The sequence below is a fragment of the Sediminibacterium sp. KACHI17 genome (assembly GCF_040362915.1).
In the GTDB taxonomy this organism is placed as follows: domain Bacteria; phylum Bacteroidota; class Bacteroidia; order Chitinophagales; family Chitinophagaceae; genus Sediminibacterium.
In genome coordinates this window covers 1384114-1499456 of record NZ_AP029612.1, presented here as the reverse complement: position 1 = coordinate 1499456, position 115343 = coordinate 1384114, and the positions used below count along the sequence as shown (strand labels likewise).

General features: G+C 39.3%; 99 protein-coding genes (2 of these 99 only partly in view). 70 read left to right on the top strand and 29 right to left on the bottom strand.

Features of this window, described 5'->3' with window-relative positions; translation table 11 throughout:
- Both ABXG83_RS06575 and ABXG83_RS06570 read left to right on the top strand, forming a co-directional pair.
- Window positions 1-1306, top strand: partial view of a hypothetical protein gene (locus ABXG83_RS06575; RefSeq protein WP_353550691.1) — the 3' portion only. The gene continues 53 nt to the left of window position 1, outside the view; 1306 of the gene's 1359 nt are visible here — the last part of the coding sequence; the start codon falls outside the window, past its left edge; its stop codon occupies window positions 1304-1306.
- A gap of 73 nt (window positions 1307-1379) precedes the next feature.
- The gene (locus ABXG83_RS06570) at window positions 1380-1841 is read left to right on the top strand and encodes a hypothetical protein (RefSeq protein WP_353550690.1); all 462 of its coding nucleotides are present in this window, start codon (window positions 1380-1382) and stop codon (window positions 1839-1841) included.
- 5 nt (window positions 1842-1846) lie between these two features.
- On the opposite strand, the gene ABXG83_RS06565 is transcribed toward ABXG83_RS06570, so the two are convergent.
- The 3 genes from ABXG83_RS06565 to murF form a co-directional block, all read right to left on the bottom strand.
- On the bottom strand, window positions 1847-2308 hold the full coding sequence (locus ABXG83_RS06565; RefSeq protein ID WP_353550689.1) for a DUF983 domain-containing protein: 462 nt from the start codon (window positions 2306-2308) through the stop codon (window positions 1847-1849).
- 178 nt (window positions 2309-2486) lie between these two features.
- Window positions 2487-2675 (bottom strand): hypothetical protein, encoded by a 189-nt coding sequence (locus ABXG83_RS06560; RefSeq protein ID WP_353550688.1) that lies wholly within the window; start codon window positions 2673-2675, stop codon window positions 2487-2489.
- Window positions 2676-2750: 75 nt separating this feature from the next.
- Window positions 2751-4028 carry a UDP-N-acetylmuramoyl-tripeptide--D-alanyl-D-alanine ligase gene (gene murF / locus ABXG83_RS06555; RefSeq protein WP_353550687.1) on the bottom strand — a complete coding sequence of 426 codons (1278 nt, stop codon included), beginning with the start codon at window positions 4026-4028 and terminating at the stop codon, window positions 2751-2753.
- A gap of 167 nt (window positions 4029-4195) precedes the next feature.
- Between murF and ABXG83_RS06550 the strand changes: the two genes are divergently transcribed.
- The gene (locus tag ABXG83_RS06550; protein ID WP_353550686.1) at window positions 4196-4555 is read left to right on the top strand and encodes a four helix bundle protein; all 360 of its coding nucleotides are present in this window, start codon (window positions 4196-4198) and stop codon (window positions 4553-4555) included.
- 179 nt (window positions 4556-4734) lie between these two features.
- On the opposite strand, the gene ABXG83_RS06545 is transcribed toward ABXG83_RS06550, so the two are convergent.
- Window positions 4735-6300, bottom strand: a complete 1566-nt coding sequence (locus ABXG83_RS06545) for an SUMF1/EgtB/PvdO family nonheme iron enzyme (RefSeq protein WP_353550685.1) — start codon at window positions 6298-6300, stop codon at window positions 4735-4737.
- A 403-nt stretch (window positions 6301-6703) separates the two neighbouring features.
- On the opposite strand from ABXG83_RS06545, the gene porU reads away from it, so the two are divergent.
- Both porU and porV read left to right on the top strand, forming a co-directional pair.
- On the top strand, window positions 6704-10096 hold the full coding sequence (gene porU / locus ABXG83_RS06540) for a type IX secretion system sortase PorU (RefSeq protein ID WP_353550684.1): 3393 nt from the start codon (window positions 6704-6706) through the stop codon (window positions 10094-10096).
- Between the two features lie 156 nt (window positions 10097-10252).
- A complete protein-coding gene (porV, locus tag ABXG83_RS06535) occupies window positions 10253-11398 on the top strand; it encodes a type IX secretion system outer membrane channel protein PorV (RefSeq protein WP_353550683.1) in 1146 nt (381 codons plus the stop codon).
- 105 nt (window positions 11399-11503) lie between these two features.
- Here the strand turns inward: porV and ispF are convergent, their stop codons facing one another.
- The 5 genes from ispF to ABXG83_RS06510 all read right to left on the bottom strand — a co-directional run bounded on the left by ispF (window position 11504) and on the right by ABXG83_RS06510 (window position 16608).
- The gene (ispF, locus tag ABXG83_RS06530; RefSeq protein WP_353550682.1) at window positions 11504-11986 is read right to left on the bottom strand and encodes a 2-C-methyl-D-erythritol 2,4-cyclodiphosphate synthase; all 483 of its coding nucleotides are present in this window, start codon (window positions 11984-11986) and stop codon (window positions 11504-11506) included.
- Between the two features lie 1094 nt (window positions 11987-13080).
- Window positions 13081-13293, bottom strand: a complete 213-nt coding sequence (locus ABXG83_RS06525; protein WP_353550681.1) for a hypothetical protein — start codon at window positions 13291-13293, stop codon at window positions 13081-13083.
- Between the two features lie 173 nt (window positions 13294-13466).
- Entirely contained in the window at window positions 13467-13883 is a 417-nt protein-coding gene (locus ABXG83_RS06520; RefSeq protein ID WP_353550680.1) for a DUF5675 family protein, read from the bottom strand.
- A 140-nt stretch (window positions 13884-14023) separates the two neighbouring features.
- Window positions 14024-14782, bottom strand: coding sequence for a hypothetical protein (locus ABXG83_RS06515; protein WP_353550679.1), 759 nt, complete (start codon window positions 14780-14782; stop codon window positions 14024-14026).
- A gap of 701 nt (window positions 14783-15483) precedes the next feature.
- Window positions 15484-16608: a hypothetical protein gene (locus ABXG83_RS06510; RefSeq protein WP_353550678.1), complete on the bottom strand. Its 1125-nt coding sequence runs from the start codon at window positions 16606-16608 to the stop codon at window positions 15484-15486.
- Window positions 16609-17570: 962 nt separating this feature from the next.
- On the opposite strand from ABXG83_RS06510, the gene ABXG83_RS06505 reads away from it, so the two are divergent.
- The 3 genes from ABXG83_RS06505 (at window position 17571) to ABXG83_RS06495 (ending at window position 19997) form a co-directional block, all read left to right on the top strand.
- On the top strand, window positions 17571-18017 hold the full coding sequence (locus ABXG83_RS06505; protein ID WP_353550677.1) for a hypothetical protein: 447 nt from the start codon (window positions 17571-17573) through the stop codon (window positions 18015-18017).
- A 51-nt stretch (window positions 18018-18068) separates the two neighbouring features.
- A complete protein-coding gene (locus tag ABXG83_RS06500) occupies window positions 18069-18506 on the top strand; it encodes a hypothetical protein (RefSeq protein WP_353550676.1) in 438 nt (145 codons plus the stop codon).
- 237 nt (window positions 18507-18743) lie between these two features.
- Complete coding sequence (locus ABXG83_RS06495; RefSeq protein ID WP_353550675.1) at window positions 18744-19997, top strand: nucleotide sugar dehydrogenase; 1254 nt, start codon at window positions 18744-18746, stop codon at window positions 19995-19997.
- 133 nt (window positions 19998-20130) lie between these two features.
- On the opposite strand, the gene rfbA is transcribed toward ABXG83_RS06495, so the two are convergent.
- Genes rfbA through metF form a run of 4 tightly spaced genes read right to left on the bottom strand, consistent with a single transcriptional unit; the run spans window position 20131 to window position 23594 of the window.
- Window positions 20131-20988 carry a glucose-1-phosphate thymidylyltransferase RfbA gene (gene rfbA / locus ABXG83_RS06490; protein ID WP_353550674.1) on the bottom strand — a complete coding sequence of 286 codons (858 nt, stop codon included), beginning with the start codon at window positions 20986-20988 and terminating at the stop codon, window positions 20131-20133.
- On the bottom strand, window positions 20985-21548 hold the full coding sequence (gene rfbC, locus ABXG83_RS06485) for a dTDP-4-dehydrorhamnose 3,5-epimerase (RefSeq protein WP_353550673.1): 564 nt from the start codon (window positions 21546-21548) through the stop codon (window positions 20985-20987). Before rfbC ends, rfbA begins: the two co-directional genes overlap by 4 nt.
- A gap of 8 nt (window positions 21549-21556) precedes the next feature.
- Window positions 21557-22609 carry a dTDP-glucose 4,6-dehydratase gene (gene rfbB, locus ABXG83_RS06480; protein ID WP_353550672.1) on the bottom strand — a complete coding sequence of 351 codons (1053 nt, stop codon included), beginning with the start codon at window positions 22607-22609 and terminating at the stop codon, window positions 21557-21559.
- 34 nt (window positions 22610-22643) lie between these two features.
- Window positions 22644-23594, bottom strand: a complete 951-nt coding sequence (metF, locus tag ABXG83_RS06475; RefSeq protein WP_353550671.1) for a methylenetetrahydrofolate reductase [NAD(P)H] — start codon at window positions 23592-23594, stop codon at window positions 22644-22646.
- A 52-nt stretch (window positions 23595-23646) separates the two neighbouring features.
- On the opposite strand from metF, the gene metK reads away from it, so the two are divergent.
- The 39 genes from metK (at window position 23647) to ABXG83_RS06280 (ending at window position 71164) form a co-directional block, all read left to right on the top strand.
- Window positions 23647-24897 carry a methionine adenosyltransferase gene (gene metK / locus ABXG83_RS06470; protein WP_353550670.1) on the top strand — a complete coding sequence of 417 codons (1251 nt, stop codon included), beginning with the start codon at window positions 23647-23649 and terminating at the stop codon, window positions 24895-24897.
- Between the two features lie 78 nt (window positions 24898-24975).
- Window positions 24976-26085, top strand: coding sequence for a GDP-mannose 4,6-dehydratase (gmd, locus tag ABXG83_RS06465; protein ID WP_353550669.1), 1110 nt, complete (start codon window positions 24976-24978; stop codon window positions 26083-26085).
- Between the two features lie 5 nt (window positions 26086-26090).
- Window positions 26091-27047 carry a GDP-L-fucose synthase gene (locus ABXG83_RS06460; protein WP_353550668.1) on the top strand — a complete coding sequence of 319 codons (957 nt, stop codon included), beginning with the start codon at window positions 26091-26093 and terminating at the stop codon, window positions 27045-27047.
- Between the two features lie 368 nt (window positions 27048-27415).
- Entirely contained in the window at window positions 27416-29881 is a 2466-nt protein-coding gene (locus ABXG83_RS06455) for an SLBB domain-containing protein (RefSeq protein WP_353550667.1), read from the top strand.
- A gap of 33 nt (window positions 29882-29914) precedes the next feature.
- On the top strand, window positions 29915-31045 hold the full coding sequence (locus tag ABXG83_RS06450) for a hypothetical protein (RefSeq protein WP_353550666.1): 1131 nt from the start codon (window positions 29915-29917) through the stop codon (window positions 31043-31045).
- Complete coding sequence (locus ABXG83_RS06445; RefSeq protein ID WP_353550665.1) at window positions 31042-32040, top strand: NAD-dependent 4,6-dehydratase LegB; 999 nt, start codon at window positions 31042-31044, stop codon at window positions 32038-32040. The genes ABXG83_RS06450 and ABXG83_RS06445 overlap by 4 nt, the downstream gene beginning before the upstream one ends.
- Window positions 32033-33175 carry a LegC family aminotransferase gene (locus ABXG83_RS06440; RefSeq protein ID WP_353550664.1) on the top strand — a complete coding sequence of 381 codons (1143 nt, stop codon included), beginning with the start codon at window positions 32033-32035 and terminating at the stop codon, window positions 33173-33175. Before ABXG83_RS06445 ends, ABXG83_RS06440 begins: the two co-directional genes overlap by 8 nt.
- A gap of 4 nt (window positions 33176-33179) precedes the next feature.
- Window positions 33180-33857, top strand: a complete 678-nt coding sequence (locus ABXG83_RS06435) for an acetyltransferase (protein WP_353550663.1) — start codon at window positions 33180-33182, stop codon at window positions 33855-33857.
- Window positions 33814-34836: an N-acetylneuraminate synthase gene (gene neuB / locus ABXG83_RS06430; RefSeq protein WP_353550662.1), complete on the top strand. Its 1023-nt coding sequence runs from the start codon at window positions 33814-33816 to the stop codon at window positions 34834-34836. Before ABXG83_RS06435 ends, neuB begins: the two co-directional genes overlap by 44 nt.
- A complete protein-coding gene (gene neuC, locus ABXG83_RS06425) occupies window positions 34833-35996 on the top strand; it encodes a UDP-N-acetylglucosamine 2-epimerase (RefSeq protein ID WP_353550661.1) in 1164 nt (387 codons plus the stop codon). The genes neuB and neuC overlap by 4 nt, the downstream gene beginning before the upstream one ends.
- Window positions 35996-36880: a formyltransferase family protein gene (locus ABXG83_RS06420; protein ID WP_353550660.1), complete on the top strand. Its 885-nt coding sequence runs from the start codon at window positions 35996-35998 to the stop codon at window positions 36878-36880. Before neuC ends, ABXG83_RS06420 begins: the two co-directional genes overlap by 1 nt.
- Window positions 36881-37558 carry a PIG-L family deacetylase gene (locus ABXG83_RS06415; protein ID WP_353550659.1) on the top strand — a complete coding sequence of 226 codons (678 nt, stop codon included), beginning with the start codon at window positions 36881-36883 and terminating at the stop codon, window positions 37556-37558.
- A complete protein-coding gene (locus tag ABXG83_RS06410; protein WP_353550658.1) occupies window positions 37555-38601 on the top strand; it encodes a nucleotidyltransferase family protein in 1047 nt (348 codons plus the stop codon). Before ABXG83_RS06415 ends, ABXG83_RS06410 begins: the two co-directional genes overlap by 4 nt.
- Window positions 38601-39314, top strand: coding sequence for an acylneuraminate cytidylyltransferase family protein (locus ABXG83_RS06405; RefSeq protein WP_353550657.1), 714 nt, complete (start codon window positions 38601-38603; stop codon window positions 39312-39314). The genes ABXG83_RS06410 and ABXG83_RS06405 overlap by 1 nt, the downstream gene beginning before the upstream one ends.
- The gene (locus tag ABXG83_RS06400; RefSeq protein WP_353550656.1) at window positions 39311-40237 is read left to right on the top strand and encodes a Gfo/Idh/MocA family oxidoreductase; all 927 of its coding nucleotides are present in this window, start codon (window positions 39311-39313) and stop codon (window positions 40235-40237) included. Before ABXG83_RS06405 ends, ABXG83_RS06400 begins: the two co-directional genes overlap by 4 nt.
- Window positions 40224-40964: an oxidoreductase gene (locus ABXG83_RS06395; RefSeq protein WP_353550655.1), complete on the top strand. Its 741-nt coding sequence runs from the start codon at window positions 40224-40226 to the stop codon at window positions 40962-40964. The genes ABXG83_RS06400 and ABXG83_RS06395 overlap by 14 nt, the downstream gene beginning before the upstream one ends.
- A gap of 25 nt (window positions 40965-40989) precedes the next feature.
- Window positions 40990-42138 carry an N-acetyl sugar amidotransferase gene (locus tag ABXG83_RS06390; RefSeq protein ID WP_353550654.1) on the top strand — a complete coding sequence of 383 codons (1149 nt, stop codon included), beginning with the start codon at window positions 40990-40992 and terminating at the stop codon, window positions 42136-42138.
- Window positions 42135-42746: an imidazole glycerol phosphate synthase subunit HisH gene (hisH, locus tag ABXG83_RS06385; protein WP_353550653.1), complete on the top strand. Its 612-nt coding sequence runs from the start codon at window positions 42135-42137 to the stop codon at window positions 42744-42746. Before ABXG83_RS06390 ends, hisH begins: the two co-directional genes overlap by 4 nt.
- Window positions 42747-43532, top strand: a complete 786-nt coding sequence (locus ABXG83_RS06380) for a HisA/HisF-related TIM barrel protein (protein WP_353550652.1) — start codon at window positions 42747-42749, stop codon at window positions 43530-43532.
- Between the two features lie 17 nt (window positions 43533-43549).
- A complete protein-coding gene (locus ABXG83_RS06375) occupies window positions 43550-44779 on the top strand; it encodes a class I SAM-dependent methyltransferase (protein WP_353550651.1) in 1230 nt (409 codons plus the stop codon).
- Between the two features lies 1 nt (window position 44780).
- Entirely contained in the window at window positions 44781-45659 is an 879-nt protein-coding gene (locus ABXG83_RS06370; RefSeq protein WP_353550650.1) for a GDP-mannose 4,6-dehydratase, read from the top strand.
- A gap of 110 nt (window positions 45660-45769) precedes the next feature.
- On the top strand, window positions 45770-46216 hold the full coding sequence (locus ABXG83_RS06365; protein WP_353550649.1) for an acyltransferase: 447 nt from the start codon (window positions 45770-45772) through the stop codon (window positions 46214-46216).
- A 23-nt stretch (window positions 46217-46239) separates the two neighbouring features.
- The gene (locus ABXG83_RS06360) at window positions 46240-47772 is read left to right on the top strand and encodes a CDP-glycerol glycerophosphotransferase family protein (RefSeq protein ID WP_353550648.1); all 1533 of its coding nucleotides are present in this window, start codon (window positions 46240-46242) and stop codon (window positions 47770-47772) included.
- Window positions 47773-47778: 6 nt separating this feature from the next.
- On the top strand, window positions 47779-48756 hold the full coding sequence (locus ABXG83_RS06355) for a glycosyltransferase family 2 protein (protein ID WP_353550647.1): 978 nt from the start codon (window positions 47779-47781) through the stop codon (window positions 48754-48756).
- Window positions 48753-50024 carry a hypothetical protein gene (locus ABXG83_RS06350; RefSeq protein WP_353550646.1) on the top strand — a complete coding sequence of 424 codons (1272 nt, stop codon included), beginning with the start codon at window positions 48753-48755 and terminating at the stop codon, window positions 50022-50024. Before ABXG83_RS06355 ends, ABXG83_RS06350 begins: the two co-directional genes overlap by 4 nt.
- Window positions 50021-50956 (top strand): class I SAM-dependent methyltransferase, encoded by a 936-nt coding sequence (locus ABXG83_RS06345; RefSeq protein ID WP_353550645.1) that lies wholly within the window; start codon window positions 50021-50023, stop codon window positions 50954-50956. The genes ABXG83_RS06350 and ABXG83_RS06345 overlap by 4 nt, the downstream gene beginning before the upstream one ends.
- A gap of 33 nt (window positions 50957-50989) precedes the next feature.
- On the top strand, window positions 50990-51805 hold the full coding sequence (locus ABXG83_RS06340; RefSeq protein WP_353550644.1) for a class I SAM-dependent methyltransferase: 816 nt from the start codon (window positions 50990-50992) through the stop codon (window positions 51803-51805).
- Between the two features lie 2 nt (window positions 51806-51807).
- Window positions 51808-52638 (top strand): glycosyltransferase, encoded by an 831-nt coding sequence (locus ABXG83_RS06335; protein WP_353550643.1) that lies wholly within the window; start codon window positions 51808-51810, stop codon window positions 52636-52638.
- A 15-nt stretch (window positions 52639-52653) separates the two neighbouring features.
- A complete protein-coding gene (locus ABXG83_RS06330; RefSeq protein ID WP_353550642.1) occupies window positions 52654-53562 on the top strand; it encodes a glycosyltransferase family 2 protein in 909 nt (302 codons plus the stop codon).
- A 1183-nt stretch (window positions 53563-54745) separates the two neighbouring features.
- Complete coding sequence (locus ABXG83_RS06325; RefSeq protein ID WP_353550641.1) at window positions 54746-55648, top strand: NAD-dependent epimerase/dehydratase family protein; 903 nt, start codon at window positions 54746-54748, stop codon at window positions 55646-55648.
- A gap of 12 nt (window positions 55649-55660) precedes the next feature.
- Window positions 55661-56662 (top strand): hypothetical protein, encoded by a 1002-nt coding sequence (locus ABXG83_RS06320; RefSeq protein ID WP_353550640.1) that lies wholly within the window; start codon window positions 55661-55663, stop codon window positions 56660-56662.
- Window positions 56663-56668: 6 nt separating this feature from the next.
- Window positions 56669-58600, top strand: coding sequence for a nucleoside-diphosphate sugar epimerase/dehydratase (locus tag ABXG83_RS06315; protein ID WP_353550639.1), 1932 nt, complete (start codon window positions 56669-56671; stop codon window positions 58598-58600).
- A gap of 657 nt (window positions 58601-59257) precedes the next feature.
- On the top strand, window positions 59258-59746 hold the full coding sequence (locus ABXG83_RS06310) for a hypothetical protein (protein ID WP_353550638.1): 489 nt from the start codon (window positions 59258-59260) through the stop codon (window positions 59744-59746).
- Between the two features lie 593 nt (window positions 59747-60339).
- Window positions 60340-61845: a capsule assembly Wzi family protein gene (locus ABXG83_RS06305; protein ID WP_353550637.1), complete on the top strand. Its 1506-nt coding sequence runs from the start codon at window positions 60340-60342 to the stop codon at window positions 61843-61845.
- Window positions 61846-62385: 540 nt separating this feature from the next.
- On the top strand, window positions 62386-64029 hold the full coding sequence (locus ABXG83_RS06300) for a capsule assembly Wzi family protein (protein ID WP_353550636.1): 1644 nt from the start codon (window positions 62386-62388) through the stop codon (window positions 64027-64029).
- Between the two features lie 195 nt (window positions 64030-64224).
- Entirely contained in the window at window positions 64225-65628 is a 1404-nt protein-coding gene (locus ABXG83_RS06295) for an undecaprenyl-phosphate glucose phosphotransferase (protein WP_353550635.1), read from the top strand.
- Between the two features lie 128 nt (window positions 65629-65756).
- A complete protein-coding gene (locus ABXG83_RS06290) occupies window positions 65757-67394 on the top strand; it encodes a capsule assembly Wzi family protein (protein ID WP_353550634.1) in 1638 nt (545 codons plus the stop codon).
- 389 nt (window positions 67395-67783) lie between these two features.
- The gene (locus tag ABXG83_RS06285) at window positions 67784-70066 is read left to right on the top strand and encodes an SLBB domain-containing protein (RefSeq protein WP_353550633.1); all 2283 of its coding nucleotides are present in this window, start codon (window positions 67784-67786) and stop codon (window positions 70064-70066) included.
- A gap of 15 nt (window positions 70067-70081) precedes the next feature.
- Window positions 70082-71164 carry a Wzz/FepE/Etk N-terminal domain-containing protein gene (locus ABXG83_RS06280; RefSeq protein WP_353550632.1) on the top strand — a complete coding sequence of 361 codons (1083 nt, stop codon included), beginning with the start codon at window positions 70082-70084 and terminating at the stop codon, window positions 71162-71164.
- Between the two features lie 266 nt (window positions 71165-71430).
- Here ABXG83_RS06280 and ABXG83_RS06275 read toward each other — a convergent pair whose 3' ends face one another.
- From ABXG83_RS06275 to ABXG83_RS06230, 10 genes are all read right to left on the bottom strand, one after another.
- A complete protein-coding gene (locus tag ABXG83_RS06275; protein ID WP_353550631.1) occupies window positions 71431-72195 on the bottom strand; it encodes a WecB/TagA/CpsF family glycosyltransferase in 765 nt (254 codons plus the stop codon).
- Between the two features lie 10 nt (window positions 72196-72205).
- The gene (locus ABXG83_RS06270) at window positions 72206-73381 is read right to left on the bottom strand and encodes a glycosyltransferase family 4 protein (protein ID WP_353550630.1); all 1176 of its coding nucleotides are present in this window, start codon (window positions 73379-73381) and stop codon (window positions 72206-72208) included.
- Between the two features lie 36 nt (window positions 73382-73417).
- A complete protein-coding gene (locus ABXG83_RS06265; RefSeq protein WP_353550629.1) occupies window positions 73418-74494 on the bottom strand; it encodes an acyltransferase in 1077 nt (358 codons plus the stop codon).
- Window positions 74487-75626 carry a glycosyltransferase family 1 protein gene (locus ABXG83_RS06260; RefSeq protein WP_353550628.1) on the bottom strand — a complete coding sequence of 380 codons (1140 nt, stop codon included), beginning with the start codon at window positions 75624-75626 and terminating at the stop codon, window positions 74487-74489. The genes ABXG83_RS06265 and ABXG83_RS06260 overlap by 8 nt, the downstream gene beginning before the upstream one ends.
- Window positions 75613-76992 (bottom strand): O-antigen ligase family protein, encoded by a 1380-nt coding sequence (locus ABXG83_RS06255; protein ID WP_353550627.1) that lies wholly within the window; start codon window positions 76990-76992, stop codon window positions 75613-75615. The genes ABXG83_RS06260 and ABXG83_RS06255 overlap by 14 nt, the downstream gene beginning before the upstream one ends.
- Before the next feature lie 197 nt (window positions 76993-77189).
- Window positions 77190-78110: a glycosyltransferase family 2 protein gene (locus tag ABXG83_RS06250; RefSeq protein WP_353550626.1), complete on the bottom strand. Its 921-nt coding sequence runs from the start codon at window positions 78108-78110 to the stop codon at window positions 77190-77192.
- An 8-nt stretch (window positions 78111-78118) separates the two neighbouring features.
- Window positions 78119-78982 carry a methyltransferase domain-containing protein gene (locus ABXG83_RS06245; RefSeq protein WP_353550625.1) on the bottom strand — a complete coding sequence of 288 codons (864 nt, stop codon included), beginning with the start codon at window positions 78980-78982 and terminating at the stop codon, window positions 78119-78121.
- 162 nt (window positions 78983-79144) lie between these two features.
- Window positions 79145-80371, bottom strand: a complete 1227-nt coding sequence (locus ABXG83_RS06240) for an oligosaccharide flippase family protein (protein WP_353550624.1) — start codon at window positions 80369-80371, stop codon at window positions 79145-79147.
- A gap of 45 nt (window positions 80372-80416) precedes the next feature.
- A complete protein-coding gene (locus ABXG83_RS06235) occupies window positions 80417-81109 on the bottom strand; it encodes a hypothetical protein (protein ID WP_353550623.1) in 693 nt (230 codons plus the stop codon).
- Window positions 81110-81452: 343 nt separating this feature from the next.
- Complete coding sequence (locus ABXG83_RS06230; protein ID WP_353550622.1) at window positions 81453-82265, bottom strand: methyltransferase domain-containing protein; 813 nt, start codon at window positions 82263-82265, stop codon at window positions 81453-81455.
- Window positions 82266-82549: 284 nt separating this feature from the next.
- Here ABXG83_RS06230 and dut point away from each other — a divergent pair, with 284 nt between their 5' ends.
- The 6 genes from dut (at window position 82550) to ABXG83_RS06200 (ending at window position 89609) form a co-directional block, all read left to right on the top strand.
- The gene (dut, locus tag ABXG83_RS06225) at window positions 82550-82996 is read left to right on the top strand and encodes a dUTP diphosphatase (RefSeq protein ID WP_353550621.1); all 447 of its coding nucleotides are present in this window, start codon (window positions 82550-82552) and stop codon (window positions 82994-82996) included.
- Between the two features lie 123 nt (window positions 82997-83119).
- Window positions 83120-84004: a DUF4292 domain-containing protein gene (locus ABXG83_RS06220; protein ID WP_353550620.1), complete on the top strand. Its 885-nt coding sequence runs from the start codon at window positions 83120-83122 to the stop codon at window positions 84002-84004.
- Between the two features lie 63 nt (window positions 84005-84067).
- A complete protein-coding gene (locus ABXG83_RS06215) occupies window positions 84068-85414 on the top strand; it encodes a peptidoglycan DD-metalloendopeptidase family protein (protein ID WP_353550619.1) in 1347 nt (448 codons plus the stop codon).
- A gap of 114 nt (window positions 85415-85528) precedes the next feature.
- The gene (gene glpK, locus ABXG83_RS06210) at window positions 85529-87016 is read left to right on the top strand and encodes a glycerol kinase GlpK (protein ID WP_353550618.1); all 1488 of its coding nucleotides are present in this window, start codon (window positions 85529-85531) and stop codon (window positions 87014-87016) included.
- Window positions 87017-87267: 251 nt separating this feature from the next.
- Window positions 87268-88779, top strand: a complete 1512-nt coding sequence (locus ABXG83_RS06205; RefSeq protein WP_353550617.1) for a glycerol-3-phosphate dehydrogenase/oxidase — start codon at window positions 87268-87270, stop codon at window positions 88777-88779.
- Window positions 88780-88901: 122 nt separating this feature from the next.
- The gene (locus ABXG83_RS06200) at window positions 88902-89609 is read left to right on the top strand and encodes an MIP/aquaporin family protein (protein WP_353550616.1); all 708 of its coding nucleotides are present in this window, start codon (window positions 88902-88904) and stop codon (window positions 89607-89609) included.
- A 100-nt stretch (window positions 89610-89709) separates the two neighbouring features.
- On the opposite strand, the gene ABXG83_RS06195 is transcribed toward ABXG83_RS06200, so the two are convergent.
- Window positions 89710-90783 (bottom strand): AI-2E family transporter, encoded by a 1074-nt coding sequence (locus ABXG83_RS06195; RefSeq protein WP_353550615.1) that lies wholly within the window; start codon window positions 90781-90783, stop codon window positions 89710-89712.
- 333 nt (window positions 90784-91116) lie between these two features.
- Here ABXG83_RS06195 and atpD point away from each other — a divergent pair, with 333 nt between their 5' ends.
- Both atpD and atpC read left to right on the top strand, forming a co-directional pair.
- Window positions 91117-92619 (top strand): F0F1 ATP synthase subunit beta, encoded by a 1503-nt coding sequence (gene atpD / locus ABXG83_RS06190; RefSeq protein ID WP_353550614.1) that lies wholly within the window; start codon window positions 91117-91119, stop codon window positions 92617-92619.
- A gap of 20 nt (window positions 92620-92639) precedes the next feature.
- The gene (gene atpC / locus ABXG83_RS06185; protein ID WP_353550613.1) at window positions 92640-92891 is read left to right on the top strand and encodes an ATP synthase F1 subunit epsilon; all 252 of its coding nucleotides are present in this window, start codon (window positions 92640-92642) and stop codon (window positions 92889-92891) included.
- A 49-nt stretch (window positions 92892-92940) separates the two neighbouring features.
- Here the strand turns inward: atpC and ABXG83_RS06180 are convergent, their stop codons facing one another.
- Both ABXG83_RS06180 and ABXG83_RS06175 read right to left on the bottom strand, forming a co-directional pair.
- Window positions 92941-93576: a PAS domain-containing protein gene (locus ABXG83_RS06180; protein ID WP_353550612.1), complete on the bottom strand. Its 636-nt coding sequence runs from the start codon at window positions 93574-93576 to the stop codon at window positions 92941-92943.
- 82 nt (window positions 93577-93658) lie between these two features.
- Entirely contained in the window at window positions 93659-94210 is a 552-nt protein-coding gene (locus ABXG83_RS06175; protein WP_353550611.1) for a YqgE/AlgH family protein, read from the bottom strand.
- A gap of 119 nt (window positions 94211-94329) precedes the next feature.
- Here ABXG83_RS06175 and ABXG83_RS06170 point away from each other — a divergent pair, with 119 nt between their 5' ends.
- Window positions 94330-95667, top strand: a complete 1338-nt coding sequence (locus tag ABXG83_RS06170; protein WP_353550610.1) for a HAMP domain-containing sensor histidine kinase — start codon at window positions 94330-94332, stop codon at window positions 95665-95667.
- Here ABXG83_RS06170 and ABXG83_RS06165 read toward each other — a convergent pair.
- Both ABXG83_RS06165 and ABXG83_RS06160 read right to left on the bottom strand, forming a co-directional pair.
- Window positions 95664-96893, bottom strand: coding sequence for an S-adenosylmethionine:tRNA ribosyltransferase-isomerase (locus tag ABXG83_RS06165; RefSeq protein WP_353550609.1), 1230 nt, complete (start codon window positions 96891-96893; stop codon window positions 95664-95666). The genes ABXG83_RS06170 and ABXG83_RS06165 overlap by 4 nt on opposite strands.
- A 51-nt stretch (window positions 96894-96944) precedes the next feature.
- Window positions 96945-97340 carry a hypothetical protein gene (locus tag ABXG83_RS06160; RefSeq protein ID WP_353550608.1) on the bottom strand — a complete coding sequence of 132 codons (396 nt, stop codon included), beginning with the start codon at window positions 97338-97340 and terminating at the stop codon, window positions 96945-96947.
- 260 nt (window positions 97341-97600) lie between these two features.
- Here ABXG83_RS06160 and mraZ point away from each other — a divergent pair, with 260 nt between their 5' ends.
- From mraZ to ABXG83_RS06090, 14 genes are all read left to right on the top strand, one after another.
- On the top strand, window positions 97601-98050 hold the full coding sequence (gene mraZ / locus ABXG83_RS06155) for a division/cell wall cluster transcriptional repressor MraZ (RefSeq protein WP_353550607.1): 450 nt from the start codon (window positions 97601-97603) through the stop codon (window positions 98048-98050).
- A gap of 156 nt (window positions 98051-98206) precedes the next feature.
- A complete protein-coding gene (gene rsmH, locus ABXG83_RS06150) occupies window positions 98207-99109 on the top strand; it encodes a 16S rRNA (cytosine(1402)-N(4))-methyltransferase RsmH (protein WP_353550606.1) in 903 nt (300 codons plus the stop codon).
- A gap of 76 nt (window positions 99110-99185) precedes the next feature.
- Window positions 99186-99509 (top strand): FtsL-like putative cell division protein, encoded by a 324-nt coding sequence (locus tag ABXG83_RS06145; RefSeq protein ID WP_178889032.1) that lies wholly within the window; start codon window positions 99186-99188, stop codon window positions 99507-99509.
- Between the two features lie 74 nt (window positions 99510-99583).
- Complete coding sequence (locus ABXG83_RS06140) at window positions 99584-101695, top strand: penicillin-binding protein (protein WP_353550605.1); 2112 nt, start codon at window positions 99584-99586, stop codon at window positions 101693-101695.
- 6 nt (window positions 101696-101701) lie between these two features.
- Window positions 101702-103165 (top strand): UDP-N-acetylmuramoyl-L-alanyl-D-glutamate--2,6-diaminopimelate ligase, encoded by a 1464-nt coding sequence (locus ABXG83_RS06135; protein ID WP_353550604.1) that lies wholly within the window; start codon window positions 101702-101704, stop codon window positions 103163-103165.
- Between the two features lie 24 nt (window positions 103166-103189).
- On the top strand, window positions 103190-104500 hold the full coding sequence (mraY, locus tag ABXG83_RS06130; protein WP_353550603.1) for a phospho-N-acetylmuramoyl-pentapeptide-transferase: 1311 nt from the start codon (window positions 103190-103192) through the stop codon (window positions 104498-104500).
- Between the two features lie 5 nt (window positions 104501-104505).
- Window positions 104506-105849, top strand: a complete 1344-nt coding sequence (gene murD, locus ABXG83_RS06125) for a UDP-N-acetylmuramoyl-L-alanine--D-glutamate ligase (RefSeq protein ID WP_353550602.1) — start codon at window positions 104506-104508, stop codon at window positions 105847-105849.
- 38 nt (window positions 105850-105887) lie between these two features.
- Window positions 105888-107168: an FtsW/RodA/SpoVE family cell cycle protein gene (locus tag ABXG83_RS06120; protein ID WP_353550601.1), complete on the top strand. Its 1281-nt coding sequence runs from the start codon at window positions 105888-105890 to the stop codon at window positions 107166-107168.
- A gap of 3 nt (window positions 107169-107171) precedes the next feature.
- Window positions 107172-108266, top strand: coding sequence for an undecaprenyldiphospho-muramoylpentapeptide beta-N-acetylglucosaminyltransferase (gene murG, locus ABXG83_RS06115; protein WP_353550600.1), 1095 nt, complete (start codon window positions 107172-107174; stop codon window positions 108264-108266).
- Complete coding sequence (gene murC / locus ABXG83_RS06110) at window positions 108259-109617, top strand: UDP-N-acetylmuramate--L-alanine ligase (protein WP_353550599.1); 1359 nt, start codon at window positions 108259-108261, stop codon at window positions 109615-109617. Before murG ends, murC begins: the two co-directional genes overlap by 8 nt.
- A 3-nt stretch (window positions 109618-109620) precedes the next feature.
- Complete coding sequence (locus ABXG83_RS06105) at window positions 109621-110694, top strand: FtsQ-type POTRA domain-containing protein (RefSeq protein ID WP_353550598.1); 1074 nt, start codon at window positions 109621-109623, stop codon at window positions 110692-110694.
- Window positions 110695-110779: 85 nt separating this feature from the next.
- Window positions 110780-112153: a cell division protein FtsA gene (ftsA, locus tag ABXG83_RS06100; RefSeq protein ID WP_353550597.1), complete on the top strand. Its 1374-nt coding sequence runs from the start codon at window positions 110780-110782 to the stop codon at window positions 112151-112153.
- A gap of 81 nt (window positions 112154-112234) precedes the next feature.
- The gene (ftsZ, locus tag ABXG83_RS06095; protein WP_353550596.1) at window positions 112235-114082 is read left to right on the top strand and encodes a cell division protein FtsZ; all 1848 of its coding nucleotides are present in this window, start codon (window positions 112235-112237) and stop codon (window positions 114080-114082) included.
- A gap of 193 nt (window positions 114083-114275) precedes the next feature.
- Window positions 114276-115199: a TIGR01777 family oxidoreductase gene (locus ABXG83_RS06090; protein WP_353550595.1), complete on the top strand. Its 924-nt coding sequence runs from the start codon at window positions 114276-114278 to the stop codon at window positions 115197-115199.
- A 73-nt stretch (window positions 115200-115272) separates the two neighbouring features.
- On the opposite strand, the gene ABXG83_RS06085 is transcribed toward ABXG83_RS06090, so the two are convergent.
- Window positions 115273-115343, bottom strand: partial view of an ABC transporter permease gene (locus ABXG83_RS06085; RefSeq protein ID WP_353550594.1) — the 3' portion only. Its footprint extends 754 nt past the window's final position; only the last 71 of its 825 coding nucleotides appear in the window; the start codon falls outside the window, past its right edge; it ends in the stop codon at window positions 115273-115275.

Genomic DNA, 115343 nt, shown 5'->3' with positions numbered 1-115343 from the left:
TGCTATGACATCATGTTCAAAGAATGAAGAAGAAGATGATATTATCGCACCTCCAGTAAATCCTAATGAGACGATTATATCCGGAACTTTAACTGCTAACAAAACATTGACTGCAGATAAAACATGGACACTGAAAGGTTATGTGTATGTACCGAACGGAATTACACTTACCATCGAAGCTGGAACTACGATCAAGAGTGATAAGACTGAAAAAGGAGCATTGTGTATTGAACGTGGTGGTAAAATTCAGGCCAATGGTACAGTGGATAAGCCTATCGTGATGACTTCAGGACAGGATGCCGGTTCTCGTGCTCCGGGCGATTGGGGTGGATTGATCATTCTTGGTAATGCACCTACCAACCGTTCTTCAACACCTGTGATTGAAGGTGGATTGGATCGTCCTTATGGTGGAACCAACGCTACTGATAACTCCGGTACTTTGAAATACGTTCGTATTGAATATGCAGGTATTGCTGCTTTCCCGGGTTCAGAGATCAATGGTTTGACATTAGGTGGGGTTGGTAGTGGTACTACCATCGAGAATGTACAGGTAGTCTATGGTAACGATGATGCGTATGAATTCTTTGGAGGTAATGTGAACGCTAAATACCTAGTTGCATTTGCAACAGCGGATGATGATTTCGATTTTGATTTCGGTTATACAGGTAAGATCCAATTTGCTGTGGCTTTGCGTGATCCATCATTTGTTGATAATGGTGATGCGGGTAATGGTATTGAAGCCGATAATGATGGTTCAGGTACAACTGCAACTCCATATACACGCCCTGTGTTGAGTAACTTCACTTTTGTAGGTCCGAATAATGCTGCTGGTACTGCAGCTAACCATAACTTTGGTAACAGATGGAGAAGAGCTGTACGCTTTGTTTTGCGTAACTCTATCCTGATGGGTTGGCAGAAAGGTGGTTTCTCTATCGAGTCTGATGGTACTGCAAACGACTACAGCGCTGCTGGTGGTACTTCTGAATTCAAAAATAATCTGGTACATGCAGTTGCGGATCCATACAGAGTGTCTGGTTTAACAGCCGCTACACTGAATGCTGCTGCTATTAGAACCAAAGCTGAATCAGAAGGTTGTAAGACTTATACAAGTGCAGATGATATCAAATTGACATCTCCATTTACTATCACGAATCCTAATCTGTTGCCAGCTGCCGGTTCTGATGCCTTAACAGGTGCTAGTTTCACTGGCTTGGATGCATTCTTTACTACAACAACACATGTTGGTGCATTCGGTACTACCAACTGGATGGCTTCATGGACAAGATTTCCTGCGAAAGGACAATAATTATTGATGGTATATTGAAAACCGCTCTTACGCAAGAGCGGTTTTTTTATTTCTTTGTACTTAAAATAATGATATGCGTTGTTTGCTCACATTATTGATCGCAGTTTGCTTATTTACTGCTTGCCAGTCTGGCGAGAAAAAAGAATCGACCAACGATCAAACTTCAGATTCATTGATCGTTGATCTGCATCCTTTACCTGACATCAAAAAGGTAGATAGTATCGATATGCATTTCTTTCCAGATATCAACGATCAAAAAGTTTATACGCGATTGGGTGTGAATGATACCGGCTTTATTCATCAAATCACGATCAGTGAAATGATGAATGGATTTGCAGTCAACCCATCTTGTGAGTATGATACTAAATTCTTCTGTTTTGCAGGTGGACAAATAGTGAAAACACTATATGTTGCAGCACAAAAGGATAGCTGTCACTATATCGGATATATCAAAAGTGGTGGAGTGGCTGTAAAGATCAAAATGTCTGATTCTACAGCTTTATTTATCAATCAACTCAGAAAAAAGAGCCGATAATACTTTTACCAGTTATTCATTTGTTCCGGCACAATTCTTTCCGGTTCTTCAATGGGATGTTCTTTCCAATCGGGATCATATTTTACAAACCAGCTTAACCAGAGTGATCTTGATAATCGCATGATCAGTGGTTGTATAATGAATAACAACGCAAAAGCGGTACCCATCCAATAAAAGATACGGTTATCATCGATGGAGAATGTCATGCCGATCAATACTTTCCATGCCACAAATGTGGATACAAGAAAAGCCACCGATAAGGCATAACTCACATATCCGGTACCATAATAAAATCCAACCTCGATCTCAGTCGGTTGACTACAGACCGGACACCTTTCATGCATGTCTACATTGGTCTTGAACTTATAAGGTTCCTGACTTTTAAAAATCCTTCCTGTTCTGCATCTTGGGCAACGATTATTCAAAACGCTCCATACATACCAAGGTGTTTTCGATTTGCCGCTCATGTGTTATTGTTTTGAGTTGTAAAGGTAGGGAATAGTCGATGGCTGATAGCTTATAGCTAATAGATCATAGCTACTGGTAAAGAGTGAAAAAAAATATCGCCATATTCTAAATAAAATAAATTATTAGTATTCCGGTTCTACCATGAACTACTAGCTATTAACTATGTGCCGATAGACCTTATGCACCGCTTTTTTCATACCCACATCCTTTTTTTCTCAAAGAAGCATAGATAGCTGTTGCAGCGATGGTGAGTCCGAATAGGGCCGGGGTCCAATCGTGGAAAGCGATAGCGATCCATGTGAAGATGCCGGCTACGAACAACCGTATAATCAAGGGCCAATCCCAATTTTTTATTCGATAAAACATATCAATGATGTTTTGAGGAATAAAGGTCGGATGATCATCAGAGATAAAGCGTGATAAAAGTCATGTCTGAAAAGATCACACAATGATTTTTTCCATCTGCATACTTCTGGATCCCTTGATGAGAAAGTAGGTATTTTGGAAAGCTTGTTCCTGGTACCATTTACCTGCAGTTGTAGCGTCAGGGAAATAGATGTATGGATGTTGTACCTGTGCAAAATCACCGCCCACCAATACAACTTGTTTCCATGCATGTTGATGGATCAGTTCAACGATCTGCTGATGTTCCTGAATACTTTCTTTTCCTAATTCCATCATACCACCGAGCATCAACACTTTTTCTGTCGACGGAAATTTGGCAAAGTTCTCGATCGCAGCGCGCATGCTGGTTGGATTTGCGTTGTAGGCATCTAAAATGATATGATTGCTGCCTTGCTCCAGCATTTGTGATCGGCTATTAGAAGGAGTATATTGTTCGATAGTGGTCGTGATCTTTTCTTCCGGTACGCCAAAATGTTTACCAATAGCAATCGCACATAAGACATTGGGTAAATTGTAGTCGCCTACTAATTGTGTACTGATCACTTTTTTCTCAAGTCCTTTTGTGATACTTACTTCTAAAAAAGGTTCGCTGTTTTTCACTTGTCCGGTAACAGTGCCATTCTGTGTACCATAGATCTGTTTTTGTGTGATACCATTGCTCATGGTGTGGAGATAGTCATAATCATCATACATGAAAATGGCGCCATTGTGTGCTTTGATATAATCAAACAATTCACCTTTTCCCTTTCTTACGCCTTCTATACCTCCAAAACCTTCCAAATGAGCTTTCCCGCAATTGGTAATGATACCGTGTGTAGGTTTGGTGTACACACAATAACCGGCAATTTCCTTTTGATGATTAGCGCCCATTTCTATAACAGCCATTTCTGCATCCTTATGGATACTCAAGATGGTTAAGGGAACTCCGATATGGTTGTTTAAGTTGCCTTGTGTTGTATAGGTCTTGAAATGAGCGGCAAGAACAGCCGATACCAATTCTTTGGTAGTTGTTTTTCCATTGCTACCTGTGATCGCTATAAAAGGAATCTTGAATTGATCTCTGTGATACGATGCCAGATCTTGTAATGCTTGTAAAGTATCCGGAACCAATATCATTCTTTCATTCTTTGTATCCTGTACTTCATCAATGACTGCATAAGCGGCACCAGCTTCGAGTGCTTTAGCTGCAAACAGATTTCCATTGAAGTTGGGTCCCTTTAAAGCAAAGAATATATCCCCCTGTTTGAGTTTCCTTGTATCGGTTTGAATGGAGGGGTTTTGGAGGTAGATATTGTATAATTCTGGGGTTGTCATATGATGTGCAATTTAGGGTAATCGGGTGATTGGGGGATCAGGTAATCAGGTAATTAGATGATCGGGTAATCAGGCTCACAGGATATATATGCGGTCATTAAAAATTACGGCAAATACCTAATGAAGATGATTCTGAAGTATAATAGATTGGTTTTTAAAATATAAGTATGAAGGATTTTAAAACTTTAGAAATATGGAAAACGTCTGTAAAATTGGCGATAGACATCAATGAGCTAACTCAATGCTTCCCTGTCAATGAAAGGTATGCTCTAGCAATGCAAATGAAAAGATGCGGGGTCTCCATCGCATCAAATATTGCAGAAGGTTGTGGACGAAGAACGGTGGCCGATATGCGTCAATTCATTCATATTGCTATTGGTTCCTCTTTTGAACTTGAAACTCAAATAGAGATCGCTTATTTGAGTCATTATATTGATCAAGATATCTATAAAGAGCTGTTATCTAAATTGAAAACTCTTCAGAAAAGAATGATCAGTTTTTTAGGTGGATTGGGGATTAGGTACTAATGGGTGATTGGGATATCAGGATATCGGGTTATCGGGTAATCAGGATATCAGGTAGAGTTGTGTTGATAAACTTATAACCCGATAACCCGATCTCCTGATATCCCGATCTCCCGATCTTCCCAAACAAAAGAGCCATCCCCTTATCAGAGACGGCTCTTTCTATTTTTACCTTTTCCTTCTTAACGTTTGTTTCGGCGAGTTGGGAAGAATTGTCCGGTTTTGGCTTTTCTAGAAATTCCTTCTGCTGCTCCATAATGACTCATGGCACAACGGAAACCGATCGTATTGGTACTTAGATCTTCTTCCAAGAAGCGACGTGCACCCGGACTCAACCAAAATGCGCGGTCGTTCCAGCTACCGCCTTTGTATACACGTGATTTGTCGGATATCAAAGAAGTGATACCATAACCATAATATACAGCACTGGATGAATCACCATCCAAATAGTTGGTGGCATAAGAACGCTGATAGTTTCTTCTGTTACGTAAAGTAGAATCTTCTTCCAATACAGTTTTGATTCGACCCTTATCATCGCGTAAGTTACCTTGGCCACCACTCATATCGATCTTACGGAATTCATTACCACGGAAGGTATTGAAATCATCACCATCCAATGAGTTCAATGGACGATATACATCCGCTACCCACTCACTTACATTACCACTCATGTTATACAAACCATATCCATTCGGTACGAATGAAGTTACTTCTGCCGGAATAGCAGCATTATCATTCAGTCCACCTGCAACCCCCATGTTATCACCGGCACCTCTCTTGAAGTTAGCAAGGAATGCACCCTGATAAGCACTTTTTTGTGTGTATCGAACATTGTCGTATCCATTGTTCTTCCAAGAATAGATCTGCTTGTTAGCGATCAATTCCTCACCTCTCTTAGAACCTTTAGATTTCTTCTGAGGATTCTCTGCGATATATCCATAAGCTGCATATTCCCATTCAGCTTCGGTTGGCAGTCGATAGTCGCCATAAAGTATACCATCTTCAAAAGTTACTTTGGTTCTAGGACGACCATTCGCATCTTTTAAAGGGTTCTTTTTTGAAGTAGCTGTTCTGCCGGGAGTAGCCTGGTACTCATCCATCAGATATGCTTTGGTATTGAAGTTATCCTGACCGGAACCGTTCAATTCTCTTTTGATCTGGTTTCTGGCATCGAGGTATCCTTTGCCCATCAGGGTCAATTCATTCACACGGTCAGTACGCCAGATACAGAAATCTGTTGCTTGTTTCCAGCTTACACCCACAACCGGATAATAGTTGTAGGACGGGTGGCGGAAATAATATTCCACATATGGCTCATTGTAAGCCAGCTCACTACGCCATACAAGGGTGTCGGGTTTGGCTTCTTCCACAATGGAATCCATACCCGCTCCGCCAAATACGTTGGTCAGCCAGTAGAGGTACTCACGATAATGAACGTTGGCTACCTCAGTCTTATCAATAAAAAATGAGTTAACAGTGATACGACGGGGGATGTTATTCCAGTCACCCATCACATCTTCCTGCGCAGCACCCATGGTGAATGTACCACCCTGCACAAATACCAGTCCGGGAGCAGCTTTAATATCTTTGGGCTTGGCAACATTGAAGTTACCCTGATTCTTGTCATTGTAGTTCCATCCGGTAACCGTTGATTTCTCAGGTTTCTTTTTGAAAATCTTACAGGATGACATAGCGCCTGTTAACGTCAACAACAAGAGCAAATTCCGTGTTGTTTTCAATACTTGCATGTGATTCTCGTGTTTGTGGAGTATAGATGTTTCGCTAATGTCTCAATTTACGTATATGCGAATATAGAAGTTTTATGTTTATGGCGATAACAGACCCGGAAATTCTATTGTTAGTAAAAGGCTAATTTTAAAGGGGTTAGGGGTAGGTGATCGGGTAATCGGGTGATCGGGATATCGGGTTATCAGGGAATTAGGCGCAGTATTGTTTATTTTCTGTTTCTGATTCCTTATTCCAAACGTTTCCGGTGTAGGGGTAGTTCTACGGAAAATTGTTGAATTAATGGACAATGCTGTGCTTGGCTGTGCCGAACGCTTTGTCACTCGGTTTTTTTTACCGTAGGGTTACAGAGAATTTAGCGCTGCGTTTCGCAGTGGGGGTTTTGGGCTGATATTTGTATCAATTATGAAAAGAAGCATTGTATTATTCGGGATCGCATTCGTAATGATCACTGTAAGTGGTTATTCGCAGCGGCAGTATGCTTCCTCATCCGTTTTATCATCCGGCAACTGGTTAAAAATAGCGGTGAAAGATGCCGGTGTCTACAAAGTGGATGCTTCTCTTCTCTCCCCTTTAGGAGCCGGGGGCAGCGGGATACCTTCTTCTTCCATTCGTTTCTATGGCAACGGTGGTACCATGTTAGGTGAATCTTGTAATGCGGATTATACAGATGATCTTTTTGAAAATGCCATTCAAGTGGTGGATGGTGGGGATGGCATTTTTAATAATAATGACTATTTCCTTTTTTATTCCGGTGGTAGTGGTCATTGGCAAAAAGACAGCACACAACAAAGTTTTCGCTTTATTAAAAATTTATACAGCGATTCTGCCTATTACTATATTTCCATTGGTGGGGTTGGTAAAAGGATTCAGGAACAAAACAGCTTACCATTTTCAACCATCACCGTTCAATCTTTTAATGAACGAGCTGTTGTAGAAAATGATCTGGTGAATTTGATCGGCAGCGGAAAAGAATGGTATGGAGAAAAATTTTCTTCCGCTTCATTATCCAAAACTTTTACTGTTAACTGGCCGAATACGATCACGCAACAGCCTTTTCGTGTCAGGGCTTCTTTTGCTTCGCGAAATGTTGGTGCTACAGCTTCTATGCAAACAACGGTCAATGGTACATCGTCAACTCCATTGGTCTTCCCGTCAGTCACAGGAACTTTTTTGGATCGTTATGCAGTGCATGCAGAACAAGAGCAATCATACAATACGGCACAATCATCTACCATCCTTCGTTTTGATTACCAGTCAACCGCTGCAGGGGCTGAATGTTGGCTGAATAAATGGGAAATGTTTGGCAGAAGGGCACTCATCAAACAAGCGGATCAGGTTTTATTTTTTCGTGATTGGTCATCTGTCAGTAACGGTGCGATCGCAAGGTTTGAACTATCCGGTGCCACGACGTCTTTAAAAGTGTGGGATATCACTTCTCCGTTGGTTCCTGTGGCGATGCGTAATTTATCTGTAGGCAATTTCATCTTTCATCAAGATGCGAGTCGTTTGAGAGAGTATGTTGCATTTACAGATGCACAAACACTTACACCTACGGTGATCGGTAATATCGGTAATCAAAATCTACATGGGGTCACTGTTCCTGAATACCTGATCATCACACATCCTTCTTTTCTTACAGCAGCACAAAGACTAGCGGCTTTTCATCAGCAACAATATGCTCGTTCTGTACGAGTGGTTACCACAGCGCAAGTGTATCAGGAATTTGGCAGTGGTATAGCCGATCCTGCTGCGATCCGTGACTTTGTGAAAATGATGTATGATAAAAACAGCCATACGCTGAAATATCTTTTACTGTTTGGCAGTGGTTCATATGATCCACGCAATCGTGTCGCGAATAATTATCGTTTTATTCCTACGCATCAAAGCAATCAGTCGCTTGATCCTATTTCGAGTTATACTTCTGATGATTTTTTTGGGATGTTGAATGATACCGTGGATATCAATCGTGGCAATGCTTTGCAGGCTTTAGATATTGCGGTAGGAAGAATACCTGCACGCAATTTGAGTGAGGCGAATACGATGGTGAATAAGATCATTCGTTATCATGATCCATCACGATTTGGGGAATGGAGGAATCGATTGTTATTTATTGCAGATGATCGTGATCAAAATCTTCATTTGAATGATGCGGAAGGTGTGTCGGCCAATGCAAAGAACACATTCTTTCAAACACAGAAAATTTATCTGGATGCTTTTCCATTGGTGAGTAGTAGTGGCGGTGCTCGTTATCCTGCAGTGAATGAAGAGATCGTCAATCGAATGAACCAGGGTGCATTGATCGTGAACTATAGTGGCCATGGTAACCATATTCGTTTGGCTGATGAAGCGGTGTTCACTACTGAAGAAGCCGGTCGTTTACAAAATGCAGCAAAATTACCTTTGATGGTAACAGCAAGTTGCGATTTTTATCCGTTCGATGATCCTTCCAAAAATGCATTGGGTGCTCAAATGTTAACGGGCGATTCTACCGGCGCGATCGCTTTATTGAGTACTGCCAGATTGGTATTGGCTGCCAGTAATCGCATCATCAATGAATATTTTATCCAACAAGCCGTAAAGCCGGATCCGGTGAGTCAACAGTATCTATCATTGGGCGAAGCTTTTCGAAAAGCTAAAAACCTGGCGGTGATACAGTCCGGAGAAATTTTGAATACCAGAAAATTCATTTTGTTGGGAGATCCTGCCATGCGTTTATCCTTTCCTATGCATCGTGTTCAATTGACGGCAGTGAATGGAAAGGCGTTGACAACGAATGACACTTTGAAAGCATCATCTCGATATATCCTTGAGGGACAGGTCACCGACAATGCCGGTAACCGTCTCAAAGATTTTACCGGAACCATGGAAGCCATCATTCAGGATAAGCCGCGGAGTATTGCTACGTTGGGCAATGAATCTGGTAGCTTTATCACACGTTTTGATCAGCAAGCGGCTGTATTGTTCAAAGGTGTTTTTTCTGTTGATACGGGTTTTTTTCGGATCGAAGTGATCTTGCCAAAAGATGTGAGCTTCCAACCCGGAAAAGGTAAGATCAGTCTCTATGCGTATGATGCAAAGCGTGATGCTATTGGTGCTGATACGAATCTCGTCATCATCGGTAGTGATCAATTACTGACGGATAAAACAGGCCCAGCCATTCGTTTATACCTGAATGATCTCCAATTCAAGAATGGCGGACTGACACATGAAACCCCTTTATTGATCGCTCAGTTATCTGACAGTTCGGGGATCAATACATCGGGGAATGGGGTTGGACATGATATCACGCTGGTCATCGATAATGAGTTCAGGAATCAACGGGTATTGAATGATCTTTTTGTGGCGGATAGAAACAGTTGGTCATCCGGTACACTGCAGTTTCAATTGCCTGTTCAAAGCGCTGGTCCGCATCAATTGCGATTCAAAGCCTGGGATGGTGCCAATAATTCCACGGAAGCGATACTGGATTATGTGGTGGTGAAACAATCACAATTGAAGATCACCAAAGTGATGAACTTCCCCAATCCGTTCTTTGACCGTACCCGTTTCTCCTTTGAACACAATCAACCGAATACAGACTTAAAAGTTGATATCTACATTTATCAGTCATCCGGCAGACTTGTTAAAAGGATCTCCAAAATGCTGAATACAGCAGGTACCAGAAATATTGAAATAGAGTGGGATGGAAGGGATGAATCCGGACGAAAAATCCAAAAAGCTGTTTATATTTACAATATGGTTGTTCAATCCGGCACCCAAAAATCTTTTCATGCCGGACAACTTATTCTTCTTTAATTGACTCTATGGTTTGAATTTTACGCATTAGCTTATAGCAAATAGATCATAGCATATAGTAGTATGTTTCTGTTATTATTATATGCTATGATCTATATGCAATCAGCTATCTATTAGACAGTGTTTGAATCCCGAACTTTTAAAATAACTTGCTTCATGCTATTTACTTCAAAGAAAACCCTGACAGCCATTGTTGGATTGATGTTGTCTTATGCTTCTATTGCACAGGACTCTGTTAATATCGTTTCTACTGCTGTTCCTTTTTTGCGTATTTCTCCGGATGCACGTGCGGGTGGTATGGGTGATGTGGCGATCGCTACTGCGCCTGAAGCCAATGCACCTTTTTGGAACTTATCGAAAGTGATGTTTGCTCCGCGTAAATCAGCGATCGCGGTGAACTATACACCTTGGTTAAAAGATCTGGGTCTGAATGATGTGTATCTCGCAAGTATGGCCGGTTATCACCGTTTGGATAATGAGCAGGCGATCTCTTCTACACTTCGCTTTTTTAGTTTGGGGAATATTCAACTAACAGACTTTTCGGGTAATGTCTTGAATTCGGTTAGACCCAGTGAATTTGCTTTTGATCTGGGTTATTCCAGAAAGCTGAATGAGAAGATGAGTATTGGTGTGGCATTGCGATATATCAATTCAAGACTCGTAGTAGGGGATGTGGGTACAGGAGTTGTGTATAAAGCTGGTAATGCGGTAGCAGGTGATGTGTCGCTTTATCACAATGGCTTGAATGAAGATGGAGAAGGGTTTAACTGGGGAGTGGTATTATCTAATTTGGGTAGTAAGATCGGTTACACCAATGATGCAAGGAACAAAGATTTTATTCCGGCCAATTTGGGTATCGGTGTTTCGTATACCAAAGTGATGGATGAGAACAATAAGATCAATTTTGCCCTGGATATGAATAAGCTATTGGTACCTGCACCACCGGTAGCTACCGGAAATTTCACCACCGATTCAACCAATCTATCCAACTATCGAACTACCGGTGTGGTGAGTAGTTGGATGAAGTCTTTTGGTGATGGAACCGGTTTTGGTAAGTCACTGCAGGTATCCATCGGAGCAGAGTATAGTTACAATAACCAATTCTTTTTCCGCAGTGGTTATTTCTATGAAAATAAGAATCGTGGTAACAGAAAATATTTCAGCGTAGGCGCCGGTTTCCATTTAGACTTTATGGATATCAACTTCTCATATCTAGTGCCTTCCGGTAGTGGTGTAACACGTAATCCGCTTTCGAATACTTTAAGGATAGGTGTGGTATTTAGTCTTGAGCCTAAGGAGTAAGGTGATTGGGTTATCAGGTAATCAGGTAATCGGGTAATCGGGTATTTTTTGTGGTTAGGGTAAACGGCTCTCTAGACCCGATATCCCGATCACCCAATCACCCGATCACCCATTAGCCCTCAGCAAACAAACCGCGTGCGCAACGAGTCCTTCCTTCCTGCCTACGAATCCCATTTTCTCGGTGGTGGTGGCTTTGATGGAGATGTCTTTGATCGTGATGCCAAGAATAGCGGCTATGGTTTCCTGCATTTGAGGAACATAGGGTTTTATTTTGGGTGCTTCCAGACAGAGCGTAGAGTCTATGTTGATGACATGATAGCCTTCTGCTTCAATCAAAGCTTTTGTTTTTGCTAGTAATATCTTACTGTCAATGTTCTTGAATTCGTTAGCCGTATCAGGAAAATGAACACCGATATCACCCAATGCTGCTGCTCCCAGTAGTGCGTCACAAATAGCGTGTAAGAGCACATCGGCATCACTATGTCCGAGTGCACCCTTGTCGTGCGGAATTTTCACGCCACCAATAAACAGGTCTCTGCTTTCTACTAACTGATGATAATCTATGCCGTAACCGATACGTATGTTCATGGTGCGAAGATAGAGAGAGGATTTTTGATGTCAGATGTCAGATATCAGATTTTTGGGGATTAGGTGCTGGGTGCTGGGTATTAGGTGTTGGGTGTTAGGTCTCGTTTGTGGCGAGATGGGTGTTTTATACCCTGGAGGGGTAACACGGAACGGAGGGCATGTCATTCCGAAGAAGGAGTCCGCAGGATGCGGATCGAAGCATCGGTAGAATCTCCCACCACTATGCTGTGTGAGATTTGTTTTGTTTTATGCATACTTGTTTGAGGTGTGAGACCTCTCCTTCGTCGAGGTGACGGGGGATGTCATTCCGACGAAGGAGGAATCTCCCACCGCTATGCTGTGTGAGATTTGTTTTGTTTTATGCATACTTGTTTGGGGTGTGAGACCTCTCCTTCGTCGAGGTGACGGGGGATGTCATTCCGACGAAGGAGGAATCTCCCACCGCTATGCTGTATGAGATTTGTTTTGTTTTATGCATACTTGTTTGGGGTGGGAGACCTTACCGATGCTTCGATCGGCATCCTGCGGACTCCTTTAGTCGAGGTGACGGGGGATGTCATTCCGACGAAGGAGGAATCTCCCACCGCTATGCTGTGTGAGATTTGTTTTGTTTTATGCATACTTGTTTGAGGTGTGAGACCTTACCGATGCTTCGATCGGCATCCTGCGGACTCCTTTAGTCGAGGTGACGGGGGATGTCATTCCGACGAAGGAGGAATCTCCCACCGCTATGCTGTGTGAGATTTGTTTTGTTTTATGCATACTTGTTTGAGGTGTGAGACCTTACCGATGCTTCGATCGGCATCCTGCGGACTCCTTTAGTCGAGGTGACGGGGGATGTCATTCCGACGAAGGAGGAATCTCCCACCGCTATGCTGTATGAGATTTGTTTTGTTTTATGCATACTTGTTTGAGGTGGGAGACCTCTCCTTCGTCGAGGTGACGGGGGATGTCATTCCGACGAAGGAGGAATCTCCCACCGCTATGCTGTGTGAGATTTGTTTTGTTTTATGCATACTTGTTTGGGGTGTGAGACCTCTCCTTCGTCGAGGTGACGTAAAAAACCCGCCCCAAAAACTGGGGCGGGGGAGTGATCATTCTTCTTCCTGCCAATCGAGTGGCTCTTCATAGAGTGTGAGCTGACTGATGGCGGTGGCGGTGGCGCCTGCTGCGGCGGCATAACCGGAGATGGTTACCACGATCGCGGGTAAGGCTACAGGTAGTGTTACTACTGCAGTGGCAATGGTGGTCAGTACCAATCCGATATTTCTGATCTTTCTAAAAAATGGCGGCGGCTGCGACCGCACGCGTCGGATGAGTTTTTTCATGTTGTTTTTTTTGAAGAGGGGATCGGGTAATCGGGATATCAGGTGATCGGGATATTGGGTGGCATGATTTTTTTTGTTCATTTCTTATAGAATATTTACCCGATCACCTGATATCCCGATTTCCTGATAACCCGATATCCCAATCCCCTCGTTTACAATTTTATTTTCGCACTTGTTACCGTGAGCAGAATGGTTTCGGTGCTTCTTAGGGCTTCTAATAGTTGACTCATGAGCAGGTTGAATGCCTGTAGACTTTGCTCTCCGGTTCCGGGGCCGGTGAGGAGTAGTACGGGAGCGATACATCCTTTTAATTCGCGTCGGGCATGGTTGGCCGGATGAATGAGTATGAAACTCCTTCCGGGTACATCTGCAACGTGCAGGTGCCAGCGAAATTTAGTGCTGTATCTTCTCTTCAATACATAAGTGCCTTCAGGTATACATGACCTATTCAACTCATTGTTTCGCCAGGGCAATTCAATGGTATAACACAAGGGATCACTATCAGGCCCTATCGTCAACAACCCATTCGTGCCTTCATCGTGGTAAGTGCGATGAATGGTGAGATGCATTTGTGATCTTTGATTGGGTGATTGGGTGATCAGGTGATTGGGTTATCGGGTTATCGGGATTGGAGTTTGTTTTAGGGGGTTAATAGTTAAATGTAGTTACCCGATTTCCTGATTACCCGATTTCCTGATTTCCCAAAACCTTACCCCTGATCCACACGGATTACCGTGCTGTTGATGGAGGCGTTGCTCATGAGTGGGTAGAAGTGGCCATTGATTTCTGTGAAGTACTCCAGCTTGAGTGCTATTACCACCGGGTCGGTACTATTAGTGGGCAGGGTCTCTGTTAAGACGGTTTCTGCCAATACTTCATCATCGATCAACAATTTTTGCGTAGAAGCCATCACTTTGCTCACTTCCCCTGTTTCAAAATTCAATGCCGCTGCTCCCAATGTGAACATGAAATGGGTGGCATTGGCGGGTACATTCAAACGTTGTCTGGGAATCATTTGCTGTATGGTAGCTACTGTAACGCCCGTTAATCGATTAAAGGCTGATGAGTATCCACCATTGATGGCATTATCAATACTTCCGCTACCAGTGAAATCAAATCCAACCAGCATACTGAGATCGCCAAAGCTGGCGCGTCGTTGTCCGCGTAGATTGGTAGTATCTGTTTTGCGGATCTCATTCATCAGCTTTACTGTTTGTTGGATCAACGATTTGTTTTTGATATTCCAGTTCAAGTCTGTGAACGCATTGCGGAATGTTCTGGCTTCTGAGGTCATTACCCCGAACTCAGAGGTATGATCGCGCCATGCCTGAAACTGTTGTCCGGATTGACGTTCTGCCATATTCACTTTGCTTTTTTGTCTGGCTTTGAATCCCGATTTAGTATGCGAGTAGGTTACATCACCTACTGTTCCGCTTAACCTATGGGTACCAAATTGTTTTGCTGCCATTGTTTTGTTTTTAAGTTTTTAAAAAATTCACCTGTGATACTTTCATCAGGTGTTGATGCTTTCCCGCTGCAGACGGGCCACCGGTGGATGGTTAACGAGAACAAAACTAATTTGGACTTGCATGCATTAGGGCTGACAAGGCTGATATCAGCCCTGATAATGTGTTGACAATAAAAGAGATGGCGTTTTAAAAATGTAGCATGATCAATGTTGAATGATCAATTTTGGAGTTGGATATTCGACATTTGTCTGTTTCTTAGGATTTTATTAAGACTGGTAACTGACCAGGTACTGAGAGGTAACTGACAAGGTCTATTAAAACATAGACAAATGATAGCAGAGGGTTACGACAGAGATAAGAGCGTGATAAGAGAATGATAGTGAAAACATAGTCATTCCATAGTCGTTTTATAGTGGAGGGATAGGGGAGAGATAGTGAAATGGGTGCTGGGTACTAGGTACTGGTTACTGGGTGATGCAAGTTACGATATCGGTTTTACAACCCCGGAGGGGTAACACGAAACGTAGGGTGTGGGTTTTGGTGATGTGGTGCGGTGTTTTTGTTTGCAATTGTTGAGAGGGATATTGCTAACAGTGAGGGGATGTTTCGACTTCGCTGCGCTGCGCTCAACATGACGATTTTTATGAGGGGTGTCTCCGCTCTGCCGATTGTCGTCTGGATTTGGTCGTCATGACGGTTTTTAGTTACTCAGCTTGGCTGTTTTTTGTAGCATGGTGGTGATATGTGTTTTGAGGATGGAGAGGGCGGGGCGTTCCAGGGTGTAGAATTTATCATAGAGGTGGTGAGATGATATGGGTGCGTTGGTTCGGCTTGTTCTAAATGTTTGTGATACGACTCTCATCAATTCTTTGTTGTTATCCGTTGTTAGAATACCGGCCTCAATAAGCACGCGAAAAAATGCGGCTAATTGAGAAACGGATAGTGTGGTTTGAAACAATAAATGACTCGATATTTTTCCATTATCGATATCCTTTTTCTCTAACTCCTGACTATGTATCAATTCCGCTTGTATCGCTGCTTTCAACTGATCTTTTACGGATGGTTGTTCCGGTTCTGCTCCCATCAGATCGATCAGCGGAATTCTGTCTACCCAATGTAAGTACCTGACCCAATGTTCAATGGCATTGGCGTTTTCCGTGAGTTGTAGTGTACATCTTTCTATCATAAAATGAATAAAGAGCGGGTGATTGCAGTTGCGCCTGATCAATGTGAAGATCATTGCGGTAGTGGTATCCTCATATAATCCGGGTTGTTCGGATGGCAATACGGACAGTAGTTCTGTCCAGTATTCTGTATGGTAATAACTGTGGGTGCCGGTTTTGTGTAGTTGACTTTGGTAGATCATGCGCAGTATTGCAATCAATGCTGTTTCAGATACATTTTCTCTAGCAATGGCAGACAAGGATTCCCAATCTGCATCTTGTTTTTCTTTTGCTATTTCCCATAAACAATGTGGCATGGGTTCATGTGGATTGAAATGTTCCGGGAAATGGCGGCGAATAAAATCAAGGGTATCGGTACACCAAATTTCCAGTTGTTCATTGGTGCGGTTGCGTTTGTGATCTGTGGGTCTGTTGCGGTATATTTTTTCGAGCCAGATATGTAATGCTTTTATCATGACCATAACCATGGTCCTTAGTGCTTTCTTACACTGGATCCATAAAAATGTTCCGGTAAATTTTTTCTCCAGTTCTCTGGCTTTTAAAGTGGCTTCTTTTCTTTTTTGTTCTTTGATGGTTTCTGTGATGTGTGACTGTGTTCCTTCATGGATCAAGTCATTCAACTCCTGAAATGTATCGTTCATACCCTTTTTTTCAGCTGGTTCTTTTTTTATTTTAAAAAATCATCTACATCCTGAACGAGGGAATATACTTGCATGATCATTTTTTTCTATTTTGCTGTAATGATGCGATCGAAAAACAATGGTAAAGGATGGAATAAAATTCAATGGATTATTTTTTATTTATGTGTGCTGTTATTATTCGAGTGGTGTTGTGGTGATTTGAAGTGTTGAATCATTGATCATACAGATTCGGATGCATTTGATGTAATCGCCTCTATTCCATGCGCATGCTTCAACCAAGCTTGATCTTACTGGTCATTCACTTTTACGATTTTTACTTCCTTTTAGCTATTCTCATTTTTTTCATTCTTTGGCAGTAGTTGGGGGATCTATGATGCCAAATAAAAAGTTGTCTGTACAGTGATAGTATGTCTCTGTTGTCATTTTGATTTTTCAATAGGACAACACACTAATTTACTGCGCCGTAAGCGATTTGTATCAGGCGGAGTTCATAAAACGGAGTGGAACATATAGACAACGAAGAACATGGTATGAAGAAGAGAATCGGTGATGGGTACTGGGTGCTGGGTATAGGGTGATAGGTATTAGGTATTAGTTGATGGTCTCGCTTGAGACGGGATGGTTGTTTTTTACCCCGGAGGGGTAACACGGAACGGAGTGTGACGGCCATGTCATTCCGACGAAGGAGGAATCTCACACCTCAGGCGATTAAAAACAAAACACAACGATCTAGCGGTGGGAGATTTTACCGATGCTTCGATCGGTATCCTGCGGACTCCTTCGTGGAGGTGACGGGGATATCATTCCGACGAAGGAGGAATCTCACACTTCAGGCGATTTAGAACAAAACACAACAATCTAGCGGTGGGAGATTTTACCGATGCTTCGATCGGTATCCTGCGGACTCCTACGTCGGGATGACGGCAATGTCATTCCTCCTTTGTTGGGATGATTTTTAAATTATGAAAAAACCATTAACAGCAATCTTAGACCTCAATCAAATCGGAATTTCGATGTTGCTCGGTCATGCAGAAAAACAATCGGTGTTGGGATTTGATTTTTCGGAGAAGCGTATTCAACAGCTGCGGTTGAAAAAAGAGCTTTTGCCTAAAGGGTACGATGAGACTAAACGCAAAATTGTGCTTACGCATGATATAAAGCAGCTGCAACCCTGTAAATGTTATTGCATCAGTGTGCCACAAAAAGAGCTGATGCCGGATGCTCGTCAGTTACAACTCGTGAAACGATATACTGCCTTGGTAGGTACGGTGCTAAAAAAAGGAGATTGGGTATTCTTTGCCAGTGGACCCAATGATCGGTTTGTGATAGATACTTGTATGCCTTTGTTGGAGCAGGTTTCTGGTATGAAAGAACAAAATGATTATAAAGTTGCTTTTACAGGAATCTGAGATAACTACCAGTAAAATAGATCCTTTTAAAAAATCTTAAACTAACCTGCTATGTTTCATAAGAACCTGGTTTTTTATTTTGTGCAAGGTGTAACGGTTTGTCTTTTGTGTTGGAGCATACAAGTACTCATGCCGGTCATCGTATCAACTTTGTTCCAGGGTATGGCGCAATGGAATGCCGCCAGTAAGATCTACTGCTGGGTGATTCAGCTCATCCTACTACGCATCTCTTTTTCTCTTCGGGCCTATGTGTTTGTATGGGCTGAACATCGGGTGGTAAACGCACCGTTTGTTATCAGGTATATCATAATGGGAGCTTCCTATTGTGTTGTTTTGTTTGGACTGTATTTGATTGTTGCTAAGATGGAGCTGTTTAGTTGTTGGATGCTTGGAGAATCTTTGTTGTTATTTCTTCAAGTATATTATTTGGTTGGGATGGCTGCACCGATAGGGAGGTGTTTCGACTTTGCTGCGCTACGCTCAAAATGACGTTTTTTTATAAAGTGCCGTCATTCCGACGCAGGAGGAATCTCCCACTTCTCGGGTGTTTGGTTCTGCGTTTGCTATGTTTTGTTCTGATCTGTTAGTGGTGATAGATTCTACCGATGCCTCGATCGGCATCCTTACGTCGGCATGATGCCTTCTCTGCCGGGGCGGATCAACATGACGAGCATAATGTTAGACTCTGCTCTCCCTACAAGCTCCTTCACCTATCTTTGAACCATCATGAAGGAGCAAAAAATTGCCATCATCGGATTGGGATATGTGGGCTTACCGCTCGCGCTTGCATTTGTGGAACACTATGAGGTCATAGGATTTGATATTGATCCTAAACGAATTGAAGAATTACAACAAGGGATAGATAGTACGGGTGAAATGGATAGTACAGATCTAAAAGCTTCTCAAAATCTTATTTTTACGAATCACACAGTAGCTATTGCTGATTGTTCAGTATACATTGTTACGGTTCCCACGCCTTTACACGCTGATAATACACCGGATCTTCATTTTTTGGAAGAAGCTTCTGCATTGATCGGTAAAGTCTTAAAGAAAAATGATCTGGTGATCTATGAATCTACAGTATATCCCGGTTGTACCGAAGAGATTTGTGTTCCAGTGTTGGTGAAGCACAGTGGGCTTGTATACAATGAAGATTTTTTTGTAGGGTATTCTCCTGAGCGGATTAACCCCGGTGACCGTAATCGAAAGATTCAGGATATTGTCAAAGTGGTGTCCGGCTCTGATGTAACTACTGCTCTTACGGTAAAAGCGTTGTATGATGTTGTGATCAAAGCAGGTACTCATTTGGCTCCTTCCATAAAAGTAGCAGAGGCTGCTAAAGCAGTTGAAAATGCCCAGCGAGATGTTAATATTTCCTTCATGAATGAATTGGTATTGATGTTTGATAAAATGGGTATCAATACCCATGATGTATTAGCAGCTGCCAAAACCAAATGGAATTTTTTACCCTTTCATCCAGGGTTAGTAGGGGGGCATTGCATTGGTGTTGATCCTTACTACTTATTGCATAAATCAAGAGTCGTAGGGTATGAGCCGCGACTCATTGCCGCCGGAAGAGCCATCAATGATCAGATGGGACAATTTGTGGCAGATAAGATGATCAGCGCATTGGTGCGTTTGCATAATGGCAATATTCGTGGATTGCGAGTGCTGATTCTTGGATTTACTTTCAAGGAAAACTGCAGCGATACTCGTAATACTAAAGTGGCGGATTTGTATTATGCATTATGCAAAGCCGGTTTGGAAGTTTTTGTACAAGACAATCGAGTGCCCTCTGAAAAACATCCTGATATATGTTTTGTAAATGATGGATTGTCTCTTCAACCAAATGCAGTCATTGTTGCCGTAAAACATAATGAGTTTAGAGCGATTGATTATTTGTCTTTAGATGCTCAAGGCGTTATGATTTTTGATATACAAGGGATTGTTCCAGAGGAAGTGGTTTCGGTAAGGTGGTAACCGTCAACCCGACGTAAGGAGGGATCTCCCATCTCTTGGGTGTATGGTTTTAGTTTTGAAGTCGCTTTATTTTGTTTGGAACTGTTAGCGGTGATAGATCCCTTCCGCCTAAGGCGGATCGGGATGACGATTCTCACCTCAAATTCCTCAAATACTCCCCATACCCACTTTTAGCGTACTGATCTGCTAAATTCAACAATTGTTCTCTATTGATATAACCCATTCTCCAGGCAACTTCTTCAATACATCCAATTTTCTGTGCTTGACGTTTTTCAATGACGCGTACAAATTCACAGGCATCGCTAAGGGAGTCAAACGTGCCTGTATCTAACCAGGCAGTTCCTCTACTCATAATACCTACTTGTAGTTTCCCTTGTTGTAAGTACTCATTGTTCACAGTGGTGATCTCGTATTCACCTCGGGCGGAGGGTTGTATGTTTTTGGCTATTTGAACTACTGTATTGTCGTAAAAATATAGACCCGGAACGGCGTAATTTGATTTTGGTTTTGATGGTTTTTCTTCAATAGAAAGGGCGGTATTGTTTTCATCAAATTCAACCACGCCATATCTTTCAGGGTCATTGACTTCATAAGCAAAAACTGCTGCGCCCACTACATTGTTAAACGATTGAACCAATTGAACTAGTCCTGCGCCGTAGAAAATATTGTCACCTAAGATCAATGCTACTTTGTCGTTGCCAATAAAAGATTCACCGATGACGAATGCTTGCGCTAATCCATTTGGTGTTTCCTGTACTGCGTAAGAGAATCGGCAACCCAATGCTTTCCCATCACCTAGTAATCTCTGAAACTGTACACTGTCTTCAGGAGTAGTAATGATCAAAATTTCCTGAATACCCGCTAACATTAAAATAGAGAGTGGGTAGTAAATCATGGGTTTATCATAAATAGGCATTAATTGTTTACTGATGCCTTTCGTAATCGGGTACAGTCTGGTACCTGAGCCGCCTGCTAAAATGATGCCTTTCATATTGTAAAACGAATTGATTTGATTGCCTCCGAAAATAAGGGTAACTGTTGATCTTTATCAGACAGTAATATTTCTGATGGGCTTATTTGCCAATCAATGTTGAGCTCAGGGTCATTGTAAAGAATTCCGCCTTCAGAAGCTTTATTATAGAAGTTATCGCATTTATAAAAAAACACAGCGGTTTCACTTAATACAACAAAACCATGAGCAAATCCCCTGGGTACAAAAAGTTGGCGATGATTGTCTTCCGTGAGTTCAACAGCTACATGTTCTCCAAATGTGGGAGAGTTCAAACGGACATCAACGGCTACATCGATCACCCTGCCTTGTAATACTCTCACCAACTTGGCTTGTGCGTGCTCGCCGTGTTGGTAGTGTAAACCTCTCAACACTCCACGTTCTGACTTAGACTGGTTATCTTGTACAAAATTGATCGTTAATCCTGTTTGATCTTTAAATCTTTGTTGGTTAAAACTTTCAAAGAAATAACCGCGGTTATCACCGAATACTGTATCATGGATGATGAAACAGTCTTTTAATTTCGTTGATTCAATTTTCATGTTATCTATTACCTATTACCGTACATATTTGAATAATATTGTTGGTACTGTCCTGAGGTTACATTGTCAAGCCACTGGGTATTATTCAAATACCAATCAATCGTTTGATCAAGACCTTCCTCGAAAGTAACACTTGGCTTCCATCCTAACTCTTTATTTAATTTAGAAGCATCGATGGCATATCTTTTATCATGACCGGGTCGATCTTTAACATAAGTGATCAAAGTTTCACTTTGACCCGCGGGTCTTCCTAACTTTTGATCCATTAGGCGACATAATAGTTTGACCAGATCGATATTTTTCCATTCATTAAATCCTCCAATATTATAGGCGCCCCCTTTCTGTCCTTTATTGAATATCAAGTCAATGGCTGCAGCATGATCCTTTACAAATAACCAGTCTCTGGTATAATTGCCATCACCATATACCGGTAACGGCTTTTCCTGAATGATATTATTGATAAATAGGGGTATCAATTTTTCAGGGAAATGATTGGGGCCATAGTTGTTGCTGCAATTAGAGATAATAGTAGGGATACCATAAGTCTCATGATAGGCTCGAACAAAATGATCAGAGGAGGCTTTGCTGGCTGAATACGGTGAACGTGGATCATAAGGAGTTGTTTCGGTGAAATATCCGGCTTCTCCTAAGCTGCCAAAAACCTCATCGGTTGAAACATGATAAAAAAGATGATCTTCTTCCTGATTCCAAAATTGTTTAGCGGTATTCAACAAATTGACTGTACCCACAATATTGGTATATACAAAGTCCAAAGGGGAATGAATGGATCGATCCACATGTGATTCAGCTGCTAAATGAATGACATCTGTAATTTGGTGTTTCGTAAAAACTTGATGTAAGACTTCTGCTTCTAAAATATTTGCTTTTATAAATTCATAGTTATTATGCTTTTCTACGCCTTTTAAATTCTCTAAATTTCCGGCATAAGTCAAAGCGTCTAAGTTGATAATCTTATAATCAGGATATTTTTTTACAAATAGATTCACTACATGTGATCCAATAAAACCTGCTCCGCCCGTAATTAAGATATTTTTTTTCATGTTTTAAATAGTATATGTATTCTATTTGAAAATTTTAGAGTTGCTGTACAACATTGGCTATCACTTTCGGTTTACCCAGTGTATAATAATGTAATACCGGCACACCAAATCTTTTAAGCTCTTTACTCTGTTCAATTAACCACTCTGTTCCTACTTGCTCACAGTCTGCATCTGTTTTACAAGCGAGCATGGCTTCTGATAAAGCGGTGGGGATGTCAATATGAAAAATTCTGGGGAGGACGGTGAGTTGTTTTTTATTGGTGATGGGTTTTAGTCCGGGGATGATGGGGACGGTGATGTCGATTGAGCGGCAGGCTTCTACGAAATCAAAAAATTTTTGATTATCGAAAAACATCTGCGTCATGATGTAGTCCGCGCCGGCATCTACTTTGGCTTTGAGGTATTGAAGATCTATCTCCAAATTGGGTGCTTCAAAATGTTTTTCAGGATAGCCTGCTACGCCCATGCAAAAATTAGTTTTGCCACCATTTTTGATGTCTTCATCGAGGTAAATGCCTTTATTCATATTGCCCACCTGTTGTAACAGATCAATGGCATAATGATGACCGCCAGGTTGTGGATTGAACTGTCCTTCGTTTTTAGCGGCATCGCCTCTTAGGACTAATACATTGTCAATGCCCAGAAAATCGAGGTCTATCAACGCATCTTCAGTTTCTCGTTGGGTAAAGCCACCGCAGATAAGATGCGGTACTGCATCTACCTGATAATGGTTCATAATGGCAGCGCAGATACCCACGGTCCCGGGTCTTTTCCGTAGTTCTACCTTTTCGAAGCTGCCATCGGCTCTGCGTTTGAAGCTGCTTTCACTGCGGTGATAGGTAACATTGATCCAGGCAGGGTTGAATGCCATGAGTGGATCTAAATGCTCAAATACAGATTGAATGGTTTTGCCTTTTAGGGGTGGTAATACTTCAAAAGAAATAAGGGTTGCAGCCCTATTCTTGATTTTATCGATGACTTTCATGGTTCTTTGCTCCAGTATTTATAATATTGCAAACTTAAATTATAAGTTTTATATGCCTTATTTATTTACTTCTGAGAGTGTATCTGAAGGACATCCGGATAAAGTGGCCGACCAGATATCTGATGCATTGATCGATAACTTTTTGGCTTTTGACCCACAATCTAAAGTGGCTTGTGAAACATTGGTGACTACCGGACAGGTGGTATTGGCCGGTGAGGTAAAATCAAAGGCATACTTGGATGTACAGGAAATTGCTCGTGGTGTGATCCGTAAGATCGGATATACCAAGAGTGAATATATGTTTGAAGCCAACAGCTGTGGTATCCTTTCTGCGATTCATGAGCAGAGTGCTGATATCAACCAGGGTGTTGACAGAAAGAAGAAAGAAGAGCAAGGAGCAGGTGACCAGGGTATGATGTTTGGTTATGCTACCAATGAAACAGATGACTACATGCCATTGGCATTGGATCTGGCACATAAGATCCTGATTGAACTGGCAGCATTGAGAAGAGAGAACAAGCAGATCAAATACCTGCGTCCTGATGCAAAGAGCCAGGTTACTTTGGAATACGATGATAACAACCGCCCGGTAAGAATCGATGCGATCGTAGTATCTACGCAGCATGATGATTTTGATACCGAAGCAAAGATGTTGGCGAAGATCAAATCTGATATCATCAATATCCTGATCCCAAGAGTAAAAGCGAAGTACAAGAAATACGCGAAGTTGTTTAACAACAACATCAAATACCATATCAACCCAACCGGTAAGTTTGTGATCGGTGGTCCACATGGCGATACCGGCTTAACCGGTCGTAAGATCATCGTAGATACCTATGGTGGTAAAGGAGCACATGGAGGTGGAGCATTCAGTGGTAAAGATCCTAGTAAGGTAGACCGTTCAGCAGCCTATGCAACTCGTCATATTGCGAAGAATCTGGTAGCAGCAGGAGTAGCAGACGAAGTGTTGGTACAAGTATCTTATGCAATCGGTGTGGCACAACCTACTAGTATCAACGTAAATACTTATGGTACTGCAAAAGTAAACTTGACCGATGGACAGATCGCTAAGATCGTAGAAGGCTTGTTTGACATGCGTCCATACTTTATCGAGCAGCGCTTGAAATTGCGCAGCCCGATCTACAGTGAAACCGCTGCATATGGCCACATGGGACGTAAGAGTGAAGTAGTGACCAAGACTTTCAAATCACCGGATGGTAAAGAGAAGAATGTGAAAGTGGAACTGTTCACCTGGGAGAAACTTGATTACGTAGCCAAAGTGAAAAAGGCTTTTGCTTTGTAATTATACATTTAACAATAAACAATCGCCCTTCATGTCTATGAGGGGCTTTTTTTCTACTAAATATTATACTTTTGGAATATGAAAAAAGCAATCATAACAGGTGTTACCGGTCAAGATGGGGCCTATTTAACTGAGCTATTATTGAAAAAGGGGTATGAGGTGCATGGAATTAAAAGAAGAAGTTCATTATTCAATACTGCGAGAATTGATCATTTATATGAAGATCCACATGTATCACATAAGCATTTAGTACTACACTATGGAGATTTGACTGATTCTACTAATCTAATTAGAATCATTCAAGAAGTACAGCCTGATGAAATTTACAACTTGGCTGCCATGAGTCATGTTCATATAAGCTTTCAAACACCTGAATATACAGCTAATGCTGATGGTATTGGCACTTTAAGAATACTAGAAGCTGTAAGGTTGTTGGGTTTAACAAATAAAACTAAAATATATCAGGCTTCTACTTCCGAGCTGTACGGACTTGTGCAAGAGGTTCCTCAAAGTGAAAAAACGCCCTTCTATCCTAGATCACCCTATGCAGTTGCAAAAATGTATGCTTATTGGATAACCGTAAATTATCGAGAAGCTTATGGCATGTTTGCCAGCAATGGTATACTATTCAATCATGAATCGCCATTACGAGGAGAAACATTCGTAACGCGTAAAATAACAAGAGCTGTAGCAAAAATCGTATTGGGACTTCAAGAATGTTTGTATTTGGGTAATTTAAACGCAAAGAGAGATTGGGGGCATGCAAAAGATTATGTAGAAGGCATGTGGAGGATCCTGCAGCATTCTGAACCAAGTGATTTCGTTTTGGCAACAGGTATTACAACTGAAATAAGAGATTTTGTGCGAATGGCTTTTTATGAAGTTGGTATTGAATTGACTTTTGAAGGTAAGGATGAATTTGAGATTGCTAAAGTGATCAAATGTGCTGGAAGTTATCAATTACCAATTGGACAAATTGTTGTTAGAGTTGATCCTAGATATTATAGACCAACTGAAGTTGATTTATTAATTGGAGATTCCTCAAAAGCAAGAAACCTATTAGGATGGCAGCCTAAATATACATTAGATGAAATGGTTAAAGAAATGGTAGAATATGATCTTGACCTTTTTTTAAAGGAGCAAGTACTTAAAGAACGTGGATTTAAAGTTAAAAACGAATATGAATAAGTTGCATGATGGAACTCAACGAAAAGATATATGTAGCGGGTCATACCGGTATGGTTGGTAGTGCGATAGTGCGTAAGTTAAAATCACTTGGCTTTACAAATTTAATATACAAGACCTCAAGTGAGTTAAACTTGTGTGATCAAAAAGCTGTCAATGATTTTTTTGAAAAAGAAAAGCCTGATTATGTTTTTTTAGCTGCGGGTAAAGTGGGTGGAATTTTAAATAATAATACCTATAGAGCTCAGTTTATTTATGAAAATTTAATGATTGAGAGTAATGTTATTCATGCTTCATATATAAATAATGTTAAAAAGTTGCTTTTTTTAGGGTCATCTTGTATTTACCCCAAACATGCTCCACAGCCCTTAAAAGAAGAATATTTGTTGTCTGGCTATCTTGAATATACAAATCAGCCTTATGCAATCGCAAAAATTGCAGGCATTGAGTTGTCTGATGCTTATCGTAAGCAATATGGTTGTAACTATATTTCGGTAATGCCAACCAATCTATACGGACCCAATGATCATTATGATTTAGATAAATCTCATGTTTTACCGGCTTTGTTAAGAAAATTTATAACTGCAGTTGAAAACAGTGATGATCAAGTCATTGTCTGGGGTAGTGGACAGCCGCGCCGTGAATTTATGCACGTAGATGATTTGGCAAATGCTTGTTTGTTTCTCATGCAAAATATATCTGTCACTGATATGCCTCTGCATGAATTAGCTATGTGGAATATAGGGGTGGGTTCAGATATTTCTATTTTTAATCTTGCAAAAATGATTGGTGATATTACAGGGTTTAAAGGAACTATTCATTTCGATTCTTCCAAGCCTGACGGTACCCCTCGAAAACTTATGGAAATATCAAAATTAAAAGCTCTTGGTTGGCAAGCATCAATTTCGTTGGAGGACGGGATTAGACAAGTCTACAATGACTTAATGATTAATAGACCATGGTAAAACAAATAGATAGGCTCTGCTAACTATTAAAGATGACGGAACGGGTGTTATTGTCTTAAAACTTGATTTCTATTCCTATTCCTCCTAATATCCATCACCTTTTCCTAATAAGAATATTTTTTAAATCCTCCCATCCCCTATATTTGCAACCTGAACTAAATTTACCCCCCCCAATTTTAGCGGTTCAGTTGTTTATTATGCTTTGATTTTCTTAACATTGCATTGATTTTCCAAATTTTTCGTTTTGGGCATTTTTTATGCTAAGATTGGCTGGAAAATGTATCAAAATACCCTCTTTTATGTACATGGTTTCACCATAGTGTGACTGAGGTTGGCGAAGCCATGTTTTGAACCATTATATTAGGACTATGAAAATGCATTTTTTATTGAGGTTTCCAATTTTCGTTTTGTTCTTTCTGACTGTGACTACGGTTCAGGCCCAGGATATTTTGAAAGGAAAAGACCTAGGTGCGATTAAAGTAGATCAGTTGTCTGATGCTGATATTGCTAAATTGAAAGCCCAGTTGAATGACTCTAAGATTACCATTGAGCAAGCAGAGCAAATCGCGTTGGCTAAAGGTATGAGTGCGGCTGAATTTACCAAATTAAAAGTTAGGTTAAATGTCGGCGTCCAAGGTCAAAAAGCGACTGGCGCACTAAAATCAGACTTGAAAGGTGCTAGTAAAACGATTGAAAAGCAAAATAATAGTAAGGATTCTCTTGATTCGGAACAATATGAAAAGAAAAAGCCTCAGCCGCTAATCAATCCATTGATCTTTGGTTCAGAATTGTATACTTCCATGGCGCCCAACTTCGAACCAAATTTGAAACTGGCTACTCCCTTGAATTATATATTGGGGCCTGATGATGAATTGATGGTGACTGTGTATGGAGTTCAAGAATATACTGGTGAATTATTGGTGTCTGATGAAGGCAATGTAAATATACCCAATGTTGGGCAGATAAGAGTAGCTGGGTTGACTATTGAAGCCGCTACACAAAAATTAAAAACAGTGATGGGTAATACTGTGTATCCTTATTTAAAAAATGGGGGATCAAAATTATCTGTTACACTGAATAAGATCAGAAGTATTAAAGTAACGGTGATTGGTGCGAATCGTCCAGGTAATTACACGTTGTCTTCTTTGTCTACTGTATTCAATGCATTGTATGTAGCTGGTGGTCCAACAGAGTTTGGTAGTTTTCGAGAAATCGAGTTGGTACGCAATAATAAGGTAGAGCGAAAGATTGATTTATATCGAATGTTATTGAATGGCGATCAATCAGATAATATCGGGTTGAAGGATAATGATGTGATTCGTATTCCTGCTTACAAAAAAAGAGTAGAATTACAGGGGCAGGTGAAAAGACCCGGTATTTTTGAAGTATTACCCGGAGAGAGTTTTCAACAGGTATTAGAATTCGCATCCGGTTTTACAGATACAGCTTACACGGCTATCGTAAAAGTATTTCAAAACAGTGATCGTGAAAGAAAAATAAAAGATGTACCTGCATCAGAGTACCAACAATATCAACCTGAGTCGGGTGATCTATTTGTGGTATCGAAAATTTTAAATCGTTTTCAAAACAGGGTTAAGATCAATGGGGCAGTTTTCAGACCTGATGTGTATCAATTAACAACCGGATTAACTGTTGCAGACTTGATCCGCAAAGCGGATGGTTTAAAAGAAGATGCATATACCGGTAGGGCACAAATATTGCGACTAGAAAATGATCTTAGCAGATCCATTCTTTCTTTTGATGTCCGTAAAGCCTTGTCTGGTGACGATATGCATAATCTTTCATTAAAACGTGAAGATGAAATATTAATTAGTTCAGTCTTAGATCTGAGAGATTCCTTTAAGGTGACTATACAGGGCGAGATCAGAATACCCGGAGAATACAATTATGTCGAAAACCTGACACTTCGGGATATCATTCTGCAAGCAGGTGGATTTACGGATGCCGCTTATAAAAATATTGAAATTGCTCGCTTAATTAAAAGAGATAGTATAGCACTTACTGATAATAGAGCAAGTGCTATTATTAATGCAGAAATTGACGGAGATCTAAGTGCCAATGCTAGTGCTGTGACTATTATGCCTTTCGATGTTATCACTGTAAGAAGAAAAGCCGGATATACATTACCGGAGTCGGTAATAGTTTCAGGTCAAGTGCAATACCCGGGCCCTTATGCGTTAAGAAACAGAACCGAAAGAGTGAGCGATCTTTTGAAGAGATCTGGTGGTTATACGCCAGATGCCTTTCCTGAGGGATCTTATATTAAACGTTATCTGACAGTGGAAGAAAAAAATAAAAAAGAAGATGCTAAAGAAATCCAGAAAAGTATTATTAGTAAAGATACAGCTACATTAAGTGAACTTGATAAAAGTAGCAAGAGAGAATTCGTCAAAGTTCCTTTAGATCTTATTAGAATTATGAATAACCCCGGATCGATTGACGATATTGTTTTACGTATGAATGATGAACTTGTCGTGCCAAAGTTTGATGGACAGGTTAGAATCAGTGGAGCCGTTTTATTAGAGTCTCAAGTGCCATATAATCCAAAAAATAGTCTCAGAGATTATGTTAATAATGCTGGAGGCTTTAGTGGAGAATCATGGAAAAAAAAATCATATGTCATATATGCTAATGGGAAAGCCGCTACCCGCAAAAGTTTTTTATTTTTCAAATCTTATCCTAAAATACTACCTGGCAGCGAGATTGTGGTTCCTCAAAAACCTCAACGGAAGGGAATGACTACAACTGAAATTGTTGGGTTTACTACAGGTTTAGCAAGTTTGTCTGCAATTTTATTGTCTATATTAAAATAGTAATTGATATTATGAAATACTCAAAATATAATAATGACTGATCATAAATCGATGATAGACCCTGAAGGAAATATACTATCTGTAGGAGAAATTATTATTAAAATCCAAACATTTATTCATTTCCTAAAAAAAAGATGGTATGCGCTTTTTCTTACATTTTTAATTACATCAATACTTGGTTTTTTCTATTCCAAGAAACAGAAAACAATCTATAGTGCGACTTTGACATTCGCTTTAGAAGATGAAAAAAGTAATGGATTAGCTGGTGCCATGGGGATAGCCTCTACTTTTGGTTTTGATATTGGATCTGGGAACGGTGGCGGTGCATTTAGTGCACCGAACTTGGCGGAGTTAATGAAAAGTCGAACATTAATTGAAAAAGTACTTTTAAATCCGATAGAGCAAAATGGCAATTTTGTCTCCTTAGCAGATTATTATTTACAATTCAAAGGCTATAAACATAAATGGAAAGATGAAAAAAGCTTAGACACGCTAACCTTCGGGGTATTCTCGGATAAAAATAAATTTACTCGTACACAAGATAGTGTGATGGGGCTTTTATATGAATCAATTATTTTTCCGGGATCAGGTCTAATTATCTATCAAAAAGAAAAAAAAGCTAGCATTCTTGCGATAGAATTTCATTCTGAAGATGAAATTTTTGCTAAAGCCTTTGTCGAGTATGTTGCTAAGGAAGTTTCAGAATTATACATTGAAACTAAAAGCAAGAAAGCTAAATTAAATGTTCAAGTTCTAGAGAAACAAGTCGACAGTATTAGAAATGAATTAAATGCTGCAATTAGTGGAGTTGCTGTGGCTAATGATAATACTTTTAATTTGAATCCTGCTTTACTTAAAAAGAAAACACCTGGAGTTAGAAGGCAAATTGATGTTCAAGCAAATACAGCAATTTTAACACAACTAGTTGCCAACCTTGAAATGGCAAGAGTTACTTTATTGAAAGAAACTCCACTTATTCAAATTATTGATAAACCTGTATTACCACTTAAAAGGGAAAAAATTAGTACTCTGAAAACTACCATAGGCGCAGGTATTTTTGGGGTGCTTTTTATTGTTTTCTTATATGGTGGGAGATTTTTGATCCAAAGTTTAATAGTTAGTGCAAGGCTTGAAGCCAATAAGAATAAAAATAATTCAATATGAGTTTAAGAAATAAAAAGGTTCTTGTAACTGGTGCAGATGGATTCATAGGCTCTCATCTGGTAGAGAAACTTGTTTCTGATGGAGCAAATGTAAGGGCATTCGTCTACTATAATTCATTTAATTCATGGGGATGGTTAGACTCATTACCAAAAGAAACTTTGAAAAAAGTTGAAATTTTTAGTGGAGACATTCGAGATCCTAATGCTGTACACCACGCTGTGAAAGAAGTGCAAGTAATTTTTCATCTAGCAGCGCTTATAGCTATTCCATATAGCTATTATTCACCAGATAGTTATGTAGACACAAATATTAAAGGCACACTTAATATATTACAGGCTTCAAAAAATAATAATGTTGAGAGATTATTGGTAACATCCACATCAGAGGTTTATGGTACGGCAAAGTTTGTACCAATTACTGAAGAACATCCTAAGCAAGGGCAATCACCTTATTCTGCTACAAAAATCGGAGCAGATTTTTTAGCTGATTCTTTTTATAGGAGCTTTAATTTGCCAATAACTATAGTGCGTCCATTTAATACATACGGGCCAAGACAATCTGCTAGAGCTGTAATTCCTACAGTTATATCACAATTATTAGCAGGGTATACAGAAATTAAATTAGGGGCATTACACCCAACTCGAGATTTGTTATTTGTAAAAGATACAGTGGCTGGATTTTTGGCGATAGCGAATTCAGATGTATTAATTGGTCACGAAGTGAACATAGCAACTGAATCTGAAATATCAATTGAGGATTTAGCAAAGAAAATTATCAAGAAAATTAATCCCGATGCTAAAATTATATCTGATGTAACAAGATTAAGACCAGAAAAAAGCGAAGTCGAAAGGTTATTTGGTTCAAATGCGAAAATACAAGAATATACTAGCTGGAAGCCGGAATACACGTTAGATCAAGGTCTTAATGAAACAATTGATTGGCTAGCTCAAAAAGAAAATCTAGAAAAGTACAAAACAAATATTTATAATGTTTGAGGATATCATTGATGAAATTCGTCGCCTTTTTAAAAAATCTTCCGGGTTTATACCTCTTCATGAACCCCGGTTTCAAGGGAATGAAAGTAAATATGTAGTTGACGCTATTACTTCAACATTTGTCTCTTCTGTTGGTCAATATGTTGACCAATTTGAGGATAGGATTGCTAAATATACTGGAGCTCGCTTTGCTATAGCTACTGTAAATGGAACGGCAGCATTACATATAGCATTAATACTTGCAGGCGTCAAAAAAGACGAATTAGTTATTACACAATCTCTTTCTTTTATTGCTACCTGTAACGCAATATCCTATATAGGTGCGGATCCTTTATTTATTGATATTGATAAACAAACACTTGGTATGAGTAGTGTCTCTCTTTCAGATTTTCTAGAGAGCAAAACAGAAATAAAAGATAACAATTGTTATCATATACCTTCTGGTAAACGTATCGCAGCGTGCGTACCTATGCATACATTTGGCCATCCGGTAGATTTAGAAAAAATTACTGAACTCTGTAAAGTTCATAAAATACCATTAGTTGAGGATGCAGCAGAATCTATTGGCAGTAGATATAAGGGGAAACATACCGGTACATTTGGACTTTTAGGAACAATTAGCTTGAATGGGAATAAAACAATTACTAGCGGTGGCGGTGGTGCAATTCTTACAGATGATGAGTATTTAGCAAAATTGGGAAAGCATTTGACTACACAATCTAAAATACCACATCGTTGGGAGTTCGATCATGACATGATTGGGTACAATTACCGTATGCCCAACATTAATGCAGCTCTTGCCTGTGCTCAGTTGGAACAGTTAGATAGTTTTGTTGAATCTAAAAGACGATTGTCAGAGAAGTATAATTGTTTTTTTAAAGACTATCCTATTCTTTTTATGCAAGAGCCAAAGGATTCATATTCAAATTATTGGCTAAATGCTATCATCCTTTCTGACAAAAGCGAAAGAGATGCTTTTTTGGAATACTCAAATGATCAATTAGTAATGACGAGACCAGTGTGGCGTTTAATGCATAAGATTAAAATGTTTAGTAATAGTTATTGTGAAGATATGAGCAGCAGCGAATGGGTGAGTGAGAGGCTGGTCAATATTCCAAGTAGCGTTATTCTTTAAATAATTGAAAAAGATACTTCTAATCGGTGGTGGTGGGCATTGTAAATCTGTTATAGACGTAATAGAGCAAGGAGATCTCTTTTCGATAATGGGTATTATCGAAAAGGTTGATTTTATGGAAAAAGAAATATTAGGTTATCCAATAGTAGGTACAGATATTGATATACCCAATTTCATTAGTAAAGGGTATGCGTTTCATGTAGCGATAGGACATTTAATGTCAAATGATGTTCGTAGAATCACGTATATGAATTTGAAGGCTTCTAATGCGGAACTTCCTGTTATTGTTTCACCGAAAGCTATTGTATCTAAACATGCAATAATCCATTCAGGGACAGTTATCCATCATAATGCAGTAATTAATGCAGGAGTTATTGTTGGAGAAAATTCTATCATAAATACTGGTGCTGTTATAGAACATGACACTCAAATTGGAAATAATTGCCATGTGTCAACCGGTGCCTATATTAATGGGGGTGTTCGTATGCTGGATAACACATTCATTGGTAGTAATGCTACTATTATACAAAATTTATTTATTGGCAATAATTGCTTGATTGCCGCTGGTTCTGTAGTGATTCGTGATGTATATGATAACAAAACTGTAATGGGAAATCCAGCTAAAGAAAATCTCATAAATGAAAAAGACCCTTATAATAGCAGAAGCAGGCGTAAATCATAATGGTAGTTATGAGTTTGCAAAAAAATTGATTGAAATTGCCGCTGATGCTGGTGCTGATTTCGTGAAATTTCAGACTTTTAAAGCTGATAAGATTGTAAATAAATCTGCAAAAAAGGCTGATTATCAGATAGCGAATACGAACGAACATGATGATTCACAATATGCTATGCTTAAAGATTTAGAGATGCCTTCACAATGGTATCCTAATCTAATAGAATATTCTAAAGCAAAAGGTATTTCTTTTTTATCTACTGGATTTGATGAAGATAGTATAGACTTTCTTGACGAGCTCGGTATTCCCTTTTTCAAGATTCCATCAGGTGAAATTACTAACCGATTGTACCTTCAGCATATAGCTTTGAAAAAAAAACCAGTGATTATCTCTACTGGAATGGCTTCTATGGAAGAAATTGAGGATGCGTTGAAAATATTCTATGAAGCTGGGTATCCAAAAAAGGATATAACCGTATTACATTGTAATACAGAATATCCTACGCCATTTTCTGATGTGAATCTTTTAGCAATGAAAAATATAAGAGAATTACTTGAGGTGCGCGTGGGTTATTCTGATCACACAGAGGGAATCGAAGTGCCTATTGCAGCAGTAGCGCTTGGTGCTGAAGTCATTGAGAAACACTTTACGATTGATAAGTCTATGCCAGGTCCCGATCATAAAGCGTCACTTGAACCAGTTGAATTAAAGAATATGGTAAGTGCTATAAGAAATATAGAGCAAGCTATGGCTGGGTCAGGAAATAAAGAACCTAGTGTTTCAGAAAAAAAAAATATTAAGGTAATAAGAAAAAGTCTTCACTTTTCTAAGAGCCTTACCAAGGGGAGTGTCATATCAAAAAACGATTTAGTGGCTTTACGCCCAGGAGATGGAATTAGTCCTATGAAGATAGACGATGTGATTGGTAAAACTTTACAACAGGATGTTAAAGCATTTCAACTAGTAGATTTAATTTTTTTTCAATGAGAAAAATTTGTGTGGTTACTGGTACACGAGCAGAATACGGTCTTCTTTACTGGACAATGAAAAGCATTTCGGACGATCCTTTACTGAAGCTTCAAGTATGTGTAACAGGTATGCATCTTGCTTCTGAATTTGGACTAACTTACAAAGAAATTGAGTCCGATGGTTTTACAATAGACGAAAAAGTTGAGATTCTCCTTTCTTCTGATACAACTATTGGTATATCAAAAAGTATAGGATTAGGAATTATTTCTTTTGCAGAAGTATTTCAAAGACTTTCGCCAGACGTAATTTTAATTCTTGGGGATCGTTTTGAAATTTTCGCTGCTGCTTCAGCTGCTATGGTATGTAAAATACCGATTGCTCATTGCCATGGTGGCGAGTCTACTGAAGGTCTTATAGATGAGTCCATAAGACATGCTGTAACCAAAATGTCACATTTACATTTTACAGCTTCAGAAGAATATAGAAATAGGGTTATTCAACTAGGAGAAGAACCATCTCGGGTATTCAATGTTGGGGCATTAGGGATTGAAAATATTAATAGATTAACCTTATTGGATCGCAAAGCATTTGAAGAGTCCATAGGTTTTAATTTAGGTAAGAAAAGTATCATTGTAACTTTTCATCCAGTAACGCTCGAGAATGCAACGTCTGAAAAACAATTTCAAGCTCTTCTAGATGCTATTCTTTATTTTGAAGATCTTAAGATAATATTTACAAAACCGAATGCAGATACAGATGGTCGAGTCATTATTCAAATGATTGATTCTTTTGTAAGAGCACATCCAAATAAAGCAACCGCAGCTATATCTCTGGGTCAACTTAAATATCTTTCGTCGTTACAGTTTGTTGATGCAGTGGTCGGCAATTCATCTAGTGGACTTATTGAAGTTCCTTCATTTAAAAAACCGACTATAAATATTGGTGATAGACAACGTGGTAGAATGAGGGCAATAAGTGTGATTGATTGTGAACCTGAACGAAATTCAATAATAAAAGCAATACAAACTGCATTTTCAACAGAGTTCCTTGAAAAGGTGAAAGAGATGAAAAATCCTTATGGAAATGGGAATTCTTCAACAATGATTATTGATCAACTTAAGGCTACAAACTTAGATGGTATCATAAAAAAAAGATTTTATTCAATAAATTGCAGATAATGCGAATCGTTTTTATTGGCTGTGTAGATTTTTCTCGGGCTGCTTTAATGCAACTTATACAAAATAGAGAAACAGTAGTTGGTGTAATTACCAAATCAGATTCTACATTCAACGCTGATTTTTGCAATCTTTCTAACATTGCTGAAGAAGCTGGTATACCATATAAATTAGTAAATGATATTAATCATCCCAACAATGTTTTGTGGATTCGTCAGTTGTTACCTGATATTATTTTTTGTTTTGGTTGGTCAAATCTGTTAAAAAAAGAGATTTTAAATTCTGCCCCACTGGGTGTTGTAGGATATCATCCTGCTATGCTACCTTTGAATAAAGGAAGACATCCCTTAATTTGGACCAAAGTTTTGGGATTACCTGAAGGCGGGTCAACATTTTTTTTTATGGATGAAGACGCAGATAGCGGTGACATTTTACATCAGCAGTCTTTTGTGATTAATTTTGAAGATGATGCCTCTGATATTTACAAGAAAATGACTTCTACAGCTCTTGAGCAAATTAATATTTTCATTCAATTGTTGAAAAATGGCACTTATTTACGCTTGTCACAAGACAGAACAGTAGGCAACCACTGGAGAAAACGAAGTTTTGCTGATGGGGCTATTGATTTTCGTATGTCTACTGAAACCATTTGTAATCTCGTTCGGGCCCTTACTAAACCTTATGTTGGGGCTCACTGTAATGTAAATGGTAATCATGTTAAAATATGGAAAGTAGCACCTGGTAACTGTTACGATCTCAATCTTGAACCTGGGAAAATTTTGTCGGTAGTAAACGGCGTTATCGAAGTAAAGACAGCAAATTCATCAATATGTCTTGTTGAACATGAATTCCCAGTATTGCCGCACCCAAACAAATATTTGATTTAAATGAGCAAAAGAAAAGTAGTTATAGTTTCTGCCCATCCTGATGACGAAACATTGGGCGCAGGGGGTACATTATTAAAACATAAGCAAAAGGGAGATGAACTTTATTGGATTATAGCAACGTCTATATTCGAAACCCAAGGATACAGTAAAGAGAGGATTGCTAAGAGAAAGGAAGAAATAGATATAGTGGCAGCAAAATATGGGTTTTTACAGGTATTTAACTTAGGTTACCCAACCATGAGTTTGAGCGCATCTTCAGTAATAACAATGGTACCTGAAATTTCTAAAATATTTTTATCCATTGAACCTGAAATAATTTACCTTATAAATCGTTCTGATGCACACTCAGATCATCGTTATCTGTTCGACAGTGTAGTTGCTTGTACTAAGTCATTTAGATACCCATTCATTAAGCAAGTACTAATGTATGAATGTATTTCTGAAACAGAGTTTGCTCCAGCATTATCGGAAAGATTGTTCATGCCCAACTACTTCATAGATATAACCGAACAATTCAATGAAAAAATCTCTATACTCAATATTTTTGAATCTGAAATTCATGAACACCCATTCCCGAGAAGTTTAAGAAATGTCGAAGCACTGGCTATATTCAGAGGAGCTACAGTAGGAGTTAAATATGCTGAGGCATTCCAACTTATAAAATTTATTGAAAAATGACATCTTTTCGTGACCATTTAATTCCTGTTAGTCATACAATAGAACAAGCACTAGTTCAATTGAATCAGCTTGGAAAAGATGCAATTCTTTTCGTATTGGATGAAAATGACAGCTTGATAGGAGCTTTAACAGATGGCGATGTGAGGCGAGGTCTTATAAAAGGTGTCCAAATAACTCAATCAGTAAATTTAATTATACAACCTAATCCGCATTTTATTCAGAAAGGCGAAACGGATATTTATCGAATAATCGAATATAGGGAAAACAATTATCGTATAATACCTGTAGTTGATAAAAGCGGAAAAGTAATAAATGTTATTAATTTTCGTGAATTTCGTTCTTTTCTTCCTATCGACGTAGTGATTATGGCTGGAGGTAAGGGGCAGCGTCTTATGCCTCTAACAGCAACCAAGCCTAAGCCCTTATTAAAGGTTGGCGATAAACCAATTATAGATCACAACGTAACAAGACTCAGCCTTTACGGTATTACAGAATTTTGGATATCAATCAAATATTTAGGGGAACAAATAGAAGAATATTTTGGCAATGGATTGGGTCGAAATATTAATATCAAATATTTAAAAGAAGATGAACCATTAGGGACGATTGGAGCTGTTTCAAAAATTGAAAATTTTCATCATGACTATGTATTGGTAACTAATTCCGACATACTTACCAATATTGATTACGAACATTTTTTTCTAGATTTTCTCAAGAATGATGCAGATTTATCAGTAGTAACCATACCCTATCAAGTAAATGTTCCTTATGCAGTACTTGAAACTGAAGACGGATGGGTGAAAGGATTTACCGAAAAGCCCTCATATATCTATTATTCAAATGGTGGTATATATCTAATGAAAAAAGAAATTTTATCTAGACTACCTAAGAATACTTTTTATAATACTACAGATTTAATGGAGGAAATGATCAGAAATGGAAAACGCGTTTATTCGTATCCGCTTGCAGGATACTGGCTTGATATTGGAAGTCCGAATGATTATGAAAAAGCAAAAATAGATATAAATAATATCAAACTTTAATGAAAATTCTTATTAGTATTTGCGCAAGAGGTGGTTCAAAAGGTATACCTGGTAAAAATATTAAGAATATTAATGGTAAAGCCTTGATTGCGTATACAATTGAACATGCAAGAGCTTTTGCCACATTATATGATTGTGATATAGCTCTTTCTACAGATAGCGATGAGATAAAATCAACCTGCGCTTCTTTCGGATTGACTACATCATATATGCGGCCAGAAAATATTTCATCTGATTCTGCCGGTAAAATGGAAACTATCAAACATCTTCTTTTACATGAAGAAAATGTAAGGGGTGTAAAGTATGATTATATTCTCGATCTTGATGTTTCATCTCCACTGCGAAATCTTAAAGATCTTCAAGAAGCATTTAATGCAATACAATCCGATAATGAAGCATTAAACCTTTTTTCTGTTAACAAAGCAAATCGAAATCCATATTTTAATATGGTTGAACAACAGGTAAATGGTTATTACTCGCTAGTAAAAAAAGGAGACTCGGTTACAAGACAATCAGCACCAGTTGTATATGACATGAATGCGTCATTCTATTTTTTCAGGCGAGTTTTCTTTGATGTGCCTGAGCCTAAAACTATAAGTGAACGTGCAATGGTATATATTATGCCGCATATATGTTTTGATCTTGATCATCCTATTGACTTTGATGTTATGGAATACTTGATGATAAACAATAAACTAGATTTCGAACTGTGAAAGTATTGATAGAAGGACTTGGGTCTATCGGAAGAAAACATGTAGATGCAATTCTGTCGCTTAATCCTAGAGCTGACATATATGCTATCCGGACTACAAAAGATGCTCCTATATATCGTAGTGTTAAAAATATTTACAATTATAGTGAGCTACCTTCTAATATTGATTTTGGAATAATTTCAAATATTACTAGTGAACATGAAAATTCCATAATTGAGATGATTAAAAGGCGTTTGCCGTTGTTTATTGAAAAACCCGTGATATCAGATGTATCTGGGGCAAGTAAAATTCAAAGTTTATTGGATGAGTATGGTCTAACAACTTATGTAGCATGTAACATGCGTTTTCACCCTGCGATTAAGTTTTTAAAAAAATATCTTTCCGAGTCAGTAGTACGTATCAATGAAGTTAATATATATTGTGGATCGTATCTTCCCGAATGGCGTCCTAATAAAGATTTTCGGAAAATTTACAGCGCGAATGTTGAAATGGGGGGAGGTGTACATCTTGATTTAATCCATGAATTGGATTATTGTACTTGGATTTTTGGATTTCCGATATCTGTTATTGCAGAAAAAAGATCGGTATCATCCCTTAAAATAAGTTCAGTTGATAGTGCACATTTTATTCTAAAGTATCCTGAATATTCTACAAGTATTGTGTTGAATTATTTTAGACGAGATGCAAAAAGAACAATTGAGATAGTAGCAGAAGAATTTACCATATTTGTAAATCTTTTAAGTAATAGTGTTGTGCTTTCTAGTAGTAATATTCCATTATTCAAATCTGACTTCAATATGGTAGATACTTATAAAGAGCAAATGAAATATTTTATAAATGATGTATTGCCATCTAACACATCAATAAATGATTTTACAAATGCCATTAAAGTTTTAACAATAGCTAATCATGCAAATAGTTGAAAAAAAGGTGATTGTCGTTACTGGTGGAAGTGGCCTTATTGGAAAAAGTATCATAACCTTATTAAGAAGAGAAGGGGCAATAGTTGTAAATGCTGATATTAACGCTTCTAATAACTTAACGAATGGAGAGCTGAATTGTGACGTTACTGATGCAGAATCAGTACATGAACTCATAAAACAGGTACTTTCACTTGAAGGTAGAATAGATGGTTGGGTTAATAATGCGTATCCGAGAACAAATGATTGGGGGAAAAAATTTGAAGATATACCTGCCGTATCATGGGAAAAGAATGTAAATCTCCAAATGAACAGTGTATTTATTTGTTCGCAAGCTGTTTTGTCTGTTATGAAGGAGCAAGGTTTTGGGTCTTTAGTTAATATATCTTCAATCTACGGTGTGGTGGGACCCGACTTTAATGTGTATGAAGGTAGTGATATGACCATGCCAGCCGCTTACTCGGCTATTAAAGGAGGTATTATAAATTTTTCACGATATCTTGCTTCTTACTATGGTAAATTCGGGATCCGTGTTAATTGTGTATCGCCTGGGGGAATTTATGACAGACAACCAGAACTATTTGTTCAAAATTATAATCAAAAAGTTCCCATGAGACGTATGGGGTGTCCTGAGGATATATCGCCTAGTGTAGTCTTCTTATTGAGTGACTCCGCATCGTATATTACAGGTCACAATTTGATTATTGACGGTGGTTGGACTGCAATTTGATAGATTAATTTTTTAACTTGTAACTATGAGTAATAAACAAAAAATTTTCTGGTGTAGCAATTGTCTTAATATGTCGACCAGACCTCGTATTTCATTTGATGAAAGAGGTTGGTGTAATGCTTGCCAATGGATGGAAGAAAAAAAGACATTTGATTTTTCGGAAAGGCAAAAAGAGTTAGTTGATTTACTTAATAAGTATAGATCAAAAACAAATGAATTTGATTGCATTGTACCTGTAAGCGGCGGGAAAGACGGTTCTTATGTGGCATATAATCTAAAGCATAAATATGGAATGAATCCACTAGCCGTAACAGTAAGACCAGCACTTGCATTAGAAATTGGGGATAAAAACTTACTCAATTTTATTAAGTCGGGTTATAATCATATTCACTTGAGTCCAAATCCCAAAGTTCTTGATAGACTAAACAAGTATGGTTTTATTGAGAAGGGATTTCCATACTACGGTTGGCTAATAGCTATCCATACGGCAGTCATCAAAACAGCTATAAATTTTAAAATACCCCTCCTTTTTTACGGAGAAGATGGTGAGATCGAGTATGGGGGTTCTACGGAAAGTAAATACCGGGCTTTGTATGATATCGATTATATGCGGAGAGTATACCTAGAAGGGGGACATCAAAAAGTATTTGACAGGATTAAACAAGACTCTGATATCTCGGAATCCGATCTGGCTTTTTTTAAGTTTCCTTCCGAAGACCAAATTGCAGAAGTAGGCCTTTCTTTTACTCATTGGTCATATTTTGAACCATGGGATTCTTATCGAAATTATGTGGTAGCCAAAGAAAACTGTGGTTTGATCGAAAAAGAAGATGGTAACGACGACACTTTCACCAATTTTGCTCAAAACGACCAAGCATTATATGCCTTACATGCTTATTTAATGTATTTGAAATTTGGTTTCGGCCGTGCTACTCAAGACGCAGGAATTGAAATAAGAAGAGGGGCTATGACTCGGGACCAAGCCATAAATCTTGTACGAATGTATGATAACGCTTATCCAGCACATCTTATTGATACTTATCTCGATTACTACAAAATGACAAAGCAGGAATTTGATGCTGTTTTAGATAAATATGCTAACAAAAACCTTTTTGAAAAGGTTAATGGCATATGGGAACCTAAGTTTATTACTGGAGAAAATTTTGAAATATGAAAATAGTTGTACTTGACTATGGAATGGGAAATTTGCATTCAGTTACAAGTACATTACGATACTTAGGAGTTGATGAAATAATTATATCCGCAAAATATGATGATATCAAGAAAGCAGATAAATTGATTCTTCCTGGGGTAGGAGCATTTGGTAAAGCTATGGATCGCATCAGAAGTCAACAAATAGATATAATGCTTAAAGAAGTTGTCCAGTATGGAAAAAAACCCTTGTTAGGTATTTGTCTTGGTATGCAGTTACTCGGATTGTCAAGTACTGAAGATGGTGTAAATGCAGGGTTAGGTTTTATAAATGGTAAAGTACTTCGTTTTAATGAAGAAAATTTAGCGATACCGCATGTTGGATTTAATCAGGTATTCAGTCATCCTAATTCAAAACTTTATCGAGGACTTGATAAAGCCTCTGATTTTTACTTTACACATAGTTATAGAATGACAAGTGAAGTGAATATTAATCAAAGTATGTGTAATTATGGCAGTGATTTTATTGCTAGTTTTGAAGTTGACAATATCGTTGGTGTGCAATTTCATCCAGAATTGAGTCAACAGAATGGATTAAAACTTTTGAAAAATTTTATTGATCTTTTATAAATGCTCCGAAAAAGAATTATTTTCTCTCTTATCTATTCAGATGGGATTTTTAATCAAAGCCGAAACTTTCGTTTACAAAAAGTTGGGAATCTTACATGGCTGGAAAAAAATTACAAATTCCAGAAGATCGCTTTTTCATTGGATGAACTCATAGTTATTAATGCAGGTCGTGGTGATAAAAAAGTTGCTGATTTTGCAGCAATGCTTACTGAACTTACTAATGATATTTTTATACCACTGTGTGCAGGTGGAGGAATAAGAACTGAAGCAGATGCTGAGCTTTTATTTAAAAGCGGGGCAGATAAAATAATTTTGAATAGTTTACTCGTAGAAAATATTGAAGTTGTAAAAAATATAACAAAAAATTTTGGATCACAAAGTGTCGTAGCTTCAGTTGACTACAAGATTATAAATGGTCTTCATCAAGTTTTTATTGCAGACGGAAATAAACAAATCGATATGTTACTCGGTGAATACTTACAGTATTTAGAAACACTTGATATTGGAGAAATTTATCTAAATTCTATTGATAAGGATGGTACTGGATTTGGCTATGATTTTGAAACTATAATAAAATATGCAGGCATTATCAACAAACCGCTAATTATTGCAGGAGGTGCAGGTAATAGTGAACACTTGATTAACGGACTTAAAATAAATGGAGTAAGTGCAGTTGCAACTGCTAATTTGTTTAATTTTATAGGAGACGGCTTACCGAACGCTAGAAAAGATATTATCGAAAGAGGAGAAAATATTGCTAGATGGGATGATTATAACTTAACATAGTTCAAATATTAAAATTAATGTATACAGAAATCTCAAAATGTCGCATTAGCGAAAGCTCACACTTGATAACAGTTTTGTCATTAGGGGAACAATATCTTACAGGTGTATTTCCTAAAAACAAAGAAGATAAAATTACAAAAGGACCCGTTGAGCTGGTTTGGTGTCCAGATAGTGGGCTGCTTCAAATGAAGCAATCATACAGCCTAGACGAGATGTATGGGGATAATTATGGCTATCGTTCAGGGCTTAATGCTTCTATGGTTGCTCACTTGCAACAAAAGATTAAAACACTTGAGAAACTTGTTAGCTTATCTGAAAATGATTTAGTTATTGATATAGGAAGCAATGATGCCACATCACTTAAGGCATATAGTGGTAAGCATAAAAAGGTAGGAATAGATCCTACAGGTCTTAAATTTAAGCAATATTATACGGATGAGATTAGTCTGATACCTGACTTTTTTACCGCAGATAAGTTTCATGCCAAGTTTCCAAACACGAAGGCGAAGATTATCACATCAATAGCTATGTTCTATGATTTAGAAAGACCACTAGACTTCGTAAATGATATTGAAAGTTGTCTAGATGATGAAGGTATTTGGCATTTTGAACAAAGCTATATGCCAAGTATGTTGAGAACTAATAGCTATGATACTATCTGTCATGAACATCTTGAGTTTTACTCATTCAAAGTTGTTAAAAATATTGTTGAGTCATGTGGATTGCGTGTTATTGATGTTCAGATGAATGCTATAAACGGTGGTAGTTTTGCTGTAACTGTATGTAAAGTTAATGCATCGTATAAGTCAAATACACCTCTCATCAATTGGCTTTTGAAGCAAGAAGAGGACATGCAACTAGATACTCCTATTCCATATAGACAGTTTGAACAGCGGGTATTTAACCATCGAAAAAATTTAACCGACTTGATTAAAGCACTTGTAGCAGATGGGAAAAAGGTATTTGGATATGGGGCTAGTACAAAAGGAAACGTATTGTTACAATTCTGTGGTCTTACCGAAAATGAAATCCCCTTTATTGCAGAAGTTAATCCTGATAAATTCGGCACTTATACTCCTGGTACATTAATTCCTATTATATCTGAAAAAGAAGCAAAATCTATGAATCCAGATTACTTTTTAGTACTTCCGTGGCATTTCAAAGACAATATTTTGTCAAGAGAAAAGGAATACATTGCAAACGGAGGCAAGTTTATTTTCCCACTTCCCGAGATTGAAATAATATAGCATGAATGCTATTATTTTTGGGGCTTCAGGTCAAGATGGTTTTTACCTTCAAAGGCTATTAAGCAAAAAAAATATCAATGTAATACCAGTAGCAAGGAGTGTTAATGAAGGGTTTATTACAGGGAATGTAGGAGATACAGAATTTGTTTTTTCACTCATTAGGAAATATCTACCTGATTACATATTTCATTTGGCAGCGGTTTCGACCACGAAGCATGAACATATTTTTGAAAACAATGATGCCATTCAAAAAGGAACTATAAATATTCTAGAGGGAACTAAATTGTATAATCCTAAATCGAGAATATTTTTATCAGGTAGTGCTATGCAGTTTAAAAATGATGGTAAGGCTATTAATGAATCAACTCCTTTTGAAGCATCGAGTGCTTATTCTGTTCAGAGGATTTCATCTGTTTATGCAGGACAATATTACCGTAATTTTTTTGGGTTAAAAGTATATGCTGGGTACTTATTTAATCATGATAGCCCATTACGCTCCGAAAAGCATATCAATCAAAAGATTTCTAAGATGGCTAAGCGAATTGCAGCGAAGGTTGAGAGTAAATTAATAATAGGAAATCTAAATGTAGAGAAAGAATTTTCCTTTGCTGGAGATATAGTGGAAGCGATGTGGACTTTGGTTAACCAAGATAGTTTTTACGAAGCTGTTTTGGGTAGTGGTATTTCATACCCAATTCGTGACTGGATAGATATTTCTTTTAAGTTGGCTGGATTAAATTGGCAAGAGTACGTGCAGGTAGATAACTCATTTGTTACCGAATATTCTAGACTTTTAAGTGATCCTGCTCTCATTAAATCTACAGGTTGGTTGCCTAAAGTTGATTTTTATCAATTAGCTGAAATGATGTACAATTCTTAAAATTAATGCTAATACTTGAAGTTATAAAAAAGTGGGTCTATTGTAAAAGAGCTGATAGAATCGGTCCTGATATACCTTTTACGCATTGGCGATTGCACTATCGTAGTAAGATGAAAAAACTTTGTAAAGAAAAGTTTCGCTTTTTTGCTGATGATGCAGATTTTCGTCCAGGGGCATATGCGGTAGGATGTTCTAAAATTGAAATTGGAAGACGAGTGGTTATTAGGCCAGGATGCATGTTGTTCGGTGAAACAGTCGTGCCAATGGACGTTTCGATTATTATAGAAGATGATGTTATGCTTGGTTCAGGCGTACATATTTATGTTAATAATCATAAATATGGTAGCAAGGATATACCTCTAATTGATCAAGGTTATTTTCCAGATGAAGCTGTGGTTTTAAAAAGAGGATGCTGGATAGGCGCAAATAGCATTATCCTACCAGGAGTAACTATTGGAGTTAATAGTATTGTTGCAGCAGGTGCAGTCGTTACAAAAAATGTGCCGGATCATGTAATTGTTGCAGGCAGTCCGGCAAAAATAATCAAAGAAATTTAGGAGGCATATAGCAAAGATAGAGCATGAATAGAAATAAGCGAAGTAAAGTAACTGATGGGTTACATGTGTCTGCTGAAATTGTAAAAAAAATTAGTGAATTTCTTTTATCTAGTGGGAAGAATGTATCCGAAGAATTTGCAATAGAAGGAGTCTCATTCTGGATTGCTGCACAACCAGATTTAGCGCTACATATTTTTCCGCCACTTCTATTTAAGTACACTGGTAATCAGTATAAAATATTTCATATTAAGAACTGGATGAAAAGTATTAAATATCAATTCAAGGAATTCAAAAAAATATTTTCATCTCATATTGATTATTCTTGCAGCAGAAGTGAAAAAGATATATGGCTACTTTTATCAACTACTGATTACATATATAGGGATACATTACAACCGCTTGAAGATGAAATTCTTAAGTCTTGTCCAGATATTCATGTAGAAAGTTATGCTTCAATGAGAAAAAAAAAATTACACACTTATTCTTTGTCTGAAGCAGGACTAATTTACAAAAAATATATTAACTATCGTCGTGAATTTAAACTTAAGAGTGATCACTTTTTCAAAAATGATTTTAATAGGTTATGTTCAATTCTTCCGGAGATATCAAAAATAAATCTTTATGAAGCCTTTTATTGGTTTTTCAACGTCTTTGTACAGCGAAATATAATTAATGCAATTATAGCTCAGTATTGGTTCAAATATTTAAAGCCAAAAAAAATCATTTCAGGCGATGTAGCAGATCCTCTGAATAGAATATATACTGAAGTAGGAAAAAAGGCGGGGATATCTATTATCGATTTACAATTTGGGATATATGATGAAACTTCCGTAGAATGGATGTTCTGCAGTGCGACCAAGATAGCTGTTTGGGGTAAGTATTTCTCTACATTATTTGAAAAGGTTCATTACATAGACCCGGACAGATTAGTAGTTACCGGAAGTCCCAGATTTGACTATCTGGTAGAAGAAAAACAGGTTGGATATTCGAGAAATGATAGTAATGCAAATAATAGAATACAACTTCTTTTCGCATCTATGTATACTTCTATAAGTGACTATGACGCTAATTACGATGTAAACTCGATTAATGCATTTAAAAAGATCGTAATTGATACTGTTAAAAAATTTGATAAAATTCATCTAGTAATTAAACCTCATCCTTTAGAGGATATTTCATGGATAGCGGATTATGACAATGAAAACATTACAATACTTGATAAAAAATCAGATATCAGAAAGCATATTCTTGAAAGTGATATTTTTTTAACTTTTGGAAGTACTGCAACTTTTGATGCTTTATTACGTAAAAAACTTATACTATCTGCAGATACTCCTGGGCTTGTTTGGTGGGACGATATTTTTTTAAAATATAATGCAAGCATACCAATTTGCTCAAAAGCTGAATTAATTAGTGTACTACAGAATTTTATAAATAATCGTAACATAATGTTACGTGAAAATAATTCTCGTATATCAAATTTTCTATCAGATAAGCTTTTCAATAATGAAAATAAAGCTTCGTTGAGAGTAATATCTCTGGCTTTGAATATTTGACTTTTTATGATAAATACTGATTTACTCAGCATAGTAATACCTACTAGAAATCGGGCGCTATATTTAAGGGAAACCTTGCAAAATATGCTTGGTGGGCTAGAATACAATGTAGAAATTGTAATTGTAGATGGTATGTCTTCTGATAATACTAAAGAAATTGTGATGGATTTGAAATCCAATTATCTTAAGATGAATTATATACAGATGACAAAAGCAGAAGGGTTTGATAAAGAGTTGGATTTAGGTGTAGTGTCGTCAAAAGGGACTTTCGTATGGGTTTTTTCTGACGATGATATTATTACAGGTAAAAATATAAACGAAGTAGTCAAAGTGCTACAAAGTGATAATAAACTTGACCTTCTTCTTGTAAATGCTGCAATTTGGGATAAAGAGTTGAATACTTGTCTTAAGAATACATTTATAGAGCATCCTGAATGTGAATCCACTGATGTTGATGAGTTGTTTGAAAAATTCGTTGATTATATGAGTTTTATAGGCGGGTGTATTCTTAGGAAAGAGTATTGGCTAAATGCTGATGCAACTAGATATTTTGGAACTCTTTTTGTACATGTTGGTATAATATTCAGTAGTAATGAAGTACGGTGGAAATGGATAAATGAACCAATGATTAAAATCCGTTACGGTAATGCTTCATGGTCTAGTAAGGCTCAAAATATTTGGATGAGAAAATGGCCGGACTTGTTAATGAGTTTTGATTCAGTATCCCTTCCTATACGTAGGAATAAAGTTTCTTTTGGGGCAATCTCTATATTTAAAAAGCTGGTTTTTTTTAAAGCGATTAACTGTTATGATGAAAATATGGATTTGGATATTGAATATATAAAAAATAAAGTCTTTGCGAAAGTGTTGATGCGATTAGTTACAATAATGCCACAGAGGTTTTGCTTTATTTTGTCATATGTCTCTGCGAGTTTACAGAATAAAGAAACGATGCTATATGATCTAAAGATAAGTAGTAAATGAAAAAGTTTGTTGATAAGGCAGCATTTTTATATATTCTGATTTTCTTTCTTGGTCAGAATAATTTTTTGCTTACTAATAAACTTGCAGTTAACGAGGGGTTAGGAATTGGGCGTTTTCGCGCAACTATTTTGGTGGGAATTATACTTCTAGGTATTGGATTACTTTTTTTAAAATTTTTGATTGATAAGAGTATTTATTCAATAAAGGTTAGTTCGATTAATATTATAGCAATTTGTATCACACTTTCATTAATGGGGATACATATTGTTAGAGATTTTTTGATTAACGATGCTGTAGATTTTATTGGAGTAGCACCTCTAGTAGAATGTTTTTTTTTCTACACATTTTTTTTTCTAACAATAAGAGGTAAGGTCTATATTGATTCAAATCACATAAGAATACTTTCATTTGTTATTTTTTTGAATATTGTACTCGAGTTATTTTTTTATTTTAAGGATACTATTTCGGGAGTATCATACGGACCATTTCGAGCTTACATTGCAGGGTTGACTATAAATAGGAATCCAAGTTTTTTTTATCCGATTTTTGCATTTGTAGTCTTGCGTTTTTTTCCTTTTAAGTCGTATATAAAAGCCTTATACTTAGTAATCTTTTTTGTGTATGTTCTTACTTTATTTTATAGGACATTATATGTAGCTCTTTTGTTCCCTTTTTTTATAGATATCATAAGATTTGGTCGTAAGCTTACTATTATAGATGTACTAAGATTCGTTTTTTTTATAATAATTATAATCGGATCACTAACCTTAATAGACTCGATAGTTGAATCGCAATTTGATTTTTCTATAGTAAAAGCATTTACTGGAAGATTTACCAGTACTTTTACTGAATATTCTAATGATGACGCACAAAAGGATAGGGTAAACCAGATTCCTGATATGATGTATATGCTCATTACTAATCCTCTTGGAATTGGATTTTCCGGATTGGTAAAAGATGCAGAAGTATATAATTATGCTTTTTATTTTCTTCATCCAATACTTTATTTAGGATGGCTAATAGGGTTGGCTTATTTCCTAATAGGGAAAAGAATGATTATAATTTATAAAAATGCCAAAACGAGTTTAAAAGACCGGATTCTGATTTTTTGTTTGTTTTATTTCTGCATGATTCTAACTTTTTTTCCTTATATGAATTATTTTACATTCATGTCTATTTTTATCTGTTTACTCCAATTATCTACAACAAATGTTGTATATACAATAAAACCAATAACAGCTTTTTTAAAATTAAAACAGACATCATGAATTTATCCTTAGAAGAGGTGATGCGTCAAGAAAAAGAAGTTTTCAATCATCTAAATAATCTTCGTTCCAGTGCAGAAACAATCCCTCTAGAGTTTGATTACGATTATGTACCATCTAAATTCGACTTTGAAAGATATACAGGAAAAAAAATGGGACGTAGATCAGTTCTAAATTATATTAAACTAGTAAATGATAATCCAGGTATAAAAATAGTAGATGTTTGTTGTGGACCAGGTTGGGTATCTTTATTAGCAGCCACGCGAGGGGCTAGAGTTTATGGTTATGATATTTCTAATGTCGCTATTGAAAACGCTAAGTTGTCAAGGGAAAGAAATTTGCAAAAAATCATAGAAAATAAAGGTACTTTAGAATATTATAATCAGAGTGTACATACAATTCCTTTTCTTGACGATCAGAAATCAGTTGATTTATTTATTGGATGGTCAGCCTTTCATCATCTTGATCAAATGGAACTTTTTTTTGAAAGAATGAATACTGCACTAAAAGATGGTGGATATATTATTAGTGTTGATGATATAGGTTCCAAGAAGATTAATAGGATCATAACATGGGGATTAAAGTTTATTCTACCAATTAAAGGACTATCGTATACAAATAAGATATCTAAAATCGGTAAATATTTTCAGAAGTTGATTCAACCCGAAGTGGAGTGGCATACGCCTATGGAGCAATATGTAGGTAAACATGAAAACGCTGCTCAAAAAATAGAAGATATTTTATCTCGGGACTATGAAATTGTGCATAACTATAGATATTGTGGATTTGTGCATTATTTTGTATATGATTTAGCAGGTCCCGATTGGTTTAGAAAAATTATGTTTGATTTATTATGGAATCTAGATAGATTATTTGTGTGGACAAAACTTTGTAAAGGAAATCTGCGCTTTATACTCGCAAAAAAAAAGCAATAAAATATTAACCCACCAATATTTAAAAGAAAAAAAATGCTAAAATTTAATAAGAAAGAAGTTGAATTGTTTTTTTATAACGAGATTCTATCCAGCTTCTCTAAAGAAGCTCAGCCTGGATTAATCCGTACGTTTGATAAAAATATTTATGAAATAGAGATTATAATTAAAATACTTAATAATGCTGGAAAAACAGAGAACCCGACAATTATTGATTTTGGGTGTGGACTTGGTATTAATCTTATGATCTTATCTAAGTACTTTAATTGTAAATGCATTGGACTAGACCGATATGATGAGTTTGACGAAATTCATGCAAGAGAAGTTGGTACAACAAATCAAGTTGTCAGTAGACTCCAACAATTTGGTGTTGAAGTTATACCTTCAAATCCTATTACATATAAATTTGAAAATGAAATAGCAGATGTCGTAACAAGTTTTGATGTAATTGAACATTTTAATTTTCCTCCCAATGAATATTTGGCTAATATGATTAATGCTGTCAGAACTGGTGGACATATAATGGTTGGGACACCCAATCAAGCACATATTTTCAACCGTATCAAACTGTTATTTGGACGTAATGTTTGGGAAGACTTTGATTATTGGATGAACTACAATCCCTTTTACGGGCACGTTAGGGAGTTATTGACTTGGGAACTAAAAAAAGTTATAGAGAGTATGGGATTGAAGCACTATACTATACATCAGTCATCTTATCCATTGTACTCTCGTTTAAAAATGAAATTTCCTAGACCTATTGCAAATGTCTTTTATAATATAGGCAAAGTTATATTCCTTTTATTTCCTAATCTTAACTATTATAATCTAATAGCAGCTCGAAAAAAATAATTGTGACTGAATATAAATTTTCTGTAATTGTTCCTGTTCACTATACTATCACAGCGGCTCAGCTTAAAGCTAGTCTTGATAGTGTGATGCTTAATCAGTCAATGCTTCCATCTGAGGTAGTTGTTGTTATAGATGGTACAATCGATAATTATTTGAGTATTTTTTTAAGGGACTATCTAAGTAAGTCTCCTATATCTACAATGATATTAAATACAGGTCCAGTATCAAAAGGACCAGGTGTTACAAGAAATTTTGGGGTTAAACATGCATCTTACCCTATAATCGCATTTATGGACTCAGATGATGTTAGCTTGCCTAATAGATTTGAACAGCAAATACCAATTATTCATAATCAAAACTATGATTTAGTAGGTGGTCAGATTGAAGAGTTGGATGAATTGCTAAAAAATAGAATAAGTTTAAGAACAGTTCCCTTGAATGATGAAGACATTAAAAAAGAGTTTAAAAAGCGAAATCCTATAAATAATGTTACTGTTGCTATCAAAAAAGAAGCATTTCTTCAAGTGGGTGGCTACCCTGATTTGTATTTTGGAGAGGACTATGTCCTATGGGTAAAAATGGCTGAAAAGAAATATCGCTTTCTAAATCTGAATACGATTTTGGTTAATGTAAGAACTGGGGATAGTTTTCTTAACCGTAGATTTGGTCGGGATTATTTTAAAAAAAATATTTACCTCTGTATGTATTTAAGTAAATATCCAACCGTAGGTTTTCGGTACTCTTTTTTGCGTATGGTTAAATTCTCCTTACTTTTTATTTTACCAAAACGGCTTCAATATCTTTTTGTTAAAAAGTACACTCGTAATTTATAATACTTATATTATTCTGTGGCTATCGATTTTCTTATTTGCAATTATAACGGAGGAGACCTACTAAGGAGTGCTGTTCAATCTATCCTTGCTCTCGAATTAGATGAATTTAATGTATATATATATGATAATGCATCTTCTGATAGCTCGATTAAGTTAATTGAAGAGCTTAATTCTAATAAAATACATATAGTACACGGAGAAACAAATATTGGATATGGTAAGGCAATTAATCATATATATAAGATTTCAAAATCACAATATATTTTCATCCTCAATCCCGATAGCGAACTCGTATTCTCAGGTAATGAATTATTACAGCTAGCATCAAATACATCTGACCGTAATGTATACGGTTTCGACATTTATAATAACGATAATACTCCTCAAAATTTTATTACCTCAGAGCCTAGTTATAGCTGGGTAGTTGGAGGGTTATTACGTACTAGTTTCCCTATCATTTTCGAATTATTATATAAACAATACTTTTTTTTTCACAATAAAAGGCAGGAATCTGAAATAGAAAATAATAAGGGAGGAAGATTCGTATCAGGATGTGCCCTTTTATTCACAAGGAATGGTTTCCAAAAACTTGGTTTATTTAATGAGCAGTATTTTTTATATTTTGAAGATACAGAACTGTTATTGACTGCATGGAAAAATGATTTTATTATCAGTCAATCTCCTTTGAAAGTGATTCATAATGCTAGTTATAGTTTCCGGAAAGCTGACAACAAGATAAAGGTTGAAAAATATCGTTCAGCACTAATTTATTTTCGTAACAATAGAGGCCTCGTTTATTATTCATGGGTTAAATTTTTGATTATTTTTATAGCTTTTCTAGCCCTAATTAATCCGTTAAATATCTTTTATCGTAAAACAAGCGATTATTACATAAACCTTATAAAAATTTCTATAAACAATTAATTTTGTTCAATCTATTTCGTTATAATTATCTACTATTCCTTGATTTCTTTCTACGGATAATATTATCTGTATTATTACCTAAGTTGTTTGACCCTGCTGATTATGCAGGATATAACTACCAATTAGTATTAGTGTTTTGGTTTTTAATTCTTGATTTTGGATCATCTTTAGGTTTTTCTCTCAGGTTAATTCGAAAATATAATAAAGAATATTTGAATATTGGATATGTAGCTAGTTCCTTTATTTTTTCCTTAATTTTCTCATCCATTTTTATAGTAATTTTTTTTATTTTCCTCAATAAAAACCCACAGATAAGCTTAGAATCATTTTGGCTAACCTTTTTTTTTCTCAGCCTATATTCATTTCTTAGTACTGCATTTAAAAGTATTGGGTTGGTAAATACAGACTTTTTAGGTCGAGTATTTACAAGTTCCAGTCTGTTGATTCTGCTAATACTTGGATTTAATTTATCAATACACATATATATACTTATACCTTATGCGATAGCCTGTATTTTCTACATTGTAGCCGCTTTACGGAGTCAAGGCTTTTTTTTTTTAATGCCTAGAAATTTTATTAAATATGGATTGCAGAATGTAAATGAAGGCTTTGTTTTTTACCTTACCAACTCGTTATTGATCGCTTACTCTTTGATGGATAAAATAGTATTCTCAAACCTTATGAATAAGCATGAATATGGGAATTATTTATTTTGTTATTCCCTTTCTAGTTTACATATTTTAGTACAAGGGGTTATTGCAAGTAAGTATTATAGGATGTTATTGTCAAACGATGCAACAGACCAAAGGAAAAAATGGAAACTTCTATTAGTTACGACAATAGGTCATTTAATACTTAGCTGCTCTATTATAATTGGCATTAATCTTACCTTATTCGAAAAATTTTATAGCAAATATCAAATTTTGAATAAATATATATACATAACAGAAGGTATGTGCATTATAATTTCTATACTTACACTACTTTATTTGATTTTGAATTCACAAAAGGTGAATAAACTTTTTCTGCTTATATCTTATGTTGTTCCAATTTTTTTCTTTTCACTATATAAACTTAAATTAATAGAAAATATTTACTTCTGGCTTGTTTTTTATTTAATTGAATTAGTAATAGCTTGTTGTTTCTCTATAAGAAATTATTTTTTGAAAAAAGCCAATATTTTATGAGACTAGCACTTACTGGTAAAACTGGTTTTTTAGGTGGCATTCTGTATCAAGAACTAAAAAACAATAATGAAGTAATTACAATCGGCCGTAAAAAATCTGATATTATCTATGATTTTCGAACAGAGAGTTTAGATTTACCAAAAGTCGATGTCTTTGTTCACTGTGCAGGTATGGCACATATTTTATCGCCCAAAGAGGTAGACATAAATACCTTTTTTGAGGTCAATGCAAATTATACTTACAACCTCTTGAAAAGTATCGAACTTAGTAAAGTACCACCAAATACTTTTGTGTTCATAAGTTCAGTGAGTGTATATGGGGCTATTGAGGGTGAATGCATTGATGAAACTCATGATTTGCGATGTCAAGATCCTTACGGTCTGAGCAAGCTTGAAGCTGAAAGAATTACCATAAAATGGTGCAAAGAAAATAATGTTAATTGCGTAATACTTCGATTGCCTCTTGTAGTTGGTAATAACGCACCTGGAAATATTAGGACTCTTGTTGAAGCTTTAAAAAAAGGTAGATTTTTTAAAATTGGGAACGGTACTGCTAAGAAAAGTATGGTTTTGGCCACTGATGTGGCAAAACTTTTGCCACATTTAAAAGACAAAGAAGGCATATTTAATCTAACTGATGGATATCATCCAAGTATTAGTGAATTTTCAAATTATCTTGCAAAAAGCTTAGGTAAATCTGAACCTTACTCAATTCCATTGGTGTTCGCTAAGATAGCTTCTTGCGTGGGTGATATAATCGGCGATCGGTTTCCTCTCAATAGTAGTAAGCTTCAAAAAATTAGTCATACATTGACTTTTGATGACACAAAAGCTCGTAAAGAACTTTTGTGGGAATCTAAACCAATATTAGAATGTAAAGATTTAAATTTCAATTATTAATTCAATCGGTTAGTGGATAATACTTTTTATTTTAAAATTCTTTTTTTTGTTTTTTCAATAAGCATTTCTTTCTTATTTGAATATTTATATATATATCATTTTGCAAAGTTTTATAAAATCTTAGATATCCCAAATCAGCGAAGTTCCCACGGAAAGATAACAATACGAGGAGGAGGAATTATTTTTCCAATAGTTTGTTTTGCATCGATTTGTTTTAAGCAATTTCCAAATTATATAGAATTCTCGATTTCATTAGTTTTAGTAAGTTATATAAGTTATTTAGATGATTTGAAAGGTCTTAGTAGTGTTTTTAGACTCTTTTCTCAAATTGTAATTATAGTCTTCACTATTTTTTCTATGGGAATGAGCTTGCTTTCGGTTGTATCCATAGTTTGTTTTCTTTTTTCTATTGCTCTGCTTAACGTGTACAATTTTATGGATGGAATTAATGGCATTACGGCTTTATATTCATTTGTTACAATAGGTTTTTTATTTTGGATAAATCAATATGTTATTGTTATTGTTCCAGATTTATTCTTTCTTTCAGTCTTAGCAGCATTGTTTGCTTTCTCCTTTTACAATATGAGAAAAAATGCACTCTGTTTTGCAGGAGATGTTGGTAGTGTTTCTATGGCTTTTATAATATTTTTTCTTTTGGTAAGCTTAATAAAACAAACTGGCACCTTTATTTGGGTTGCTTCTGTCGGAATTTATTTTATAGATACTGCTTTTACAATCTTTTGTCGAATTTTAAGACGAGAAAAATTATTGGAGGCTCATCGGTCGCATTTTTATCAATATTTGGCTAACGAGGCAAGGTGGACACACATTCAAGTGAGTATATTATTTGCTGCAGTGCAGTTGTTATTAAATATATCTGTAGTATATAGTTATATAACCGGTCAAATTTGGGTTAGTTTATTAGTATTATTGGCTTTTACTATTATATATACTATATTTAGATTTAGATTTGAAGGTCATAAGCGCTTATTTGTTACTTATAATCCAGCTTAACTGTTTATGTTTCAGAAAATCAATATAGTTCCTCGATGGATTATATTCCTGATTGACTCTGCCATCTGCGCTTTTGCAATGGTATTTGCCCATTTGGTTAGATATAATCTATCTGTAGAAGCATTAGATTGGCAGGCATTGAGTGGCAATGTATTGATACTTTTATTAATCAACTCAATTGTATTTATCAATTTTAGGACTTATGCCGGTATTATTCGTTACACGGGTATACAAGATGCACTTAGGATTTGTTATGCGATTCTGATGACCACTTCTGTTTTATTTTTTATAGGGCTGGTTTCTGCTAATACCGGAGGTGGAGCGTTGGCATTTCCCAATGTTACGTTGATCATTTATGGTTTATTTAGCTTTTTATTCCTAATCTCCTACCGAGTTATTGTAAAATATGTGTTTGCCTATCTACGCAACTACAAAATGGATCGTAAGACGGTCATTATTTATGGAGCGGGTGAGGCAGGTTTCGCAACAAAAAGAGTGTTAGAACATGATGCGACTTCGAATGTAACCGTCATTGCTTTTGTGGATGATGATATGCGTAAGGTGGGTAAGGTAGTGGATGGGATTAAAATACATCACACATTAGATCTACAGACACTCACATTGGGTCAAAAGATTGATGAAATTATTCTTGCGGCTTTCACCATTACTCCGGCGAAAAAAAATGAATTAGTAGATTTCTGTCTGGATCATGATATCAAGGTATTGAATGTACCTCCTTTGGATAAGTGGATCAATGGTGAATTCTCTGCCCGTCAGTTGCAAACCATTAAGATTGAAAATCTTTTAGAAAGAGAGCCGATTCGTATCAATAATGAAGAGATCGGCAATCAGGTAAAAGGTAAGCGCGTATTGGTAACAGGTGCTGCGGGTTCAATCGGTAGTGAGATCGTTCGTCAATTATTACGTTTTCAGCCACATACCATTATTCTCTGTGATCAGGCTGAAACGCCCTTGCATCATTTGGAATTGGAATTACAGGAGATGAATGCTAGTACAGCCTGTATTCCTTATTTGGGCGATGTTACCAATGAGGAGCGGATGCAGGAAATGTTTGCGATGTATGAGCCGCATTATGTATACCATGCAGCTGCTTATAAACATGTGCCGATGATGGAACTTTGTCCGTCAGAAGCTATTTTGACGAATGTTATGGGTACCAAGATCATTGCGGATCTTTCTGTTAAGCACCATGTACTTCGTTTTGTGATGGTATCTACTGATAAAGCGGTAAACCCAACGAACGTAATGGGCGCTTCTAAGCGTTTGGCAGAGTGTTATGTACAATCCTTGTATCATTCTGCAGCGAACTCAGGGGATAAAGAGAAGTTCACCAAGTTCATTACCACTCGTTTTGGAAATGTTCTAGGCTCTAATGGGTCTGTGATCATTCGCTTTAAAGAACAAATTGAAAAAGGTGGACCGGTGACGGTTACCCATCCGAATATCACCCGTTTCTTTATGACCATACCGGAAGCTTGTCAGCTGGTGCTTGAAGCGGGTAGTATGGGGAGCGGAGGTGAGATCTTTGTATTCGATATGGGTAAGCCTGTACCGATTGTTGACCTTGCTAAGAAAATGATTCGTTTGTATGGGTATGTACCGGGTATTGATATTGAGATCAAATATAGTGGGTTGCGTCCCGGTGAGAAACTCTATGAAGAGTTATTAATGGATTCTGAAAATACACTGCCTACCTATCATGAGAAGATCATGATCGCTAAAGTGCGGAATATTCAATTTGATACCCTTCATCAGGACTTCAATACCTTGATTCAATTGGCGAAACAAAGAAAAGGAACCATGGAAATGGTGGCTAAAATGAAGCAGTTGGTTCCTGAATTTATTAGTAATAATTCTGTGTTTGAGCAATTGGATAATAGCAATAATGCTGAAGTTATTGCGATGAAGATTAGCTAATTTTTCTTTTCTATAGATACTTCGTTTGTAATATGTTTTGTAGACTGTAAGTCTCCGTTTACTTTTTTTCTTGATAAAAAAAGTAACAAAAAAATCAAGGCTCTAGAAAAAAAGCTAAAATTCATTCCATTGCGCTACAATGGATGAAGTCTAAAGCCAAGCGTTTGAACATAGATTGAGCGAAGCTGCCCTTCAGCTTTTGAACATGGCCAAACATCATCCATTGCTTAACGCTCCATTACATGAATTTCTTTACGCTTTTTTTCTAAGGCCGAGGTGGAGAGTATAGTCACGTGCGTTTGTCCACCAACGCGCCGTTCTTTTGGAGATTATACTGGAGAGTAAGATTTGCATAAAATTAATAAGGCTACTTACAATTGTATATGGCCCTTCGTCGTCATTTCTGACTGGTCGTCGGAAGACTCCTTAGGGTGACGAGGGGCGGTAGAAAAAATAGTGAAGAGGATTGGCTTTGCCAATCCTCTTCACCGGTTCTTACTTTAGTTGTCGTGTTATTCTTCGTCGCAGATCATAACCGAAGGTTATGATCTGCGACGAAGAATTTTCTTTGGTTTTTGGTGTGACATCACCACCTGTGCTAGCGCATACATGTTTTTATTTTGATATTCAATCAGAGATCAATCATTCTATTTTTTTATGGGAACAAGCATTTTTGACAAAATTTTATTGAGTCTTGAATCCAATGGGTTTGTGATTGACAGTTATGATTTTAACAGACCTTGGGGTGGTTTCTTTGTGATTGAGGAATCACAAGCACAAATATTTGCCAATCGATTTTTTAATGGGTTATCTGTGGATGGATTACGTATTGCCGGTAAATTAAGCCCTAAAATATTGGTGGTGAAACCCGGAGCACGGTTATCCTGGCAGTACCATCATCGAAGAGCGGAACGCTGGAGGGTTGTTGAAGGGAAGGTGGCTGTAATGACCAGTGATACCGATGCAGAAGGCGAAATTCATACACTGAATGTGGGGGATGAAATTATTTTGCGTCAAGGGGAAAGACATCGGTTGATCGGATTGGATGATTGGGGCGTGGTGGCTGAATTTTGGCAACACACTGATGGAGAACATCCTTCGGATGAAGAGGATATTGTGAGGGTGCAGGATGATTATGGGAGATAATTTTTTTAATAGTGATTTTGAAGACTGCAAGTCTCCGTTTACTTTTTTTCTTGATAAAAAAAGTAACAAAAAAATCAAGGCTCTAGAAAAAAAGCTAAAATTCATTCCATTGCGCTACAATGGATGAAGTCTAAAGCCAAGCGTTTGAACATAGATTGAGCGAAGCTGCCCTTCAGCTTTTGAACATGGCCAAACATCATCCATTGCTTAACGCTCCATTACATGAATTTCTTTACGCTTTTTTTCTAAGGCCAGGATTGTGAGTCTCTTTGCGTTCGTTTGTTTAGCAAGCGCGCCGTTCTTTTGGAGATTATACGGGAGAGTAAGATTTGCATAAAATTAATAAGGCTACTTACAATTGTGTATGGCCCTTCGTCGTCATTTCCGACTGGTCGTCGGAAGACTCCTCCGGGTGACGAGGGGTGGTAGAAAAAATAGTGAAGAGGATTGGCTTTGCCAATCCTCTTCACCGGTTCTTACTTTAATTGTCGTGTCCTTCTGAGGAGCATTCATAACCGAAGGTTATAATCTGCAACGAAGAATCACTCATAACCATTTATACTTACTACTGACTATTCACTACTCACTTACTTATGCATAAATTCATTTTCTCCCTTCTCGTTTTCTTCCTTGTTCGCTCTTCTATGGCGCAGACATTTGATGTTGCGATCATGCAGGATGAACAGTTGCGTCGTGAGCAGTTGATGGGTAGGGGCAATGCAAGGAAAAGTTTTGCGATTCGGTCGATGGCTTTGCAGGGGGATACTGTATTACAACAGGGTACTTTGCAAAAACCTGTGGTTCGGGTGTTGCCTTTGGCGATGACGACGGTGTTTACGAGTAGTCATCCTTTTAGTGTGAATGATGGATCCCTGATCGCTGCCAAAGGGTTACAGACGCGATTGAGTGGTGGATTACAAATGAAAGCAGGATTCTTGGAGGCGCAGTTGGCGCCGGAGTTGGTTTGGGCAGCGAATGCGAATTATGCTGCTACTTCTTCTTTTGGATATAATAGCGGAAAATCTTTTCAAAGAATTTATCCTGGTCAATCGACCTTACAATTAACCGCTGCGGGTTTTCGTGCAGGTGTGTCTACTGCCAATCAGTGGTGGGGACCGGGGGTGCGGAATAGTTTGTTGATGACTTATCAAGCGCCAGGCTTTGCACATTTTTTTGTAGGGAGTAAAAGACCTCAAAATATTGGGATCGGTCACCTGGAATGGCAGGTAACGGGTGGGTGGTTGCGGACCGATGGGAATCGTTCCATGGAGAATCGGCATCTCAAGGTTGCAGACCTTGAATTTGGCGAACGAAAACGTTTTTTGAGTGGATTAACGGTTAGCTATCAACCCAAGTGGATACCGGGTTTGTACCTGGGATTGAACCGCGTGATCCAAACTTTTGCAAACGATTCTGCGGTGAAAGCGCAAGGTAATTTTGAGCGCTTCTTTCCTGTACTAGCTTTGGCAGCACAAAAAAAGAATGTGGCCAATGAAGACCTCTTGGATCGTGATCAGGTGGCTTCTTTTTTTCTGCGCTGGATCTTTCCTAAAAATCATTTCGAGTTTTACCTGGAATACGGGTACAATGACTATAAACTCAACACGCGAGATTATTTACTGGGTACCAGTCATTCAGCAGCCCATATTGCCGGCGTGAAGAAATTGATCCGTCAAAGTGGGGAGAACCGTTGGATCGATCTGAATTTTGAGATCACCAAGATGAGTCAAACCCCGGACTATATGGTTCGTAATGCGGGTAATTGGTATGAACATGGTTCTATAAAAGAAGGCTATACACATGATAACCAGATCATGGGTTCTATCTATGGTTTTGGGGCAGATGCTGTGTATGCGAGTATGACACTCGTGCGTGATCAAAAAAGACTGGGCTTTTTTATCGAACAGATCAAAAGAGATCCTGTCAACCGCACGTATCAATGGACCGATCTGGGTATTGGTTTCGCCCCGCAATGGACCAAAGACAGATGGCTTTTCAACGGCAAAGCTGAGATCATTCATTCTTCAGGATATGGATGGGAGCCGGGGAAGAATAGGATCAATGTGTTGGTGGGGGTGAGTTGGGGGTATAGGTTGTAGGTGATCGGGGGATTGGGTGATCGGGGGATCGGGTAATCAGGTTATTGGGTTTGGTGATTTGATAGGGTGACGTGATTTCGAGTTAGATGCGGGGGATTGAGAAATCTGCTGACTTTTTGGGGATGTTTTGACTTCTCCCTCCTGCGTCGGGATTCGCTTTATAGGATGGTAACTGATTTGGGTTTACTGATTACCTGATTACCTGATTTCCCGATCACCTGATGTGTTTTGTTCTAATAGGTTGGAGGTGGGAGATCCCTCCTTCGTCGGGATGACGTGAACATGAGGGTAACTGATTTGGGTTTACCGATTACCTAATTACCCGATTACCTGATTACCCGATAACCCGATCACCTGATGTGGTTTGTTCTAATAGGTTGGAGGTGGGAGATCCCTCCTGCGTCGGGATGACGTGAACATGAGGGTAACTGATTTGGTTTTACCGATTTCCTAATTACCTGATTACCCGATCACCTGATCACCTGATGTGGTTTGTTCTATTAGGCCGGCGGTGGGAGATCCTTCCTGCGTCGGGATGACATGATGAAAAGACTTGTTTATACTTTTTTGAGTTGTTGGGTGCTTGCTGGTGCTATGGCGCAAGTAGTGCATAGTGATAGGCTCAAAGAGCTGTTAAGGGTGGGGCAATTGGCTGGGGGGAATGGGGTGGCATTGCCTTCTATGATGGTGAATGCGAATCAAATTCCTGTTGCGGCATTGGATTCTTTAATGGCTATTCAAAAGCCACTACGTTGGAAAACAAAGGTTTTGGATGGAGGGTTTGTGCCTTTGCAATGGACCTTTCAATACCATGAACAACAACCCTACGAGTGGAATGGTGGTGCTTTATTGCCTTCGCGTGGGTATCAGGTATTAGGAACATTTGGCGTGCATGCGAAAGTGGGTAAACGCATTCATCTTCAAATAGCGCCTGAATTTACCACAGCTGAAAACCTGGACTATGAAGGTTTCTCCCAACAAATGGGTAATAGGGCCTGGGCCGATCGTTATCGGTTCTGGAATACAGCCGATATTCCGCAGCAATACGCAAGCGGACATCAGACCAGCTGGTTGCCCGGTCAATCTTTTATTGAATACCGTACCCAACATTTTGCTTTTGGTATCTCGAGTCAAAATCTTTGGTGGGGGCCGGGGTTTCGCAATGCGTTGGTGATGAGCAGCAATGCTCCGGGATTTGTTCACTGGTCTGTGAAAACACATCAACCCATCCGTACCCGCATTGGGAATTTTGAAGGGCAGATGGTGGGTGGTCGTTTGGAAGCTTCGGGTATTTTACCACCCAGGATCAATTCTGTTTACAACGGTGCTTTTGTATACCAGCCCAAACCGGATCAGGATCGTTATATGACCGGGATGGTATTGAGCTGGAATCCGAAATGGACTCCAGGCTTGTATGTGGGTTTGGCGAAAGCTTCTTATCTGTATCAGCGTGATCTGTCTAATCCATTGGATGTACTGCCCTTGCAGGGCTTTTTTGGCAATAAACTGACGGGTACTGAAAAGAGTGGTAAAAAAGCTTCCTTGGGGTCAATGTTTGTTCGCTATGTAATGCCCAGAGAAAAGGCGGAGCTCTATGTAGAATTTGGTCGAAAAGACAGGGCCCTGCTGCCTTGGAATGTGGTTCAGGCGGAACCGTATCGTCGTGCCTATGTCGCCGGCATCAACAAGTTATTTACAGTTGGAAAGGATGCGCATCTTCAGTTTCAGGCGGAGTTTACGCAAATGCAGGCTCCGACTGCCGAGCTGATCCGCTCTCCGGATAGTTGGTATACGCATCCATATGTACGTCATGGATACACGCACAAGGGCAGGCCTTTGGGTGCGGGGATTGGTCCGGGTAGTAATAGCCAGACCTTAGCTTTGAACTGGGTGAAAGGTTTGAAACGTATCGGTTTCCAATTTGAGCGCGTTCGGTATAACAGTGATTTTTATTATCTGGCTTTTGAATATATCGGAGATTTCCGAAGACATTGGGTGGATCTTGCCGGAACCATCAAATTCGATTGGCCCATTGGTCCGGTCTTGATCTCCGCTCAAACAGGATTGATCCGCTCTTACAATTATCAATGGTGGATCATTCAATACAATCCCAATGACTACCTGATCCCTGGGAATGAAGTGTTGAATTTTTCAGGGAGAATGGGGGTGGTGTGGAGGTTTTAGGGGGCTGGGTACTAGGTACTAGGTGCTAGGTATTAGGTAATAGTGAATATACTTAGATATCTAGCATACAAAAGTCTAAAAAACCTAGCACCTAGTACCTAGCACCCATCACCACATATCACATAATATTTCTATCTTTCCGCAGGCATCAGAACATTTCATGTCGGTGTCTTTGTGCAAGATCCAATTATCAGTATGCGAAAATCGTATAGTCGGTATACTTTAATACGTTATATCATCGATGCCCCACTGGTGGGGATCAGTTATATATTGTCGCACCGCGTGGATGGTGGGTTTGGTTTATGGGGACGTGAGACCCCTCCTTATCTACTCTTGTTATTGTCACTCGTTGTCTGGTATTTATCTGCATCTGTTTCTAAGCTGTATCGCGACAGACGATCCAACAAGTATTCGGAAGAGATCGTTTTTATTGCGTATACCCTGATCCTTTACTCCATTCTATTCAGCTCTGTTTTATTCTTCTTCCAGCAAAAAGTTTCTTATAACAGGTCTTTTCTGGCGATCAATGTGGGGTTGTTGTTTTGTTTTCTGGTTCTTACTAAATACGTGATCCGTAAATACCTGCATACTGCCATTTATCAGGGGCGTTTGTATGATAATTTACTGATTGTGGGTGCTACACCTGCTGCGTATGAGTTTTATGAGACCATCAACAAATATTACTATTACGGTTATAAGTGTATTGGTTTTATTGATGACCAGAAAAAAGCCATGAATGGGTGTATGTATTATGGCCGGGTACAACAACTTTCTGATGTGTTGAAGCAAGAAAGAGTGGATGAAGTGATCGTTGCATTACCCAATGGTCATACCGATCAGATCCAGGATTGTATTGAAGTCTGTGATTTTCATCAAGTAAAAGTGCGTATCCTTCCGGATATCCATCAGTATAGTTCTTCTGCGGTTCAGGTGAATAATATTGGTCAGCTTTCCGTGATCAGTATCCGTGAATTGCCATTGGATAAATGGGAGAATAAATTATTGAAACAGGTATTTGATTTTTTATTTGCGCTGAGTTTTTTCCTCTTGATCGGTTGGTGGTTATTGCCTTTAATAGCAGTGGCGATCAAACTGAGTTCAAGAGGTCCTGTTTTCTTTAAACAGGAGCGTTGGGGTTTGAATAACCAACAGATCACTTGTTATAAATTCCGTACCATGGTGGAAGAAAGTACAGATACGGATGCGCATGGCAACTATTTGCAGGCACGCAAAGATGACCCACGTATCACACGTATTGGTGCTTTTCTGCGTAAATCGAATCTGGATGAATTGCCTCAGTTCTGGAATGTGTTGATCGGAAACATGTCAGTAGTAGGTCCACGCCCGCATCCGACTCCCTTGAATATTGAAGCGATGCATACGGTAGATAATTATATGCAGCGTCACCTTGTAAAACCGGGTATCACCGGATGGGCGCAGGTAAATGGATGCAGGGGTGAGACCCGTGAACCGGGTTCTATGCAAAGAAGAGTCAATTTTGATCTGTACTATATTCATCGCTGGACTTTCTGGTTAGATTGCCAGATCATTTTACAAACCGTCATCAATATTTTCAGAGGGGATCAGAATGCTTATTAGGTACTAGGTGCTGGGTACTAGGTGCTAGGTTATGGGTTTTCTTTGCAAGATGTGAGAATCCTCTTCACCCAGCACCCATAACCTAGTACCTAGCGCCTAGTACCCAATACCCAGCCCCAAAACCTATCATGAAACAAACAATATTCTTCTTTCTATTGCTTATCACTTTGAATAGTGGTAAGAGTCAAGTGGTGTATGAACATCATCGGAATGATATTTATGAGTATCTGTATCGCATGGCCAATAAAGGGTTGGTAGTATTTGATGATCAGATCCGTCCGTTGAGTAGGGTGTATTTGGCTGATTGTTTGGATAGCTTAGCCAAGCGATCAGATCAGTTAACGAAACTGGAGCGCGATGAACTGGCTTTTTATCAGCGAGATCTGTCGGATAAAGCGGCCATCGCTGCTACGAAAACTGCAACACCCAAAGCGGGGATGTTTGTAAAAGATCCCTGGAACCGATGGAGAGGTTTGTTGATCACCGGTAAAGACTTTCTGATGCGCGTGGATCCGATACTCAGTGGTGGTGGTATCTATGGATCGGGCAGGGCTTTGCGCACTTATGGTTCCGGTGCGAGACTTTATGGTTATGCCGGTAAACATTGGTCCTGGCATTTTTCTTTTCATGATATCACTGAAGCCGGTAGAGGTATTGATACCATTCGAGAAAATGCTGCTACCGGTATTGTGGGAAGGATATCAGCCAGCAAAAAAAGTTTGAACTATAGTGAATTCCGTGGTGGTATTGCTTACTCCTGGAAAAATGGTTCTATTGCTTTTGGACAGGATTATTTGTTGTGGGGTTATGGACAAAATGGAAGAGCTGTTTTATCTGATAAAGCACCAACTTTCCCGCAACTGCGTTTAGACTATCAGCCATTGCCTTGGTTGAAATTCAACTATATGCATGCCTGGTTGAATTCCAATGTGATCGATTCAAATCGTACGTACAACACAGGTGTCGATCCTTTTGGTGGTAGAAGAGATATCTATGTTCCCAAATATTTAGCAACCCATAGTTTGCAGTTCACGCCAATAAAAGGATTGGATATTCATTTGGGTGAATCGGTGGTATACAGTGATCGTCTCAAAGCAGGTTATCTGATTCCGATCATGTTTTTCAAAGCATATGATAAACTAAGCACCAATGATAATATCAATGCCGGTGCCAATGGACAATTGTTCTTACAATTGAGTTCGCGTAATCATGTGAAGAAGACGCATCTGTATGCAACCTTGTTTGTGGATGAGATATTGTTAGGCGGTGTGTTCGATCCTGTTAAGAGCCGTAATCAATTGGGGTATACAGTAGGTGTGAATACTACAGATGTTGGATTATCTTATCTCACTTTAGGGGCAGAGTACACGCGTATTCGTCCATTTGTGTACCGCAATCTGACACCTGCTCAAAACTATACCCACAATGATTATGTACTTGGCGATTGGATCGGCAATAATGCAGACCGTATGTTATTGTTTGCACGTTTTACGCCTATCCCTCGATTGAGAACGATGATCCGTTATGAATATATCCGCAAAGGAGGAGCCGGTTCCATGAATCAGCAATATTTCCAACAACCACAGCCGCCTTTCCTTTTTGATCTTCAATACAAATCTTCCATCTGGTATGTCGAAGCCACGTATCAGTGGATACCCGGTGTGTACCTCTATACCAACTATACCCACCAAAACAGGACCGAGGCAGTGAGTGGTTTGGCGCGTTTGAATAGTAGGTTTGGTTTTGGGTTTTTGGTTGGGTTGTGAGGATATCGGGTTATCGGGGGATCAGGTAATCGGGTAATGTAAATAAGATGTCGTCATTTCGAGCGTAGCGTAGCGTAGTCGAGAAATCTCCTGACTTTATGAGGATTTTTATTAAGTGAGGAATTGAGATACTGCTAACCGTGAGGAGATGTTTCGACTTCTCCCTCCTGCGTCGGGATTCGCTCAACATGACGTGAATCTAGTGGGGATTTACATAAAGTGGAGGATTGAGATACTGCTAACCGTGAGGAGATGTTTCGACTTCTCCCTCCTGCGTCGGGATTCGCTCAACATGACGATACCCAACATAGTATCCCCAATCACCCGATTCCCCGACCCCCGATTGCCCCATCACCCATTTCCCCGATATTTGTAGACGAATAGACATTATGAAAAGAATTATATATATCGCACTCGTATCGTTGTTATGTTTTCAAGCGACGGGTGTTATGGCGCAGCGAAAGATCGAAAGCGTTGGACAATTGTCTGATCAGCAGTTGATACAGTTGTGGCAACAAACCCAAAAACAGGGTATGTCTGAGAGTGATGCCATGAAGGAACTCGTAAAACGAGGTATGAGTGTGTCTGATGTTGCTGAATTTAAGAGACGTTTGGTTCGTTTACAGGCAAGCGATCGGAAAATGTTTGGTAAGGATAATCTGATCACTGATACCGCTTATTTCCTTCGTGACAGTACCTGGAAATATGAATTACCCGATATCCGTATTCCTTCTCCTTATTATGGGTTTGATTTCTTTAATAATCCGCAAGCCAGTTTTATTCCGAATGTGAATATGGCCACACCCGCGAATTATGTATTGGGTCCGGGTGATGAGATCATTGTAAATATTACCGGGTTGAATGAAGTGAGTCATCGTGAGCGGGTAACACGTGAAGGTAATTTTGAATTGCCGCATGCCGGTTTTGTACAGGTGAGCGGATTAACCATTGAACAAGCTACCACCCGTATCCGTACCAAACTGAAATTACCGTATCCTGCATTGGCGAGTGGACAATCTCAATTGCTTGTGACGCTTGGTAATGTCAGAAGCATTCGTGTAACGGTGATCGGTGAAGCGGATCGTCCGGGTGATTATACGATCTCATCGCTGGCCGGTTTCTTCAATGTGTTGTACTTATCAGGTGGTCCGGGTAAGAATGGTTCACTTCGATCCATTGAATTGATCCGCAACAATAAAGTGATCAAGACAGTTGACTTTTACCAGTTTTTACAAAGCGGTTTGATGGATACAGAGATCCGTTTGCAAGACAGAGATATTATTCGTTATCCTTTGTATAACAAACGAGTGGTATTGAGTGGCGCAGTGCGTCGTCCATCGGTGTATGAATTATTGGAGAAAGAAACACTTGCAGACTTATTGCGTTTTGCGGGAGGATGGGCAGATATGGCATTCAAGGGTTCTTTGAAAGTGTCGCAAGTAGGTAATCAGGAACGCTTGTTCAGAGATGTTCCTGAGACAGACTTCAGCTATTTTATTCCACGTAATGCCGATTCTGTTTTTGTTGATAAAGTGAGAGAACGTTTTTTAAATCGTGTGATCATTGCAGGATCAGTGGTTCGTCCGGGTAACTATGAATTGGTAGAAGGACTTAGTTTGTTGCGTTTGATTCAAAAAGCAAATGGATTAACAGAAGACGCATTTGTAAATCGTGGTTATATCAAAAGACAAGCACCGGGTACGACTGAGCCCTTGTTGGTATCCTTCAATGTAGCAGAATTATTAGCAGGTAAAGCAACTGATATTCCATTGTTCAGAGAAGACTCTGTAGTGATACAATCGCGCAATGATCTCATCTCACAAATGAGTATCACAGTAGGAGGTAATGTGCGTAATCCGGGTACCATTGCTTTTCGTAAAGGCATGACCTTAGAAGATGCGATATTACTCGCAGGAGGTTTTACCAATGATGCAGCTACACATAAAGTAGAAGTATCCAGGTTGCAAAAGAACAATGCAGATACATTGGCCAATCGCTTACTGACTTTATTCACCGTGAAAGTAGATTCTTCTTTGGATACAGATAAGACCGCCATTCAATTGGAGCCACTGGATTATATTTTTGTTCCGAAGTTGTTGAATTATCAATTGCCCGGTAGTGTGAAGCTGAGAGGTGAAATTTTATATGCCGGTGATTATGCGTTGGAGAGAAGAGATGAAACGGTGACAGAAATGTTACAACGTGCGGGTGGCATTAGTCCATACGCTTCTATGCGCGATATTCAGGTGTTTAGAAATAACCTGCGTGTAGCATCAGATGTGTTTAGTGCAGGAGAACGTTTTGTGCTGTTACCGAACGATAGTATTTATATCCCACGTAGTACCAGTTTTGTAGAAGTGAAAGGAGCGGTATTCAATCCGCAGATACTGAGTTATGGAAACGGTAGTCTTAAATCTTATATTGCTGATGCAGGTGGTGTAACAGATAATGGAAATCTGAAGAAAGCCTATGTTCAATACAGCAATGGTATCAGTAGAAAGACCAAGAAGTTTTTATTTTTCCGTTCTTATCCCAAAGTATTACCCGGAAGTAAAATTGTAGTACCGGAAAGATCAGCAACTGAGCGAAGAGGATTGTCGATCATAGAGATCAGTTCATTAACGGGCACATTAACAGCGTTGATCAGTCTGATCGCGGTATTGCGGAATTAATTTAACATGGAACGCATGCAACAGGAACCTATCATACCATCACCTATACAAGACGATCCTCCTTTTTCATTGACACATGAATTGCAGCGTTTGTTCCTGCAGTTCAAACAGGCACTGCTTCATTGGAAGTTGTGGACTGGTATGATGGTGATCGGAATGATATTGGGGTTGATCTATAGTTTCATAAAACCGGTTACTTATCAGGCAAAGACCGTATTTGTAGTGGAGGAATCTAAATCAGTGGGTGGCGGGTCATTGATGTCTGCGTTGGCCGGACAATTTGGAGTCGATATCGGAAATTTATCCGGAGCCAGTGGTATACTTGCCGGCGACAATGTGTTGCAATTGCTTAAGAGTGAACAACTGATCAAAAAAACATTATTGAGCTGGTATGATAGCACCAATAACAGCACTTTGGCGGATGAGTATGCTCGTTTATACCAGCTGTCTGACAAGTGGAAGAAAAAATTCCCGCAACTGCAATCATTTGCCGTCCTAAGAAAAGGCGCTTCCAGATTGGAAGATAGTTTGCTGAAAAAGATCATAGAGCGTCATATCCAAAAAGAATTATCAGTAGCCAAGCCGGATAAGAAATTGGGATTCTTCGAAATGAATGTGACCATGCGTGGAGAAGTACTCAGTGTATTGTTTTCTCAACGTTTGCTGAAGACCGCTACTGACTTTTATATTGAGACCAAAACAAAACGATTGCTCACCAATGTGCAGCGATTGCAAAACAAAGCAGATAGTTTATTGTACATGTTGAATCGTAAAACTTATTCTGCTGCTGATGCGAATCGGTTGTTGTTAGATGTCAATCCGGTGTATTCTAATCCGGAAGTATCCGCTGAAATCTCTTCCCGAGATAAAGTTTTACAAGGAACGATCTATGCAGAGATCTTAAAGAATCTCGAGATCAGTAAAACCTCACTCATACAAGAAACCCCCACCGTACAATTGGTGGATGAACCCGTATATCCCTTAAAGAATAATGCATGGTTATGGTGGGAAGGATTATTCTTCGGAGCCATACTCGGAGCGGCTTTGGGGATTGGGATTGGGGTTATCGGGTTATCGGGTAATCAGGTAATCGGGTAATCAGGTAATTGGGATATCAGGTTATTGGGTGATGTATATGAGGTGTCGTCATTTCGAGCGTTGGTTAGCGAAGTCAAGAAATATCCTGATTCTATGTAGACTTTTATATAGCGGAGATTTGAGGTACTGCTAATCATGGTGAGATGTCTCCGCTCTCCCGACTCTTCGTCGGCATTCGGTCGACATGACGACAACTAATGGACTATCTCAGATCACCTGACATCCCAATAACCCGATCACCTGATATCCTAATTACCCGAAAACCATCACCCTCTCATCTTCTGACGAATGATCAAAGGGAAAAAGGCGGGGGCTTCGATGATATAGCGGTGGTAGAGACGGCGGGGTTCGCGATAGAGACGATAGAGCCATTCCAACCCTGCTTTTTGCATCCAGATGGGTGCGCGGGGGATGAGTCCGGCAGCCACTTCAAATGCACCTCCTACACCAATAGCGATCTTCACTTGTAATCTGTTCAGGTGTTGTGCGATCCAGTAGTCTTGTTTGGGTGCTGTGAGACTCACCCATAAAATATCAGGCTTCACTTCATTGATCATCCGGATCATCTTTTCATTTTCTTCTTCACTGAATTGCTCCGCAAAAGGTGGACTATACACTCCACTGATCTGTATTCCCGGATAATTTTTTTCTGCTGTTTGTTTTAGCGTTGTGCCTACTCCTTCTTTTGCTCCCAGTAAGAACTGACTGTATCCCTTTTGTGCAGCATGTTTCATGTACTGTGGTAAAAGATCCAATCCGGTTACCCTTCCTTTTAATTTCCCTTTTCCTAAAAAAGCAGATGCCCATATTAATGGCACTCCATCACAGAGTGTGAGGTCTGCACTGTTGTACAACGCTTGTAACGCCTTGTTCTTTGCAGCCCATACGACACAGTTCACCGGTGTAACACATACTCTTTTCTGATCACCGGTTTCGATCCATCGGTCAAAAATTTCGATGGTTTCTTCCAGTGTTACATTGCTGATACCGGTTCCTGCTATATTTATTTTTTGGGATGACGTCTCATTCATACAACTTGAATTATTCTTTCACGGAAACCTGATAGGCTTTCATTAACCATTGATCATGTTGTTGGATCGTATAATGGTCTTTGAAAAATTGATAGGCATTGGTGGATAGTCTGTTTTTTTCTTGTAAGTCACTCGCTTGAAACTTAGCAATGACATTCAATAGTTCCTGATTATTCAAAGGATCATACAAAAATCCGGTTTCTTGATGACGGATCATCTCTTTCAGATTTTCTGAATGAGCGGCAATGACAATAGTACCTGCTTGTTGTGCTTCAATCACTGTCAGTGGTAAACCTTCCGGCCAGATGGAGGGGAAAATCAGTGCCGTACATTTTCTATATAACACTTGTAAAACTGATTTATCTACTTTGGGTCGGTACTGTATCCATTCATCGGTTTGCGTCATGACCCAAGGGGCAAGCGGACCATCACCTACCAATAGTAAAGTGATCTTTTTTCCTTTTACGGCATTGATCAAAGCTACAATGCCTTTCTCAGGCGACATGCGGCCTGCAAAAAGAAAAAAATCATCGCGCTGATCATACCATGCGGGAGCTGCGCTTTCTAATAAAAAATTAGGTTTCAGTATTATTTTTTCTGCCGGGATGCCAATATCAGTCAATAATTTTTTCTGCAAAGGATTCAACACCAGCAGTTGATCGATTTTATGATGCCAAGTACCGATTCTTCTGTGTAAGATGGTGGATGCAGCAAGTATGCGTGAAAAAAAGCCTGAGTCTTTGAAACATTTGCGTGTGATACCCGGCTGAAAGCTTTTTTGCTGATGACAATCCATGCAGGTTGTCTGGTTGTAAAATAAAAAACCGTTCAGACAAAACAGCCGATAGTTGTGCAGTGTAAAAACGGTTCTGGCACCGGCAGCTTTTGCTCCCCAGAAAACAGATGGAGAGGCGCGGTAGTAAAAATTATGTACGTGAACAATATCGATACGGTGTTTCTTTACCAGTAAGAATACTTTGATCGCTGCGGTGATGTTGAAAAATACGGTGAATGCATTCAACCATCGTAACAATGGGTTGCTAATGGCTTCATTGGAAAAGAAAAGGGTATGCACCTTCCATCCTTTTGCTTGCAGAAAATCAATTTCCTGTTGTACAACTGTATCTTCTCCACCTTTCTGTAGGTAGGTATTGTGTATGAAGAGTATGACAGGAGGATGTGACATTTTTTTAAAAGCTATACTGATAACTGATACATCCGATTATTTCATATGCGAACCGAATTTTTTTCGCAGTGCAACAAAAGGCAGTTCGACCAGATAATACGAAGATAGGGTAAGAACGATGACCATCGCCCAGAAGCATAATTGCCATGAAAGTCCATAATCAGTAAACCATTGACTGGATACTTTTACAGCGATCCAATGAAACAGGTATAGACTATAACTGATCTTTCCAATAAAGATGAGCCATGGATGTATCAATATGCGTGTAATGAATAGTTGGTTATTCGTATGGAGGTAAGGAAGCAGCAGGAATAGCCCCAATCCTTGTGTAGTGAACTGAAAAAGTTGTTTATACCAAAAGAAAGGAATGACCAAAGAGGCGAGCACCAAACCGCAACCAATGAACCATATGGTTTTCTGTTGTAGCCATTGAAAGAATTGCGGACTGTATTTACCGATCAATGCACACAAACATCCCCAGAGAATAGAGTCCATCCGTGTATGGGATGAAAAATAAATACGACCGGCTATATCTTCCGGTTGTTCAATAGTGAGATATATCTGCCATCTGAACAGTATTGCTGCGATACAGAGTGCCAATACAAGTCCAATAAAATACCCCAATTGTTTCCGCGTATATTTTTTCAGGAATGCTGTGAACAGAAAAGGATACAACAGATAAAAATGTTCTTCAACCGACAATGACCACAAGATATCGAGCATGCGTGAGCAGTCTGCAACAGGTGAGCGGAACCATCCAATATAATAGTTGGAATAATAAAACATGGCCCCTGCAACATCATGAATGGTAAGACTGCAATGAAACCATTGAGTAGCTCCAATACCCAATAGTATCATACAGAGTAGTGCAGGATATAAACGAAAAAATCTTCTTAAGTAGAAATGAACCAATTGAATATTACCGGTTCTTTCTTTTTCATCCAGTAGTAGGGAAGTGATCAAATAACCACTGATAAAGAAGAAAAGTGTAACACCCAGTTTTCCCGGAATGATCTGTTCTAAACCGATATGCGATAATACTACCAACAGGATGGCAATACCTCTGAGACCATCCACAAAGGGTAGATAGCGGGATGTGATTGCTTTAGTCATGTTGCACTGTTTTTTTGAAAAGCGCGACTAATTGATTGGCTGCTTTTTCCCATGAAAAATCCTGAAGACGCTGTTTCCCCTTTTGAATCATTTCCTCTTGCATGCTTGTGTCATGTAGTACCTGATGCATGAGTGAAGCTAATGCTTCGGGGTCATAAGGGTCAAAGCTGCGTACAGCATCGCCACCTACTTCCGGCAAGCATGTGTTATTGGCTACTAATACTGGTACTTCCCAATGAAAAGCTTCTAATACCGGTATTCCAAAACCTTCGTTCACGGAAGGGAACACATACAGATCTGCATGCTCATACAGTACTGCAATGGATGCATCCGGAAGAAATCCGGTACGGATGATCCTGTCTTTATATGGACTGTCTTGTATGGCTTTTTCAATGTTGGCCGTGTCATCCGAATCCTGTTTGCCATTCCCTTTACCTGCTAAGATCAATCTTCGGTTGTCTTTCGGTTCCTTGGCGCAGTATCGATCAAAAGCTTTGATGAGCATTGGCAGGTTCTTCCTTTTTTCCATCACACCTACATGCAGTATATAGGGATGTTGTAAGTATTGTTCTATTGCCGATGGTATGTCTTTTTCAACTACCGGAAAAGTTTTAGGTCCCAGTGGTATGGATATCAATTTCTCTAACGCAATACCGGTATGATGATGCACTTGTTGTCTGGCATACTGAGAGGTGACCATGATGCTACTGCATTTTCTGGCACCCGGCATTGCTATGAGATGAAAAAGTTTTCGCCAGAGTGCATGATAGTGTTGCGGGTATTCAAAGAAAAAAGCATCATGAAAGATCTCAATGGTCTTGAATCCGGGTTGTAGGAGTGGTACAAAATAATCGCCACAGAAAACGATCCGGCATTTGTTTCGGTAGGCTTTCCATGGCAACACTATTTGTTTCCACCATTGATAACAAAAATGACCCAATATGATCTGCCATTTCTTCTTTCCCGTGGGAATGGGATGGGTATCATCCAGAAAAATAAATTCGATCGTTGGGTCTGTATGTTTTTTGAATTGTTTGCAAAGTTCTTCCAATACGGTTTTTTGCCCGGTCTTTGCTACACGCAAGTCTCGGATATCGATACCGACTCTAATGGGTGTATTAGGCTGCCGCATAGGATGAGGAACTGATTTTTGATTTTGACTCATCATTCATCGTAACCAATAAACCGGTACAGAACCATGTGAAATAGGAAATATATACATACGCTTCTACATTGGCTGTAAAAGTTGGAATGATCAGTCCGATTTTCACCAGGAGAATACAGAGTGCCAGTCTTTTTATTTTTCCTGTAGCCGATTTGAATATTTTGATACTGTATTGAATGATCCATATATAAATGGCGAGATAGAGCAGCATAGAAATGATCCCTGTTTGAACGCCAATGATGATCAATTGGTTTTCACCACCGATATTGTCTCCTGTTGAAGCGGATACTCTTCCTGACATACCCAGCCCCAGCCCCAGTGGATTGGCAGACATGGCATCTAACCCTTCCAGCCATTGCAGTACGTGAAAGGCACTGGAGTTATCTGTGAAATTGATGGTTGTAATGATGAGTTCATAAATATCACCTTTGATATAAAATATGATGGCGATGGCTGCAACCAATACCGCATAATGAAAAATTTTAAGCCATTGTTTTTTACCGGTGATGAATGCATATAAATACATGATGGCAAAATAGCTCACCAACGAAGCCCTTGAAATAGCAAAGAAAATAGACAGGGTACAAGTGATGAGTGTAATGAAGATGATGCGATTCATTTTAATGCGATGATCATCGGTGGTGATCACTGACAAACAAGCAGCCAATGTAAGGATCATATTCGCACCTAATTCCAGCGGTCCACCATAGAAGCTGGCAAATCTTTTTAGTCCATTACTGGTTTCGAAAGTCCAGCTCAGTCCAAAGTTGCCGGAAGGCTCTGCACCAAAAAAACGTTCATTATAGTCTGCGTATCCGGTGAGTGTTTGCAAATGTTGGTATTGCCATACTTCCCAACCTAATACGATCGCTGCCAGAATTGCGACCAGACAGATATAATGAAAGATATGTTTCAGTGGTACCATCTCCGGTATCATATACCTGCCTGCAAAATAGATCAAGGGAAAAAAGCTCAATCCTTTTAATGCCAGGAGTTTGTCTACTATTCCAAAATTACCCAATGGTAGTAGCACATATATGAATGAATAGAGTAGGTAAGCGATCATCATTTTGTCCGGTAGCCGAAGTACGATCACTCTTTTCTTGACGAATACCAGCCAACCTAACGTGATCAATACGATGAGTTCTTTGAAAGATTGAAACAGCGGGATCAATCCTTCAAATCCATATTGATAGGTTAATGAGAGGGAAGTAAAGTAAATGGGAAGTCCGATGACAAAGAAGACCAGAATGTATTGAGGTTGTTTTTTCAGCAGGCGATACAATGCCTGTAGAAAAGAGAACAGATATATACAGGGTAACAGAAATAACATGTATTTACTTTTTTACCTGAATAGCTGATCCGGTACTTACCATGATAGTTGATCGTTATCCGTATCTATCTTTTCTGGACCGTTACTTGAAAACAGAGATCTTTTCATTTCCTTTTCAGAAAAGGAGTGATACCACCCTGTTATTTCATTACTATCCTATTGAGTACAAAGTGTTTTGAATGCTTGTGCGTATGCAATCAATGTAATAGTCCATCTTTCACAGCACGACACATGGCGTTTAATTTTTTAAACCTTCCACGTGCTGCAAAATAGCCCAGAACCAGCAGAATATAAAAAAAATTGCAGATGATAACGCTTGGCCAGCAATACCAGGGCGTATATTTCTTAATGATCCAAAGACGGTTTCTTTGGTTGTAATAATGAACCATATGGTTTACATACCCTTCTTTTCCGCGTGTTGCAGATTTGTTGGATACTCCGGCAATATGATAAATCACAGATGCAGGATGATAAATGAGTTGATAACGAAGTTTCCTGATCCTGAAAGAGAGGTCCACATCTTCACTATACATGAAGAAGTCTTCATTCAGTAAACCGGTTCGATCCAGCATATGTGTGCGAACGAGAAATGCACAGCCGGATATCCAATCGATCTCTTTTAATTGTAGATGCCTTTTTTTGGGTAATTGATTTTCTCCGTCTGTATAGGTAAAGCCTGTCCATGGGTTGAAATAAGCACCTCCATTCCATAACAAATTTCGGTTATCATTGAAATGGATACGTGGCTGGATGGCACCCACTTCAGGGTGCGTTTCCATATAATCAATGAGCAGGGTTAAAAAGTCAGGCTCTACAAAGGTGTCATTATTCAGCATGATCGCATAATCGAATGGCTGTGCCTGTGCGTAACGTAATCCGATATTATTGCCACCTGCAAATCCGAGATTGGTCTCAGATGGAAGTAATACGATGTGTGGATGATGGGTACGAAATTTTTCGACAGATCCATCCTGTGATCCATTATCAATGACGATGACTTGATAATTTGGATACTTGAGTTGTTTGAGTGATTCCAAACAATCACTCGTAACGTCAAAGCTTTTCCAATTGACGAGTATGATCGCTACCGATGGGAAGGCTTCTGCTGAATGATTCATGTTGTGCATTAGGAGCGATATCCTTTATATTGATGAAGCAACTCATGATCCGGTAACACGTATCCTGTTTTTTTAGTGCCTATAAAATAAAGTCCACAAGCGCCATCATAAGCACCTTTGTTGTGATTCAGTAGATAGTCGAAATATTTCAGCCAAAAAACCAGGAAACTGGAAACATAACTAATGATACGGTCCATTGTTTTATTCACAGCGAAAGAAAGAAAGAAGTAGCGTAATGACCATGCCAGTGAAGAACCCGGACCGGCAACCAGTCCACGATCTATTTCTTCAAAATTCCGAAACAATCTACGATGCCCCAGATCTGTAAAACGATGAAAATCATATTTACCGCCGTGAACCTGTTGCATGAAAGGGGTTTCAGCGTAAACGATACCATTTTCATGAAGCACTCTTTCAATCTCTCTTACGCATTGAAACGGATCCAGCACATGTTCCAGTACCGCCTGAACGATCACCAGGTCAAAAGTATTCGCTTGAAAAGGAATATGGTGTGCATCAAATATGATATTGGTATTCGGTCCTTGTGCCACATCTGATTCTACCATTATGGTTTGTTGTGGTAGCTTTTGTTTTAGTATCGACATTCCTGTGCCATCAATGCTTCCTCCGATCACTAAAATACGAGGCGCTTCCAGATGCGACAACCGATCGGCCAACTTTGTATAATTGATCTTACTGGTATAATTCAATGTAACATCCGGTCGAAGTTTTCGGAGAAAATTAATGGCTGGATTTTTGCTATTTCCAAAAAAAATGGAAGGTGCTTCGGGTGTATTGAAATCTTCTTGTTTAAAAACCTCATTATGCTCACTCACAAAAACAGGTACCTCGAAATAGATCGGAAACTTCATGTTGCAAGATGAGTTGGTGCACTGAAAATGATCTTGCTGTTGTTGAACCTGCGAACCGCATTCCGGACAAATCAATAAATGTTCAAAAGATTGAAAACGCATTCAATATATTTTAAGTAACTGCTTCGTTCAAAAGTAAGTGATAAGTGCCAGCTAAAAAAGTCAGTAAAGTTGGTTGGTTTTCCGTATGAAATACAGGTACAAAGGGATACTACTACATTCAATCACCAGCAGATATAATCCAAACAGTCCCGGTTGCTGCAGGCTGATCAGTATTTGTGCAAATAAGATGGCTATGAACAGCAGTAAAACGGCAATGATGAAAATGTATTTGTATTGTTGTTTGATCAAGAGATCGGCTACATTCAGTGAGTTTAATGCCGCTATCAATGGAACCAATGCCACATATCGCAAATACACGGTAGCCATTGCATTTGATTCAGGAGAAACGATATGGATGATGGTATCCGGGAAAAAAAATAAAACCAATGCTACAGCTAAAAATAGGATGCTGATCAGATAACTCAGTTTTCTTTTCATTTGTTTCCATGCATCCGGAGATTGCTGGTATCGTAAGGCAGCCCTGGGGTAGATGGTATTGAAAAAAGAAATGATGAGCATACGGAATGACCAAATGATCTTATCGGTAAGTGAATAAGCGGCCAGTATCATACCATCGCCCATACTTGATACCACAAAAAGAAAATACGATTGCTGTAACTGAACACAGGCATTGTTTCCTGTCAGGTAAAAGTTGGTTCGTACATATTTTTTTAGCTCGCGGAATGATACCATAAAATGGAAAAGCTGATATTTTCTGATGATATGTAGCATCAGAAAAAGATTGGCTAGGATACTCGGAATACCGATCAGAAAATTCACCCAGATACCCTCCTTACTACTGGTGATAAAGAATAGAATGAGCAGTGCTGAAATGATTTTGGCTATGAGATTGCTCAAATTGTATAAAAACAATTGTTGCATGCCCACAAAGAAGAAAAAGGGATTCAACATTTCAGCGAGAATAATGGTATTGGCTGAAAGAAAATGTCGGTAGTGACTTGGAGAAACAAAGAAGATCACTGATAATAGCAAAAAGGAGAGTAATAAAAGCAGGCCCCTGGTATAGTAAATACTATAAAAGGTTTGCGATAATAAAGAACGATCAGCACGATGCAGTGCCACATCTTTTACACCTGATTGGTTACTGCCATAATTGATCAGAATAGATACCATTGCTGCATAGGATGCTGCCACCATGATCTGACCAAATTCAATCAGCCCGGCTTTGTGTGCAATGATCGGGATCAGTAGAATCTGAGCCAGTACATTGGCTGCTTGTAAAAAACTAAGGTTAGCAAAATTTTGAATTGCCGACCGGTTGTTCACAAGTGACAGGTATATCTTTTGAAAAGGCATTTTCCGGGTCAGTCGTTATTGATACATGGAAGCTAATATTCTCAGATTATCGATCGACCAACTTTTCTGACAGAGACTGTTGAAAGGTTGCAATACATCACTGAGTTCAAGTACCAATCCACCTGTATGTCCTGTTGTATATTCGATCTTATAATGCGTGGTTCCATTTTTATTACCTGCATTTGCACATACTCCGGGTAAAGTACCCCAGGAATTACTCAATGGCGGGTTATTGATGACCGTTGTACCATAATCATTGGGAAAAGACTGTGGGTGAACACCATTTGAAAATGTGGTGAGGTGAACGATCATTCCATTGATGGTCATTTTCCAGAGATCGGGTAATGTAGAGCCGGAGGGGATAAGATTCCCATCCCATTTATCATGAATGTAGAGATCGAATTCAACTTTTAAAATATTGTGTTCTGGTAAGGAATCCAATTTTAGTTGCGCCAATACGCTATTGAATCTGCCCAACACACGGTTATTGTCTAGATAGGAAGTGATTTTAGTGGAATCCACTCTTCCAAAAATGTTGTAAAACACAAAACCACTTGCAGAGTCTCTGTCGAAGTCATTTTGATACACCACATTTTTTACTGGCAGGTTTTTAAAACATCCACTCAGAAAAGGAATCCAACAAACGCATATGATGAATAGCCATCTGCCTACCTGCTTTTTTACCTTGTATATGCTTTTTATTGCCATATGATAACAAAAGTAGGTGGTTTCCAGTGTAGATGTATAAAATTCTGGCTGTTGATACTTAGCGGTAATTGTATTCAATAGCGGAGTAAAACTGCTATGAGCTTTGAGCGCGAGCTCTGAGCCTTTATAGCTTGGATGTACAGGATCAAATAGAACGACTGTTTGGAGGCGTAGGTTATTTCATTGAAGCGAAGTAAGGCAACGCTTCATTCGTCAGAGAATCCCTTAAAAATCAATAGGAATACACTTGCAATGATTATGACTCACAGCCGGTAGCTCGTAGCTCAAAGCCTTTTTCTTACAATATTGGAGATGGATCGTTCTTTCAGATCACTCGTTCAAGCTAATACTTAGGTGGATTGATTTTCCAGGGATACGATTTATCAACCGTAACCACCACTTCCATCGCTTCTCTGAAAAAAGGGATAGCATTGCTCATTTTGGTAAGTAATATTCTAAGTGATGACTTCCAATGATGTGCAGTTTCAGTGGGTTTGTATTGAAACTTTTGAATATCCAGATGTAATCCATCATTCAACATGTTGAAATAAGATTTGATCTCGCTGGTGGAATATTCTTTCCAATGATGACCATAGGTGACTGTTGGGAAAATGGCTTTTACATCCATTCCAATTCCCCTGAATGTGATCAGATTGAATAGTGTTTTCACGATCGCATATAGTGTAATGGCATTGGGGGTGGTGATATAGATCTTACCCTTATTTTTAATCAGGGTATGTATTCTTTTCCAGAAAGCGATCGGATTGAATGTAATGTGCTCGAAGATCTCTGTAAATAAGATCAGATCATATTGGTCCTTTTCTTCGCTTAAGGATCCTAGATGCTCCAATTGATTTTCTATCACCGGTGTCAGTTGATGATCGGCTGCTCTTTGGCGGATATAGTCCAATTCCCAGAACTCACTCACGTCCATCGAAACAACCTTATATCCCAGCAATTGTAAAAGCAATGAAGAGTGCAGGTAATGACTGCCAATATCGAGTACGCTACTACCGGGAGGTACCATTCGACTTACGGTTTCCCCCATTTTATGAAAGCGTTTTTTATGGTAGTTGAAATAAATGATATCATTTTCAATACCTGATGAAAGTACGATCTTCTCGACTTGTAATAATGCTTCTTCAACCTGCTGCATGTAGCTGACTCCGATTTATGAGTTTCAAAGATAGGGATAGGAATAAGAAACTGGGGATCGGGTGATTGGGTGATTGGGTAATCGGGGGATCGGGTGATTAGGTAATTGGGATATCAGGATGTTGGTTGTGGGTGGGTAAGAGACTTGTGGTATTTAGTGAGTAGTGAGTAGTGAGTGTGAGAAATGAGTTTTGATGTTATCCTTACTATGGACCATCGACCATGGACTATTGACCATTCACAATTCACCATTCACATTCCCCCACATTTAGTAGTTTTGCGCCTATGTCAGTTCAGCCTATACGGGTTAGTATTGTCAATAAGTCGAATAATCCTTTACCTGGTTATGCAACATCCGGGTCGTCAGGTGTTGATATCAGGGCTTATTTAGAGCAACCCATCACTATACAGCCTTCTGAGCGCCTATTGGTACCTACCGGTATTTTTGTAGCTATTCCGATAGGATATGAGATCCAGATCCGCCCACGAAGCGGATTGGCCATCAAACAAGGAATCACCTGTTTGAATACGCCGGGTACCATTGATGCGGATTATCGCGGTGAGATCAAAGTGATCCTGATCAATCTTTCAGCGGAAGCGCAGGTCATACAGCCCGGTGACAGAATCGCTCAAATGGTTTTACAAAAAGTAGAACAAATTGAATGGGACTTGACCGATGAACTGAATGATACCGAAAGAGGAAGTGGGGGGTTTGGGAGTACGGGGGTTTAGGGGATTGGGTGATCGGGTGATCGGGTACTGGGTGCTGGGTATTGGGTGATAGATGGGTGATGGGATATTTTTTTACTATTAAAAATGATCATTTTGGTAGGGATATATTCAAATAGTTTACGCATGCTCAAAAAGCTTGCAGCTTGCAGCTCGCAGCTCGTAGTGTGTAACAAAACGCTTGTGGCTTTTAGCTTGCAGCTTGCAGCTGTTCTCTTCCTCTTCTCCTGCAAAACGGTTAAGAAAGTAGAAGCCATTCAGGAGGCGATCACAAAGAAAGATACGGCTCAGGTAGTGGTGATCAAAGAAACACCGGTGGTGGATTCAGCCGCTATTGTTGCTGATATCATGGGAAAAGTGATTCAGAATAAGATCGACTTCCAAACTTTTAATGCCAAGATCAAAGTTGATTATGAAGGCGCGGAGAATAAAGATAATTACACGGTTTATCTGAGTATGCGCAAAGACAGTGTTATCATCATTCGTGTGAAGGGTTCATTCCTGGGTATATCCGCGGAAGGACTGCAGGTGAAGATCAATAAAGACAGTGTGACATTGGTTCGTAAAGTGGGTGAGAAATATATCATGAATCGCTCGATCAATTATCTGCAGGAAGTAACGGAAATACCTTTTGATTTTGCTACCGTTCAGGACTTGCTCATTGGTAATCCCATTTTCATGAGTAAGAACCTGGTATCCTATAAAAATAGTAATACCCAATTATTGGTGGTTATGGTAGGAGAGCTGTTCAAACACCTCATCAATCTTGATAAAAATGATAATCGCGTTCTATACAGTAAACTGGATGATATAGATGTACAGCGTAATCGCACTTGTGATATTACGTTTGGCGGTTATCAGCCTTTGGGTGATTATATGTTTGCAACCAATCGCAAAATATCCATGGCAGAGAAGGCAAAATTGGATATTTACCTTGATTTTAAAGAGTTTACGTTAAATGATCCGTTAAAATACAACTTCGAGTTGCCAAAAAACTATAAGCGTAAGTAATTTACCCTTCAATTTTTCGTTATCAAACAAACTTTCCGTGTTGGCGGATTAAACCCATTGATCATGCTGAAATCTTTTTTCTCCTTTTTCCTGATTTGCTTCATCGGAATTGCGGTACATGCCCAAACCCGCGAGGAACTGCAAAAGCAGGAACAAGACCTGAAAAAAGAATTAGCGGAGCTCAATAACCTGCTATCACAAACCCAGAAAACGAAAAAACTTTCTTTGAGTCAGTTAGCCATCATCAAACGCAAAGTAGCGATGCGTGAACAGTTGGTTAATTCCATCAATCGTCAAATACGGGATCTGGATAATACCATCTTTTTGAATGAGCGTGATATCTATCGTCTAAGAAGAGAGTTGGATACTTTGCGTGTAAAATATGCCAAGAGCATTGTCTTTGCTTACAAGAACAGGAGCAGTTATGAATACCTGAATTTTATTTTCTCCTCCAGAAGTTTCAATGACGCCATCAAAAGGATCACTTACCTGAAAAGCTATCGCCGTAATCGTGAAACACAGGCTGAAGCTATTATGCAGTCTGAGCAATTGCTGAAAGAAAAGATCGATTTGCTGAGTAATAATAAGAAAGAGCGTATTACCACACTTACCAAACAAAGTGAGCAGTTAAAAGTCTTACAAGAAGATAAAAAAGCACAGGATCAGGTGGTGGCTCAGTTGAAAGGAAAAGAAAAAGAATTATCTACTCAGATACAGAACAAAGAAAGACAGCGTCAGAAAATGCAGCAAGCAGTTACTGCCATTATTCGAAGAGAAGCGGAAGAAGCTGCCAGACGTGCAAAACTAAAAGCAGCAGAAGATGCTAAAAGAGCTGCTGCCAATACTACGAAACCGGGAGAAGCTGCTCCTAAAAACAATACTGCTTCCAATAGCAATATCACCAAGAGTGGTGCTATCAGTGAGCCATTGGAGAACAAGCCGGTGGCAGACAGACCTTACTCTGCGCTGGAATCAACCCCTGAAGGAAGAGAAACTTCTATTCAGTTTGAACAAAACAAAGGTCGACTACCATGGCCTGTTGATCGTGGTAATGTGTATGTGCCATTTGGTATTTCTACTGTTCCGGGCACCAAGCTCACGCAGAAAAGTGATGGTATACAGATCGCATTACCGGAAGGATCTGCCGTGAAAAGTGTGGCTGATGGTGAAGTAGTGTATGTTGGTGAGATCAATGGAGACCTTGCAGTATTTGTACGACATGGAAAATATTTCACTTCCTATAATCAACTTTCTACGATCTCTGTTTCTGTAGGACAACAAGTCAAAGCAGGCTCTCTGCTCGGAAGATCCGGTAAAAGTATTGACGGAGAAGGCGCCATTATTTTCATGATCAGCAATGAAAAAGCAGCTCCCATGAATCCTGAAGTTTGGTTGAAACCGAGAAGATAAATAAACAGAGAAATAAGGAATAGGAAATAAGAAACAGAGAAAGTGAATCGTATTTTCTCTGTTTCTTGTTCCATGTTTCTTATTTCCTATTTCTCTCTTTTCTTATCTTACAGCATGCAACAATACATCCTCTCCTTTGACCAAGGTACCACCAGTAGTAGGGCCATTGTATTTGATCATGCCGGTACGATCTGTGCTGTGGCGCAGAAAGAATTTAAACAAATTTTTCCGCAGCCCGGATGGGTAGAACATGATGCCAACGAAATATGGAGTACCCAATTGGGTGTTGCAGCAGAAGCGGTCACAAAGGCCGGTCTCACCATTCAACAAATTGCTGCGATCGGCATCACCAATCAGCGTGAGACGACCGTTGTTTGGGATAGACAAACAGGGATGCCTATTTTTCATGCCATTGTATGGCAAGACAGAAGAACCGCTGCATACTGTGATGAACTCAAAGCGGCTGGACATGCAGCCATGATACAATCAAAAACCGGATTGATCATTGACGCTTATTTTTCAGCCACTAAATTGAAATGGATCCTGGATCATGTAGATGGTGCAAGGGCCAAAGCTGAAAAAGGCGAACTCTGTTTTGGTACCATTGACAGCTGGTTGGTATGGAAACTCACTAATGGAAAAGTTCATGTGACCGATGTATCCAATGCATCCAGAACCATGTTATTCAATATTCATTCTTTGACATGGGATGAAGAACTTTTACAACTATTCAATATTCCCAGTACCGTATTGCCTGAAGTAAAAAGTAGCAGTGAAGTATATGGGCATACACAAAATATTCTGACTGCGCACAATATTCCGATAGCGGGTATTGCAGGAGATCAACAGGCTGCATTATTCGGACAACTGTGTACACAACCGGGCATGGTTAAAAATACCTATGGTACCGGTTGTTTCATGCTCATGAATACCGGAGAAAAAGCAGTGCGTTCTCAAAATCATTTATTAACTACGATTGCCTGGAAGATCAATGGTGTTACACAGTATGCGTTAGAAGGCAGTGTTTTTATTGCTGGCGCGGTGGTTCAGTGGTTGCGTGATGGACTGAAGATCATTCGTTCATCCAAAGAAGTAGAAACATTAGCAGCTACAGTTAAAGACAGTGAAGGTGTATACATCGTACCTGCATTTGCAGGTTTGGGTGCTCCTTATTGGAATCAGCATGCAAGAGGAACGATCACAGGTATTACCAGAGGAACAACTGCAGGGCACATAGCACGCGCTTCATTGGATAGTATCGCTTATCAAACCATGGATGTATTAAAAGCCATGGAAGCTGATGCAGGAATCACCATCAAAGAATTAAGGGTCGATGGCGGTGCTACGACCAACAATTTGCTGATGCAATTTCAAAGTGATTTGTTGAATGCTAAAGTGGTTCGTCCGATCGTGACAGAGACAACAGCCCTTGGAGCCGCATATCTGGCCGGACTCGCAGTAGGATATTGGAAAAGCACAGAAGATATCCAGCAACAATGGCAAATGGATCGAACATTTACGCCTCAAATTTCAGACGATCAAAGACAACAGTTATCCAAAGGATGGAAAAGAGCGGTGGGGGCGGCTGAGTTTGATACTTAGGGTGCTGGGTGCTGGGTACTGGGTACTGGGTACTGGGTACTGGGTACTGGGTACTGGGTACTGGGTACTGGGTACTGGGTACTGGGTACTGGGTACTGGGTACTGGGTACTGGGTAACTTTTTAGCGTATAAAATTACAATAATATTTGATCAGTTCAGTTTAATAGCACTTAACATCTATAACCTAAAACCTAGTACCTAGCACCCAGCACCTAGCACCCAACACCCAGCACCCAACAACACCTAACACCATGAACCGATCCACACAACTGCAACAATTAAGAGAAGATCTAACCTGGGATATGGTGATCATTGGAGGTGGTGCAACCGGATTAGGTACAGCTGTAGATGCAGCATCACGCGGATATAAAACGTTGTTGATTGAGCAATATGATTTTGGAAAAGGCACTTCTAGTCGCTCTACTAAATTGGTACATGGGGGTGTACGTTATTTAGAACATGGTAATATCAAACTTGTAAAAGAAGCATTGCGCGAAAGAGGTTGGTTACTCAAGAATGCACCGCATCTCACTTCAGTGCAACCCTTTGTGATCCCTGTGAGAAAATGGTGGCAGAAATGGTACTATGGTATTGGACTTCGTTTGTATGATCTGTTATCAGGAAAACTATCTCTCGGACAAACCAAATTATTATCTGCAAAAGAAACTATTGCATTATTACCTGCATTGAATCCGGAAAAGATCAAAGGTGGTATTCTATACTATGATGGACAATTTGATGACAGCAGGTTGTGTATCGATCTTGCTGCGACAGCAGTTTTACATGGCGCTACAATATTGAATTATTGTACAGTGACCGGTCTGATCAAAGAGAAGAAAAAAATAAAAGGACTTACTGTTCAGTTGGTAAAAGAAGGAGAAACACTCGAGATAAAAGCGAGATCAGTCGTGAATGCGACAGGTGTTTTTACGGATGCCATTTTGAAAATGGATGATCCTGCTGCAACCAATATGGTAGACCCATCACAGGGCGTACATCTTGTTGTAGACGCCAATCATTTTCCGGGTACACATGCACTCATGATTCCCAAAACAGATGATAAGCGTGTTTTATTTGCCGTACCATGGCATGATAAAGTGGTGATCGGTACAACCGATACACCTGTTGATGAAATCACAGCTGAACCATTGGTGCTGGAAGAAGAAGTGGACTATATCCTGGAACATATCAACCGATACGTATCTCCACAGATTCATCGAGAAGTTATCAAAAGTGTATTTGCAGGATTACGTCCTTTGGTGCGTTCAAAAGAAGGAACCAGTACTGCTTTGTTATCACGCGATCACACCATTGTAGTATCAGCCAGTGGTTTGGTGACCATTACCGGTGGTAAATGGACGACCTATCGTAAAATGGCACAAGATGCAGTAGATAATGCGGTATTTATTTCTAAGTTAGACAAACGTTTGTGCATCACTAAAGATCTACCGATCGGTGATCCATTATCTGTGCAGCAGAAAAAAGAAAAAATGGTGCAAGAAGATCCGGGATTGGCAGCACCCTTATATCCGGGTTGCGCTTACCGATTTGTAGATATTGCTTATGCTGTACGACATGAAATGGCAATCACTGTGGAAGATGTATTGGCCAGAAGAACCCGACTTTTATTTTTAGATGCACATGCAGCATTGGATTGCTTAGAGAAAGTGGTTGTATTTATGCAGCGTGAATTGAATGAATCAGAAGCATGGGTGATCCAACAAAAAAATGATTTTACTGAACTCGCAGAAGGATATCTTTAGGAAGAAAAGAAACAAGAAGCAAGGAGCAAGGAACACGGAAGGATGAAAGAATAAGTGACCAAGTTCAAATAGGGCACTAGTTCGCTCTGACAAAAAAGAGATACTAAATTATATTCAATTGTATGACCAACTTTTTATCTGAATTTTTAGGAACTGCATTACTCATCGTGTTAGGAGATGGGGTAGTGGCTAATGTAATTCTCCCCAAAACCAAAGGCAACGGCGGTGGACTGATCTCTATTTGTTTCGGATGGGGACTCGCCGTTTTTGTGGCTGTGTATGCAACAGCACCTTATAGTGGTGGACATTTGAATCCAGCCGTTACGATCGCATTGGCATGGCTGGGTAATTTTCCATGGCAGGATGTTCCTGTTTATTTGTTAGCGCAATTATCAGGTGCCATGACAGGCGCTTTATTGGTATGGTTGATCTATCGACAACATTTGGATGAAGCAGATGATGCCGCAACAAAACTGGCAGTATTCAGTACCGGTCCTTCTATTCGTAGTCCCTTTCAGAATTTACTTACGGAAACACTTGCGACCCTTGTATTCATGATAGGTATCCTATTTATCGTAAAGCCTGCCCATTCAATGGGAGCGTTGGACGCTTTGCCGGTGGCTTTATTGGTATTATGTGTTGGATTGGGTTTGGGTGGTCCAACCGGTTGGGCGATCAATCCGGCGAGAGATTTAGGTCCACGCATCATGCACGCAATTCTTCCGATCAAAAATAAAGGCGGTAGTGATTGGTCTTACAGCTGGATACCCGTAGCAGGACCTATCATTGGAGGGATATTGGCCGCAGTGGTTTGGGAAGCGATATTTTAATGTTAGTCGATAGACCATAGACCATAGACCATAGACCATGGTCCATGGTCCATAGTCAATGGTCTACTATGGACCATGGTCTATGGTCTATCGACTAACCTCACTTTCTTTTCCCTAAAAACGGCAAATTAAAGGTCTGCGTGTGGGTTTTCTTTCGGGGTTTCTTTTGGGGTTGGTATTCCTGATAATAGATCCTTAGCAGGATGATAAAATAAGAGATCAATAGCGGACCGAATATCAGTCCTGTGATTCCGAAGTAGTGTAAACCAATGATGACGCCGAGTACAGTTACAATAGGATGTACATCGGCCATTTTCTTAGCTAATAAGAAGCGAACGACATTATCCATACTACTCAATATCACCGATCCCCAGATGAGTAAAAAAACTCCCTGCCAGGTTTGTCCGATCACCAATATATAGATACCGGCAGGTACCCATACGAGACCGGTTCCCACGATCGGGATGACAGAGGCAAATCCGGAGACAACGGCCCAGAAGCCCGGCTCATTCATACCTGTGATCAAAAATGCGATATAGGCTACAATACCCTGAACAACAGCTATCAGCGGAACGCCCACTGCATTACTTATTGTTTGGGCACGCAATTCTGCACCAAACATGGCGATCTGACTACGTTTAAAAGGCAGATAGAAAACAATGGCGGCTTCCATTTTTCCGGCATTGGTGATCATGAAGTACAGAAAGAAGTACATCATAATGATGGCACTGAAAAGATTCAGTCCCTGGTTCAATGCTGAAGAAACAAAGTTGGTGACTAGGGTTTGTAGTTGAGCGATGTTTTTATCAGACAATAAAGTAAAGTGGAACTTTTCCTGAAGCAGTTCATCGATATGTGATAAGGGTTCGGCAACTGCAGTAAAGTTGACTGCGATCAGGGATATTTTCTGATACATCATGGCACCCAGCAAGGAGATCGGTACTAGAATGATAAAAAATGAGGTAATGATCACCAATAAAGCCGCCCAGGATCTTCGCCAGTTGCACCTGCTTACCAGCCATTCAACAGGTGATTTACTCAACACATAAAACATGATCGCCCCCAGGAAAGCTGTAAAAAAAGCCATCAGGCTATACAACAGGAAAATGGCCAATACCAAAATGGCACCCAAAAAAATATATCTGTTGACTTTATGGTCTTGGAGGTGTTCCATGGGATAAATTTAGGGGATATGGTTGATAGGTACTAGGTGATGGGATAGGTTTTGGGTGCTAGGTACTAGGTACTAGGTTTGGGGATTAGATGTGGCTGGCTTCGTTAAGTCTATACCTGAATCTATGTTGAAAAGCGCTTGGTATTTCAGACGTACAACAGATTCTCTACTACCCAGTACCTAGTACCCAGCACCTTGTATTCGCTTGGGTAAAATTTACTTGCCGGAATTGCCATTTTTTAACCTTCATCCCCTTACCTTTGCCGCCAAATCGGAAAGGCTGTTTTCCGAACCCTGAAAAGGGCATTTTTAAACCTAATTATATCTCCTGATATGGCTACAAAAGGTAAGATCAAACAGATCATCGGTGCGGTGGTTGACGTTCATTTTCCTGATAAAACATTGCCTGAAATCTACAACGCGCTTGAGATTTCTAAAGAAAGCGGTGAAAAACTGGTTCTCGAAGTGCAGCAGCACTTGGGTGAAGACAGTGTACGTACCATTGCGATGGACGGTACTGAAGGTCTGGTACGTGGTATGGATGTGGTAGACACTGGTAAAGCGATCGCTATGCCAACCGGCGATGCGATCAATGGTCGCTTGTTCAATGTAACCGGTGACGCTATTGACGGTCTGCCTCAGCCTAGCAAAGCAAATGGTCGTCCTATCCATAATAAACCACCACTGTTTGAAAACCTGAGTACGGCTACAGAAGTACTGTTCACAGGTATCAAAGTAATCGATCTGATCGAGCCTTATGCAAAAGGTGGTAAGATCGGTCTGTTTGGTGGTGCGGGTGTAGGAAAAACCGTATTGATCCAGGAGCTGATCAACAATATCGCAAAAGGATATGGTGGTTTGTCTGTATTCGCAGGTGTGGGTGAGCGTACTCGTGAAGGAAATGATCTGTTGCGTGAAATGATCGAAGCTGGTATCATGAAATATGGTGATGGTTTCAAACACAGCATGGAAGAAGGTGGATGGGATCTGAGTAAAGTGGATATGGAAGGATTGAAAGATTCAAAAGCTACTTTCGTATTCGGACAAATGAATGAACCACCGGGTGCACGTGCACGTGTGGCTTTGTCTGGTCTGACCATCGCTGAATATTTCCGTGATGGAGATGGTACCGGTAAAGGAAAGGATATCCTGTTCTTCGTAGATAATATCTTCCGTTTCACACAGGCAGGTTCTGAGGTATCAGCGTTGTTAGGTCGTATGCCTTCAGCGGTAGGTTATCAGCCAACACTGGCTACTGAGATGGGATTGATGCAAGAGCGTATCACTTCAACCAAAAATGGTTCTATTACCTCTGTACAGGCGGTATATGTACCTGCGGATGACTTGACTGACCCTGCTCCTGCAACTACCTTCGCTCACTTGGATGCTACTACGGTATTAAGCCGTAAGATCGCTGACTTAGGTATCTATCCTGCGGTGGATCCATTGGATTCTACTTCACGTATCCTGACTCCTGCGATCGTTGGTGAAGCACATTATGAAACTGCTAACCGTGTGAAGTTGATCCTTCAGCGTTACAAGGAATTGCAGGATATCATTGCGATCCTGGGTATGGATGAATTGAGCGAAGAAGATAAAATGACCGTACAGCGCGCACGTAAAGTACAGCGTTTCTTGAGTCAGCCTTTCCACGTAGCTGAACAGTTTACCGGTCTGAAAGGTGTATTCGTAAGCATCGAAGATACCATCCGTGGTTTCAACGCCATTATGGACGGAGAAGTAGATGAATACCCTGAAGCAGCCTTCAACCTGGTAGGTACATTAGAAGATGCCATCGAAAAAGGTAAGAAACTGTTGGAAGCAGCGAAAGGATAATCAATCAATTAGAAATTGCTATGACACTCGAAATATTAACACCGGAAAAGAAATTGTACAGCGGAGAGGTTTATGGTATTCAACTGCCCGGTATCACCGGTTTGTTTGAAGTGCTGGATCAACACGCTCCATTGGTTAGTGCTTTAGGAAAAGGAAATGTAAAGATCCTGAAAGACAAAAGCAATAATGAAATGTATAGTATCCAAAGCGGGTTTGTGGAAGTGTTGAATAATAAAGTAACGGTATTGGTTGAGGGTGCAAATCCTTTATAAATCCTACAACTGATTCATGAAAAGGTCCATGCATTTGTATGGACCTTTTTTATGCATTACTTTCCTGAGTTCTATCAATAATTGTTTTTACAATCGCATCTAATTCTGAAGCTGACTCATTCAAATACTGCAAAAGCTCTTTTTGTTGATCATTCATTTCGTAGTGATTGCATAGACCCAATAATCCAATAATATTCGCCAGCGGTTTTCTTATCTCATGAGATTGCATCCATGCAATCTTTTTGAGCTTTGCATTTTGGTCTTTAATTTTCTCTTCAATGATCTGTTGTTCACTTATATCATGATTGATTCCAATCAATCTTACAGGTTGACCAGCCCCATCTCTGATACATGTAACGTTTCCTTTGATGGTTCTGATCTCTCCATTAGGTCTGATGATCCTGAACTGAGCGAATAAAGGCTCAGTTGCATACACAATGTTTTGCATGGCTTCATCGGCCCCGGGTAGGTCTTCCGGATGAACCCTTTTTCGAAAATCCTCGATCGTGTGAAAGAAATCGTCTTTAGGAACACCATAGATCTCGTACATCTTATTATCCCATATCAATCGGGAGGTGCTGAATTCAAATTCCCAAACACCAAAATTTAACAGGTGGGAGGCTAATAAAAGTCTTTCGGCTTCTGAAAAAAAGAAACGATGGATATCGGGTTTTTGAGGGTTCAATTTGGGGTATTGAAATATTAAATTAACCTTAATAAAAGGGATTACATTTTTTAAAAGGTTTTTTAAGGTTTTTTTAATCCCTCTAATTCAATTGAGGATCAATAGGATAATTCACCATTTGTTGGTATTCACCCCCTAAATCAGTGAGTGATTCTTTCCAGATCGCTTGGATATTCTGATGAAAAATAAGCTCTCTTTTTGCGTGCCTGGTGATCCAGCTTTTGTCATCAATTTCTTGTTTTAATTGAGATTCCCCCCATCCACTGTACCCAATAAAGAATCGGATATCTGTTGATGTCAACTCACCACTATGTAATAAGGCTAATGTTTGTGTGAAATCACCGCTCCAGAATATATGGTCTGTTACTTCAACCCCTCCTTCGATCAGGTCAGGACGTCGGTGTAAAAAATGAAGCGTATCCTTTTGTACGGGTCCGCCTTCGGAGAGGGGAATCAATAAACCTTCTGCATCAGCAACAACATCTTGCAATGTAAGTCCGATAGGTTTGTTCACTACAAAACCAAAACTTCCTTCATCCTGATGTTCGCAGAGAAATACGACCGTTCTCAGAAAGTTAGGATCTTTCAGAAAAGGATCTGATATCAGTAAAATTCCTGATTCTAATGGTACCATACTGAAAAGTTAAGGGAATCTGCTCGATCTTACAAGAAGGGGATACCCATCGTTAAAATGGATATAAATCATCGGTCTGGGTTTATCATTAGCTCGTACAGACCATTATATTTGTGAGAATGAAGCGAACTTTCCCCGTTATTGTCATACTGATCACGCTCTCGCTACTTGGACTTTTCATCATACAAAGTTCATGGCTGAATAATTTGTTTGAAATACGTAATACGGAGTTACTCAACAAAGCCTATGAAGCAGCTTCTAATGTAACAGCTAAACTTACCAATAATGCGCCGGCCTCTCAGCGCTTGCGATTGCCTAAACGGGGTGGACTTACTTTCAATCCTGATTTTCACTTGCATATTCTCAAACCGCCGACCATTGATCAACGGTTTAGTTTTCAGGATGTACATAAAATGGTGAAGGAGGAGTTTGATGCTGTAGGATTGCGAGAGATCAAATTTGAATTTGCAGTGATTGGTCCAACGGAAGAGATAGAGATGTCTACCAAGAAGTTTTCATCAGAGTATTGGGACACTGTTTTAAATAAAAGAATTTACCTGCCGATTGTTCCGGCTAGTGCATCAGATTTTGAAGGATTGAGTGCTACTGAATATTTGGTGGTAGTGGTTCCTGATTTTCAGAGGCAGGCATGGGCATCACTGAAGTGGGTATTTGCCGGCGCCGTTTTATTTATGTTGATCATTATTGCAGCTTTCTATGTGACGATACGATCACTATTGAATCAGAAAAAATTGAGTGAGATCAAAAGTGATTTCATCAATAATATGACGCATGAATTCAAAACACCTTTAGCAACGATATCATTGGCTGTAGATGCTATTCGAAATGAAAAAGTGCAATCGGATCAGGAGAAGATGAAATATTTCAGCGGCATCATCAAGGAAGAAAATATTCGCATGAACAAACATGTGGAAACCATTCTTCAGGCTGCATTGATGGAGAAGCAGGAGTTGAAATTGAATTTGACAAAGCTGCATGTGCATGATGTGGTACAACATGCGCTGGATAATCATCAATTACAGCTACAGGATAAACAGGGGATGGTAGAACTTCATCTGAATGCCGCCAATGATGTGATCGAAGCTGATGAAGTGCATTTCACCAACATGGTATCCAATCTGGTTGATAATGCTATCAAATATTCAAAAGACGCACCATTGATCCGTATCACCACGCATAGTACCGCCAAACATATCGTCATCCGTGTGGAGGATAATGGCATTGGTATGACCAAAGAATCTATCAAAAGGATCTTCGAAAAATTCTATCGCGCGCATACGGGTAACTTACACAACGTAAAAGGATTTGGATTGGGTATGAGTTATGTGAAGACAGTGATCGATGCACATAAAGGAAAGATCAAGGTCGATAGTACGCTTGGAAAAGGAACCACTTTTACGGTCGAAATGTCTTTGGCGAAAACAGTTCAAAGCTAGTTACGATTCCACAGTAAGGAACCATCTCCATAACTCAAGAATCTGAAATCGTGATCAAGCGCATATTGATAGATCGTTCTCCAATCATCTCCGGTAATAGCAGCCACTAAGAGTAATAGAGTGGATTGTGGTTGATGAAAGTTAGTGATCAATGCCTTCATGATCTGGAAAGAATAACCCGGTGCAATGATGATCCTTGTTTTGGTAACCAATCGGTGTAGTTTCTTTTCAAGCAAATAGTTTTCCAGTGCTTGTAAAGCCATATCTGCAGAAGGAAGTACTTCCTTGTTGTTATAAGCATCCCACTGATCTACATAGAGATCATTCATATCAATAGTAGGATGATCGATTATTTTTTTCCCCAGCCAGTATAAGCTCTCCACTGTTCTCAAGGAAGTAGTGCCTACTGTTATGATGTTATAAGGTAAAGACTGCCTGATCTTCTGAATCGATTCAACACTCACATCAATATACTCAGCATGCATTTCATGATCCTGCATGACCGCAGCTTTCACAGGTTTAAATGTTCCTGCACCAACATGCAGTGTAACAAATTCGGTATGGATATTTTTCTTCGCCAGTTCTGTGAGCAATGATTCTGTGAAATGTAATCCTGCAGTGGGAGCCGCTACAGAACCGTCATGTTTGGCATAAACAGTTTGATATCGTTCTTTATCTGCATCTTCTGCATCACGATCCATATATGGAGGTAGTGGAAGATTGCCCGCATGGTGTAAGATATCCGCAAATGAAAGATCAGCTTCATCCCAATGAAATAAAATGATAAAAGCATCTTGAACCATTCCTATTTTTTCAGCAGATACTTTTACTGCTTGATCATTCCAGGTAAATGACAAGGATAGGGGACCTTCTTTCCATTTTTTTGCTCCACCTATCAGGCATTTCCAATAGACTTGTTGTTTCTGCATCATAGCGCTGGTAACATCTGCATAGCGATCATCAGGCTCCAGGCAAAATATTTCAATAGCACCTCCTGTGGGCTTATGAAAATATAAACGGGCTTCTACAACTTTTGTATTGTTGAAGATCAGTAATGTGTCAGCAGGAAGAATATCGGGTAATGAACGATACACATCTGTAGTGATGTTTGCATCTTTATAGATCAATAATTTACTGAGATCTCTTTCTGCAACAGGATAACGTGCGATGCGTTCATCGGGTAGGTCGTAACTGAAATCTTGTATCGACAAGTCTTTAGGATGCATAGCAATGATTCAAGAGCGGCAAAGTTAATGCGGAAGCTTGCTGTAAACAGCTCATTTCTTTCTTTTCATGATCTTCAATCCGCTCCATTGTTCACTCACGGTACAAACTTTTACATCAACCCAACCGGTAGGCAGTACGATTGATCGGATCGCATCTTCGGTTACGTCTGTGGGAATACCGGCTGATTTTTTATACCAAGAGATCCAGATACATCCACCCGGGGCTGTTTGATGCGTCAGATTCAGGAATACCGATTCCAGTTCTGTAAGGGTGGTGATAAAGCAATGGGTCAGATCTGCTTCCCCACTTTTTACCACCTGTTTATGGACCGATAACCCGATCATTTGTTCATAGTCTTGAGGAGCAGATACAAGCCGGATACGGGTTTGAGGCAAAATACCCAGTTTTTGCCAGATCGGTTTTCCTGAATAGCCGGTAGTGCTCATGGGTAGAATTCTTTAACTCTTGATTTTCAATGAAATGTAAGCCTGTTAGGGGTTCTGGTCGGTTTTCCACTCGCTATTCACACGAATCCACATTTCATTCACATATGTTTTTGTTCCAGTCGGCTGTAATTCAATGCTCTATTGCATTACAGCGATTTTTTATTTGTGGATAAATAGAGTCCTCCCAAATTTGATTTAAAAGTGGGAAAAAGTGTTATTTTGTGTCAACAAGTGGTAATCTTAAAAATATTTATTCACCAATGACCGGATTTCACGGAGAATACGAAGCTACAGTTGACGCGAAAGGGCGTTTCCTGCTTCCGGGCGGACTGAAAAAACAGTTGCCTGAAGGGGAGAGCCGTTTCATACTCAGCCGTGGTTTCGAAAAATGTCTCACGTTATATCCATTGAAAAGTTGGGAAATAATCATTGCTAAGATCAGCCAATTGAATGATTTCGACCCCAAAGTACGTCAATTCCGCCGTCAGTTTTTGGGTGGTGCTACAGAAATAGAACTGGATAATGCCGGTCGTATGCTGTTGCCTGCTTCGCTGAAGGAGTTTGCCGGGTTAGGTAAGGATATCATCCTTGCTGCCGCATTGGATCGTTTCGAAATCTGGGATGCCGGTAAGTACAAACAGCTCTTTGAGGATTTCTCACCAGAAGCTTTCAGTAGCCTGGCGCAGGAAGTGATGACAGACAAAATTTGAGAATGATGCAACTTGAACATTTGAAAATGAAAAGCATTGTGAGATTCATTTTCGACCGCTCAATCGTCGCTCATCTTTTTCTTCTGGTCAATTCGGGAAAGAATATTGTCATCCCCACGAAGGAAAGGCAAATTATAAAATACTAAACTTTTCAAATTGACGAATTATCACATTCCTGTCCTCTATCATGAAACGCTGGAAGGTTTGTCTATTAAGCCAGACGGTGTATATGTGGATTGCACTTTCGGTGGTGGTGGACATAGCAGGGGGATATTGGAGCAGCTGAATGAAAAAGGTAAACTCTTTGCCTTTGATCAGGATGCGGATGCGCAACAAAATATTCCGGATGATGGTCGCGTGGTCTTTGTACCACAAAACTTTCGTCACCTGCAACGCTTTCTTCGTTTACATGAAGTTCAGGCTGTAGATGGTATTCTCGCAGATCTCGGTGTAAGCAGTCATCAATTTGATGAAGGTGACCGCGGTTTCTCGATCCGTTTTTCCGGTCCGCTGGATATGCGGATGGATAGACGCCAATCACTGAGTGCTGCAGACATTGTGAAAGGATATACAGAACAACAATTGCACAAATTGTTTGAACAGTATGGAGAGGTTAGTAATTCAAAAACACTAGCTAGGCAAATTGTTCAGCAACGCAATCATATCCAGGTCCAAACCATCGAACAGTTCAAGGCATTGATTAGCCCCGTGGTGAAAGGAAATCCGAACAAGTACTTGGCTCAGGTATTCCAGGCGCTTCGTATGGAAGTGAACGACGAAATGGGGGCATTGAAAGAAATGCTGCAGCAGGTTCCTGCTGTACTTAAAACAGGTGGCCGCGTTGCCATCATCACTTTCCATTCTATAGAAGACAGGCTGGTAAAGAACTTTTTCCGGCAGGGGAGTTTCGACGAAACACTTGATAATCCTCTGTTGCCTGTTGTGAAAGAGCAAGTGTTGAAAGTGATCACAAAGAAACCTATTACAGCAACAGCTGAAGAGTTGAAACAAAATACAAGAAGCAGAAGTGCAAAGCTGAGAGTGGCGGAAAAAGTATAAGTGAGTAGTGAGTAGTCAATAGTGAATAGTGAAAGGATTTTTGTCAACTATCAACTTGCATCTGTCAACTGAAAAAATGTCTGAATCAGAAAAAATACAAACGCAAAAGAATCCATTGAAAGGTTTATTCAACTATCAATGGATACTGAAGAACATTCCGTTTTTTCTTTTTCTATCTTTTTTGGCGGTTCTCTATATCGCTAATGGACATATGGCAGATAGAACGATCAGGAATATTAATAATACAACAAAGCAGTTGAAAGAACTGCAGTATGAATATAAGACGTTGAAGAGTGAAGTGATGTTTAAGAGTGAAGAACAGCAAGTGATCAAGGCAACAGAACCTTTAGGATTGAAAGTGATTAAAGAGACACCGGTGAGATTGAAGAGTGAGAAGTAAGTAGTGAAAGGTGAAAAGTGGCATGTGAATTAGGCTTTTTGGATTGACTGATTTATAAAAAACCGTACCCTACCTTGGAAGTAAAACGCGACATACTCTGGCGTGTATACCTCAGTTATATACTGGTGGTTGCTGTTTGTATCGCCATTTTTGGTAAGGCAGTATACATTCAGCAAGTAGAAGGTGGCTATTGGAGAAGCATGAGCGATAGTCTTCATCAGCGTATCGATGAAATAGAAGCAGAACGCGGTACCATCTACAGTGAAGATGGACAAATGCTTAGTACCAGTATTCCTCAGTTCGATATCTACATGGACTTTAGAGTAGAGTCTCTTCGTGCAAAAAACGGATTGTTGTTTCGTGAAAATCTGGACTCTCTCAGTTATTATTTATCAGATCTCTTTAAAGATCAGTCTAAAGAAGACTATAAATCCTTATTGAAACAAGGCTATAAAAACAATGATGCTTATTTCTTACTGAAGAAGAAAATATCCTTTCGTGAGTATGAGCAGTTAAGAAAGTTTCCACTCTTTCGTTTGGGCAGATACAAGAGCGGTATGATCGCTAATGAAAAAACCATTCGCCTGAATCCTTATAAAATGCTGGCTTTTAGAACGATTGGCTTAGCAAGGGATGAGAATAAAGTAGGATTGGAAAAAACCTATGACAGCATTTTAAAAGGAAGAAATGGAAAACAATTGGTTCGATCTATTGCAGGTGGTGTTCATGTTCCTGTTGATGCTGATACTTATGAAATAGAACCTGAGACCGGTAAAGATATTGTAAGTACGATCGATGTATTCATTCAGGAAGTCACTGAAAATGCATTGATGAAAATGATGATCAAGAACGAAGCTGAATTCGGTACAGCGATCGTTATGGAAACAAAGACAGGTAAGATCAAAGCGATTGCTAACCTGGGCAAAAGAGGCGAAGGAAATTATTGGGAAGATTTTAATTATGCTATTAGTCCATCAGAACCCGGTTCAACTTTCAAATTGGCTACCATGATGGCTTTATTGGAAGATAAAAAGATCAACTTAAATCAGGGTGTTGATCTTGAAGGGGGTACTTGGAGAACGGCCGGACAAGTAGTATATGACAGTGAGAAACATGGAAGAAATGTAGTGACTGTAAAACAAGCATTTGAGTTAAGTTCCAATGTGGGTATGGCCAAGCTTGCTTCTGCTTATTATGCTTCTAATCCATCACGCTTCATTGCACATCTCAAGAAAATGAGAATGGATACACTGACAGGTATCGATCTTACCGGTGAGCGCAATCCTACCATTTTCAAGCCCGGACATAAACTATGGGGGCCTACAACCTTGCCATGGATGGCATTCGGTTACAATCTGGCTGTGAGTCCATTACAAACATTATCGCTCTACAATGCTGTTGCAAATAATGGTAAGATGATGAAGCCATATTTGGTGTCAGCGATCAAGGAAGAAGGTGTTCTTCAAAAAACCTTTGCTCCAACCGTGGTTGATGAAAAGATCTGCAGTGATGAAACATTAAAGCAATTGAGAGAATGTTTGGAAGGTGTATGTATATCCGGAACAGCTGCTGCATTATTCAAAGGTTCTCCATATCCTGTTGCAGGTAAAACAGGGACAGCACTTGTGGCCAATGGTAACAGAGGTTATGCTGATAAGATCTATCAATCTTCTTTCGCAGGATATTTCCCCGCGAATGACCCCCAATACACTTGTATAGTTGTGATCAAGAATAAACCACATGCAGCTGTATACTATGGTGGTTCTGTTGCAGGTCCTGTATTCAAAGAGATCGCTGACAGATTATTCAGCACATATGTGCGCGTGGGAAATATAGCGAAGCAAAAAGCAAAATTGGATAGCAGCTATTTCATGTATGCAGGTTTTAAACCCGATGTCACTACTGTTACACAAAAACTCAGTATCCCATTCAGAGATTCATCTCGCAGAGTAGATGAATGGGTTGCTGTAACAGGAAATAACAGTGTTGTTACTATTCAATCGAAGTCAATGACGGATAAAGCCATGCCTCAGTTAAAAGGAATGGGATTGAAAGATGTGGTTTACCTGTGTGAGAATCTGGGACTGAAAGTGCAGGTGCAAGGAAAAGGAAAAGTAGTGGCTCAGTCCATATTACCCGGTCAACAAATTGCAAAAGGACAACTTGTGAATATTGCGCTTAATTAAATCGTAATGACAAAACTACAAGACATATTATACAAGGTTCATCTGAAGCAGGTGCATGGTTCTACTGATATAACCGTAAGCGGTATACAGATAGATTCCAGAAAACTGGAAAAGGGAAATGTGTTTGTTGCCATCAGAGGAACAGTGTCAGACGGACATCAATTTATTGATAAGGCAATTGAATTAGGTGCAACTGTGATCGTATGTGATACCATGCCTTCAAGTTTGAAAGAAGGGGTGACTTATCTGGAAGTGAATGATACACAGGAGGCTGTTGCATTTATGTCGCATCAGTTTTATGATGAGCCTTCTACAAAAGTGAAATTAGTAGGGGTAACAGGCACAAATGGTAAAACAACGATTGCTACTGTACTCTTCAAATTGTTTAGCAGACTTGGGTATAAATGCGGATTGATCAGTACGGTACAAAATCAGATCGGCAACGATATCATTCCTGCTACACATACTACTCCTGATGCAGTGAATTTAAATGCATTGCTCAGATTGATGGTTGATTCCGGTTGCAGTCATGTTTTTATGGAATGCAGTAGCCATGCAATTCATCAGCATCGTATTACCGGACTCACATTTGCCGGGGCCTTATTCAGCAATATCACTCATGATCATTTAGATTATCACAAAACTTTTGAAGAATATATACGAGTTAAAAAATCATTCTTCGATCATTTGCCTGCAACGGCGTTTGCTATTTCCAATGCAGATGATAAAAGAGGAGAAGTGATGCTGCAGAATACACAGGCAAACAAATATTTCTATAGTCTTAAGACCCTGGCATCTTTCAAAGGAAAGATCCTGGAAAATGCACTTACAGGATTGGTGATGACGGTCAATGATAAAGAAGTACACTTTCGTTTGATCGGTGAATTCAATGCATACAATCTATTGGCTGTTTATGGAGCTGCTGTTTGTTTGGGAGAGGAGAGTGATGAAGTATTGACACAACTCAGTATGCTCAGTGGTGCTGAAGGTAGATTCGATTATGTCATCAGCAGCGGTCTGGTCATCGGTATTGTTGATTATGCGCATACTCCGGATGCTTTAGAGAATGTATTGATGACCATCAAGAAACTGAGAAAAGGACATGAGCAGGTGATCACAGTTGTGGGCTGTGGTGGCGACAGAGATAAGACCAAAAGACCGATCATGGCACAGACAGCTTGTGATCTGAGTGATCGTGTCATCCTTACCAGTGATAATCCAAGAACAGAAGATCCTGAAATGATTTTAAAAGATATGGAAGCAGGATTGAGTAGCTCAGCAAAGAGAAAGTATATCTCGATCGTTGATAGAAAAGAAGCAATCAGAACAGCGGTAAGTTTTGCAGGAGCAGATGATATCATTTTAGTAGCGGGCAAAGGACATGAGAAGTATCAGGATATCAAAGGCGTGAAACATGCTTTTGATGATAAAGAAGTTTTGCAGGAAATGTTTAAAGCATTGGGTAAATAATCAAAATCACAACAAACCAAACACATGTTATATCAATTATTCACATGGCTAAAACAAGAGTTCAACATGCCCGGTGCCGGTATGTTTCAATTCTTGACTTTCAGAATTGCGATGGCAGTTTTATTGTCTTTGGTCATTGCAACTGTGTATGGTAAGCGATTGATATTATTTCTGCAGAAAAAACAGATCGGAGAAACGGTGCGTGATCTAGGATTACAGGGTGAGCATCTTAAGAAAGGAACACCAACCATGGGGGGTATCATCATACTTCTCAGTATCCTCATACCAACATTACTGTTTGCCAATCTTGATAAAGTATATATCCGCTTAATGATTTTGTGTACGGTTTGGTTAGGCATTATCGGATTCTTAGATGATTATTTCAAGATCCGCGCAAGAAAAGCTGCGCAACAAAAAGGAGAGTCTTACAAGAAAAAAGATAGCGATGGTCTGGCAGGTATATCTAAGATCATTGGTCAGGTAGGATTGGGAATCATCATTGGTACTACTTTGTATTTCAGTAATGCAGTAACTGTTGAGAGAGAGATCGTTTCAACACCTTATGCTACACTGCAGCAAGGAGAGCGTTTTGCAAAAGATACCAATGTAGTAACAAGAACCATCAATGGTGTTGAACGCCACTATGTAAAGGTAAAGACACCGATCACTACCATTCCTTTTGTAAAAAATCATGAGTTCAACTATAGCAAACTGATCAGTTGGATGGGAGAAGGTGCAGAGAAATATACCTGGATCATCTATATCCTGATCGTAACATTCATCATTACCGCTGTATCCAATGGTGCAAACATCACAGATGGTTTGGATGGATTAGCAGCAGGTGTTAGTGCGATCATTGGTGTGGCTTTAGGGGTGTTCATTTATGTGAGTGGTAACTATGTGTTGGCAGATTACCTGAATGTAATGTATATACCGAATCTTGGAGAACTGTCCATATTCGTTGGAGCCTTTGTAGGTGCGTGTATAGGATTCTTATGGTACAATGTATACCCGGCACAGGTTTTCATGGGTGATACCGGAAGTCTGGCATTAGGAGGTATTATCGCATCTCTTGCCATTATTGTTCGGAAAGAATTGTTGATCCCAATTTTCTGTGGTGTTTTTCTTATCGAATTATTGAGTGTAATGATTCAGGTAAGCTATTTCAAATACACCAAGAAAAAATTTGGTGAAGGTAGAAGAGTGTTTTTGATGAGTCCATTACACCATCACTATCAGAAGAAAGGATTTCATGAAAATAAAATTGCGATCAGGTTTTGGATCGTTACGGTATTGTGTGTTGTGATGTCGATCCTAACCCTGAAAATGAGATAATAGGTATGAAGAAGCACAGACTGGTCATATTAGGCGGAGGAGAAAGTGGAGTAGGAGCTGCACTGTTAGGAAAACAAAAAGGCTATGATGTTTTTCTAAGTGATGGTGGAACGATCAAGCCTGTGTATGAAAAAGAGCTCATTGACAATCAGATTGATTTTGAATCAGCCAAACACAGTTTAGAGCTGATACTAAATGCGGATGAAGTGATGAAGAGTCCGGGTATACCTGAAAAAAATGAAGTGGTGAAAGCCATTCGTGCAAAAGGTATTCCTGTGATCAGTGAAGTGGAATTGGCTTATCGTTTTAAAGGCGATAGTAAGATCGTAGCGATCACGGGCAGCAATGGTAAGAGTACGACCACTTCACTCATTTATCACATCTGCAAAACAGCAGGATTGGATTGTGCGCTGGTAGGAAATATCGGCTACTCATTTGCGAAACAAGTAGCTGAAGATCCTAAACCGCTGTATGTCGCAGAGATCAGTTCTTTTCAGCTGGATGATATTAAAGATTTCCGTGCGGATGTCAGTGTGTTGTTGAATATCACGGAAGATCATCTCGATCGCTATGAATATAAGTTCGAGAACTATATCAATAGCAAATTCAAGATCATTCAAAACCAGACCCAAAATGATTATTTCATCTATTGTGAAGATGATGAAGTGATCATGAACAAATTGAGATTACTAACCATCCATACTAACCCATTACCATTCTCTATGAAACACGAAGTAAAAAAAGGCGGCTACATCAAAGGAGACCAGATGATGCTGAGAATCCAAGAAGAAAGAGTAAGCATGAGTATTTATGATTTTGCCCTTAAGGGTAAACACAACAACTACAACACTATGGCTGCAGGTATTGCCGCGACGACTTTGGGAATCAGAAAAGAAAAGATCAGAGAAGCCGTGAAGAATTTCCATAGTCTCGAACATCGTATGGAATTCGTTGCGATGGTAAGAGGTGTTGAGTTCATCAATGACAGCAAAGCTACCAATGTGAACAGCACATGGTATGCATTAGAGAGCATGACAAAACCAACAGTATTGGTACTGGGTGGTACAGACAAGGGTAATGATTATACACTGATCGAAGATCTTGTTAAGGAGAAGGTCAAAGCGATTGTTTGTATGGGACTTGATAACAGTAAGATCATAGAGGCATTTAAAGACATCGTTCCTGTGATCGTGGAAACTGATAGCGCTAAGAAAGCTGTGAATACTTCTTTTAAACTGGCTGCTAAAGGGGATGTCGTGTTATTGAGCCCTGCTTGTGCAAGCTTTGATCTGTTCAAAAACTATGAAGATCGCGGTACTCAGTTTAAAGAAGCGGTAAAAGAATTATGAAATCTTTTTGTTGATCCGGAAGGAATCAGAAATCAATTATGTCAGAAGTAACCGATAAACTATTTTCTCAGATACCTAGTGTAGAAGGTGTAAGGAGCCAACTTGTGGATAGAGCAAGGGGTGATAAATACATCTGGGGGATTGTTTTGCTATTATCACTTATATCCATCCTCGTAGTATATAGTGCTACAGGTTCATTGGCCTATAAGATGTATAAGGGCAATACCAATGTTTATCTTTTTAAACAGGTTTCATTTACGGTTGTAGGCTTATTACTGATCTACTTTCTCCATCGGATCAACTATTCATTATTCTCACGGATAGCTACCATACTTTTTTTGATCTCAATACCATTACTGATCTATACCCTCTTCTTTGGCGCAAGGATCAATGAAGGAAGCAGATGGATCAAGTTGCCGATCATACAACTGACAGTGCAAACCAGTGATCTGGCAAAGCTGGCATTGTTCATGTATATCTCCAGACTCCTGAGTAAGAAGCAGGAGATGATCAAAGATTTTAAAAAAGGATTTCTTCCGGTAGTGGCACCTGTATTGATCATTTGCGCATTGATCATGCCTGCGAATCTTTCCAATGCCTTACTTACCGGCGCTACTTCTTTGTTATTGATGTTTATCGGGCGTGTAAGTCTGAAACATATTCTGCTTACGATCGGTATAGCAATGATACCTGTTTTATTCATCGTATCTGTTGCTGTAATGACACATCAGAGTAAAGCAAAAGCCGATGGACCTGTTGTAGCAGAAAAAGCAAAATCGATTGGACGATTCGGTACCTGGGTAAAACGAGTGCAGGATTTTATTTATGCAGAACAGGCTGAAGTGCCTTATCAAGTGCAACAGGCTAAGATCGCTATTGCCAATGGTGGGGTTTTAATGGGGTTAGGTCCGGGTAATAGTCAGCAACGAAATTTTCTGCCACAAGCATACAATGATTTTATTTATTCCATCATCATTGAGGAGTATGGATTATTGGGCGGAGCATTCATGATATTTATATATCTGGTATTTCTATTCAGATGTATCCGAATATTCAGAAGATGCCCATATGCATTTGGCGCTTTCCTGGCGTTGGGGTTGAGTTTCACATTGGTGATACAGGCTGTTGCTAATATGGCCGTGAATGTGAATCTCGTACCTGTAACAGGAGTAACATTACCATTGGTGAGTATGGGGGGAAGTTCATTTTTATTTACCTGTTGTTCAATAGGCATCATACTAAGTGTAGCAAGAAATGTGGAGCAGATCGAGGGTAAACCTGAGCCCGCTCCATTACAAACAACAACGATTACTGCATAAGCAATGGCAAAAAAAATCATCATAGCAGGAGGAGGAACTGGCGGACATATATTCCCGGCCATAGCAATTGCGAATGCCATCAAGAATATCGCACCTGATACAGAGATACTATTCATTGGAGCAAAGGGGAAGATGGAAATGGAGAAAGTGCCTCAGGCAGGATATAAGATTGAAGGATTAGATATTGCAGGATTTAACAGAACCAATCTGTTCAAGAATATTTCACTCCCACTCAAACTCATCAAAAGCTTTTGGCAGGTGCGTCAATTGATAGGATCATTCAATCCGGATGCGGTGATAGGTGTTGGTGGCTATTCGACTTATCCTGTTTTACGCTATGCACAACAAAAGAATATTCCCACTTTTATCCATGAGGCGAATTCTTTTGCAGGTAAGAGTAATATCTTATTAGGCAAACGAGCAGTTGAAATTTTTGTGGCTACTTCAGGAATGGAGAAATTCTTTCCGGCAGAAAGAACCCTTATTACGGGTAATCCTGTAAGATCTGCTATCACTTCTATGCGTGTTTCAAAACAAGAAGCAATCAAGTCTTTTGGCTTAAGTGACGATAAAAAAACAGTGCTGGTTATAGGTGGTAGCTTGGGTGCAAGAAGTATTAATGAAGTAGTGGCTGCACATATTCATGAATTTTCTTCATTGGGTTTGCAGTTGATCTGGCAAACCGGAAAAAATAATGCCGAAGGATATCTGCAACGTGCAAAGCCATTCTCAAATGTGTATGTCAATAGTTTCATCACTGAGATGGATAAGGCATATGCCGCAGCAGATATTGTCATATCAAGAGCAGGAGCGATGTCTGTTGCAGAATTATGTGTGGCTAAAAAACCGGTCATCTTTGTTCCGTATCCATTGGCAGCAGAAGATCATCAGACAGCCAACGCAATGCATCTTGTTCAACATAAAGCTGCTTTGATCGTAAAAGATGCAGAAGCATCTGCCAAGTTATTTTCAACGATGGTTTCGCTTGCCAAGGATGAGGAGCAACAACAAGCATTCAGTAAAAATATCGCTTCATTGGCTATTACAGATGCAGATACTGTGATAGCACATAAAGTTTTAAGTTATATCCGTGCATAAACTAAACGACATACAGAAGATTTACTTTATCGGTATCGGTGGTATCGGTATGAGTGCATTGGCGCGTTACTTCAAATCAAGAGGAGCGTTGGTGAGTGGTTACGATAAAACAGTTACACCGTTAACAAAAGAGTTAGAGCAGCAAGGTATTTTGATTCATTATGAAGAAAGAGTTGATCTTATTCCAAAAGATGTAGATGCTGTGGTATATACACCGGCTATTCCGTCGAATCATGCAGAGTTGGTCTATTATCGTGAACATGAATACACGGTGGTGAAAAGAAGTGATGTATTACAATGGATCACAGAAGGATCTTTCAATATCTGTGTAGGGGGTACGCATGGTAAAACAACCGTTACATCCATGATCGCTCATCTGTTACGTCATTCGGGTTATGGTTGTAATGCTTTCCTGGGAGGTATTGCAGCCAATTACAATACTAATTTCTGGAGTAGCGACCGCAATGTTGTGGTAGTAGAAGCGGATGAATATGATCGCAGTTTTCTAAAGCTGTTACCTGACATCGCAGTGGTTACAGCTATTGATCCGGATCATTTAGATATCTATGGAACACCGGAAGAGGTGGAGAATGCATTTGTACAGTTTGCAGGAAAAGTAAAACCGGGTGGTTGTCTCGTGACAAAAAAAGGATTAAGCAGAGAGTCGGAATTGAATGCTGATCATAATTATCGATATGCATATCATCAATCAAATGCTGATGTAACAACCACTGATCTCAAAGTGGAGAATGGAAGCTACACGTTTGACGTAAAAGGACCGGGATGGATGATCAAGGATATTACCCTGCATATGGGTGGGCTCCATAACATTGAAAATGCAGTTGCTGCAATTACGGTGGCAAAGCATTTGGGGATCGATGATGATAAGATTCGTGCAGCAGTAGCAGACTTTAAAGGGGTACGCAGAAGATTTGAATATGCTTTAAAAAATGCACAGCATGTAGTGATCGATGATTATGCCCATCACCCTGAAGAATTAAGAGCGTTGATCAGTGGTGTGAGAAGTATTTTTAAAGACCAGACACTCACCCTTGTTTTTCAACCCCATTTATTTAGCAGAACCCATGATCTGGCAGATGGATTTGCAGAGAGTTTGGATTTGGCTGATCAGATCATTTTGTTGCCGATCTATCCGGCACGCGAATTGCCTATGCCGGGTGTTACCAGCGACATGTTATTGCAAAGAATGAAAGCAAAGCATGCGATGATATTGGAAAAGGAGGCGATGTTGAAGTGGATGAAGGAAAATAAACCAGCGTTGGTGGTAATGGCAGGAGCGGGTGATATTGATGCTTTGGTACAACCGGTAAAAGTAATATTGGGGCAATAGTATATGAATAAGTTCGAGTGGAAAAAAAGGCTGATACAAGCCGCATGGATACTGGCAGGCATTGGTACGATCGTACTGATGGGCGCAGCCATGCAACACAAGAACAAAAAGAAGTGCGCCGATATACGAATTGAGATCAGCGGTATTGAAGAACATATGTTCATTGATGAAAAAGATATACTCGAACTGATCCAGCTGAAAGGAAAGGTTAAAGGAACAGCTGTTGCATCTTTGAATTTGCGTGTCATGGAAACATCACTGGAAACCAATCCTTGGGTGCGTAATGCGGAAATGTATATCGATAATCAACAGGTGTTGCAGGTGCAAATAGAGGAAAGACAACCCGTTGCCCGTGTATTTACCATTCAGGGAGGTTCTTTTTATCTCGACAGTTCCGGTATGCGATTACCATTGAGCGATAAATTATCTGCCAGAGTGCCTATGTTCACCGGATATCCTTCTGATAATATCAAACTGTCAAAGCCGGATAGTGTATTACTGCATGATATCGTTAAGATCGGACAATATGTTTTGGCAGATTCCTTTTGGATGGCACAGGTAGCACAGATCGATATCGAGCCGGGTAGACAATTTGAGCTGGTACCAGTTGTAGGAGATCATGTAGTAGCCATTGGAAATGCAGAAGAGCTGGATGCGAAGTTCAATCGTCTTTATACTTTTTATAGGCAAGCCTGGTTACAAAAAGGTATCCACTATTATGAGCGACTCGATGTGCAGTTTGATAAACAAGTGGTTGCTGTGAAGCGCGGAACTGCTGCCATGAGAGAGGATTCAGCTGCCGCATTACAACTGATCCGACAAATGACAGCACCTGTAGATCCGCTTTCTGTAACGTCAGCTTTAGTAGGGGTTTCACCATCCAGAGACAGTATTACAAAGCCGGTAATTGTTCCTGTTGTGGAAAAACCTGTGCAAGAAAAAGCACCTGTTAAAACTATTACTAACAATAACAATAAAATAAATACGAATCCGTTATCGAAGAAGGCAACTGCTAAACCAACTGATCAGAAGAAGGAAGCAGTGAAGCCGAAGGCGGTGATGAAGAAGAATGAGTAGTCAATAGTGAATGGTGAATTGTCAATATTCACAATTGACCATTCACGATTCACAAAAAATTGGAAACAACTAAAACACATACCTTATGAATCACAATGAATCACCTATCATTGTTGGTCTGGACATCGGAACTACTAAAATTGCGGCCATTGCGGGTCGTAAGAATGAGTATGGCAAACTAGAAATTTTAGGTTTTGGCCGTGCCAACAGCAGCGGTGTACAACACGGACAAGTGTTGAACATCGATCAAACCATCAAAGCTATTCAACAAGCTTTGCAAAATTGTTATGAAAGTAATCCTGATCTCGAGATCAATGAGGTTTATGTAGGGATTGCTGGTCACCATATCAAAAGCTTACAGACCCGTGGCGATATGGTACGTCAGGAGCATGAGACTGAAATTCAACGCTGGGAGATCGATCAGTTGTTGAATAATCAACGCAAGACATTCATTCCGGCAGGTGATCAGATCATTGATGTGATACCTCAGGATTTTCATGTAGATAATATTCAAAATATCAAAGACCCGGTAGGTTACAACGGAGTGAAAGTGGGCGCTAATTTCCACATCATCACCGGTGACCGCAATGCGATCAGAAATATTCATCGTGCTGTAGACAGAAGTGGTTTGAGTACCAAAGATCTGGTGCTGCAACCATTGGCTTCTGCCAGTGCAGTAATGAGTGATATTGATATGGAAGCAGGCGTAGCCATCCTTGATATTGGTGGTGGTACAAGTGACCTTGCTGTTTTTTATGAAGGTATTTTAAAACATACCGCAGTGATCCCATTTGGTGGTGAGAATATCACAAATGATATCCGTATGGGTCTTGGCGTATTGAAGAGCCAGGCAGAAGCGATGAAAGTACAATTCGGAAGTGCCTTGGCTGATGAGGCAAAAGCAAATGCTTTCATTACCATACCCGGATTGAAAGGAATGCCTGCGAAGGAGATCAGTGTTAAGAACCTGGCCGCGATCATTCAGGCGAGAATGAGTGAGATACTGGATTTTGTTACCTATCATATCAAGACCGTCGGACTTGACAGTCGTGCTTTGAATGGCGGTATCATCCTCACCGGTGGTGGGTCTCAGCTGAAGCACTTGATTCAGTTAACGGAATACACAACCGGATTGAATGCAAGAATTGGATTACCTAATGAACACCTTGCACCAAATCATATCGATGAGTTGAAGAAACCGATGTATGCAACCTGTTTGGGATTAATTCTGAAAGGGTACAGTGATTATGATCATAAATACAAAGAGTTCAATGAACAATTCAAGAAGGTAGAAGTACCAAAGAATTTGAAAGTGGAAGTGGCTGAGGTAACTGCACCGGAAATGCCTGTAACTCCACAACCTATTGATGGCAATACCAGAAAAACAAAGTTCTGGGATAAGTTCAAGAACAATTTGATCGATCTCTTTAAAGAAGAGGAAGATCAAATGATAAAATAAAACACGGATAATCAACGTTTCCTATTTATTCGTCCCATTGAAAACACAGAATAATCTACTAACCCAACAAAAACGTTCTCTATGATTCACTTTGATCTTCCCAAACAGAAATCCTCGATCATCAAGGTACTTGGTGTAGGAGGTGGCGGGAGCAACGCCGTTAACTTCATGTTTGATCAGAATATCGAAGGTGTTGATTTTATTATTTGTAATACGGATGCCAAGGCAATCGAACAAAGTAAGATCCCCAATAAGATACAATTAGGCCCACATCTCACACAGGGATTGGGTGCAGGTGCCAACCCTGAAGTTGGAAAGAAAGCAACAGAAGAGTCTCTGGATGAGATCAGACGTATCCTTGAAGTGAATACCAAAATGGCATTCATCACAGTGGGTATGGGTGGTGGAACCGGAACCGGTGGTGCGCCCATCATCGCTCAGATCTGTAAAGAACTGGGAATTCTTACTGTTGGTATCGTTACTACTCCATTTGGTTTTGAAGGACCACGCAGACAAATACAAGCGGATGAAGGTATTCGTCAACTGAAACCTTATGTTGATACTTTGCTGGTGATCAGTAATGATAAACTGCGCATCCAGTATGGTAACCTGAAAATGAAAGAAGCTTTTGCAAAAGCAGATAATGTATTGGCAACTGCAGCAAAATGTATCACGGATGTGATCAACAGCCGTGGACATATCATCGTTGACTTTGCGGATGTTTGTACCGTTATGAAGAATGGTGGTGTAGCCATCTTAGGTAAAGCAGAGGTAGAAGGGGAGAATCGCGCGCAAATGGCTATTGAAGAAGCTTTGTCTTCTCCTTTATTGAATGATAATGATATCAGAGGTGCTAAGTGGATATTGATCAATATCAATAGTGCTGAAGGTGATCATGAGTGTACGATGGATGAACTGGAGACCATCAATAACTATCTGCGTATGCAAGCAGGTGAAGATACTGATGTGATCGTGGGTATGGGTTATGATAATACACTGGATAAAAAGATCGGTATTACATTGATCGCAACAGGATTCGAACATAAAGATCCATTTGCTAAGCCTGCTGAACCTAAAAAAGCAGAGCCCAAGCAAGAAAAGATCGTCATGACACTGGATCTGGAAGCTCCAAAGCAAGAAGTAAAAGCAGAAGCGCCTCAACCTGTGCAGCAAACACTTCCCTTGGAAGATAATGATCCCTTTGCTCCAAGAATGGAGGAAGTAGCAGAAACTACACCGGTGCTGAATCTTTTTTCAGCTCCAACAATTGTTGAAGAAGCAGCGCCTGCGATCGAAGAACCAACGGAAAATTTTACTTTACAGTTTGAGTTAAGCCCTGAGATCACCACAGAAGTGGTTGTTCCTGAGCCACCTGCTGAAGAAGTACATGTCAATAAATCTATCCTGCAAGATGAATTATTGCAGTTCAAAGTAAATGAGCAGCCACAACAACCGGTAAGTAATACCATGTTCAGTAAGCCAATGAATATATATGCTGAACCGGAGGTAACTGCACCACAACCTGTTCAGGAAGTGAAGCCTGCGATCGTAGAGATCAAAGAAACACCTGTACAGGAGGAAGAGCCTTCCATGCAACTGATCGAAAAAGAAGAAACACCTGCGCCTAAAGCTGTAGTATCTCCTTCTTCTTTCATCGATGATTCAGTACTGGATGATGCCGAAGAACAGAAAAGAAGAGCGGCTGAACGTATTCAGCGATTGAGAAATCTTTCTTTCAATACAAATCCCGGTGATGCAAATGAGTTTGATAATGTTCCTGCTTATGTAAGAAGAAACATGGAGCTTTTTGGAAACACACTTACTTCTGTGGAAGATTTCTACAGTAAGTATACCGTAGGAAAAGATGAGAACAATCAAACACAGATCTCTACCATCAATACTTTCCTTGATGGAAAGAAACCCGATTAAGATCGATTGCTTATCATAGATGTTTTAGCCTGGTGATTTTAGTTGTTGACCCCGACGGAAGCGTCGGGGTTCTTTTTTCAACAATATTAACCGGATATTTGTATTAGTGGCTACAGATGGATCTGCTTCAATACCAGGCAACTGATCTGTGCGGAAACAGATCTTAAGAAAAGAAGCTTTTATTCAAATATTTATGGCAACAATACTCATCACAGGTGGAACAGGGATGGTTGGACAAGAGCTAACAAGTTTACTATTGTCAAAAGGATATGATGTTATTTGGTTAAGTCGTTCAGCCGGCGAGAAACAGGTCAATGGGAAATCCATTCGTATCGCTTCATGGAATTTGAAGGAACAAACCATTGATGAAACAGTGATTCGTCAAGCAGATCATATTATTCATCTGGCTGGTGCCGGCGTTGCTGATCAACGTTGGACTGCTCAACGCAAACAGGAAATATTAGATAGCAGAACCCAGAGTAGTGCACTCATTGTAAAGGCACTACGGGAAATTCCCAATAAAGTACAATCTGTTATCAGCGCTTCTGCCATTGGTTGGTATGGACCTGATGAAGACAATAAACTGCGTACTTCCTTTACTGAAGAGATGCCTGCTTATCCTGATTATTTGGGAAGCACATGTAAAGCTTGGGAAGAAAGTATTGGTCCGGTTACAGATCTGGGTAAGCGTTTGGTGAAACTGCGTATAGGGATTGTACTAAGTGCCAAAGGTGGTGCCTTAGCAGAATTCAAAAAACCTTTAAAAGGTGGGATGGCGGCTATTTTGGGTAGTGGTAAACAAATGATCAGCTGGGTTCATGTCGCAGATCTTTGTCGGATGTTTTTATATGCGATCGAAAATGAATCCATGCAGGGAACCTTTAATGCAGTAGCCCCCAATCCTGTCTCTAATAAAGAATTGACGCTTACACTGGCCAAACAAAAGAATGGCTTATGGTATATTCCGTTTTATGTACCAGCTTTTCTTTTAAAAATAATATTAGGAGAGATGAGTATCGAAGTCTTGAAGAGTGCAACAGTGAGCAGCCGTAAAATAGAACAACAAGGATTTAGGTTTGAATACCCAACTATTCAATTGGCGTTGAGGGATCTTTGATTTTTTGATCTGTGATTTCTTGATTGAATAATCCTACTCAAATCAAAAAATCACAGATCATCCAATCAAACTTTTATAAGTCTCTTTTCTTATGTACTCTATAACAAATGATCCAGATCGCTGCGGTTAAAATAATCGTTAGGA

Coding starts and splice junctions, on each gene's coding strand:
- ABXG83_RS06570 (WP_353550690.1), top strand. CDS start 1,380: ATGCGTTGTTTGCTCACATTATTGATCGCAGTTTGCTTATTTACTGCT.
- ABXG83_RS06565 (WP_353550689.1), bottom strand. CDS start 2,308: ATGAGCGGCAAATCGAAAACACCTTGGTATGTATGGAGCGTTTTGAAT.
- ABXG83_RS06560 (WP_353550688.1), bottom strand. CDS start 2,675: ATGTTTTATCGAATAAAAAATTGGGATTGGCCCTTGATTATACGGTTG.
- murF (WP_353550687.1), bottom strand. CDS start 4,028: ATGACAACCCCAGAATTATACAATATCTACCTCCAAAACCCCTCCATT.
- ABXG83_RS06550 (WP_353550686.1), top strand. CDS start 4,196: ATGAAGGATTTTAAAACTTTAGAAATATGGAAAACGTCTGTAAAATTG.
- ABXG83_RS06545 (WP_353550685.1), bottom strand. CDS start 6,300: ATGCAAGTATTGAAAACAACACGGAATTTGCTCTTGTTGTTGACGTTA.
- porU (WP_353550684.1), top strand. CDS start 6,704: ATGAAAAGAAGCATTGTATTATTCGGGATCGCATTCGTAATGATCACT.
- porV (WP_353550683.1), top strand. CDS start 10,253: ATGCTATTTACTTCAAAGAAAACCCTGACAGCCATTGTTGGATTGATG.
- ispF (WP_353550682.1), bottom strand. CDS start 11,986: ATGAACATACGTATCGGTTACGGCATAGATTATCATCAGTTAGTAGAA.
- ABXG83_RS06520 (WP_353550680.1), bottom strand. CDS start 13,883: ATGCATCTCACCATTCATCGCACTTACCACGATGAAGGCACGAATGGG.
- ABXG83_RS06515 (WP_353550679.1), bottom strand. CDS start 14,782: ATGGCAGCAAAACAATTTGGTACCCATAGGTTAAGCGGAACAGTAGGT.
- ABXG83_RS06510 (WP_353550678.1), bottom strand. CDS start 16,608: ATGAACGATACATTTCAGGAGTTGAATGACTTGATCCATGAAGGAACA.
- ABXG83_RS06505 (WP_353550677.1), top strand. CDS start 17,571: ATGAAAAAACCATTAACAGCAATCTTAGACCTCAATCAAATCGGAATT.
- ABXG83_RS06500 (WP_353550676.1), top strand. CDS start 18,069: ATGTTTCATAAGAACCTGGTTTTTTATTTTGTGCAAGGTGTAACGGTT.
- ABXG83_RS06495 (WP_353550675.1), top strand. CDS start 18,744: ATGAAGGAGCAAAAAATTGCCATCATCGGATTGGGATATGTGGGCTTA.
- rfbA (WP_353550674.1), bottom strand. CDS start 20,988: ATGAAAGGCATCATTTTAGCAGGCGGCTCAGGTACCAGACTGTACCCG.
- rfbC (WP_353550673.1), bottom strand. CDS start 21,548: ATGAAAATTGAATCAACGAAATTAAAAGACTGTTTCATCATCCATGAT.
- rfbB (WP_353550672.1), bottom strand. CDS start 22,609: ATGAAAAAAAATATCTTAATTACGGGCGGAGCAGGTTTTATTGGATCA.
- metF (WP_353550671.1), bottom strand. CDS start 23,594: ATGAAAGTCATCGATAAAATCAAGAATAGGGCTGCAACCCTTATTTCT.
- metK (WP_353550670.1), top strand. CDS start 23,647: ATGCCTTATTTATTTACTTCTGAGAGTGTATCTGAAGGACATCCGGAT.
- gmd (WP_353550669.1), top strand. CDS start 24,976: ATGAAAAAAGCAATCATAACAGGTGTTACCGGTCAAGATGGGGCCTAT.
- ABXG83_RS06460 (WP_353550668.1), top strand. CDS start 26,091: ATGATGGAACTCAACGAAAAGATATATGTAGCGGGTCATACCGGTATG.
- ABXG83_RS06455 (WP_353550667.1), top strand. CDS start 27,416: ATGAAAATGCATTTTTTATTGAGGTTTCCAATTTTCGTTTTGTTCTTT.
- ABXG83_RS06450 (WP_353550666.1), top strand. CDS start 29,915: ATGACTGATCATAAATCGATGATAGACCCTGAAGGAAATATACTATCT.
- ABXG83_RS06445 (WP_353550665.1), top strand. CDS start 31,042: ATGAGTTTAAGAAATAAAAAGGTTCTTGTAACTGGTGCAGATGGATTC.
- ABXG83_RS06440 (WP_353550664.1), top strand. CDS start 32,033: ATGTTTGAGGATATCATTGATGAAATTCGTCGCCTTTTTAAAAAATCT.
- neuB (WP_353550662.1), top strand. CDS start 33,814: ATGAAAAAGACCCTTATAATAGCAGAAGCAGGCGTAAATCATAATGGT.
- neuC (WP_353550661.1), top strand. CDS start 34,833: ATGAGAAAAATTTGTGTGGTTACTGGTACACGAGCAGAATACGGTCTT.
- ABXG83_RS06420 (WP_353550660.1), top strand. CDS start 35,996: ATGCGAATCGTTTTTATTGGCTGTGTAGATTTTTCTCGGGCTGCTTTA.
- ABXG83_RS06415 (WP_353550659.1), top strand. CDS start 36,881: ATGAGCAAAAGAAAAGTAGTTATAGTTTCTGCCCATCCTGATGACGAA.
- ABXG83_RS06410 (WP_353550658.1), top strand. CDS start 37,555: ATGACATCTTTTCGTGACCATTTAATTCCTGTTAGTCATACAATAGAA.
- ABXG83_RS06405 (WP_353550657.1), top strand. CDS start 38,601: ATGAAAATTCTTATTAGTATTTGCGCAAGAGGTGGTTCAAAAGGTATA.
- ABXG83_RS06395 (WP_353550655.1), top strand. CDS start 40,224: ATGCAAATAGTTGAAAAAAAGGTGATTGTCGTTACTGGTGGAAGTGGC.
- ABXG83_RS06390 (WP_353550654.1), top strand. CDS start 40,990: ATGAGTAATAAACAAAAAATTTTCTGGTGTAGCAATTGTCTTAATATG.
- hisH (WP_353550653.1), top strand. CDS start 42,135: ATGAAAATAGTTGTACTTGACTATGGAATGGGAAATTTGCATTCAGTT.
- ABXG83_RS06380 (WP_353550652.1), top strand. CDS start 42,747: ATGCTCCGAAAAAGAATTATTTTCTCTCTTATCTATTCAGATGGGATT.
- ABXG83_RS06375 (WP_353550651.1), top strand. CDS start 43,550: ATGTATACAGAAATCTCAAAATGTCGCATTAGCGAAAGCTCACACTTG.
- ABXG83_RS06370 (WP_353550650.1), top strand. CDS start 44,781: ATGAATGCTATTATTTTTGGGGCTTCAGGTCAAGATGGTTTTTACCTT.
- ABXG83_RS06365 (WP_353550649.1), top strand. CDS start 45,770: ATGAAAAAACTTTGTAAAGAAAAGTTTCGCTTTTTTGCTGATGATGCA.
- ABXG83_RS06360 (WP_353550648.1), top strand. CDS start 46,240: ATGAATAGAAATAAGCGAAGTAAAGTAACTGATGGGTTACATGTGTCT.
- ABXG83_RS06355 (WP_353550647.1), top strand. CDS start 47,779: ATGATAAATACTGATTTACTCAGCATAGTAATACCTACTAGAAATCGG.
- ABXG83_RS06350 (WP_353550646.1), top strand. CDS start 48,753: ATGAAAAAGTTTGTTGATAAGGCAGCATTTTTATATATTCTGATTTTC.
- ABXG83_RS06345 (WP_353550645.1), top strand. CDS start 50,021: ATGAATTTATCCTTAGAAGAGGTGATGCGTCAAGAAAAAGAAGTTTTC.
- ABXG83_RS06340 (WP_353550644.1), top strand. CDS start 50,990: ATGCTAAAATTTAATAAGAAAGAAGTTGAATTGTTTTTTTATAACGAG.
- ABXG83_RS06325 (WP_353550641.1), top strand. CDS start 54,746: ATGAGACTAGCACTTACTGGTAAAACTGGTTTTTTAGGTGGCATTCTG.
- ABXG83_RS06315 (WP_353550639.1), top strand. CDS start 56,669: ATGTTTCAGAAAATCAATATAGTTCCTCGATGGATTATATTCCTGATT.
- ABXG83_RS06310 (WP_353550638.1), top strand. CDS start 59,258: ATGGGAACAAGCATTTTTGACAAAATTTTATTGAGTCTTGAATCCAAT.
- ABXG83_RS06305 (WP_353550637.1), top strand. CDS start 60,340: ATGCATAAATTCATTTTCTCCCTTCTCGTTTTCTTCCTTGTTCGCTCT.
- ABXG83_RS06300 (WP_353550636.1), top strand. CDS start 62,386: ATGATGAAAAGACTTGTTTATACTTTTTTGAGTTGTTGGGTGCTTGCT.
- ABXG83_RS06295 (WP_353550635.1), top strand. CDS start 64,225: ATGCGAAAATCGTATAGTCGGTATACTTTAATACGTTATATCATCGAT.
- ABXG83_RS06290 (WP_353550634.1), top strand. CDS start 65,757: ATGAAACAAACAATATTCTTCTTTCTATTGCTTATCACTTTGAATAGT.
- ABXG83_RS06285 (WP_353550633.1), top strand. CDS start 67,784: ATGAAAAGAATTATATATATCGCACTCGTATCGTTGTTATGTTTTCAA.
- ABXG83_RS06280 (WP_353550632.1), top strand. CDS start 70,082: ATGCAACAGGAACCTATCATACCATCACCTATACAAGACGATCCTCCT.
- ABXG83_RS06275 (WP_353550631.1), bottom strand. CDS start 72,195: ATGAATGAGACGTCATCCCAAAAAATAAATATAGCAGGAACCGGTATC.
- ABXG83_RS06270 (WP_353550630.1), bottom strand. CDS start 73,381: ATGTCACATCCTCCTGTCATACTCTTCATACACAATACCTACCTACAG.
- ABXG83_RS06265 (WP_353550629.1), bottom strand. CDS start 74,494: ATGACTAAAGCAATCACATCCCGCTATCTACCCTTTGTGGATGGTCTC.
- ABXG83_RS06260 (WP_353550628.1), bottom strand. CDS start 75,626: ATGCGGCAGCCTAATACACCCATTAGAGTCGGTATCGATATCCGAGAC.
- ABXG83_RS06255 (WP_353550627.1), bottom strand. CDS start 76,992: ATGTTATTTCTGTTACCCTGTATATATCTGTTCTCTTTTCTACAGGCA.
- ABXG83_RS06250 (WP_353550626.1), bottom strand. CDS start 78,110: ATGAATCATTCAGCAGAAGCCTTCCCATCGGTAGCGATCATACTCGTC.
- ABXG83_RS06245 (WP_353550625.1), bottom strand. CDS start 78,982: ATGAAGTTTCCGATCTATTTCGAGGTACCTGTTTTTGTGAGTGAGCAT.
- ABXG83_RS06235 (WP_353550623.1), bottom strand. CDS start 81,109: ATGGCAATAAAAAGCATATACAAGGTAAAAAAGCAGGTAGGCAGATGG.
- ABXG83_RS06230 (WP_353550622.1), bottom strand. CDS start 82,265: ATGCAGCAGGTTGAAGAAGCATTATTACAAGTCGAGAAGATCGTACTT.
- dut (WP_353550621.1), top strand. CDS start 82,550: ATGTCAGTTCAGCCTATACGGGTTAGTATTGTCAATAAGTCGAATAAT.
- ABXG83_RS06220 (WP_353550620.1), top strand. CDS start 83,120: ATGCTCAAAAAGCTTGCAGCTTGCAGCTCGCAGCTCGTAGTGTGTAAC.
- ABXG83_RS06215 (WP_353550619.1), top strand. CDS start 84,068: ATGCTGAAATCTTTTTTCTCCTTTTTCCTGATTTGCTTCATCGGAATT.
- glpK (WP_353550618.1), top strand. CDS start 85,529: ATGCAACAATACATCCTCTCCTTTGACCAAGGTACCACCAGTAGTAGG.
- ABXG83_RS06205 (WP_353550617.1), top strand. CDS start 87,268: ATGAACCGATCCACACAACTGCAACAATTAAGAGAAGATCTAACCTGG.
- ABXG83_RS06200 (WP_353550616.1), top strand. CDS start 88,902: ATGACCAACTTTTTATCTGAATTTTTAGGAACTGCATTACTCATCGTG.
- ABXG83_RS06195 (WP_353550615.1), bottom strand. CDS start 90,783: ATGGAACACCTCCAAGACCATAAAGTCAACAGATATATTTTTTTGGGT.
- atpD (WP_353550614.1), top strand. CDS start 91,117: ATGGCTACAAAAGGTAAGATCAAACAGATCATCGGTGCGGTGGTTGAC.
- atpC (WP_353550613.1), top strand. CDS start 92,640: ATGACACTCGAAATATTAACACCGGAAAAGAAATTGTACAGCGGAGAG.
- ABXG83_RS06175 (WP_353550611.1), bottom strand. CDS start 94,210: ATGGTACCATTAGAATCAGGAATTTTACTGATATCAGATCCTTTTCTG.
- ABXG83_RS06170 (WP_353550610.1), top strand. CDS start 94,330: ATGAAGCGAACTTTCCCCGTTATTGTCATACTGATCACGCTCTCGCTA.
- ABXG83_RS06165 (WP_353550609.1), bottom strand. CDS start 96,893: ATGCATCCTAAAGACTTGTCGATACAAGATTTCAGTTACGACCTACCC.
- ABXG83_RS06160 (WP_353550608.1), bottom strand. CDS start 97,340: ATGAGCACTACCGGCTATTCAGGAAAACCGATCTGGCAAAAACTGGGT.
- mraZ (WP_353550607.1), top strand. CDS start 97,601: ATGACCGGATTTCACGGAGAATACGAAGCTACAGTTGACGCGAAAGGG.
- ABXG83_RS06145 (WP_178889032.1), top strand. CDS start 99,186: ATGTCTGAATCAGAAAAAATACAAACGCAAAAGAATCCATTGAAAGGT.
- ABXG83_RS06135 (WP_353550604.1), top strand. CDS start 101,702: ATGACAAAACTACAAGACATATTATACAAGGTTCATCTGAAGCAGGTG.
- mraY (WP_353550603.1), top strand. CDS start 103,190: ATGTTATATCAATTATTCACATGGCTAAAACAAGAGTTCAACATGCCC.
- murD (WP_353550602.1), top strand. CDS start 104,506: ATGAAGAAGCACAGACTGGTCATATTAGGCGGAGGAGAAAGTGGAGTA.
- ABXG83_RS06120 (WP_353550601.1), top strand. CDS start 105,888: ATGTCAGAAGTAACCGATAAACTATTTTCTCAGATACCTAGTGTAGAA.
- murG (WP_353550600.1), top strand. CDS start 107,172: ATGGCAAAAAAAATCATCATAGCAGGAGGAGGAACTGGCGGACATATA.
- ABXG83_RS06105 (WP_353550598.1), top strand. CDS start 109,621: ATGAATAAGTTCGAGTGGAAAAAAAGGCTGATACAAGCCGCATGGATA.
- ftsA (WP_353550597.1), top strand. CDS start 110,780: ATGAATCACAATGAATCACCTATCATTGTTGGTCTGGACATCGGAACT.
- ftsZ (WP_353550596.1), top strand. CDS start 112,235: ATGATTCACTTTGATCTTCCCAAACAGAAATCCTCGATCATCAAGGTA.
- ABXG83_RS06090 (WP_353550595.1), top strand. CDS start 114,276: ATGGCAACAATACTCATCACAGGTGGAACAGGGATGGTTGGACAAGAG.